Genomic DNA, 115,343 nt, shown 5'->3' with positions numbered 1-115,343 from the left:
TACAAAAACTGAATATTTACCGAAAAAATTGTAGTTTTACTAAAATAATTAATAGTATTCAAGCAAATGCCGAAAATAGGCATAGACAAGAAACACACGCGAGACATTGAGCAGTATACAATATTTTTTATTCGTACTTTCAACTCTAAAAGGAGAATGAATAAGCTCATGGCTGAAAACGTCAAAGCCGTAACTCTGGAACATGTAAAAAATTATTCCAAACATTTTAACGAACAGCGCGCAAATCTTCTCGCCGCGAATGCAGCAGTAACAAATGGTGTGCTTAAAGCCGCAACAAGCTACCAAGGCAAGCGTGCTCTTCCTCGCGAATTCTCAATAGAATTAAAACAAGGCAGCATTACCAATCAGAAGCGCTCCGGACGCTGCTGGATGTTCGCCTCACTTAATACTTTGCGATACGAAGTAATGCATAAGTGGAATTTAGACGACTTTGAGTTTTCAGAAAGCTACCTATTCTTCTGGGACAAGATTGAAAAAGCAAACGCTTATTTGGAAAATGTGCTTTCAACACTTGATGAAGATGTTAATAGCCGACTTTTTGAGAGCATTAACTATGGTCCAATCGATGACGGCGGCTGGTGGCAAATGTTCGTCAACTTGGTAAACAAGTACGGACTTATGCCAAAGAGTGCATATCCAGATTCACAGAACTCAGTCGACTCTGATGCATTCGTACAATACATCAATACCAAGTTGCGCGAGTTTGCATACGAATTGCGTGAAGCTCATAAGAACGGAACTTCTTTGGAAGAATTGCGCGAAATGAAAGTTCGCGATTTGGAAACCGTTTATCGTATGACAACTATTGCCCTGGGTGAACCACCTGCACAGTTTGACTTCTTCGCACGAACTAAAGATGACGATGACGATAAGAAGGACGGCGAAAAAGACGAAACCAAGAAAGATGGCGAGAAAACCGGCAAAGCTGACAAGCCAAAAACCGGCAAAGATGAGCGTCCAATGATTTGTGAATACGGAATTACTCCACTTGAGTTCGCAAAGAAGTACGTTCCAGTTGACGTAAACGACTTCGTAACAATATGCAACGCACCTATGGAACGCACACCATTCAACAAGCTCTACCAATTTAAGTACAGCACCAACGTAGCTGAAACAAAGGAAATGGAATTTGTTAATGTGCCTCTCGATGTATTCAAAAAAGCAGCTGTAGACCAATTAAAAGATGGTCATCCAATCTGGTTTGCATGCGATTGCACGCAGTTCTCCTTGCGTGACAGTGGATTCTTCGATCCTGCAGTTGTGCGCGTAGATGAATTGTTTGACGTGAAGTTTACATTCGATAAAGCTCACGGCTTGGAATATATGGATTGCCCAGGAAATCACGCAATGACATTCACTGGCGTGAATCTTAACAAAGATGGCGAGCCAGATCGCTGGAAGATCGAGAACAGCTGGGGCAAGGATGCTGGCGAAGATGGCTATTATGTTGGCTCAGCAGAGTGGTTCGATCGTTATGTGAACGAAATAATCATCAACAAAAAGTACCTTGACAAAGAAACTTTAGCTGTATTGGATCAAGAACCAGTAATGCTTGAACCGTGGGCGCCACTTTCGAAGCGTTGCCGTTAAATCGTTACCATTAAAATTAAGTTTGGTAACTATGTGAGCGCAGATTGTTTTTGCAGTCTGCGCTTTTATTGTTGTTTTACTTTTTTCACAAATTAAAAAGAAGCCCGGCGGGAAGAGAAACCCGCCGGGGCAGAGAGAAAGAGAGAAGAAGGTTTCAATTATGGGGTTCGAAAACGAACCTCGCTAATGGCGAACCATTAACATATGTTAGTATAGCTAAACATTCGTCCAAAGAAAAGAGTTTTTCCTTAAAATTTCCTTAAAATATTTTCTTTTAGAGAACCATTTGCTATGTTCTTTAATTTTACAATTTATTTATTGAGAATTTCAACCTATTTCTCACTATTTTCCAAAGATTTTTTTGCTGCAGCAAGTCTTTCCGCCTCGACACGCTGACGCTCGGACAAAGCAGATGCAAAACGCTCAAGCTCCTCCTCAACTGCTTCTTTTGGAATCTTGGCAAAAATAGGACTTGGCTTAGGCACAGGCGTACCTGCTACCAACTCCTCACTCTCCCAAGGATGAACAGTTTCCCCCAAGCGATAATCGCCCGTAATAATCGGATACTTGAAGTCTGGATTATCCAAATCTTCAACTTCTTCAATATGAGGCAAAGGCGAGAATACGCCAGTGCCACCAAGTGCTTCCCAAACTTTTTGAGCTGCATGAGGCAAGAATGGCGCAAGCAGATGATTAGCATCCGAAACAGCCTGAGCTGCAACATGCAACACAGTACCAAGGCGATCCTCATCATCTTTAATTTTCCAAGGCTCAGTTGCAGAAATATATTTATTAATATCCGCAACTACTCGCATTGCTTCAGTAAGAGCATTCTTCTGACGATGACGCTCAATCAAACTACCAACCAAAGCAAAAGCATCAGAAGTTTGATCGAGAAGAGCGCGATCCATTGCAGTCATAGAATCTTCATCAAGAGGAGGAATTGCACCAAAGTTCTTATTAATAAGATTTGCCACACGATTGACAAGATTACCCCAGCTTGCAGCAAGTTCTTCGTTATTGTGACGAGCAAACTCAGCCCAAGTAAAATCAGCATCAGAATTTTCTGGACCCGCAATAGAAATGTAGTAACGCACAGCATCTACAGGGTAACGTGCCAAAATATCCTTCACATAAATCACGATTCCGCGCGAAGAGCTGAACTTCTTGCCTTCCATAGTCATGAACTCAGAAGCAACAACCTGTTCAGGCATGTTCAATGGGCCATAAATGCCAGCCTCACCACCTTTAGAACCAGCACCGTTGTAGGCAAGCATTTCCGAAGGCCAAATCTGAGAATGGAAAGTAATGTTATCTTTGCCCATGAAGTAGTATCCAGGAGACTTAGGATCACACCACCAATCACGCCAAGCCTCTGGCTTGCCTTGTCGACGAGCCCATTCAATAGATGCAGACAAGTAGCCAATAACAGCATCAAACCAAACATATAAACGCTTATTTGGATTATCAATCCATCCTTCAACAGGAACAGGAATGCCCCAATCAATATCGCGCGTAATAGCTCGCGGCTTTACTTCATTAAATAATCCAAGCGAGAAATTAATAACATTCGTGCGCCAACCTTCGCGAGAATGAAGCCAGTTAACATTCGCTTCAGCCAAAGCAGGCAAATCTAGGAAATAATGTTCAGTTTCTTCAAAGCGCGGAGTTTCACCATTAATTTTAGAAACTGGATTAATAAGCTCATCCGGATCAAGCTCGTTTCCACAAGCATCACATTGATCGCCACGAGCACCATCTGCGCCACACAATGGGCATGTGCCTTCAATATAACGATCTGGCAAAGTACGACCAGTGGAAGGAGAAATAGCAACCTTCTGAGTGCCCTTGTAAATATAGCCGTTCTTTAAGCACTGACGGAACATTTCTTGCACAACATGCTCGTGATTTGCAGTGGTAGTACGCGTGAACAAATCGTAGCTCAAACCTAAATCGCACAAATCCTTAGTAATCACACGATTATAACGATTAGCAAGCTCTTGTGCAGAAACACCTTCCTTATCTGCTTCAACCAAAATAGGTGTACCGTGCTCATCCGTGCCAGACACCATTAATACGTCATTACCTTTCATGCGCTCGTAACGCGCATATACGTCTGATGGGACCCCGAAGCCTGCGACGTGACCAATATGACGAGGGCCGTTAGCATACGGCCAAGCAACATTCACCAAAATATGACTCATAGACAATTATTATCTTGTTCAACGCGGACAGTACATAAGAACATTGCAAAAAGAATCCCAAATATACGAGAAAAACACGCTGGATAACAAGCCTCACACGAGTTCATCCACATATCCACAAGTTATAAAACCAGCCTGGAATTGAAGCAAATATAAACATAATCTCAACTTATGCACTACGAAACTAATGCACTAGAAAACATGCACTAAAAAAACAACAATATGCACAATACGAATCGTAAATAATCGCGCTGAAAAATAAATATGCAAAAAGAAAGGATTAAAGAAAATTGAAAAACCAACAAAATATGCGCAATTTATTGGATATTTGCGAAGAAACACAAACGCAATTCCCAGAATTACTTGACGACAACCATTTACCAGGTCCAATGTGCATGAAAAAACTTTCTCAAATTGGTGTATTCAATAGGCTTGATTTAAATGCAGGATATTCAAATAAGGCAGCTATTTCCACTCAAGGAAGAAGCAATATTGTGAGCAATCTTATGCCTACAGAAAGCATAGCCTGTTTATTTACTGCAGCATGGGTTTGGATAGGAGGTCATTTTCCTGAAAATATAGATGTTATTGATTATGGGCACAGAAGAAAAAAGCCGCACGGTCATGCGATTCGCGCATTTCGAAGACACTTAAACAATGAAGAATACGTAATACTTGGAAAAATTAGAATAACAACGCCAGAACGAACAATTTGCGATTTAGCGTACACTCCAAGCGAAAACGAAGAGCACGAACCTTATAGAAAAGATATTGCTCACCTATTGATATCTAAATACAGCATTGACTTGCGAAAATGCAAACGTACTATTGACGGAAACCCATATTTCCCAGGCTCAATACATGCAAGAAATTGGATACGAAACATTGCGAAAGAAGCAAACAAACCATGGAAATGAAGAACTCTTATGCAACTAAAACAAACAGCCCTCCAAAACCACCTATAATACTCACGCCATCTGTTGCTATCGACCCTGCAACAAAAACGGAAGTGCTATGGTACATCGCGCAAAAAATACCGGAACTTCGAAAATGGATTATTGCAAACCCTTCAGCAGACGCGCAAATTTTAGAATATATTTCTCAACAAGGTGGACCTGACGTTCGTTACAGTTTTGAAGTGCTATTTTCTGCGTATGACAGCAATGAATAGAAAGCAAAAAATAGTAGCAAAAGCAGAAATCTTATTTCTGATTAGGTTTATGCTCAAGACAAGACGCATAAACTTGCTTACGATTAGCAAAAGATCCGTCAGCAAACGGATGCTCTTTTACTACTTTTGTAATTGCTTCTTTTATGCGCAAACCTTCGGATTCTGCACATTCAAGCGAAAGCTTTGCAAGAGCATCAATGCTTAAATCTGTGCTTTCAGACTGTACTTCTTCGTCACTTGCACCACCGATAACTAAAACTATTTCACCTCGAGGAGGATCCGCTAAAACACCATCGTGAATACTTTGCACAGTTCCACGACGAATTTCCTCAAAATCTTTTGTAAGTTCACGGCATAACGCCATTGGACGATTAGAACCAAGCACTGCCAATATGTCTTCCATTGCTTCTGCAATACGATGTGGAGCCTCATAAAATACTATTGTTCGTCGCTCGGCTTTAAGTGAGCGCAAATGCTGTTGACGCTCACCAGATTTACGAGGCAAAAAGCCTTCATAACAGAAGCGATCAGTCGGCAATCCAGAAAGAGCAAGCGCATCTAAAACTGCACTAGGACCAGGCGCGCAAGTAACAGGCAAATCTCGCTCTATTGCACGTCGAACAACAGCAAGACCCGGGTCGTTAATGGTAGGCATACCTGCGTCTGAAACAACAAGAACAGTGCTACCCTGCTCAACTTTGTCTAGCAAACCATCTGCCTTATTTCGCTCATTATGATCGTGATATGCGATTACGCTACCAGAAACATGTACACCAAGGCGATTCGCTAAATCATAAAGCCTACGCGTGTCTTCAGCAGCAACAATATCAGCAGTTTCAAGAAGATTAATTAATCGTGCAGAAGCGTCTGCCATATTCCCGATAGGCGTAGCAGCTAAAACAACTTTACCTAAACTATCTTCTTCGTTACACATCTTGAATCTCCTTATAAAACTTCTTAAAACTCTACACGAATTTATAAAAGAACGCACTTACAAAGCGAGGTATTTGATTAGAATTATGCTTAGTGTAATTGCAATATAAGCGAAACGAAAAGAGACACTATGAAGATTATAAATCAGAAAATAAAAAGTATAGATGGAAGCGATGCGCAGCTTATTGGATATATTTTAGACGATAATTTAGATAGCAAAGGCTTGCAAAACCGTCCTGCAATTCTAATTTTGCCAGGCGGAGGCTTCTTGCGCGTATCGAATCGTGAGGCAGAGCCTGTTGCCATGAAGTTTGCTGCAGAAGGATTCCACACTTTTGTGTTGCGATACTCGCTTACTCCAAGCACATACCCAACTCAGCTTTTAGAAGCAGCAGAAGCGATGAGCTTAATTCGCAAAAACGCAAAAGAATGGCACGTAGATGCGCAAAAAGTTGCAATTATTGGATTCTCCGCTGGAGGGCATGTGGCTGCAAACCTTGCAACTAGCGTTAGCGACGAAGTTGAGGAAGCAAACGGGTATGCTGCTGATGACGTGCGCCCAAATGCGCTTATGCTAGCATATCCTGTTATTTCTGCTGGAAAATATGCGCATAAGCCAACGTTCGATCGTCTATTTGGAGAAGTTAGCAACGAAGAGCGAACTGAACTTGTCAATAAACTTTCGCTGGAAAATCACGTGGATCGTAAAACTCCACCTGTATTTGTATGGCAAACCATTACTGATCAAACAGTTCCAGTAGAAAATTCAATAATGTTTGTGAACGCTTGCGTTGAAGCTGGAGTAAGTGTTGAAGCGCACCTGTTCCCTAAAGGACCTCACGGCTTAGCTTTGGCAGTTAAAGAAACAGCAAAACGCGACGAAAACGGAAATGTGCTTACTGAATTTATTCAGCCAGAAGTTCAGCAGTGGGTCAAGCTTGCTTGCGATTGGTTGCATCGCACTTTTGCGTAATTTAACTTCAACTCTCCCGCGTTTGTTCCCTTTTTGACCCATTTGGTAAACAAAGCAAAAACAAAAACGTCGCCCACACACCATGATTGATGTGTTGACGACGTTTTGTTACTTGCTATTAATAAGTAATTTTAATTAATCTCAATATTTAAGAGAAAATCACACTATTAATATTTCACACAATATTTCACACTATTTTTGGCATTGGAGTAGTTAGTGAAGATGTGAGATTTACTTGCACAACTCCAGCTCCAGCGTGAACTTCCACTTTCTTCAATGTCACAGTGCGCTCTTCAGCAGGCTTATGATCGTCGTCAGTCATAGTTGCAGGAGATTTAACAGCAACTAACGCAAGACTGTTAAAATCAACGCCAGCATTCGCGCACAAATCCTCAGCTGCAGATAACGAATCTTCAAAACCAGCTTTTTCAATCACACGCTCAACAGGAACACCGTAAGCTTCTGCACACAACAAGTTAATTCGCTCCCTAAGCGTCTTTCCACGCCTACTTTCTGGAACTTTCGTTTCAACATCATCAGTTATTGCAGACACAAAATCGTCCAGCTGATTTGCCAAACCATCGCCACCATCGCGGAATAAATTGCCAACAATCGGCTTTCTGAACCCTAAAGACTTAGCTTGTTCCAACAATTCAGGAACTTGATTATCTTCACCTTCCCACAAATTAATCAACGGGAACGTAGGGATGTTAAGAAATTCCAAACGAGAAACATGGAATGGGTAACGCCACGCCAAAGTTTCGTCATCTCGCCAAGTAGTTGCGCGAGTAACTACAACTGCAGCAGCAGGCCACTTTGCACCAAACTCGCGAGCAGCAATATCTAACCACTTTTGAGCACCAGCATCCGTACCATAACCTGCTTCTACAACCACAACATCATGCTCAGCGCAAGCCATTTCAACGCTTACAAGGCTTGGAATACCAAGCGAAACGTTCGCAAACGGGCCACAATGAACGTAAATTGGAGAACCATTAATCGTCTCAGTTTTTGCAGGCTTTACAGCGTCGGCAAGAATATTGGTGATTCGCCACAAATCCACAAACTCGCCAAACTGAACAGGCTTACCGTCTTTTGTGCCAGCAATCATTGAAGAAACACGATGAGAAATCTCGTCCATACTGCGCGACAACACTACGATTTGCATAAGCTCGCAAGTTGGCGTCAAAACGACGCGCTCAGGAACAGTCCCCTTGCCAAAATCAACAGCAATGCTTCGCAAAGATCGCGAAGGAACTTCGCTAACTCGAGGAACTAAAATAGTATCAAGGGCACCCTCGTCGACTGCTTTTTCCGCAAACGACACAAGCAAATTCTGCGCGCAAGCAATAGCAGCCATTTCACCACACAAACCCCAGTCAATCAACTCAGGGTGAGAAAGCGAAGACTTACCGCCACCACTTGCACCACCTTTAGAACCAGCAGCTGTAATGCCCATGCTTGGCTGACGAAGAACTGCAGCTGCGTCCACACCGCGCTCACGCAAAGCATCAACCAACGCAATAGTTGTAGTCGTTTTACCTTCTCCGCGAGAAGCTTTCAAAGGAGTATCAGCAGTAACAAGCAGAACTTTACCGCGCTTCCTAGGCTCCTCTGGATGTTGCTTTAAATAACTCAAGTACCCAAAGGCATCAATTTTTTTAACCAAACCGAATGTTGTAGTGTATGAATCAAGAATGCTCATGTACCCCTCTTTCATAGGCATATTGGCACAACTATGCATGCGGATAATGTTAATTACATGATTCATACTATACGATTGTTTGTTCGCAGCATAGGCACCACACGCAATATCTATACGCGCTATTAGCAACGTCTATAGCAAAATAACAAAAGATAACAAAAATGCCTTCCACATGAAATAAAAAGTTCATTTCTTAGGAAGGCATCTGAGTTATTAAATTATTTTCGTAAGTTTTTCCATATCAATTACGAGAAAACTTATTTAATTGCATTTCAGTGATCAGAACGATTAAAACCATTCTTCATACGCATGCTAGTGATGTACAGCACCGTGTCAAGCAAAGAATCGGTTTCTTTCTTCAACTTTGCCGCCATATCGTCATTTGCTTCAGCCAAAGCCTCACGCACTTTATCGTTGCGAAGCTCGGCAATAATAGCTTCGGGATCGCGAACTAAATCATCGTAATCTTCGCCTTCATCACCTTCACGTTCTGGCTCGTAATCAGCCAAATCAACGCCAAGAATATCTGCCACGGCAGCATCCGTAGACTTGACCATTGCGTGACCAAGGGAACCGACAACTTCTTGGTAGCGCTCAATCGCGTTTGCAGTGTCGTTAAATGCGGCATCCGCAAGAGCAGCAATAATGCGATTCTCCCAATAGAAGTTTTCGCTTGTTACGCGAGTAGTCGTATCTTCCAAATACTTTGGAGTGCGATTTACGTTTGGATAGAACGGAATCAAAGAATTGAAAGGATTAGAACCGTAAGTAATCCACTGAATTGCACGCATTGCTTCCGGCATGTAAGGGCGGATTTGCATTACAGCAAGCTCGCTTTGACGGTTAATGCCGATTGGACGCAGCATATGACGAGTATACTCATCTCCAAGCTTGCCGTAAGGATCATACTCAGTACCCTGATAGTGAGAGCTCAAAACGTACTTAACGTCTTCAATTGTTACCTTGCGCTCAGGCTGGCGAGCCCAAGGAATATCGTTGCTGTCCGGACGATGATCAGCGTCTTTACCATCCCACACTTCGTCATACGGATTCAAGAAGCGCTCCATGAACCATGCGCGAGGAGTGTTGTACACGTGGTCAGCATCCGAATGAGAGCCAAAAGCATCACGAGGGTTAAACGGAGAAGCGTTTTCCACCGACAAATCCAAGTGATTTTCTTCAATAAATTCAAGCAAATCAGCCGAGCACATATGCTCTTCTTGAAGATCAAAAGCATCATCTAAATCGAACTCGTCAATTCCAAGCTGGTTTGGCATAACAACATAAGCTTCATCCGGCACACGCTTAGCAATCCAATGATGACCACCGACAGTTTCAAACCACCAAATCTCGTTCACATCCGAAAATGCAACGCCATTCATCTCATAAGTGCCGTACTTTTCAAGCAATGCGCCCAAACGCTCAACACCTTCGCGAGCGCTACGAATATAAGGCAAAACAAGCGTTAAGAAGTCTTCTTCACCAATTCCACCCGGCACTTCCGGCTTATAGTCAGCATCCCCAACTTTGCCTTGCGCTTTTTGAAGCTCAACCATTGGATCTGCGCCTAACACACGCTCGTTGGATGTAAGCGTTTCAGTTGCGCTCATTGCAACGTTTGCTTCGTTAACGCCAGCTTCTCCCCAAATTCCTTCGCGCAAGTCTGCGTTTGGCACGCTTGTGTATTGCATTGGATTATCCGGCAACTCAACTGTTACGTGGCTAAGAACAGACTTATAAACGCGAGGTTGATCTTCCGGCTTTACTACCACTAAGCGCTTTGGATTAAATTCGCCATTTGCGGAGTCTTCGTTACGCGCAATAAGCGTAGATCCGTCGTAGCTTGCTTTTCGACCAACAAGAATTGTTGTGCATGCCATATTTGCATCCTCTGTTTTTAGATTTTATATTTTATTTTTAGATTTATTACTGTTTGATTCTAACGCTTAGGCGTTAACTGCTGACCTAATTGGTTGCCCTCGTGCTTGCGTTTAGGCTTTACCAGTAAGGAACATGCCATCAGCATCTACACCTGAAGTTACGTTTCTTACTTCACGCAACAATTCATTCATATAGAATCCCGGTTTAAGGTTTGGCAAAGGCTTTTCTGTACCAAAAACTTCAAACATGTATTCGTGATCTTTATCAGGAGGCTGCGGGCCGTTGTAACGCATAGTAATTGCTGGATCAGTGCAACCAATAAATCTGCTAGCTTGCGAGTTACGTCCTTGAAGCGCTTCTGGAATCATAGAAGTCATCGTGCGAGAAAAATCTTCCGGTATTTGCAAAGCGTGAGAATCGTTAAAATCAAACATTAACGCTTCAACAGGCACGTTTGCAGCAGTCCAGTGAATCCACTCAAAACCGCATACCGGTATTGCGTCGTCGTCAACAAAACGCCAATGCAAATAATGCACGAAAGATGGCAATTTATCTATATAAAATGGAAACGAAACTACTGGAATTCCATTGATTTTATTCTGCTCCGGCGCAGCTTTAGAATAATCGTCTGGAACAGTAGTGAAATCTGTAGAAATATTCATAATTTAAGTATCTACCATTACACAACACTAATCAACTGCGCGAGTAACAAATAAACGCAAACGTTCACGTAATTTAATTGTTCAAGCAGATTGTGACGCTCAAGCAAAAAACACTACAGAAACAACGCTAACTGCATAATTTGACGGTCAATATAAAACGTGCGCCCAGAAAAATCTAAACTGGGCGCATTAACTAAAATGTAATTTTTTACCGTACTCTATTTATTTTGTAACAGCCTCCTCATGAGTTTCAGCAGCCTTAGCTGCCATAGCTGCTTTCTTAGCAGCACGCTCTTGCTTCTTAATTTCTTCAATGAACTCAGCATGCTTTACTGCAGGAAGCCAGCCAGTGTTAACAACCTTAACCTGCCATACCCAAGCCAAGGCAAACAGAATAACAGCAACAATAATCAAGCTTATAGCACCAACGCCAGCACCGAGGTGAGCGAAGTTACCCACAACAGTACCAATCCAACCAAAGTCAGCATCGCCGAAGGTGGAGTTTGCCAAGCCGAAGGAACCCATAACAGTAAGCAATACTGCTGGAAGGAATGTAATAATTAAACCGTTAATAAAACCACCGAGAATAGCACCACGACGACCACCGGTTGCATTACCAAACACGCCTGCACCACCACCATCGAAGAAGTGAGGCACCATTCCTGGGAGAATCAATGCCAATCCCCAAGCTGGACCCATCCAAATTGCAATAAGTCCGAGAGCTACAAGACCTCCAACGAAGGAAGACAAGAAGCCAATAAGAGAAGCATTAGCACCGTATGGGAATACGATTGGAATATCCAATGCTGGACGAGCGCCTGGAACGACCTTGTTAGCAATACCCTGGAATGCAGGAACCAATTCACCTAAAATAATACGAACGCCGTAGAGGATGACACTAACACCAATTCCAAATTGCAAAGCCTGAGCAAAAGCCGCCATGTAGAAGGCACTATAGTCCGTAGGATGAGACGCGAAAATCTTGAAGAGTTCCTTTACTGGCAACACAACCGAAGCCCACACTGCGAATACCAAATACAGCACAACCATCAACAAAGTCGTGGAGACCATTGAATCACGCAAGAAGCTCAATCCCTTAGGGAAGTTGATATCTTCAGTAGACTTAGACTTCTTACCAACAGCAGCACCAACAGCACCAGAAACAATGTAACTTAAGGAGTTAAAGTGACCAATCGAGAGCTTATCGCTACCAGTAATACGGTTCATAAAAGGCTGCGCAAAAGCTGGTAGAACAACCATAACCGTTGCCATAATGACAGAGCCGACAATAACAATAAGCAACTGGTTGCTTGCGCCAAAACCAACGGAAAGAACTAGAGCCAAAAGCATAGACATGAACACCATGTGGTGACCAGTCAAGAATATGTACTTCAGAGGAGTAAAGCGTGCAGCAAGAAGCATAAGAACGAAGCTGAGCACAATAATGTACGCAGAAGTAGCACCGTACTGACCTGCAGCCTGAGCAGTAATAACCTCATTTGTAGGTACAACACCATGAGCACCAGTAGACTTCAAAACCAAGTCACCAAATGGAGCAAGAGCGCCAACAACAACGCCAGCACCTGCACCCAAAATGAGGTAACCCATAGCAGCCTTTAAGCCGCCTGCAATCACCTGTCCTGCACTACGCTTGAGTGCGATAAGACCGATTGCTGCAATAATACCAATCAAATAAGCCGGCACATTCAAAATCTGCTGACTTATGAAATTTAAAACCTGAACTACAATGTTCATCTTATTTCCTTCTTTTTATTTAGAAAAAGCGAATAGCGCATGAAATAACAGTATGACTATGCCAAAGCAGTAAGCACGTAATCAGCATAATCAAACGTTTATTTGTTACACATAATTTATGCGTAACGCTCAAGCACACCCTTCACCTCTTCAACATCCATGAAATTTTCAATTGTTTCTACAGGAGTGGTAGTGCCCTCAAGCTCTGGAGCAAGCTGAGGAGAAGTGAGCACAAGATCATTCATATTGGCAGTACCTTTTGCACTTCCAGCATCGGAAGTAGTAACTGTAACATCAAGACCTAAGTCTGCTGCCGCAGCCTCAACATTGATTTTTAAAAGTACAGACGTGCCAATGCCGTTTCCGCATACACATAGAATATTCATAGATAACCTCTTTCGTTGAGTTGTATTTTTTTAATTTTGCAAAATTAGCTAATTCTTTAGTATTTAACTTTTAAGAATTGCGCGAATTTCTTTAGCGTTTTTTGCTTGCGCAAGTTCTCTAGTCTTCACAGGATTAGACAAAGCTGCAGCAACCGCGGACATAACGCCAATATGCTCATTTTCATCGTGACCTGCAAGACCAATTACTAAAGAGACCGGATCGTTGGCAGTGTTACCAAATTTAACGGGCGTACTTAAACGAATCCAGCTCAAACCACTTTTTAACACTGCTTCCGACGGGCGCGAATGCGCCAAAGCCAAGCCTGGGGCAATAACAATATACGGACCCATTTTTTCAACTGTTTCAATCATCTGATCCGTATATTCATCAGTAGTAAAGCCAGACTCCTTCAAAGCATTGCCCGCAAGACAAATAGCATCACGCCAATCTTTCGCTGCAATATCAAGGTTTACTGCAGAATCCGGGAGAAGCTCATCAATATCAGCACTCATATTTTCTCTTTTCTAAGCATGTTAATTATTCTTGATTATTTCTGATTGGTAATCGAATTTTTAATGTTCTTCGTAACGATCATATTTTGAATTACTCCCTTGGCTTATTCTTGCATGATTGAGTGGTAGAACTTTCCAGCTAAAGCCTCATGAGCTTTAGCTTTAGCTTCATCAAATGTAGTTTGAGCAAGTTCTGCTCGAACATCGTCCAAAGCAACTGACGTCATAGAAAGCGAGTTAATACCGAGACCTGTAAGAACAATCGCTAAGTCTGGATCTGCTGCAGCTTCTCCACACACTCCGACTGGCATACCATGTGCGTTACCAGCGTCTGCAATCATTTTGATCGCGCGCAACACTGCAGGGTGCCAAGCAGTTTGATAATTAGAAACAGACCCAAGGGTTCTATCTGCTGCAAGAGTGTATTGCGTCAAATCATTCGTTCCGATAGATACAAAATCAGCAACTTGAGCAACCTCCTCGGCAACAAGAGCGATAGAAGGCACCTCTGCCATAATGCCAACCTTTTTAAGACCTTTAGATTTACCAAGTTTTACAAAATATGCTGCTTCATGTTCGTCTGAAACCATTGGAGCCATCACCCATAAGTCAGCATTCGTCACAGCATCAGCACGAGATAATGCCTCCAGCTGACCATCTAGAACATCCATATGCTGTCTTAGAGTACGCAAACCTCGAAGTCCGAGGGCAGGATTTGGTTCATCTTCAGGAGTCAAGAATGGTAACGGTTTATCTGCTCCAGCATCAAGCAATCGAATAACAACTTTCTTGCCTTCAAACTGAGATAGTAACTCTGTATAAGATTCTGTTTGTTCTTCTATACTAGGCGGTTGCTCGTTACCAATAAACAGAAATTCCGTTCGGAATAGACCTACTCCTTCTGCTCCATACTCATGAGCAGTTACGGCATCTGAGGGCTTTCCTACATTTGCCAAAAGAGGAATCAAATGACCATCTTTTGTACTTCCAGGCAATCCACGCAATTCACGAGCGCGGCTTAAACGCTCACGAGACTCTTTAACATGCGCGATCTCTTCTTCACTAGGACTGCTTATAACATGACCATTAACGGCATCTACTACAACAATTTGATGATTCTTCAGCTGAGAGGCATCGTGTGCTCCAACAACAGCAACAATTCCACGAGCACGAGCAAGAATAGCAGTGTGACTTGTAGGACCACCATCAAGAGTGACAATTGCCTGAACCTTGCTTAAATCAAGTGAAGCTGTATCAGCAGGTGAAAGATCCCTAGCAACCAGCACAAAAGGCGAATCACTTTCCGGCACCCCAGGAGCTTCAACACCAATCAAAGATGCAATAACACGCTGGCCAACATCATGCAAATCTCCTGCACGCTCAGCCATGTAACCACCAAGATTACGCAACATGTCTTCAAATTGTGCGAACCCTTCCCAAGTGGCACGTTCCGCTGTTTTCCCCTTATCAATACCAGATTCAATTGCACTTATTAACGCTGGATCCGATGCCATCTGTGCAAGAGCTTGCATAATTGGTGCTGCTTTTCGAGTCCCCTCATCCTTTGCTTCAAGAGCCTCACTTGCACGATGGTTTAGGTCTTTATTTACTTCATTTAAAGCATTTTTAACAGCCTTTTTTGCATCCTCAGCCAACACACTAACAGCACGAGGAGAATCCTCTGGCTCATGCAAAGCAGGTGCCATACACAATACTTCACCATATGCCATCGAGCGCCCAATGCCAACACCAGTGATTACCATACTTAAAACCCTCCTTTAGGTTTAGAAACTTTATTACGGCCGCAACGCCGCATAAGCATTTCTTGTAGGTAAACGTTTCTTACTAATGAAACTATACACCATTAAAAACGTTGTTACAACAAGTGAAAACGTTTTCTGTATTTTTCAATTAATTATGCTACACTTAATGTTGAAAATAGCAAACAAAAAAACCTTAAGAAAAAAATATGGTTTGCTTTTATATGAAAAATAAAAATAAAAGCAGAATTTGTTAATTATTATTCAAAGGAGAAAAAATGGCAATTGCAACTCGTACTGTTACTATTGAAGACTCAGTTGGAATACATGCTCGCCCAGCGTCAGAATTTTCTCAAGCCGCGATGTCCTCAAATTGCATTGTAACGATTGCGAAAGGCGAAGGTACCCCTGTAAGTGCGAATAGCATTCTTTCAATTATGGGATTGGGTATTACTAAAGGAGATTCAATCACAATTACCGTTGATGGTGAAGACGCTGAAAATGTAGCTAACAATCTTGTCGATGTAGTCACGAAAGGCGAATAATATAAATAAATAAGTGTACATAAACTGACAAATAAATAATATTCAATTTGCGGTGCTGTTTACCAATAATTACAGCACCGCACTTATTCGGGGGCAAATATGACAAATCAAACTAATCAAAACGCCTCCATAACTCATGTAGCAGCTCTTGCAAAAGTTTCAATTGCAACAGTATCTCGTGTACTTTCTGGTAGACGAGCCAAAGATGACGATATTGCAAAACGCGTAAGAAAAGCTGCAGAGCAGCTTAATTATTCAGTAAATTATGCAGCAAGCGCATTAAGAAGTGACACAACTAATACAATCGGCGTAGTAATAGGCACAAGCAACGTAGATGATTCATTCAGTGTAAATATGCTTTCTGCATTGGATGAAGCAGCTCATGAAATAGATAAAATACTTCTTGTTGGAACTGGAAAAGACGCAGAAGCTCAAGAAGAACGCATAGAAGAGCTTATCGGTCATAATGTTGACAGTCTTATTGTCATGCCATCTAACAATAGTGATTTAACAAAAACACTTGAAAACTACGTTGACAATCTTCCCATTGTGCAAATTGGTGGCACTGCTACTTCATTCCACGTCAATTGGGTTGGCATGGATCAAGAATCAATGATGGAAGCTGCTTTAATACATCTTTCGCATCACGATGCCCATAATATTGCTTATTTAAGTGGAAATGTTGACTCCACACAAAGCGCAAACCTATTTGCCAATTTTCAGACTGCTGCAAGCCGATTAAGTTTACTTTCTGAGCCAGATTGGACAACTTTTGGAGAACTTACTTATCAACGTGGATTCAAGGATACAATGCGGCTTTTTTCTGATTCTACTGCTAAGCAATCTCGCAAACCAGACGCTGTTATTTGCGCAAATGACGCTGTCGCACTTGGAGCACTTCTAGCTTTAGATGAGCTTTCTTTGCAAGTTCCGCAGGATGTTCTCGTAATAGGTTACGGAGATAGCAGACAGGCAGAAATATCTGAACCAAAGCTTTCTTCAATCCGTCCTCCGTACCAGCAAATTGCACGCGAAGCAATCCGCCTAACCGCTGTCAACAAATCAGAGCAACATTGGTTACCTGCACATATGGAGTTTAGACCAGAAATCATGCGACGCGAATCAACAAATTCACCAAGAATAGGCACAAGCGATATGTCACTTCCGTGGAGGATATGATACTTTTGCATTTTATTGACTTTGCAAAAGTGAGCAAAATAGCGCTTCAAAAACAAGAGTTGCGTTACCATTTCTCGAAAGCCGACGACGAGCAGTAGCAATACTGTCAACGCAATCCAAGGCTCTACTTGCTGTCATGCTTTGTGCCAACTGGACAATTCTAGACTTGTATTCCTGATTTATAATTGGCGAAGACTTTTGCGCGTCGTTAATAACAACTAAAACGTCTCTATACACGCTATCGATTGCGTCAAGAGAACGGCATAACACGTCACGGCTTACACGAGTTACTTTACGTTTTACATCATCCTTTTTTCCAATTGCATTGTAGTTTGCGCGCAATTTGGGCGGAATGCGATCCTCATCGCCTAATCCGTTAATTCTGCGAAATTCTTTTTGTTGATCCTCAACATTTCGCTGAACCTCATCTTCTGCTTGTGCTTTTGCATCGTCAATAAGCATTGCAGCAAGCATAATTGCGTCGGCAGCATCATGCATACGAAGCAATCCTGCAACAAGCTCATCTCGCCTACTTAAAGCACGCTCATCGCTTGCGTAAATAAAAGCAGTTGCTATATTTCCTTGAGAAAGCCTGGCTGCACGACTCGCTAGCTTATTATCCGCATCCGTTTTTTTAGTAAGATATTCTGCTATAGACTGCTCGTTTGGAGTAGCTAATTGCACAAGTTGTGTACGCGAACGAATTGTTGGAAGCACATCCATAACACTTGAAGCGCATAAAAGCCAAATCGTATGCTCACTTGGCTCTTCAATCTCTTTAAGAAGAACGTTCGTGCTACGTTCCAACATTCGGTCAACATCTTCAATAATTATGATTCGCCAAGGAGCAGTGCTAGGCATCTGCTCAGAAATCCCAATTGCCTCACGCACATCGTCAATGCTAAGAGTTACGCCTTTTGTTGCAAGCGTATGCACATCAGGATGCGATCCTGCTAAAACTTCTTTGGCAGTTTTACTAAGCTCACCTTCGCCACTAATTCCATCACTGCCTTCTCCATGATCCGGACTTTCGAGAGCTGCAGCGAAAGCGCGCGCAACTTGCGCACTACCGAAGCCAGCAGATCCGCAAATCAGCCAAGATTGCGCTATTTTGCTAGCGTCCGCACAAGCAATGTTTCGCAATCGCGAAACTACCTGTTCTTGCCCAATAACGCTATCCCACACACTCATCGCTTCACCCCCTGCATAGCTTCTCTACTTCTTCACTTTATAAAGTTCGCCATTTTATTTAGTTTCAATTTCTTCAATTAAGTTATGTACGTCTTGCACAATAAGTTCAAATAATGATTTCGCCGAGAACGTTGCGTCTAATACGCGATAACGATCTGCAGACTCCTGCGCTAAATCTAAAAATGCTTCTCTAGTGCGACGAGCGAAATCTATTCCAGCTGATTCCATGCGATCTTGCTCGCGATGCAAACGCTTAAAAGCATCTTCCGGTTGCATATCTAGCAAATAAGTGCGATTAGGCCATAGCGAATCCGTTGCCCACTCACTTAAAGTTCGCACATCATCCTTAGTCAATTCGCGACCGCCTGCTTGGTAAGCAAGCGAAGAATCAATATAACGATCCGTTATTACTACTGCACCACGGCTAAGTGCCGGGCGAATCACTTGCGCAACATGCTGTGCACGATCCGCAGCAAAAAGCAAAGCTTCTGTTCTGGCAGATACACTCGTGCCATGCAACAGTATTTCGCGCAAAGTTTTACCCAACTGCGTACCGCCAGGCTCACGCGTCACTACAACTTCTCGCCCCAAAGATTGCAAATGATCTTTAAGAGCCTCAACTTGCGTAGTTTTGCCAACGCCATCAATGCCCTCGAAAGAAATAAATAAACCTTTATTTGCATAAGATTGCTCACTTCTGCAGCCGCAGTTTCCTCCGCAAGCGCAGCCACCAGAAAAATCGTCATTCTTAGATGCCATATTTTTTTGACTCCATATGCAAGGTCTATTTAATCTTTAGATTTTATTCTATGCTTTTTTAGCGGTAGATTTCTTTGAAGTAGTCTTCTTTGTAGAAGTTTTCTTTGCGATAGATTTTTTCGCAGTAGACTTCTTTTCAGAAGATTTTGCAGTGCTCTTAGTCGCGCGCTTTTTGCGTTTTACGGGACCTGCGGCGCGCTTTTGCGCCAAAAGTGCAAACGCATCCTGCGGATCAATCGATTCAGGCGTATACTGCTTTGGCAAAGTGCGATTCGTTTCACCATCAGTAATATAAGCTCCGTAGAAACCATCCTTAATCACTACTGGCTTTCCAGTTTCAGGATCTGCGCCAAGCTCACGAAGAGGCGGCTTGGCGGCACCACGAGTACGCTTAACGTACTTTGGTTGCGCAAATAAATCTTTCGCTTCTTGCAAAGTAACAGTAAAAATAGCATCTTCACTAGAAAGGGATCGCGTATCCGGCTTAGATTCCACAGTTTCTCCAGCAGAAGTATCTACAGCAGAATATGTTTTAGTTAAATATGGACCGTAACGACCATTATTTGCTTCGATACGAGCTAGTTTTACAACGCCTTCGGCATCAACTTCTTCATACTCACCAACCAAACGTGGCAAATTCAAGAGTTGCAACGCTTCTTGCAAAGTCAAAGTCGCTGGATCCATGGTTTTAAACAAAGAAGCCATTTTTGGACGAGCTTTAGAAGCCTTAGAAGACTTAGAATCTTCCGCGTTATCCTGCTCTTCTACCAGTGCCACGTACGGACCAAAACGACCATTGCGCACTTCTACGTTCCCACCCGTTTCTGGATCTACTCCAAGCACACGTGGACCTTCAGCATTATTCTCAAGCAATTCTCGAGCAGCATCAACAGTTAACTCATCTGGAGCTAAAGTTTCTGGCAAAGAAGCATGACGAGGGTTGCCTTCAGCATCAAGATTCTTAATGTCTTCCAAGTACGGACCATAGCGTCCAATACGCACATGCAAACCATCGCCAATGTCTATGGTATTTATTTCACGCGCATCAATTTCACCAAGCTCTGCAACCTGCTGTTGCAAACCAATATGAGCTTCATCAGCAGAATTAGCAGCACCCTCACCGGAACCGAAATAGAATCTAGTTAGCCAATCGCGACCGGTTTCTTCACCATGCGCAATTCTGTCCAAACCATTTTCCATATCAGCAGTAAACGCGTAATCAACATACTTTGGGAAATTCGCTTCCAAAAGTTTAATTACAGCAAAAGCAAGCCAAGAAGGAATTAACGCACGTCCACGCTCATACACGTATCCGCGATCAATAATTGTAGAAATAATCGTTGCGTAAGTAGAAGGGCGTCCTATTTCCTTAGCTTCCAAAGTTTTAACTAAAGAAGCTTCAGTATATCTTGCAGGAGACTGAGTTTCGTGAGAATCCGCACTAACACTTTTAGCTTCAAGAACATCCCCAGCTTGCATTTGAGGAAGTGCCTTATCGCTTTCACCTTCAGTTGCATGAGCATTGCCAAAAACCTTCATAAAACCAGCAAAAGTAATTACTGTTCCAGAAGCTTGGAACAAAGCTTCTCCATATTCTCCAGCAGAAGCATTTAACTTAACAGTTGCTGTAAAACCTGTAGCATCAGCCATTTGTGACGCAAGGGTTCGTTGCCAAATAAGCGTATACAATTTTAGCTGATCCGCAGGTAATTTATCTGCAAGCTCGTCCGGGCTTAAGAAACGCGCTCCAGCAGGGCGAATACATTCATGAGCTTCCTGCGCTCCTGCAGACGTAGTTGCGTACTGCTTAGGAGATTGCGAAACATATTCGTCGCCAAATGCTGCACGAGCAGCACTACGCGCAGCTTCGATAGCTTCTTTGGAAAGCGTTACGGAATCCGTACGCATGTAAGTGATATAGCCGTTTTCGTATAGAGATTGTGCAGCTCGCATAGTTTGGCGAGAGCTCATTGAAAGTCGGTTTCCAGCAGTTTGCTGCAAAGTTGATGTAGTAAAAGGTGGCAAAGGACGACGACGATACGGCTTCGTTTCCATAGAGTCAACTACAAAATCTGAATTCTCAAGAGCTTTAGAAAGCTTAGATGCAAAATCAGCATCAACATGCAAAGCTTTTTGTGATTCATCTTTTGTAGAGACCAACTCACCTTTTGAATTGAAATCTTTAGAACCAGCCAAACGACGACCAGAAAGCTCGCTCATGCGCGCTTCAAAATCAACATTTTCGCCATCTGAGCCTTTAGAACTTAAAACCGCGCTAATATCCCAGTAAGACGCCTTAGTAAACGCCATACGCTCGCGTTCGCGCTCAACAATCAACCTAGTAGCAACAGACTGCACGCGTCCAGCAGAAAGACCAGGACCAACTTTCCTCCACAAAACAGGAGAAAGCTCATATCCATACAAACGGTCTAACACACGACGAGTTTCTTGCGCATCAACCATATTGTCGTCAACATTTCGAGTATTACTAAGCGAGGCTTGAATTGCATCCTTAGTAATCTCATGAAACACCATACGCTTTACTGGCACAGTTGGCTTCAACGCTTCTACCAAGTGCCACGCAATAGCTTCACCTTCGCGATCCTCATCAGTTGCCAGATATAATTCGTCAGCTTTTGCGAGCGCAGACTTTAAATCGGAAACAGTTTTCTTTTTATCTGAGCCAACTACGTAATATGGCGCAAAACCATGATCGACATCTACACCAAACTTGCCAAACGCTGCTTTGCGTGAGGCTGGAACTTGGCTTGGCTGAGCGAGATCGCGAATATGCCCAACTGAAGCCATGACGGTGTAGCCATTTCCTAAATACCCGCCAATTTTTCGCGCTTTCGTGGGAGACTCCACAATGACTAGCTTATTCTGTGCTGCCATATTCGCTCCTTTCCTAACACAATCGAACATATAATTCCGAACTATATGTTTCACGCTAACTGTATCGCAACTTAAGTTATACGTCTATTACATTCCACCTCGGTGGATAAAAGCAGATAGAGTAGACAATATTACTTAGAAGCAGATGGCGGCGTCGGCGGAGCGCCTACTAATCCAAGCCTACTCAACGGCGAAGCTGTAGAGTGACGCATTACCATAATTACGCCAAAAACAAGCAAAGACACGCCTATAATCAGCCAATAAGTTGCTACATAAGATACGCTTGCAGCCCATTGAGCAAAAATATCAACACCAGGAAGAATTTGCCATATTAAATAAAGTGCATACAAACACGCCAACACACCAATCGTAATCATAGAGCTTCCTACAATTTGAACGCTAATTGAGGAACGTCGATAAGCTGGCATATCCATTCCACTACTGCGAGTGCATGCGAGCATAATAAGCGTTACAGCACCAACGATAAGTAATGACATAAGAACGTCAGAAACTCTATGCCAATGCGCTGCAACCAACGAAAGTTCCACAAGAACGCTTATAAAAGCTGCAGCTACCGCTGCCCATGCGCGCCAAACACGCGAAACTGCGCAAATAAGCAACGCACATGATGCAGTAATAAGTAAGGTATGACCTGAAGGTGCTGAATTTGCAGACAAATATTCAATACTTATAAGCATTGGGCGCGGAAGAATTTTTTTCAATGGTTCAGCAGCAGCCGAAAGAATAATAATTCCAGCACATTGACCAAGAAGCCACCAACGTTTACGAATACAAACTACTATGAGTGAAACAAGAGCAATTATTATGCTAGTAACTATAACAACCATAGAAACGCTTATAGGTCGCAAACAAAATGCAAGCCAAGATGGCGTACCATGAGAACCAAATCCATCAATTACCATTTCTTCATAGCTTTGACCAAGTACTGTTTGCACACTAATAAACCATATGAACGCAGCAGAAGCCAAGAAAACAATTGCAATAGCAACACACCACAATATGGTAGATATTCTAGGACGCTTTACAAGCTGACCAAGCTGATCAATATCATCTGCATCTGATAGAGAATCTTTAGAAGATAACTGATTAGTCGAATACGACAAATCGGACGAGCCAGACAAATCAGACAAATCAGATTGACGCTTAGTTTGTTTCACAAACTGTTTTACAGACTGTTTAGAAGATTTTTCTTCATTATTTTCTGGAAATAAAGGCGATATTTTTTCGTCATTATCTTCAGATGAGATTGGAGAAAATGGCGTAATAGTATTAATCGAATCCAAAGGATGCGAATAGTCACCACCTTCACTGTTGCGATTAACATCTTGCGAAGTTCCACCTACCGGCAGCGCATCATTTTTCTCAGCAGAATCATCATGCTGATTGTCAATGCTATTGGATTGAATTCCTGCAAATTCTTCACTCATACTTTAGACTTTACGACAGTATTTACGACCGCGCTAGTTTTACGCATAATAAAACCTCCGCGCACCCACCAGAGGCCACTTACCCTTGCTGCATTTCTGCCCTGGGGGGATTGGGTGACTTAGTGCCACACGGAGGCTCTATCTATATTACACGATTTTCGCTACATGTCGAGTAGTAATAAATTATGCGCGCCACACGCTCTTGCCGTGCTCTTTTGCAAATTCAGTATCTTCATCAAGCTGAGACTCGTTAGCTTCAACATCACCAGCAATATAGCGTTCAACTAATTGACGAGCTTCACTATCTTCATGCTGAACTGCAGGAGACTTCATAAAATATGAACTTGGAGCCAAAACCGGACCAGAAAGCTTGCGATCCAAAGCAATTTTTGCGGCTCGAACAGCATCGATAACAATTCCGGCAGAATTTGGAGAATCCCAAACCTCAAGCTTGTACTCCAAATTCAAAGGAACATCACCAAAAGTAGTACCTTCCAAACGCACGAAAGCAAACTTGCGATCATCCAACCAAGCTACGTAGTCAGAAGGCCCAATATGAACATTATGCTCATCCATTTCATGAGGCACGATTGAAGTTACTGCACGAGTCTTAGAAATCTTTTTGGACTCAAGTCTTGAACGCTGAAGCATGTTCATAAAGTCCATGTTTCCACCAACATTCAGCTGATACGTGCGATCCAAGCGCACACCGCGATCCTCAAAAAGTCGAGCCATAACGCGGTGAGTAATAGTTGCACCTACCTGACTTTTAATGTCATCGCCAATAATAGGAACTCCAGCATCACGGAATTTTTGCGCCCACTCAGGATCAGAAGCAATGAAGACTGGCAGACAGTTTACAAATGCGCATCCAGCTTCCATTGCAGCAGTTGCATAAGCTTTATCGGCTTGCTCAGATCCTACTGGAAGATAAGAAACAAGCACATCCACATGCTTATCTCGCAAAACTTGAGCAACGTCAACAGGTTCAGCTTCGGACTCATCGATCATTTCACGGTAATAATCACCTAAGCCGTCATAAGTTGGACCACGCAATACTTCTACACCCAAATTTGGTACATCAGCAAAACGAATTGTGTTATTTTGTGAAGCGCCAATTGCTTCACTTAAATCATGCCCAACCTTTAGAGAATCAACATCAAACGCCGTAACAAACTCAATATCGCGCACACGATACTGACCAAATACAGCGTGCATCAACCCTGGAATTTTCTCACCGTCATCAGCGTTTTTGTAATATTCAACGCCCTGAACCAGCGACGAAGCACAATTGCCGACACCGGCAATGGCAACGCGGATGCTCATATAGACTCCTTGCCCTGCAAAATAAGCGACATTACATTATGCCGCACCATACACATTTCATAATACTATTGCTTTAACAAATATGTACTAATATTCAATATTTTTAATCTTTTCTAAACAAAAACATGCTGTTTTGTAGAAAAATTCAACACCGGACGCTACGGTGGAATGTATGGTTGCACGTAAAGATGGAAGACGAGCGTTTACTTCGCATGAGAAAGCTACTCGAAGCATATCGTCACAATCACAAAAAAATACGAATATGCCTTCATCTGTCCCACCACGCGGACAAGAATCATATCGTCCAAATTCGTATTCTTTTGAATCAAACAAAAGCAGCCGTAATTCAAGATTCGAACGTTCTCGCGCAGCAACACGCAGAAGGCGTCGTAGAACTTGGCGAGGCAGACATCCTATTATTTTTTGGGCGCTTATCGTTATTTTTGTGCCAATTTTGCTAGGCACAATTGTTTTTGCTTATCTGTATGCAACTACAGACATACCGGCACCAGACAAAGTTGCTATGGCAGATAAGACGAAAGTGTATTATTCAGATGGCAAAACTGAATTAGGTTCGTTCGCTGAGCAAAATCGCGAAATTATCAATTGTTCAGTACTACCTAAATATGTTGGTAAAGCAATAGTTGCTTCAGAAAATCGTTCCTTCTACCACGATGGCGGAATAGATTTTAAAGGAATTGGACGCGCACTACTTCATAACATCACAAAGCACGGGCGTTGGGGCGGCTCAACTATTACGCAACAATATGCGGAAAGATATTATCTCGGTGAAACAAAAACTTATTTTGGAAAACTAAAAGAAGCTATTTTAGCTTTGAAAATTGCGCAAACTCAAGATAAAAATACAGTACTTTGCAATTATATGAATACTATTTACTTGGGTAGAGGAGCATACGGAATTCAAGCTGCAGCCAAAGCATATTTCGGCATAGAAGCAAAAGATTTGTCACTTTCGCAAGCTGCACTTTTAGCAGGTATTATTCCAGCACCAAGTAGCTGGGATCCTGCAATTGGTCCAAAAGAAGCAGGCATTCGTTTTAAGCGCGTGTTACGCATTATGAAAGAAGATGGCTACATTACAGCCTCTCAGGCAGCGCAAGCAAAAATGCCTAAAACTATTACTCAGACGACTCAAAACATTTACGCAGGTCAACAAGGTTACTTATTGCATATGGTTCGCGATGAGTTAACTAGGAATGGCGCTTTTACACAGGAAGATCTCGACAGTGGTGGATATCGCATTATTACTACTATCGATAAAGCTAAGCAAGATTTAATGTTCAAAGTTGCAAGTCCTTCTCAAGATGGACGAGGAATTGTGCCAGAAGGACTGCAAGTTGGCGGAATTTCAATAAATGCAAAAGATGGTTCAATCATTTCCGTTTACGCAGGAGACGATTATCTAAAGAAACAGCTTAATAACGCCACACAGGCACTTTATGAGCCAGGCTCTACTATGAAGCCTTTTGCACTTATGGGAGCAATTCAGGCTGGCACTAGCTTGGATACGATGTTCAATGGCAATTCTCCACGCAAGTTTGATGGGATCGATAAACCTGTTGGAAACTTTGCAAACATGAGCTATGGCACCATTAACTTATACAATGCAACTGCAAATTCTGTGAACACAGTGTATATGGATTTGCAAAGTAAACTTGGCGCTAAAAAAGTTGCTCATACCGCAGTTATGGCAGGCTTAAATCCTGAACGAGTCAATGGTAAGAATCCGTTTACTGTGCTCGGAAACGATTCTGTACATGTAAGCGAAATTGCGCGCGCATATGCAACATTTGCAAACCAAGGAAGACGCCCAGATTTGCATATTGTTGCCAGCGTAAAAAATCCTGACGGTAAAGAGTTCTACCGTGCACCAACAGCTGGAAAGCAAGTATTCTCACCAGCCGATGCCGCTCTAGCTACAAAAGCAATGATTGGCGTAGTGCAACATGGTACAGCAACTGAAGCTCGCGCTGTAGGTAGAGAAATTGCAGGAAAGTCTGGAACAGCAAACGATGAAACTGCTGGTAGCTTTGTAGGATTTACGCCAAATATTGTTACCGCATTTGCCATATGGAATCCAGACGCAAAAGGTAGCCCACAAGTAATTAAACCGTTCCACGGATATCTTGGCGGAAGCGACTACCCTGTACACTTGTTTACAAGATACATGCGTCAAGCGGTAATAGGAACCCCGAATACTAAATTCCCTGAAGCAAAAGACACAGGCAAAATTGGCGGACCTGATGGAAAATGGGGATTAGGCGAACAACACACATTCACGCACGCAAAAACTGAGAATGAAGATAAGGATAAAAACAAGGACAAAGATAAAGACAAGGACAACGACAACGATTTAGACCTTGATAGCCAGCTGTATGGTCGTGACGATTCATCATCGGGCGGCGTTGGCAGTTACGATAATAATTCTGGCGGTCATGGTTATGACAATAACTATGACACAACTGGAGGAAACTAGTAAATCAACTGTAACTAATTTACAAACAGATATGCGAATAGCTATCTAAATAAATAACTAAATAGTTTATTAATTAGTTTTGCTTGTTTGTTAATTAGTTTCGACTCAAAACAATGTTCTCAAGCATTTTAGCAGTCACATTTTCATAACCGTTAAGTTCTGCGTGATGCTTGCTTTCAGATATGTTTGCGCGCGAAAAACCTGTTTGTGCAATTACAGTTGCTCCGGAATTAATTGCGGCAGTAAGACCAGATAGAGAATCTTCTATGGCAATGCAATTAGCCATCTGCTTTGCAACTTCCTCGTCCGTACCCTCAATGCCAACCATTTTTCCTGCAGCAAGATATGGCTCAGCACTAGGCTTCGGTTTAAATCCATCATCTCCACACACATACCCAGCGAAAGCGCCTTCTGGAGCGTGATTCACAATATTTTCAACCAAACAACGCGGCGAATTACTCACCAAAATTGAAGGAATGCCAGCATCCGTAAGGCTTTTAAGTACGTCTAAAACTCCTGGAACCCATGGCACGGATTCAGCTTCACGAGCAGCAACGTAATCAACCATACCTTTGCCGATTTCTTCTACAGTAAGTTTTGTACCGCTTGGAATCATTTTATTGGCAACAGTTTCAAGGGATCCGCCGGAACATTCCCAAGCTAAATCTTCATCCCAGTAACCACCGTATTTTTTTACTAAATAAAATTCCGACTCATGCCAATACGGCTCGGAATCTATAAGAGTGCCATCCATGTCCCAAAAAACTGCACGCAACACATGTTTTTCTTCACTAGAGTTAAGAGTACTTACACACACATTCGTCGTCTGTTCAGCCATTCACAATCCTTTATATTGCATATATTTGCTTTAGCTTTTGTAGCGCATTATTTCGCACTAATTTTGTATTACTTTTCGCACTATTAATTCTTCTCGCTAATTTCTCACTTAAGCACAATAAGTAGCCATGCCTACGTTACTATATGCTCCACGCTCTCCACAACACCACAGATTTTTCATCCAAAGACTTTCGATTTTTATAATTACTGTTATAGCTTTCTGAAGAATACGACGAAGGTAACGCTCGTCTCTCTGCAAGAATATCCCGCCTCCAGCGACGCGCATTGCGAGAACGCTGCATTTCCACAATGTCACCATCTGCATTTGCAGCAAAAATATTGCGCTCTGAAGACTCTGCAGAATCTAACAAATGCCGTACTTGTCTTTTCAGCTGTCGATTTTCTTCTTGCAAATCAAGTATTTGCATGATGCCAGCAAGATTAATGCCTTCATTTTGGCTTAAATGCTGAGTTTGCACAATCCTGTCTATATCTCGCAAAGAATAGCGGCGAGCGCCACCTTCAGTTCTATGCGGCATTATTAAATGAAGCCGATCATACTGTCGTAAAGTTTGCGGATGCGTATTAGTTAGGCGTGCCACGTGGCTTACGGTAAATATTGGCAAATCAAGAACAAATCCTACTTCATCTGCCCCGTCAAGCGTTGCAGTACCACGCACTAAAGCAACTGCACACATTTCATACAGTGCTTTAGTTTCACGCGTTATTGGTGTCATAGCACGCCTTCCTTTGCCCTTTTTAGTATGTTTAAAGCACTGTTACAAGCAATTCAACAGTGTTTAACCTACTAAATTATTGTTAACTTAGTTTTGTCTTAATTTTTTAATTTCTTCAGCATAAGTTTCGCCAGCAGTTTTATCAAATTCTTTTGCAACGCGTCTAAGAGACATACTTGAACGCTTTGGCAAACGAATCTGCACAACGCCAACAAAATCGCCATTTTCCCCCGGCACTCCAGCACCTTCTATACGAACTTCATCGCCGCTTGAAACACAAGCTGGAACTTTGAAAGTAACAGGGTTGCCGTCTAGGTCGTTTATACTAACTTTTGCACCATGCACTGCTTCACTTAACGTTAGCGGCAATGTAGAAATCAAATCGTCGCCTCGCAAAGTAAATTTATCTGATGCTTCTACTTGAACATGCAAGTACAAGTCACCTGCAGCACCACCGAACTTGCCTGGCTTGCCTTTTCCTTTCAAACGAATTTTCTGTCCGGTTTTTACACCAGCTGGAATATGCGTTTTAAAAGTTTCACCAGCCGCACGCAACGATACTGTAGCGCCTTTAAAAGCTTGCTTAAATGTGAGCTTTATATCGGTTGTTATATCTTCGCCAACTTCAGGCACATTAGCTTCCTGCGGTTGAGAATACCTCTCACCACCAAAGCCACTCGTACCCTGGAATCCTGCTGAATCTTGAGAGCGCTGACCTCCACCAAACATAGAGAAAATGTCGCTCATATTTGGTCCAGCACCGTTGGATGTAAAGCGAATGCGCGAACCGTTTCCGCCCATGCCACCCATGCTGCCCATGCCAGAGCCGCCGTTGAACATAGAGAAAATGTCCGAGAAGCTCGACGCATCGAAACCGCCAGCACCACCTGCTCCTCCAGCGAAACGAGCACCACCAGCACCAAATTGGCGGATAGCATCGTAACGTTGGCGAGTTTGACTATCTTTTAGTACGTCGTAAGCTTCAGAAACATCCTTAAATTTTTCTTCAGCTTCTTTTGTTTTGTTTAAATCAGGGTGATATTTACGAGCAAGTTTGCGATACGCTTTGGTAATCGTTGCCTCATCTGCGTCTTTGGAGACACCGAGAACCTTATAAAAATCCTTAGCTAACCATTCATTTTCAGCCATTTGTGCCTCCTTTCTTCACAAGCACATTGGCTATTTCGCTTTTGACCAAATATAGTCTGCTCGTGCTAACTCTTATGAGTCAGCACGAGCAAGTTATGCAATAAAGTCACGACTAAGAGTTTCGTTAGTCATTACTTGGCGAAGAAACGACCACACGAGCGGCGCGAATAACGCGATCTCCTATTCGATATCCTGCTTCAACTACAGCATCAACAGTTTCTTTTGTAGCGTCTGGATCTGGCCTGTGCAAAATTGCATCATGCTTGGTCGGGTCAAAATCTTCGCCCTTCTCACCAAACTTTTCCACACCAAACTTTTCAAAAGCTTTATCTATCTTAGTTGCAACAGCCTTGAATGAATCATCCATTTCGCTATGCTCGCGAATGCGGTCAATGTCATCCAATGCCGGAAGCAATGCTGTCAGCACGTCAATAATTCCATGCTGTCTGAAACGATCCTGCTCTTTGGCAGAACGATTTCTGAAGTTTATAAACTCAGCACGCTCTCGCTGTAACGCTTCCAAGTACTCTGCAGCTTCTTTCTTAGCTTTACCTAAGGGAGTTAAACTGCCGCTATCCGCGTCTTGGCTGTCTTTCGATTCTGAGGATTCAGTGGAATTCGCTGTATCCTCAGAATTTGCGGAATCCGCAGAAACGTTAGCATCAGCTTGTGCATCAGCTTTCGTTTCTGCAGGATTTGCATCTTCAGCAGCTTTCGATGAAGATTGCGCAGACGATTTCGCAGAATCACCTGTAGCTTTTACACCCAGCGAGTCAGCATCTTCCATATCTTGCAAATATTCGTTGGCGTTAAAGTCGGACATTACTTATTGTCCTTATCGTCCTTGTCGTCGTCCACCACTTCGGCGTCAACTACATCATCATCCTTAGCTGCAGAGCCAGCCTGAGCGCCAGCAGCAGACTGAGCGCCAGCTTCGGCACCAGCAGCACCCTGCTGAGCGTAAAGCTGCTGACCGATCTTCTGAGCAGAAGTCATCAACTCGCTTTGAGCAGACTTAATCTTCTCAACGTCGTCACCCTTCAAAGCTTCCTTCAAAGCATTAACCTTGTCGGTAACTTCCTTAGAGATTTCATCGGAAAGCTTGTCTTTATTGTCGTTCACAAGCTTTTCAGTCTGGTAAGCAAAGGCTTCTGCTTGGTTGCGAACTTCAGCTTCTTCCTTACGCTTCTTATCTTCAGCTTCGTGAGCTTCAGCTTCCTTCACCATGCGGTCAATTTCGTCCTTTGGCAAACCAGAACCACCGGTAATAGTCATGGACTGTTCCTTACCAGTGCCCTTATCCTTAGCGGAAACGTGCACAATGCCGTTAGCATCAATATCGAAAGTGACTTCAATCTGCGGAACGCCACGAGGAGCTGGAGCAATTCCAGTCAACTCAAAAGTGCCAAGAGGCTTGTTATCGCGAGCAAACTCACGTTCGCCCTGGTAAACCTGAATCAACACGGATGGCTGATTGTCTTCAGCAGTAGAGAATACTTCCGAGCGCTTAGTTGGAATTGCGGTATTACGCTCAATAAGCTTTGTCATAATTCCACCCTTGGTTTCAATACCCAAGGAAAGTGGAGTTACATCAATAAGCAGAACGTCTTTGCGATCTCCCTTAATAACGCCCGACTGCACGGCTGCACCAACGGCCACGACTTCATCTGGGTTCACGGACTGGTTAGCTTCCTTACCGCCAGTAAGTTCCTTCACCAAATCCTTCACAGCTGGCATACGAGTAGAGCCACCAACAAGAACCACGTGATCAATCTGGCTTACTGAAATTCCAGCGTCAGAAAGAACGTTGTTAAATGGCGTACGGCAGCGGCCGAGCAAGTCGGAAGTCATTTCCTCAAAGTGAGCACGAGTCAAAGTCTCATCCAAATGCACTGGAGTGCCGTCAGGAGTCATTGCCAAGTACTGCATAGAAATTGAGGTGGAAGTAGAAGAGCTAAGCTCCTTCTTTGCCTGCTCAGCAGCTTCCTTCAAGCGCTGCAAAGCAATCTTATCCTTGCTCAAATCAACGCCATACTTGTTCTTAACCTCGCCAACAAGCCAGTCGATAATCTTCTGATCCCAGTCGTCGCCACCCAAGTGGTTATCGCCATTAGTTGCTTGCACCTGAATTGTGGAGAATCCGTCATCATCCTTACCAATTTCAAGCAAGGACACATCGAAAGTACCGCCACCCAAGTCGAATACCAAAATGCGCTCGTCTTCCTTGCCCTTTTCGAGGCCGTAAGCCAAAGCTGCAGCAGTTGGTTCGTTAATAATACGAAGCACGTTCAAGCCTGCAATCTTACCTGCATCCTTAGTTGCCTGACGCTGAGCATCGTTGAAGTAAGCTGGGCATGTAATAACGGCATCGGTTACCGGCTCGCCCAAGTAAGCTTCAGCATCGCGCTTCAACTTCATTAAAACCTGTGCAGAAATCTCTTGTGGAGTCCACTTCTTGCCGTCGATATCAACAGTCCAATCAGTGCCCATATGACGCTTTACTGAGCTAATCGTGCGATCAACGTTTGTTACAGCCTGACGCTTAGCAACTTCACCAACCAAGATTTCGCCGGATTTGCTGAATGCCACAACAGATGGCGTGGTACGTGCGCCTTCAGCGTTCACAATAACGGTTGGGCTGCCACCTTCAAGAGTAGCAATGCAAGAGTTGGTTGTTCCCAAATCAATACCTACTGCGCGTCCCATAATTTCTCCTTAACTAGGTATTGCACCTTTTGTGCAATTACGCTTTCCTTCAAGTTTTGCAGTTACGTGAGCTGAGCTTTATTTAGATTCCTTATTGGAAACTAGGTAAATCACCAGCTTTTTTACTTTCCAAAACTTGAGCCTACTACACTCAACTTGTAAAAGTCAACTTTTATTCCCAAAAATTACAAAAAACTTTATACAACTAGACTCAAGTTTTGCAATTTAAGCAAAATTAAGGGGAAATTCTGCAAAATTCAGTAGCATTCACGCGCTGAACTTAAAACGACGCAAAGAATTATCCAGAGCATTGTAGCGCGCCAAAACACCAATAAGCGGCGTGCCAATACCGGTTATGAGTTTGATTGCTTCAGTTGCCATCATTGCGCCAACAATAGCTGCAGTCGCGCCCAATACTGCCGATTTTGGCACTTTTTCTTTAGGCGGAGGACAAGGGTACAAGTCGCGCAATCCTGGTCCCTCCCCAGGCATAAAAACGCTTACTTGACCTTCATAATAAAGCACCGATCCGTAAACTTCTGGCGTACCAGCACTCCAAGCAGCATCCGCAATCAAAAAGCGAGTAGCAAAATTATCGCAACCATCAATTATTAAGTCGTGACTTTCTACAAGTTGCTTTGCGTTGTCTTCATTAAATCTATCTACAAGGTTGATTTTTAAACCCGGAGATAACGCTTGCAGACGCTTAGCCGCAAGTTGCGCTTTAGATTTGCCACACTGATCGACAGTATATAAAGTCTGCCTTTGCAAATTAGAAAGCTCAACAACATCGTCATCACAAATCGTAATTTCGCCAACTCCTGCTGCAGCAAGCGAAAGCAAGCATGGCGAACCAAGTCCACCTGCTCCGACCATGCAGATTTTCGCATCGCGAAGTAACTGCTGATGTTCATGCGTAAAGCCCGGCAGGAGCAAGTGGCGGCTAGTGCGTTCCACCTCAAGCTCCTGCAGGTTGTCGTAAATTTTATTAATCGTCATGTTGAATAATATGCCGAAAAATTACAGTACAAAATTTACAGTACAGAATCAGCCCAAGCGCGACCTTCAACAGGCGAAGAAGCGAGCGCATGTTCACGCTTAGGAATACGGCCAGCATCGTGAGCAAGCTTTCCAGCAGTTACAGCAGCAGCCATTGCACGACCCATCTTCACTGGGTCTGGACAGCGAGTTACAGCGCTTGCAAGAAGCACACCAGAGCAGCCAATTTCGAAAGCTTTAACAACATCGGAAGCAGTGCCAACGCCGGCATCCAAAATCACAGGAACGCCAGCTTCCTTGCATTCTTGGACAATCAGCTCAATATTTCGAGGATTCAAAATACCAAGACCAGTTCCAATTGGAGCACCACCAGGCATAACAGCCTTCACACCAAGCGAAACCAAGCGACGAGCCACAATCGGGTCGTCATTCGTGTAGCAAAGAACGCTAAAGCCTTCTTCAATAAGCTTTTCTGCAGCAAGTAATACTTCACGAGTATCTGGAAGTAAAGTATCGTCGTCTGCAATCACTTCGAGCTTAATCCAATCAGTTCCAAGCGATTCACGAGCCATTTTTGCTGTAAGCACAGCGTCATGCGCAGTTTTGCAACCAGCAGTATTTGGCAAAACGTTAATATTGTGACGCTGCAACATGCCGTAAATATCCACGCCTGTTTTTGCGTGACGGCGCATTGCAACCGTAGCCACTTCCGCACCTGAAGCTACAAGTGACTTTTCCATAATGTCAATGCTCGTCATGCCGCCAGTGCCAAGCAAAAGCCTTGAATGTAAAGTCTTACCGCAAAGCTGCCAAGTATCGGCACTTTCTTCTGTATTATTTTCTGTCATTTTAAGCCTTTTATTTAAATTTTTTTGAAACTATACTCAAATTATTTGAAATCAGCCGCCTTGAACTGCGCTAAGAATCTCGATTTGATTACCATCACATATGACGGCTGATTCCCATTGTGCGCGAGAAAGCACATCGTCGCCAATTGCGACCGCTATACCAAGTCCTGCATCCGAACCATAACGTTGCGCAATAAGCTGAGCAACAGTTAATCCGTCTTGCGCTTCAACAATTTCACCATTGACTACGATTTGCATAATCTAACCTTTACTAACTAAAAGCTGAATTACTAAAAGTACTTTCTGCATCACACTTACGTCTATATTTGAACGCTTCACACAATTCGCAGCGGAATATAACGAATTCACTGGAATTAGCGATTAAAAGCGAGCAGGATTGCAGCTTTCCAAGAAGCCCTTTTCCTTCTCGGTCAATTCTTGCTCAAGCACAAGCTTTGTAGTCAAAGAAGAACCCAAAGCGGTGAGCAAAATGCCGTGACGGAAGTAACCAGTGGAAATCGTGGTATGCGTCTTAGGATCAATACCAATGAATGGCAAATCGTCCGGAGTTCCAGGGCGGCCGCCAGCGGTAACCTCAGTAATCGAGCATTCCTGAATGCCAGGAAGCACGCTTGCAGCATCGCGAAGTAAGTCGAGTACGCCACCAACCTTTGGAATATCGCGGTCATCTTCGCGAGAAGTAGCGCCAAGCACAAGCTCGCCTGTTTCCTTAGCGCGAGGAACCAAATAAACTGGACGATCATGCACAAATCCACGAACCACAGAGCTCAAAATTGGGCGCAAAGGCTCTGGAATAGTCATACGAATCATATCGCCCCACACAGCGCGAAGCTTAAGCTGAGGAAGCATATCCTTAGCACCCAAGCCGGATGCCAAAACTGTGTCTGGACCCAAATCGTCTGGAGTGCTTGCGCGACGCTCAATAACAACACCGCGCTTTTCGAGTGCATCAATCATTGCTGCAGTGAAAAGACGAGGGTTGATTTGATGGTCGTCCGGCACGCTTACAGCGCCAGCAATAGTTGGCGAAAGAGCAGGCTCAATCTCACGAAGCTTACTCACAGAAATATGCTCAGCTCTACGGCCGTAACGATGCTGCAAGTTTAGCAACTCGTTTACGTGCTCGTTATCTGCAGCGTCACCGCCAATTACGTAAGAGCCGCACTCTAAGTAGCCAGTTGGCTTATCGGTGTACTTTGCAACCGAATCAACCAATTCCTTATACATAGTTGCAGACTCAAACATAAGAGGATACAACGCTTCTTGCTGATATTGCATTTCTGCGGTAGGAGCTAACATGCCAGCAGCATGGTGAGAAGCGCCCGAGACTGGATCTGGATCAATTATGCTAACTTTTACGCCAGCTTCCGTAAGTCTCCACGCTGTTGCTAAACCAATAATACCTGCACCAATAATACGAATATTTCGCATAATACTCCTTCCCTACGGCGGCATTACCCGCATCAGGTTTACGGTCGGCTTTCGCCCTCTCAGCCTGTATAGAACAAGCTCCCGCGTTTCGTAGCTTTGACTTTCAAAACTGCGATTGTAAAGCTGTAATATTGCCAACTTTAGCGATATTACAAACGCTACAGATAGACGCAACGAAAATATGTGATTTTCGTCACACTACCGTGTAGTATTCTAGCACTTCTGTGAAAAATTGGTTAATTGAGATGGCATGTCAAATCGCAAAACTAAGCAATTTCGCTACTGACGCAGTACGGTTTCTGCGCGAGTAACGTATAACTCCGTTTTTTCGTTACTGGCGCAGACAGCGCTCGCGCGGATTACGCTCGCGCGCGAAACTCGCGTTGGAAGTCCACTGGACTTCCAACTTAAGCGAGTTTCCGCTCCGAGTTGCCTTCGCGCGCTACGCTCTATGCGCTCAGGCAGGTCGTCGCGCTCGCGCTGACGGAATTACTCAACCGAGCGCAGCAAAATCTCCTCAAGCGCGTGCTTTACCGAAACAGGCAGTGTGCAACGCCATTGCGCCCACTTAACTACGGAAGGCTGGTCGGTTGCGTAAGCGTTAAGCATATCAACGCTGTTGCGATACTTTTCTGCTTCCGATTCGTTCTCGTATTCAAGAGTTGAGATTTCAGCAATAGCACTTGCACTTCCGCCAGAATCTCGCACTGCATCAAAAGCCATTTCCTTGCCTCTGTACGGCACTTGCGCTTGAAGCAGGAATCGGTAAGCGTCGCCAACTTTAGGGTCGGCAGCGATTTGCAATCCACCGTCAACAATTACGCAAACTTCCGAACGAGCTGGCACGTCTTTCACAGAAACCGACAAGCTCAAAGTCGCCTCTTCGCCTTCGTAAGAAACCGCAAACTCGCTTGCGTTAAGCTCTCGGCTCCCAACAAACACGCGCACGTGAGCAAAATCTATGCAAGCAACTCCTCTAAATACAACGTTCCAGTTGCGTTTTTGCGGCACAGATTCTACGGCAGCATCACATCCTGCAACACCGGAAATAATAAATTGCGAAGAACCATTGCCGTCTCGCCACACAAAATTCATACGTGTATTAGCAGTATTTCCAGCAGACGCGGCAGCAAAATCGCCGTTATCTTCTCGCATCACAAATTCGCCGTCAGCTCCAGGGAATGCAAGAACTCGCAAAGCCCGCGGATTTTCAATGCTATTAACAGATTCAGCGGCCTCAGCACTACGCTCGCAATCTGCAACTTCCGGCAAAACTTGCAGAGGTACAATCGCTCCAGCGCGCGCAAAAGCCGGCACGCGGTCAAGTGAACGCCACGCTTCAAATCTGCGGCCATTCCAGCCGCGAGACACATACCTGCGTCCGTCAAACAAATCGTACCAATCGCCTTCCGGCAACCAAACTCCAGCACATCCGCGCAAAGCAGCCGCATCGTTAGACGAAACAATCGGTGCTACTATAAGCTCGCTTCCAAAACGGTATTCGTTAGGAATTTCGTAAGCCATGCCAACTTCCGGCGACTGCCAGTACATTGGCTCAATAATCGGCCTGCCTTCAAAAGCTGCACGATAATTCATCGTATAAACGTATGGCAAGAGTTCCGCGCGCAATCGAAGCATTTTCACCATTGCTTCGCGAGTTTCCTGAGGGAAATTCCACGGCTCTTTTCCAGCAAACGGTGAGCAAGTCGAGTGCAAACGATTAATAGGACTAAACGCGCCGAAAGCGTACCATCGCGCTTCTAACTCGTTATTTCTAACGCCAAGCATGTGCCCGCCAATATCGTGACTCCACCATCCGTAGCCAATATTTGAAGCTGTAGAAGTGAAGTACGTTTGGAAAGCAAGGGAATCCCAAGTAGTAACGGTATCTCCCGAGAATCCAACTGGGTAGCGATGCGAACCAGGCCCAGCATAGCGAGAGAATGTAAGCGGCCAGCGGCCGTCGCGCGCAGCATCCTCATAATGCATGTGGTTCAGCATCCAAAGCGGATCCAAACCAGGCTCGCGCGTAACTCCGCCCTGCTGCCAGTCAATCCACCAAAATCGCACACCTTCATCTTCCATACGATGATGCATGTTGAAGTAAGCTTCAACAAACTGCGGGTTCGTTAAATCAAATTCCACAGCTTTGCCGCTTGCCGGATCAATGCCAGCATCTTGCGCAACTTGCGGATAATCTTTTTCAAACGCACGCACGCCGTCGCGCGGATGCAAGTTCAAAGTTGGAGCCAATCCAGCCGCGTTAAGTTTACGCAAAAAAGCACGATGATCCGGGAAAAGTTCCTCGTTCCACGTGTAACCCGTCCAACCGGAACCATACTTCGAATCAACGTCCGTCACATGCCAATCCATATCAATAACAGCCGTGCTAAAAGGTATGCCTTCGCGCTTAAAACGATTATGCAATTGCAAATATTCGTCTTGACGGTAGCGATAGTATCTGCTCCACCAATTACTTAACGCAAAACGCGGCAGTAGCGGCTGAGCGCCCGTAAGCTTATAAAAGTCTTGAATTGCTTGAATGTAGTGGTGCCCGTAGCCGAAGAAGTATAAGTCTTTATATCTTCCTGATTGCTCGCTAACTTTTTGCGCACGCGACTTAACCCAAGCCCCATACGGGTTTGGTTTGCCATTTATTTCCTCAGCTGGCACAATTTCGCAAGTTGCAGAATCGTCTAAAACAGACCATCCGTCGCGCGAAAGTATTCCTTTACCAAGTTTTACTGGGCCGTTCGCCTGATCCAAAGTTCTAAAAGTTCCAAGAAGATTTCCCGGGCAGTCGTCGCCGTAATGCCACGTGTTAAATTGAGTACACGGCACTCCGCGCACAACAATACTTAATCCTTCTTTACTAAAAGCTTCGCAATTATAAGTAAGATGCAGCTTTTCAGTTTCGACTTCCAGCCATCCGTTTTCGTTTTTGCGCGCACTAAACTGCGGCTGAGTATCCGAGCTTTTCTGTGCAAAATTGCGACAGATTACAGTTTGCGTAGGATTGTCAACAAACTTTCCGTCGTCACTCCACTCAAGACGAATAAGCGAATCTGTAATAACCGTAATTCGCCACTTTTCGCCCTTAATTACCTGACTATCCTGCGCCTTTGCATTTGAATCAGTTGCGTACTTATAAAAAATTCCCAACTTGGAAGAGTCCATACTACTGCACATCTCTGCTGTTACCTTGCAACTTTGCTTATTAACAATTTTATGTATTATTTTATGTATTATTTTGTTTGCTTACAACTTATAACTTTAATGAATGTATACTGCAAACACTGACGCAATGATCAACATCAGCGGATACCACGCATACATAACACAACGGAACGTCGTCGAGTTTTTAGGACCATCACCATAAGGGCTACGATAATGCAACACAGCTACACCAATACCAGGTGTAAGCATCGACATAGCGCCGAACATTCCTGCAGTCATCTCCATAGTAATTTCGCGCTTTTTTAATAATTCAAAAAGAAGTACGAAAATAAGCAAAGTTACGCCGCCGAAGAAAATTCCATGCTGCACAAAAACTTTTCCTATCAAATTCCAAAGAAGACCCGCAATGATAAGCACGGTAATAGCAAAACCTTTACTAAATCCGCTTAAACGTTCCCTAATTGTATCTATACTCGAAAGTACGAATAGGGAAATAACCATTGCAAATACAGGATTTTGCGAACGCATGTCGAACAAACATTTTGAATTCACCAAATCGTATGGAACTTCGCAAACCACTGCTAAAATCAGCAATCTCAACATGTAAAGATTCAAATTATGCGTGTTATGGTATCCGCGTACTAGTATCCACGCATACCATGGCACTGCAGTCCAGCTTATAAATTCACAAACTAATATGACTGTCAATGCAAACATATTATTGGTTACTGTTCCGCCGAACATTCGTGCAATTACTGTGTTACTAAATGCACCTAGCATAAGCATAAAAGCGCCGAGCATTTTGAGTTTATTGAGCGTGATTCCAGTTTTTATGTTACGGTCAGCACGAATTGGTTTGCCGTTTGCATCAAGCATTTCCTTATTCGCGTTACCGCTATCACGCATTATTGCTTTACCACTATTAATACTCATTGCACGTCCTTGTTTATTTGCGCATACCTAGTTTATATAAACTTTATCCGTAGTCGCGTATCTACCTAACCTGTAATTTACATTCCAAACACTGCAAAACTTTGAGCGCCGAGTGTTAAGCAATCACCATCAACTGATATTTCTCCAATTTTCAGTAATGGATTGTAAGCAGATTCTTGCGTAAGATTCGCTAATGCTTCTAATGAAACTGTTTCACTATTTACACCTGGGTTCATAACCACAATGCTTCGTTCCACAGCTGATTCTCCTGCGCCACCTTTTGCGCAACGCTCGTAAGCAAAGCCGCGGCCGTCAACCGGAGCATACAAAACTCTCCAAGACGCGTCAGCTTGCAAAGATTTGCGACTATGGCGAAGCGCAATAAGCGAGCGCACCCACGAAAGGAAGGAATCTTCGCAATTAATTTGCGCAGAAACAGTTGGAATTTCACCACTTTCCACTGCTTGTTTTCGAGAATTTGCGCAAGTTCTTCCGTCTGCTCGCGCTTCAACAGGCAAGTATAATTTAGATTTTGCAGCCATTGAGAAGCCAAAATTCTTTGCATCATCCCATTGCATTGGCGTACGAGTGCCCGTACGAGCGTAGCCGCCTTCTTTTGTTGGAATATCGCGATATTTCATGCCAATTTCGTCGCCGTAATACACGAATGGCACGCCTGGCATAGTGAGTATCATGCCAAAAGCCACGCGACGCTCACGATCGTCAAGACGCGGAGCAAGACGCGGCGTATCGTGATTGCATGTGATGAAACTAAAGTAACCTTGGTTGCAGGTTGACTCATATTGTGGGTAATAATCGTCTAAAAATGGGCAAATACTGCCGCCACCGTGCGCATTAAAGTAGCTGTGATCGCGCTCAGAATTGTTATCTAAAGCGTTATCAACGTCACGAAGTAAACGCGCATAACCATTAGGATTGCCATCCCAGCGCCAATTCAAATAGAAGTCCATGTCGAATCCGGCAGCAAGAGCCTGACGCGGTCTGCCCCATTCGGACACAAAAGCAGCCTGCGGATACTCTTCTTTTACAGTGCCAAGCATTTCCTGCCATGCGCGAATTGTATTGTCTTTTCCAAGACTTCCTTCGCCATTATTGTCATCGTTTTTTACAAGCGAATCAGCCATATCAACTCGGAATCCATCCGCACCAAGCGAAAGCCAAAATCGCATAATATCAACCATTGCAGCGCGAGTTTCTGCCGCTTCTTTGGAATCTGGAGCGGATTGCCAAGCTCTATCCCTATGTGCAAAACCGTAGTTTAATGCAGGCTGACATTTGAAGAAGTTTAGAATATAAGTGGCGTCACGCTCAGTTTCACCACCAACAAACGGCATAGAATAGCCGCTAAACGCACTGTCGGTCCAAATGTAGCGCTTACTGAACTCGTTTTCTTGAGCTTTTGAACTTTCGCGGAACCATTCATGTTCTTCACTAGTGTGACCTGGCACTAAATCAAGCAATATGCGGATTCCTTGATTGTGAGCTTCACTAAAAAGCTGCTGCAAGTCTTCGTTAGTGCCATAGCGAGCAGCTACTTTTTTGTAGTCGCGCACGTCATAGCCCGCATCTTTAAAAGGCGAGTCATAGCAAGGATTAAGCCAAATTGCGTTGCAGCCAAGCGATTTTACATAGTCTAACTTTTTGATAATTCCTTGAATGTCACCTATGCCATCGCCATTGGAATCACAAAAACTTTGCGGATAGATTTCGTAAAAAACCGCGTCTTTAAGCCACTGAGCATGATCGTATAATGCCATTATTTCACCCTTCTAGCGTTGTGCTATTTAGTTTACACGCAACCACTTGAAAAAATTTATAGGGCGAAATATACAGATTAACCCGCCACTCATTTGCAAACGACACGATATCCGTGTATACTACACAGTGCTTACGAACGGATTTGTGAGACTTGTGACGCTGCTCTACGCAGCAATCGCGATGTTGCGCCACAACGGAGTCCGTTACTACGCCACCAAATGATATGCCAGTTTTTGGCATGATATAGGAGGTCAAGGATGACGAATATTAAGAAGATGCTGGGTGCAGGTCTTGCAGTTGCTACTTTGTTTGGATTTGCAGCTTGCGGTTCAAGCACTAACAATAGCGCTAAGAAGGCTGCTGATTCAGCACCTGTTCAGCTCACCGTTTGGGGTTCTGCTGACGATCAGAAAGATGGCGGCTGGATTAAGACTGTTGAAGCAGAATTCAAGAAGGAAAATCCAAACGTTACTTTCAAGAACGCTGTTGTTGAGCCACCAGACGCTGCTAAGGCTGTTAAGCAGGATGCTAAGGCTGCTGCTGATGTGTTCCTCTTCCCTAACGATCAGCTCGGCGACTTGGTAAAGGCTGGAGCAATCGGCGAATTAAGCGATGACGCCACAAAGCAAGTTAAGGAACAGAACGAAGATACTTTGATCAAGTCTGTTACCGCTCAGGACGGTAAACTTTACGGCGTTCCTTACACCGGCAACACTTGGTTCATGTACTACAACAAGTCCAAGTTCTCCGCTGATGACGTTAAGTCCCTCGACAAGATGCTTGAAAAGGGCAAGGTTTCATTCGATCTTGCTAATGCTTGGTATCTCCCAGGCTTCTACCTCGATGGCAATATGACGCTCTTCGGCGAAAATGGAAACGATGCTAAGGCTGGCATGAAGCTCAGTGATAAGGCTGCTGAAGTTACCAAGTACATTGCAACAAAGCTCGTTGGAAACGAAAAGCACTTCGTACTTGATGGAAATGGTCGCGGCTTGGCTGGCTTGAAGGACGGCTCCGTTGATGCAATGTTCTCCGGTTCTTGGGATGCAGCCAAGGTTAAGGACGCCTTGAAGGATAACTATGCTGCAGCTGCTCTTCCAACCTTCAAGACTGAGTCTGGCGAGCACCAGATGAAGTCCTTCGCTGGTTCTAAGGCTGTTGCTTACAACACCAACACCAAGTCTCCAGAGATGGCTGCTAAGTTCGCTGCATTCTTGGGCTCCAAGAAGTCCCAGCAGATTGCTTTCGAAAAGGAAGGTGCAATTCCTTCTGACAAGTCCCTTGCTGATAGCGTAAAGGCAGAGCCAGCTGCTGTTGCTCAGATGGAAACCATTGCTAAGACTTCTGTCTTGCAGCCAGCAATTCCTGAAATGGGTAAGTTCTGGGATCCAGTTCAAGCATTCGGCACTTCTATCTCCACCGGTAAGATTACTGGCGATAATGCTGCCGCGCAGACCGCAGAATTTGCTAAGGGCTTAGAGAAGTAAGTAAACAAAACTTACTCTAGCCAACAAATCTAAATAGATGCATAAGCAGTGTTTTATGCACTTTGAGTAAAACAATGCGCCCCAGCCCCCGCTCCGGCAAGGGGTGGGGCGCATTGTTTATCTTCTACAAAATAATTTTGTTTACATGAAAGGCATGTCATGACTGGCACGACATCCACAAAGCGAGAAAGACGCCAGAAGAAGACGTCAACTGCAGAACGCTTTGCTCCTTCACCTTATTCACTGAAAGAGGCTGCAAAACATGCGGACATTCTTTCATGGATTTCTGTTGTCATATTTGGCTTTGGCAATTTTGTCCGCAAGCAATACATCAAAGGCGTTATATTCTTAGCGTGCGAAGCAACTTTATTCGTATTCTTATTTACAATTGGATTGGATTATCTTCCAAAAATCAACACTCTTGGCACAGTAGAACAGGGCAGAGTTAAAGTCAACGGATTCTGGCGATACAGTGCAGGCGATAATTCTGTAGAAATTTTACTGTATGGAGTTATGTCGATATTAGCGATTGTATTGCTTGTATATCTGGCAACTCTCGCTCTTCGCAGCGCGTACAAAGCGCAATCTGTAATGGCAGACGGCAAGAAGCCACTTAATTTCATTGATGATGCGAAGACTCTTCTTGACGAAAAAGCACACGTCGGTTTTATGACTCTTCCAACTGCTGGCATTGTGTTATTCACAATTTTGCCATTGTTCTTCATGATTTCTATGGCTTTCACAAGCTATGACGAGAATCATCAACAAAAATTCAGTTGGATTGGGTTAGACGTTTTTTCTCAATTCTTAACCGGAAAAAGTGATTTAATTAAAGCTGACGTATTCTTTGACGTATTAATCTGGACTCTTGTTTGGGCATTCCTTGCAACCTTCCTGAACTTCTTCCTCGGCATGTTCATTGCAATGATAATCAATAGAAAGTCCACTCGTCTTAAGGGATTGTGGCGAACTTGCTTCTCCCTTACAATTGCAGTTCCACAGTTTGTTTCATTGCTTATTATGAACAATATGCTTAGCCAGAACGGTGTTATTAACATTGTCTTTAAGCAAAACGGTTGGATACATCAGGAGCTTCCTTTCCTTACGGATGTAACTTGGGCTCGAGTGACGGTAATTCTTATCAATCTTTGGGTTGGTATTCCATTCACCATCATGCAGATTACAGGTATCTTGCAAAACGTTCCTGCAGAACTTTACGAAGCTGCAGAGCTCGATGGCGCAGGTTGGTGGCAACGTTTCATGAACGTCACAATGCCGTACATCATCTTTGTTATGACTCCATATTTGATTACTACCTTTACTGGCAACATCAATAACTTCAACGTTATTTACCTCTTAACAAAAGGTGGTCCAGCAAGTAGCAAAGTCAACAGTGCAGGCGGCACCGACTTGCTTATCACATGGCTCTACAAGTTGACTGTTGACCAGCAAAACTACAACGCAGGTGCAGTAATTGGTATTTTGACGTTCATTGTGCTTGCTGTCGTAGCACTGATTACGTATCGCAACTCTGGATCTTACAAGAATGAGGAGGGATTCCGGTGAGTGATAAAACTACAACTAAGAACGAAGAAGCTGTTGTAAAGAGCACTCGTAGTGTTTCTTTCCTTAAAGATCAACATGTCAGAAGAGTAATTGGAGATACTTTCTCACATTTGTTCTTGCTGGTGTTGTCAGTTATTTGGCTGATTCCAATCTTGTGGGTTTTGTTAGAAAGCTTCAACAAGAACACTGGTTCCTATCAGAAAACCTTCTTCCCAACTGAATACTCACTAAATAACTATATAAAGTTATTTACCGATACCGATGACATTAATTTCCCACGAATGTTCCTCAACACTTTGATTGTGTCAATTTTCGTGTGCATTATTTCTTTGGTGTTTGTGTTAGCAGTGTCCTTCTGCATGTCTCGTCTCCGTTTCAAAGGGCGCAAGACATTCATGAATCTTGCTCTGATTCTTGGTATGTTCCCAGGTATCATGGCTGTTATTGCTATCTACTTCATTTTGAAGGCTCTTGGTTTAACAAAAGGTTCGATTGTATTAATCGCACTTATTATCGTTTATTCTGCAGGTAGCGGTGCTGGCTTCTACATTATGAAGGGCTACATGGATACTATTCCAAAGTCTTTGGATGAAGCTGCATACTTGGATGGATGCACAAAGTGGCAAGTATTCTGGAAGATTATTGTTCCAATCTGCAAGCCTATGATTGTATTCCAAGCAATTACTGGATTCTTGGGACCATGGCTAGACTTCGTTATGGTGAAGACAGTAGTGAGAGACAATAAGGAAAACTACACAGTTGCTTACGGATTAATGGAGATGCTTACCAAAAAGTATCTACCTGATTGGTACGCTGCATTCGCGGCAGGTGCTGTGTGCATTTCCATACCAATCGTAATCCTGTTCATTATTATGCAGCGCTTCTACGAAGAGTCCATGTCTGGCTCCGTTAAAGGCTGATAATTTACAGGATATAAATCTACTGAAGGCTGAGACGCTTTCGAGCGTTTCAGCCTTCTCTTTCGCTAGACAACACGAACACATAAAAAATAAAAAATAACTTAACACACTCGCCGTTTGACTTAATACGATAATGGCTATCGCATAAACCCTACCGTGTTTAGCCAAATAGTGCCACAAAACATAAAAAAACTTGATAACAGAACAATAAGTAAATAATAAAATTTAAAAACTGTATAATTACTAATACGATTAAATAATTTAGAAAATTTAGACAATTCGCAAAATAGCGAAGGAAGAAGGATACCCTATATGACGACTCCATCTTCGGCAACATGGCCTGTATACGAAGGACCTCTTGGATTTACTTTAAACGCAAAATCTACAACATTTGCTGTATGGGCACCAACTGCACAGAATGTGACGTTAAGACTTTTTGAAACTGGAAACAACAGTGAGCCAATTCAAACACACGAATTGAAACCGTTGCATGACGGAGCTTGGCGGATTAATTTCCGTAAGCGTTTAGACGGCATATACTACGATTATCTTGTTACTTTCCAAGATGGCACAGTAAATCGAACTAGTGACCCTTGGGGTGTAGCAAGCGGTGTAAATGGTGAGCGCAGCCTTGTCATAGACGATGAGCGAGTGTCTCCTGCCAATTGGCATAAAGATAAGTCTCCTAAGTTTGTGCGTCATGCAATGGTTGTGTGGGAAACGCATGTTGCAGATTTCAGCAGCAATCCTAATGGCGGCTTTAAGCCAGAGCATAGAGGCCAATATCTCGCTTTTACTGATGAACATACATCTTTGCAAAATCCAGATTCTTCTGAATGCAACTTCCCTACTGGCTTGGATTATTTAAAGCAGCTTGGCATTACTCATGTGCAACTCGAACCTATTTACGATTTTGCAACAGTTGACGAATCCGCAATCGACAATGCGCGCAAAAACGGTGCTTCAGCAGAAGAATTAGATTCTCTATACAACTGGGGTTATGATCCTCACGCTTACAACGTTCCTGAAGGTGCTTATTCTAGCAATCCTTACGACGGCACTGCGCGAATTCGCGAATGCAAAGCAATGATTGCGGCATTACATGCTAATGGCCAACGCGTAATTATGGATGTTGTTTATAATCACATGTACAAGTCTGCAGAAAACGCTTTCGAATGCATGGCTCCTGGGTATTTCTGCAGGCGAGACTCTGACGGATTTTTTGCTAACGGCTCTGGCTGTGGAAATGAAATGGCTTCTGAACATCCTATGTTCCGCAGGTTTATTATTGAATCTTTGCTGCATTGGGCACGCTGCTATCACATTGATGGCTTCCGTTTTGATCTTATGGGATTGACTGATACTGAAACCTTAAATCAGGCACGAGCTGCATTAGATGAGCTTCCTGGCGGTAAAGATATTGTTATGTATGGAGAACCGTGGAGTGCTTCGGATCCTGCTGTTGATGAAAAAGTTCCGATGGGAGATAAAGACGGCAGAAGCACTCTTAACGAGCGCATAGGCTGGTTTAGTGACGAGTCTCGCGATTCCCTCAAAGGCAACGTCATGAACCATCTCGACCGCGGGTATGTAAATGGCAATGAGCTCTGGTGCTCAGATGCGGCTCGCCAAACTCTTAATGCATGGCGTGATACTCCTTCTGCAGGTAAAGAAGTTGGACAGATTGTTCAATATACTTCTGCTCACGACGATTTGACTTTCTGGGATAAGCTTTGTATCTCTATGCGCGAGAATGCTAGCGATTTTGAGTTTGACGCTCAAGATGCACAACAAGTTGCGGATATTTTGAACGCTAATATGTTTGCAGCTGGAATTGTTTTGTGCTCTGCAGGCACGCCGTTTATGCTAAGCGGAGAAGAGTTTGGACGTACTAAGCACGGTTGCGATAATTCTTATAATCGCGGTGTACTAATGAACCAGCTTGACTGGGCGCGCGCTGAACGTTTCAATCCGCTTGTTCAATGGTATCGTGCACTTATAAAGCTTCGCGCTGAATATAGCTCATTGTATGATGGCAAACGCAAACAACTTGAAACGTCTAACCATACTGTTTTGGCTACGCGCATTGGCAATAATTTAATTGTTTGCGCAAATCCTATGTATCATGAAGATGCAACTATTCAGCTACCTGCTATTCATAGCGCAAAGGCTCAAGAGTGGCATTGCGTACTTAATTCAAGTGATTATTTTGCTAAGTGGACTGGAAAACAACCTGACACCGCGGTAAATATTACAACTGAAAAAAGCGCTGCTACCCTACACTTGCCTATCAGAACTTTTGTTGTGCTTAGCAACAAGTAATTGCGTTTTAGTAAGTAAAAAAAATAATAAACTGTCAGACGATTGCAACTAAACATGAGTAATCACAACACTTGTGTTTAGTTGCAATTACTTATAAAAACTAGCAAATATGTCGCAACGCTAATTTGCAAACGATGTCAGGTATTTATATAATTGACAGGCAGGGTGTATTTCAATCCAGAGATGTATTGATTTACACGCTATCGCCATAGTTGCACATTTGGCACGCTTACGACGATGTTAGGAATGTGCCAAATCATAAAGTAGAAGGAGCACCATGACAACAACAGCTACTGGCAAAGCTGATGCTGATAAGCCTATGGAAGAAAGCGCAGAACGTCTTGCACGTCCACTTATTAAGCTTGCTAAGGCGTGCGGCGTTGCCACTTTTTATATTGATCAGCAAGGAAGCTACACCGAAATTACAGATGAAGCATTAGTTGGAGTACTTGATGCATTAGGCATGCCTGCCGACACTCAAGACAATATTGCAATTTCATACGAGAAGGTTCAGCGCAAACGCTCTAGCGAGTTATTGCCACCAACTGTCGTTTCGTTTAATGGCGCAAAAACTTGCGTACCAATTCACGCAGGAGATGCCAAAAAAGAGCAAATTCACATTTCTCTTACACTCGAAGATGGAACAGATTATGAAGACTCGTTAGGCGATATTCAATCCGAAGACGATGGAGACTTGTTCATTGAACTTCCGGATGATTTGCCAATGGGCTACCACACTTTGCATGCCAAAGTAATCAGCGCGAATGGCGAGACGGCTCAACATGCTGATGTCACATTGATTGCCGCACCTGCGCGTATTCCATTGCCTGAAAGCGTTAAGCAAAAGCACCGTTGGGGATTCATGACGCAAATGTATTCTGTGCGTTCAAAAGATTCTTGGGGAATTGGCGATTATGGCGATTTGCGTCGCCTACTTAAGGATGCTGGAGAAATCGGCAAGGCTGATTTTATGTTGATTAATCCAATTCATGCGTGCGCTCCAGTAACACCTCTTGAGCCTTCACCGTACTTGCCTGAGTCTCGTAGGTTCTTGAATGTCACTTATATTCGTCCGCAAGATATTCCGGAATATGCTGAATTAAGTGGCGAAGATCTTGCTAAAGTAGAGCAATTACATGAGTCTATTGCTCCTCAAAACAATAATCCAAATCCTATAGATATCAACGCTGCATGGGATGCCAAGCTTCCTGCGTTGCGTATTATTTTCAAGCAACCTCGTTCTACCGAGCGCGAGCGCGAGTTTAGTGAGTTTAAGCATCGTTCTGGTGAAGATCTTGACGCTTTTGCAACTTGGTGTGTTGCGTTTGAGGTTTGGGGTGCTCCTTGGGGCGAGAATTTGTGGTTTGACACTACAGGCAAAGGCACTCCGCAAATTGAGCGACTTAAGCGCGAACATGCTGACTTGTTTGAGTTCCATCGTTGGCTTCAGTGGATTGCTGATGAGCAAGTTGCTGCAGCTCACGCTGAAGCTAAAGCTGCTGGTATGGCAATTGGTCTTATGCAAGACATGGCAGTTGGCGTACACGGCTACGGTGCTGACGTTTGGTGGAGTCCGGAACGATTTGCTAATGGTGTAAGCGTCGGTGCTCCTCCTGATTTCTACAACCAGCAAGGTCAGGATTGGGGTCAACCTCCATTCGATCCAAATTATTTGGATGAAACTGGCTATATTGCTTACCGAGACATGGTTCATAACGTGTTCTTGCATGCAGGAGCTGCTCGTATTGATCACGTTCTTGGATTGTTCCGCTTATGGTGGATTCCACAAGGACAGGGTGCTAGAAACGGCGCGTATGTGTACTACAACGTAGATGCAATGCTCGCAGTTCTCACTATTGAAGCAACTCGCGCAGGCGGTGTTGTTATTGGCGAAGATTTGGGCACTGTGCCGAAGTATGTTTCTAAGGTTCTTGCATCTCATGGCGTGCTTGGCACTGTTGTTGAGTGGTTCACCCACGACGACGAAGCTGAAGCCACTACTAAGAAGGCTGGAAAGAAGCAAATTATTTTTGCTAATCCGTCTACATATCGAGAGTATGCTCTTGCTTCCGTTACTACGCACGATATGCCACCTACAGCTGGTTATCTTGCCTTTGAGCATGTCAAGCTTCGCGAGCAACTTCATCTGCTTACAGACTCCGTAGAAACGTTCCAGGAGGCTGCTCAAGCTGAACGCGATGCAATGATGAAGATGCTTCTTGAGAACGGTTGGATTAGCAAAGATGCTGCTGAGGATGTTGAAGGTCATGTACAAGAGATTGTGGAAGCTATGCATGCAATTATGCTCACTTCCCCATCTTTGCTTTTGCAAGTAGCTTTGGTTGATGCTGTCGGCGAGAGGCGTTCACAGAATCAGCCTGGAACTAGTACAGAGTATCCAAACTGGCGTATTCCACTTGCTGATGCTGATGGTCGTGTAGTTCACACCGATGAAGTATTTAAGTCACCACGAGTGCTATCTATGACGGCAGTTATGCGCGGCGAAAATACACGGAAGCATGTATAATTTAATAGTTGGTTTACCGATGAACTGACTCTATTCCCCCCCTCTCGTAAGGAATATGATTTGCATAGTAGCAAATCAAAATATTTCTTACATGATGTCCTATGTGAGGCGAGCATCTATAATAGTGCTCGCCTCATTAATTATGGGGTTATGGGGGTTATGGAGTAAGAAGCAAACCCCCTGCCTCAACACCGTTACTCGCGCAGTACATAATCTGCGTCAATAACACAAATAAGCAGCAACACTCGCGCGCTAAATCGCAGCGCTCAAGCAGGTCATCAGCGCACACCAGTCACAACCTAATTTCTAAAGCACAGCCACACAAACCTGCCCTGCCTTCGTCTTTATTGACGAAGGCAGACCCCGCTTGCGTTGAAAGCACACCGTGCTTTCAACCCTAAGCAAGCTCGGCATTCCGAGTTGCTTTCGCGCGCACAATGCTGCGCTCAAGCAGGTCGTCACGCCATAACGCAGAAATTACTTCTTAATATACTTTGCAAATACACGCTCTAAAATCGGAGTATGCAGCATAATAAGCGATCCCCAACCAATGAATACCAACAAAGGCAAACCCTGCGGCAAATATACGATTGATGCAAATATTAACACAATAAACACTATATCTAGCAGTGTCATTATAAGAGTTTCTTTCCAATACGAAATACCAAAAATAAGAGAATTAGCCACTGTTTTATCAATTGAATTTTTAAAACGCGCTTGTAATGCAAACACCCATTCGGCAACAATAACCCACAATATGCTCAGAATAAATTTAATAATTAAAAGTGGAGTAAACCACACGCAAAGCCATAGCCAAATAATAGCAAGCAAAACTGGTCCCATTACAGCCCAAATAATAGTAGATTCCAAAAAATTGCTAGCAAACGCGCGAAAATAAGCTGCAGTAATATGTCCTTCACCTTGCTCTGTACGTCTTGCAGCATCATGACCGGCACAAAGAGAAGCACCGATAGTAATTAAAGGAATGCTTGTTAAAATCATCAATATTGTAAGCCACACGGCATCAGCAAATGTTTCCATGCTTTGCGCAAACTTTGAATCTGGGCTTCCAAACGAGAAAATCATTCTATACTATCTCCTGGTTTTATGACGCAATTCCTATGCTTTACTATCTATAGATACTCTAATAACGAACTCTACCACCTAATTACAAACTAACGTAACTATTAAAAATAATGACGGTGTGCACAAACGTAATAGTATGCACACACCGCCGCTTTCACTGCCACTTGAATTTTGGAGGAGAATTAATTTATCCCTTTACTGCACCAGACATAACACCTTTAATAATGTACTTCTGGCAGATGAGGTAGAAGATTATGATTGGAACAATTGCCATAACCAAGCAGCCCATCATTGCGCCCATCTCGACAGATCCATAGCCGCCCTTCAAATACTGAACAGCTATAGAAATAGTCTTATACTTGTTGAGATCGAGCGTCAAGAATGGAAGCAGGAAATCATTCCAAATCCACATTGCCTGCAAGATTGAAACCGAAATAATAGCAGGTCGCATAATCGGCACAATAATCTGGAAGAATATACGTGGCACAGAAGCACCATCAATCATTGCAGACTCTTCGAGTTCTTGCGGAATACCCTTAATCACACCAGTGAAAATAAACACTGCAAGTCCTGCACCAAAGCCTAAGTAAATAATCCACAATCCCCATGGAGTATTCAACTTCAAAGTGTTCGTAATGTAAGCAAGGGTGTACATAACCATCTGGAATGGCACAATCATGTTAAACAGGAACAAAACGTATAGAAGTTTTGCTGCCCAATTGTTCACACGAACAATCCACCATGCACACATTGACGTGCACAGAAGAATGAGAATCACAGAACCAACAGTTACAACAATGGTCCAGAGGAAACTCATCGGAAAATCAGTACGATTTGAGCCTAATACGTAGTTAGACATTCCAACAAACGATTTTGAACTAAAAGTAAAAGGATTGCTGACAATATCAACCTTAGACTTGAAAGAATTCAGCACTACTAAAGCTATAGGAAAAATCCATAACAAGCTTATAAGAGTGAACAGCACCGTCCATAACGCAGGATGCTTTGTTTTCTCGTTCATGCCGCTACCTCCTTTGACCTAGTGAGCATATTCTGAACCATAGCAATAACAGCCACAACAATGAAGAACATGACTGCCTGAGCCTGACCAACGCCTTCACATCTTGGAGTAGTGAAAGTTCTATAAATATTAAGAGCTAACATCTCTGTTTTCCTTGACGGACCACCGTTAGTTAATGCGAAGTTCTGATCGAAAAGCTTGAAGCCGTTGGTAATTGTTAAGAATGTGCAAACAGTAATAGAAGGCATCATCAATGGAATAGTAATCTTGAATAAAGTCTGCCTTGGACTTGCACCATCGACAGCAGCTGCTTCCATAACATCTCCTGGAAGAGCCTGCATTCCTGCGATATAAATAATCATCATATAGCCAATTTGCTGCCAGCAAACAACAATCACAAGACCCCAGAAACCGAATACTTCAGAGAACGTAATCGTACGATTGAAGTAGCCGAGTATACCATTTAACAAGAGCTGCCAAATATAGCTTAAAACGATACCGCCAATAAGATTTGGCATAAAGAACACGGCTCTGAATATCGTCGTGCCCTTGAACTTCTTAGTAAGCATGTACGCAATTGCAAAAGCAATAACATTAATAATTATTGTTGTAATAACTGCAAAAAGCGTTGTGAACAAAAACGAATAAACAAGATGCGGATCTTTTAAAGCTCTATAGTAGTTACGAAAACCCACAAACTTACCATCAGTCACAGTAGTGAATTTTCTAAAGCTCAAGTACACACCCATAATAAATGGTACTAAGAAGCCAACAATAAACGCAGCAAACGTTGGCAGCGCAAATAACCACCACCATTTACGTATTGCTTTTCCGCTCATACTAATCATGACTCGTCACTTTCTCCTCCTTGAGCGCGACATCCACGTAGACATCGCTGTCCCGAACCAATAACTTCATTCTACTACATGAATTAGCTATGTCAAACGTTGTCATTTTCGATATGTCACTTCAAACAAATATCAGAATTTAATTTTAAAAAATTGCTTATTATCGTTGGCATTCCAGCAAAATTTGCTAAAATAGAAATGTCTGCAAACGTTTGTTTGTTTCGAACTATAAAAGTTCGCACTAAACAATTAAACACAAGGCTGTGCTACACGTTTGTTATACGCGAATAAAGGAGTTCACATGTCGGCAAATATTCAAGATGTAGCGAATAAAGCTCATGTGTCAGTTTCTACTGTGTCGCGTTCATTTACACGACCAAACTTAGTATCTGCATCCACTCGCAATAAAGTATTGGCCATTGCTGAACAATTGAATTTTTCTATTTCGAAATCTGCAGCAGCACTAAAATCTGGTAAAACTTTGCGCATCGCTTTATTGATTAGCGATCAAATTCGTCTATGGTTTTCTGCATCTATTATTCAAGGATTGAATCAAGTATTCCACACAGCTGGATACGATTTGTCAATTTTTCAGATTTCCAGCAGCAAAGAGCGTAGCGAATTTTTCACAATGCTCCCAACTAGACGTAATGCTGACGCCGTTGTTGTGTGCTCCTTTGACGTAAATACCGACGAAATCGCACAACTTAAATCAACAGGTGTACCAATTGTTGGCATAAACTGCTTATATCCACAAAAATGCGATTTTGACGCGACTATCAATATTGACGATGACCAAGGTGCAAGACTTATGGCACGCCACTTAATCGGTTTAGGGCATCGCAATATTGCATATGTGCGCACAACTCGTGACGTTTCACTACATTTCAGCGTATTGCAGCGTTACCATTCTTTTATTGATGAATGCCAAAATAGCGGGATCACACCTACAGAAATTGTGGCACCTGCTAATTCTGATCGCATAAGCGCCATAGTTTCTATGCTTCTTGGAAGTTCAATTATGCCAACAGCAATTGCATGCCAAGAAGATGGTATTGCAATACCGCTTATGTTTCAGCTTGCACGCAGCGGGTATTCTACTCCAAAAGATGTGTCAATTATTGGTTTTGACGATAGTTTTTACGCGCATGAAACTGGCTTAACTACTATTAGACAGGATTCAGTTGATATTGCTTCTACTGCGGCAAATATCACGCTTGCGCTTATAAACGCAGAGGAAGTTGAAGATCCATATCGCATTGTTCCAGCGCAACTTATTGTGCGTTCAAGCACAGCTGCATTATTAAAAGAGTAGACCTTTTATAGTTTTCTAGAAAATATCGAAATAACAAAATCCGCTAGGACTTAGCACTATAATGTGCCAGTATCCTAGCGGATTTGCTTACGTCACCTTTGCTTGCTTACGTCAGCAGGTATAACGTCTGTTTGTTTATTAATGGATCAGTTGTCATCTTCATGAGCCTGAGAATATTCCTTAGCCCAACCATCCACGAATGCTGTCTTGACCTTATCCCACTTGCCGGTGCCCTGAGCGTACTCAAGCAAAGCGGAGCCAAGGTCGTTCTTCCAGTTATCAGATGGCATTACGGTGAAGTTCCAGCTTACTGGAGTCTTACCAGACTTAGCATCTTCAACGGCTGCTTGAGTCAATGGGTTGTCAGACTTGATATCTGCGAAGCTCTTGAATGGAGTAGTGAAGCCCATCTTCTTAGACAAAGCATCCTTACCAGCATCGGAAGTAAGCAACCACTTCAAGAAGTCCTTAGTTGCCTTCTTGTTAGCGTCAGACGTCTTCTCATTTATGCACCAATAGTTCTCAGAACCAGTTGCCAAGCCTTGCTTCTCTTCGCCCTTAGCACCAATATAAATTGGAAGCATACCAAGGTCTTCAGCCTTCATACCAGCCTTGGAGAGGTCACCCCAAGCCCAAGTACCATTCTGGTAGAACACAGCTTTACCCTGGGAGAACTCAGCATTAGCATCTTCACCAGTCTTGGAACCAATCTTTGTTGCTGGTGTAGTGGAATCAGTAATGTAAAGATCGAAAATCTTCTTATAACCGTCAAGGAAGCTACCCTTTACCTTTGCAGGCTGCTTGGTAACATGATCTTCCTTGAACTCATAGTACAAAGGAAGATTTGCAAGGTGGGTCTTAAAACGCCAATCAGAGCTGGAATCAAAACCAGCAGAAGTAAAGGCGCCTTCAACGCCAAGATCTGACTTGTGCTTTTGAATATCATCTGCAACAGCCTTCAACTTATCGAAGGAGTTGATTTCTTCAGCAGACTTTACCTTAGCATCCTTAAGCTCGGTGTACTTCTTAAGCAAAGCCTTGTTGTAAATCAAGCCGTAGGTTTCCATTGCATATGGAATACCAACAACCTTATCTCCATCCTTCAAAGCAATATCCTTGTTCTGAAGTTGGCTATAAAGCTCAGTATCCTTCAAATCAGCAGTGTAATCCTTCCAGCTTGCGTAACCAACTGGACCGTTGATCTGGAAGAGTGTAGGAGCTTCATTACCCTTGCTGATTTCACTCTTCAAAGACTGCTCATAAGTTCCGGAAGCAGCAGTTTGAACCTTAACCTCAACACCTGTTTTCTTGGTGTATGCCTTAGCTACTTCCTTCCACTGATCTGCAGCTTCTGGCTTAAAGTTCAAGAAGTAAACCTTACCTTTAGCAGAGCTGTCACTTGAGGAGGATCCGCAAGCCGCAAGCGCGCCAAAAGCCATTGCCGAGCAAGCTACCAGTGCAATTGTTGATTTAATTGTACGATTCATCATCGAACCTTTCTCCTATGCCGACAATCCCGTCATTGGACTGCCACACCTCTAGGTGTCCTTATCGACAATATTTATTATGCCTCAACTGCTGCAATATTGCAAACGATAGCATAAGTAAATTGACGCGTGTCATTATAAAAACACCACCCACTAATATATTCGATAAAATTAGCACGTATTTTTGGCAATAATTAAAGGGATTGCACAACAATTTAGCAAACGATTGTGCAACCCCTTGAGGATTATAGTTCAAAACAAATTATTTAATTAAACTAACTCTGCCCATGAGCAATCTTATATTCCTTAGCCCAGCCATCAACAAACGCGGATTTAAGAGTAGCCCATGCCTTATTAGCGCCAATAGAAGTCATACCGTCTTTTGTTGCTTGAGCGTATGTAAGCAAATCAGAGCCAACATCGTCTTTCCAACCGTTAGATGGCATAGTAACAAACACCCACTTAACAGGCAATTTGCCAGGCTTAGCAGTGTAATCAACAGCAGCCTGAACTAGAGGATTTTCTGCTTTAGGGAAACCTTTGAAAGGAGCAGCAAAGCCCATTTTATTAGCTAAAGCATCCTTACCATAATTTGTAGTAAGTAACCAATTAAGGAAGGCATTAGTTGCTTCCTGATTCCGCCTTGAAGCCTTTTTATTAATGCACCAATAATTTTCCGAACCGGTAGCCATGCCTTGTTTCTCTTCGCCCTTAGCACCAATATAAATTGGTAGCATGCCAACATCGTCAGGCTTTATGCCAGCTTTTGAAAGATCACCCCAAGCCCAAGTACCATTCTGGTAGAACACAGCTTTACCAAGAGCAAACTCATAAACAGCATCCTCGCCAGTTTTAGCACTTAACTGGCTTACAGGAGTTGTGGAATCAGAAATATAAAGGTCAAAAATCTTCCTGAAATTATCAACATAGTCGTAATTAATTGACTGAGGCTGACCATTAACGTTATTCTTAACGAATTGATAATACAAAGGCATATTTGCAAGATGCGTCTTAAAACGCCAGTCGGAGCTTAAATCAAAACCTGCGGACGCAAAAGCACCGTCAATACCAAGCTCATCCTTGCGCTTTTGCAAATCGTCTGCAACAGCCTTCAACGCAGCGAAATTAGTTATTTGATCTTCAAAAGATTTGCCGTTTTCTTCTGGCTGCAACTTTGCATCTTTAAGATCCGCATACCTAGCAAGCAAAGCCTTGTTGTAAATCAAGCCGTAATTTTCAGTAACATATGGCACAGCAACCGGCTTACCGTTATCCATAAAAGCAAGATTTTTATTGCTAAGTTGCGTATAAAGAGGGGAATTAGTTAAATCAGCAGTGTAATCCTTCCAGTTAGCGTAGCCAACAGGACCGTTAATCTGGAATAACGTAGGCATGCTATCTGGATTATCTTTATATTTCTCAACTTCGGTTTTAAGTCTCTTTTCATACTGACCGCCAGTTGGCGTAACTATGCTTACTGTAACACCAGTCTGTTTTGTGTATTCTTTAGCAACTTCTTCCCACATAGCAGTAGCTTCAGGCTTCAAGTTGAAGAAAATAACCTTCCCATTAGCAGACCTATCGGCATTTGCGCCAAAAGACTGAGAAAAACCAAAAGCAGTAAACGCACAAGCCGCCAAAACAGCGCAAACCACTAGCGCAATAATCGACTTAACCGAACGACTCATCATCGAACCTTTCCATATACTGCTAACCTCTTACGAACTAACTAATTACTGCTATTGAATACTATTTAAATCACCGTAGTGAACTAATATTACAGCAAACGCAAGACTCAAATATATAAATATCTTTGCAAAAAATTTGCGCAAATCGCACTAAAATATATGGAAATATCTGAAATTTTAAACCGTATTTCAACAATTCCAATGCACAATTACATTGTCGCCTTTATACGTGCCCAACACAGAATAATGCGCGGTATCCATACGAAGAAGTCGCGCAAAATCTGGGTTTACTCCAAGCCAGCGCGCAGTAAGAATACGCAACACATGAGCATGCGCAACAACAAGCACGTCCTTACCTAATTTCAATTTAGGCATTGCCGTATCGATAATCTTTTGAGTACGATCCGAAACCTCTTGCAAGCTTTCTCCAGAAGTCCTGTGCACATCCACTGTCTCTCCACTAGGAAGCACTTCTTTAGCATCACTAACCATGTGAGAAGGAAGAACTTTAGGACCATGTTTCCACACATCCCACGCCTCAACTCCACTTAGTTTAGAAATATCAGCGCGCGTGCGACCCTCAGCAGCACCATAATCCCACTCCAGCGCACTATCGCAAATTGTATACGAAGCAAATCCAGCAAACTGAGCTGTTTGCTGCGCGCGACGAAGCGGGCTTACAAGCACACAATCCTCATCAAAACCTTTTGTGAACACACACTGCAATCTAGCACCAGCCTCTTTTGCTTGCTCAACACCAACTTCAGTAAGAGGCAGATCCGTGCGCCCAGTATGCTGACCAGACACACTCCAAGCGGTTTGACCGTGACGAAGTAACACCAAGCAACCCTGCTTCGAGCATTCTTTCTGAGAGGATTCTTTAGTGCCGTTATTTTGCATAGTCTTCACATTCCTCACCAGCGCCATGTACACACATCGCACTGGACGCCTAGCAGCACGATTGCTTTACGTAAGCATTTCTTAACTTGCAGCCACTTTGCCGCAAATCAAGATTACTGTTCCATGGTACCGCCAAAATTGGTATTTCGTTACCACTAACATAGAAAATATGACGCAATTATCATCGGCTAATACTAAAACTCAACGAAACCATCGTGCGACTCAAGCTACCGTACAACGACTGAATGCAGCAAATCGTAAGATTGATGCGCTTCGCGAGCGCCGATTAAAAAATCCAAATACTTTAGGAGATTCGTTGCTTAAAGCCGCACTTCCGTCTTTTGCAACGTTTATAGCTGGACAGATTGCGCACTTAATATGGGAAAAACATGTTGATACTAGAAAAATCAATTTAAACTCTAATAATCGTCCTAACAATCTTTCTAAAGAAAAAATCACACAAAAGCAACGTGTTAAGCAAGAAGAACCATTGCTAATGTCTCTTGGGTTTGCAGTATTTTCTGCGATTCTTACTACGCTTGTTGGTCGCTTAGTAAGTCACGGAACCTTGTCTTATGTTGCGCGAAGGCAAAGAAAGCGACAGTTTCGAAAAAATAAATTCTAATTTTGAACAAATGAAACTAAATGCAGAAATAATCGAAGAATAAGGAAAGTAAGGAATAAGAATAACGTGCAAAACTTACGTCACAACGAAACTATTGATACTCTACTGAACCGCCGATCTATTCGCGCTTTTTGCAACGAAGCAATTGACGAAGATACAGTCGCGACTCTTGAAACCGTGGCTCAACGCGCTGCTTGCAGCCAGTTTTTGAACGACTGGTCAGCGATTAAAATTACGAATAGCTCAATTAAGCAGAAGCTTTCCGAAATTGGCAATCAAACATATATTGCTACAGCTCCGCTGTTGTACGTTTTTATTATTGACCAGCACAGAAACGCTGCAATTGCACAAAAAAATGGCATCGATACAGGCAGCGACGAATTTATGCTTAAAACTCGTTACCGCTTTACTCAAGCTCAAAACGACGTCATTTTGGCACTTCACACCATGGAAACTGCCGCGGAATCTTTGGGTCTTGGTTGCGTAATCCTCGGTTCAATTTTGAACAGTAGAACTCAGCTTATTGATATTTTGAATTTGCCTGAATACACGTATCCCGTGCTCGGCTTGGCAATTGGTAAGCCTGCACAAAATCCGGAATTAAAGCCGCGCATGAGTACTAGCATGCAGATTTTTGAAAACACTTACCCTGCTGACGATGCTGAATTACTAGAGAATCTTGCCGATTTCGACAATCGCGTGCATCAATATTACGATTTGCGAAATACTAGCAGACCGGTTGACGCTTTCAGCGCGCAAATTCTTGCTATAGCAGCAGACGATATTGCCAAAAAACACGAAGCAGAAGATGTTGAGCAGGTTGCAAGGCAAGGTTTTAATGTTGCATAAGATTTAACACCGTTTTAATTTAGTGCCGTTTTAACTTAACGCCGTCTTGGCTTGTACCCGCGCTTTCTAGATTTAGGCTTCGTGCTTGCGGATGGCGAGCGCATATCGGAATACATGCGATTTACCGGGTTTTTATGCGTCAAATGCCAGCAACCACAATATTCACAAGCATAAACCCATAACTGTGTTCCACGCTCTCGCAAACTTTGCTCCGCTGCCATAAGAGCCTGCCCTTTATTCTTGTACATGATTTTTTGGGTAGATTCGCAGCGCCTCGGAGTAAAGAAATACATAGCTTTTATGGTAGCAAACCGCTTAACAGTTTATGATACGTCCAATAATTACATATCCACGTTAGCATCAACGTTCATAACGTACACGTTATTGCGCAATTGCCGCTCTTGCATTCGCGTAATATCCCCATCTTCGTACATGTCATGAATTATACGTAACTCTATTGCGTAACTTTCACGCTTTACTTCTTCAATATTTTCGATTAAACGCACGCTCAAGCTCACATTAGGTCTAGAACGCAACAATCGTTCAACACTCCTGTACTCGCGCAAAAGTGCAGAACAGTACTCAGCTGCGTATTCCTGATTGCTCATGACATTATATAGTCGTTCAATAACGTGCTGAATAACTTCAATATGCAACTGACGAATATGCACAAAAATAACGTCTTCTTGTAAGAGTGGAGCTGTTCTGCGAATCATATTACTTACTCGCATTATGACTGTTCCAATACGACGCTGTAATGCTCTTAACCTTCCGCGAACATGCCACATGAGGGTTCCCAACTGCCTATCAGTGTGAATGTGACGTAAAGAATTCATAATTTGATCCAACAGACGCTCACAAGCTTCAACCTCCAGCAATTCCTGTTTCGATAAAGAACAAGCTTGCTTCAGCTTACGCAAACGCTGCTTAATATAATCTTTTTCCCAGTTAAGAGTTTCAATGCGCAAATCCAAATATTCTTTGGAGTCTCTATGCCCAATATTTTGCTTTAAACGTTCAATTCGTTCGGTATAAGAGTCAACAACAGACAATACTGCACGACGATTTTCGTTAGTAATACTAGAGGTTAATTCTTCAACCGTACGTCTAAGCACTTCAATGGCAATAGGAGTAACTTCCTCAAGTTCAGTATCGTTCTTTTTGGGAGAAATCATGGGTAACAAGAAGTTCGCCATAAGTAGCGTAACCACGATCACTACTCCCGATATAAAAATAAGTTCATTCCTAAGTGGAAACTTCACCGGTAATGTGAACATTAACGCTAAAGTTAAGGTTCCTTTTGCTCCACCTAAAGTCATAATTACAGCAGATTTTAATCCGCCTGTTAATTGGAATTGAGAAGATCTTGCGATGCGAACCATGGTGACCATCCATAAGAACCTCATGCCAACAACCGCAAGCAACGTTACAGCAATAATAGCCACAAGCAACAGGTTATTAACACCATAATCATTCCAACTTGAACTTACAACTTTTGGCAAAGCAATGCCAAGAAGAACAAAAACTGCACCATTCAGCCCAAACGAAAGAACACTCCACACGCTATTGGCAACAATATTAGTGCGCGAAACATTCGGACCTACTCCAGAACGATCAAATCTTGCTAGTAATCCTGCGGTAACTAACGCTAGCATTCCAGAAGCGCCAACACCTTCAGCACCCATGTAGAGCAGGAACGGCAAAAATAGTTCCATTAATATTCTTGTTTTTGTAGTTTCCCAACCTAAAGATCTAATCTTTTCAAAAAGCCAGTTTGCAGCTAATCCTACAAATACGCCAATTGCAATTCCACCAAAGAATTTTGATGCAAAACTGCTTAGTGCTGGCGTGATATCGAAAACACCAGACGCAGCAACAAGAACTGCAAACTGGAAGCCTACGATTCCGGACGCATCATTAAACAGTGATTCACCCTGTAGTACGCTAAATTGTTTGTCAGTAAGCGATACTTCATGACTTAACGCACTTACTGCCACAGCGTCAGTCGGTCCCAAAGCTGCCCCTAACACAGCTGCAGCGGCAATCGGTATAAATGACCATATTGCAGGTAAAAGCACAGCAACTGCGACCATAGTTGCCAGTACTAAACCAACAGCAAGAGTTGCTGAGTATTTAAATGAAGACAATAACGCTAACTTATTTATCTCACGCGATTCAAAATAAATTAAAGGCGCAACAATTACGATCATAAAAAGCTCTGGATCGAGAGTAACGTTTGGGAAGAAAGGCAGTTCTGAAGCTATAACACCCATGGTTATCTGCACAAGCGGCACTGAAACTCTCGGTATAAAACGTTCCAAGAATGATGACAGCACTACAACCGCCATGATGTACAGAATTAGCTCAAAAACTGGCATACTATTATAACTTCCTCTGTTTATTTACCTTATTTTTCAGCTTATCGAAACATGGCAACTAATATAAAATCTATTGAAATGCAAAATAATTTAAAAATAAAGAGGAACTTGTTCAAAAGTTCAATATAAATTCAAAATAAATTCAATTTTTACTTTGCAAAATACAAATTTGCGCGTAAAATCATCACTAAAAATATAAATAGTTCAATTTAATACTTATATTTTGAACTTTGCTATAAACTTGTTCAATTTATAAATGCCGATTTTACAAGAAAGACAGATTATGGCACAGAATTTTGCTGATGAGCTTAAAAAAGCTATGAAGCGTAAGGGGTACAAGCAGATTGACGTAATCGAGCTTGCAGCAAAAAACGGTCATAAACTTGGTAAAAGCCAGTTAAGCCAGTATTTAAGCGGCAAAACCGAGCCTCGCAAAGACGTACGTAACATGCTAGCTGAAATTCTTGGAATCAGCAGCGACGGAATCAAAGGCGGTCATTCTTGTGCAAAAATCGAGCAAAACTGCCAGTCTGCAGAAGAACCACAATTAAATCAGCCACAGCTTACAGAAGCTGAACTTTCCCAAACACTCAAACATAGAACCTTCAACAAATCAACCAAACTCGAGCACGTGCTTTATGACGTTCGCGGCCCAGTTGTTGAAGAAGCAAACCGCATGGAAGCGAACGGAACGCATATTCTAAAGCTCAACATTGGAAATCCTGCGCCTTTCGGATTCCGCGCTCCAGACGAAGTGATTTACGACATGCAACAGCAGCTTATTGACTGCGAAGGCTACTCGGATAGTCGTGGACTTTTCTCCGCTCGCAAGGCGATTATGCAATACGATCAGCTTAAGGGCATTCCAGGCGTGCAAATGGAAGATATTTACACTGGAAACGGAGTTTCCGAGCTGATTAATCTTTCTATGCAAGCGCTGCTTGATTGCGGCGACGAGATTCTTATCCCAAGCCCGGACTATCCTCTGTGGACTGCGTGCGCGAGCCTGGCCGGCGGCACTCCTGTGCACTACACGTGTGACGAAAAGTCGCATTGGTACCCAGATATTGCCGATATTCGCTCTAAAATCACGCCTCGCACTAAAGCAATCGTGATTATTAACCCAAATAATCCTACGGGTGTGCTGTATAGTCGCGAAGTTTTGGAAGAGATTGTTAAGATTGCGCGCGAGTTTAATTTGATTATTTTTGCAGACGAGATTTACGACCGTCTTGTTATGGACGGCAAGAAACATATTTCGATTGCTTCTCTTGCTCCAGACGTGTTCTGCGTAACTTTTAGCGGACTTTCTAAGTCGCATATGATTGCTGGCTTCCGTATTGGTTGGATGAGTCTTTCGGGAGATAAATCCAAGGCTCGCGACTACATTATGGGACTTAACATGCTGTCTAATATGCGCTTGTGCTCTAACGTTCCTGCGCAGTCAATTATTCAGACTGCTTTGGGCGGATACCAGAGCGTTGAAAAGTATTTGGAACCAGGCGGACGCGTGTATGAGCAGCGCGAGTATTGCTATAACGCGCTTCAAGAGATGGATGGCGTAAGCGTTGAGCGACCAGACGCTGCTTTCTACATGTTTGTAAAGCTCGATCCAAGTCGATACAACATTCACGACGATGAACAGTTTGCTCTTGATTTGCTACGCAATCAGAAGTTGCTGATTGTGCACGGCAAAGGCTTTAATTGGCAGACTCCGGGCTACTTCCGCGTAGTCTACTTGCCGCGCTTGCAAACGCTTCGTGACGCAATGGGCAAACTCTCTAACTTCCTCTCCTACTATCGCCAGTAGAAAAAATAATTTTTATATAAACAAAAAAATTATGCATATAGTGCCACGCTAAAAAAACTTAACGTGGCACTATATTTTTCATAGGAGGAAGGAATCAAAGTATTTACTACGCAGCCTATTCTCTTATAGATGCTGCTGGGCCAATTGACTCACGCAGCAGCACAGTAATAGGTAGACATACGTGACGGGATGATGCTCGTTCATACCCAGCATTCAAAGTCTCTACTATATATTCAGCAGCTAAACGTCCTTTAGTTGTAACAGGCTGTTTAACTGTTGTCAACGGTGGATTACTACATGCAGACTCATCTAGATCATCAAAACCTGTAACAGAAATATCACGTGGGATTTGCAAACCAAACTGTCTAGCAGCATCCATTACTCCAAACGCAATAACATCACTAAAACAGATGAATGCAGTTGGCAATACAGAATTATTTTGTTTTATTTGCGCAAAAGCTTCTTTTCCTCCAGTACGAGTACATGGCACTTCAATAACATTTTTCTTATCGACCAGTGGGGCTATTCCATTCTCTTCTAAAGCAGAAATCACACCATCAATACGGCGACGAATTGTTCCATGCCAAGAAAGATACCCATCATCATTGCCTGATTCTGGAGAAATCACCACAAAATTGCGATGGCCCAATGAAATAAGATGCTCAGTTAATTCCTTCATAGCGCGCGTCTCATCAATATTGATACTTGGAGCCTGACTATGCACCTCACTGTCAACAATAACAAATGGCTTTCCTTGCTGCATAAGAGCTTCAACTTCACCACGATCTTCTTCTAAACCAGTTACTATAAAACCGTCAACTGCAGCATAAGGAATTGCTTTTAACATAGAATTACGAAGTGGAGGCACTAAAAGAAGCGTCAGTCCCTCTCGCTCACAGATTTGCCCAATACCTTGAATAAATTCCGAATAGTATGGATTTTCTAGCACTCGCCCTAATTGCTGTGGTAGTAACAATCCCAAACTATTTGTCTTTTGAGTTCGCAGCATATAAGCAACAGGATTACGCACATATCCTAGTTCCTTTGCAACTGAAAATATGTGTTCTACAGTTTCTGATGATAAGCGATCAGGAGTATTATACGCAAAGGAGACAGCAGATTTAGAGACACGCGCTGCATCAGCAATATCCTGCATTGTAATTTTCTTTCCCATGTCTCACACTTCTTACTTCTACATTATTTTTACTGTTGAGCTTGCAATACAATCATAGAATTATCTTTATTGGGGCGCCAACTATTTCCAACAGTTACACCATTTATAATTCGCCAATTATGATTTTGCAATTGTTGAGGTAGCTTCGATGAATTATATTCTACCAAATTATTACGTGAAATAATCATCAAAAGAGATTCTTCCTTATGCTCTCGAGAAATAATGACAGTATCTTCGTCAACAGCGTAACAACTTTGCGTGCCTCTTCGCAACGCAATATGATCACGCCGCAATGCATTTAATTGAACAATTGTACGGAATATTTCAGCATTTGCATCAAGACTATCCCACTGCATACCAGAACGGCACCCTGGATCATTATCGCCAACCATACCAAGCTCATCACCGTAATAAATCATTGGAGCACCTTCGCAGGCAAACATGCAATAGTACGCGGTTATGCAATCCTCAGTATTATTTTGATGCGCAGTTAAAACACGCTCAGTATCGTGGCTACCCAACAAATTCATCATTCCATGGTGATATCCATACGGTATGCGCTCCTGCAAACGGTTAATACCGTTAACAAAATCGTATGCATTGAATCGCTTTGTCGCAGTAAAACCTAAAACTAAATCACGCAGAGTATAATTCATTGTGCTATCAGTAGTGTCTCCTTGCAACCATTGAGCAGGGTCTCTCCACTCTTCAGCTATCAAACATAATTCCGAATTTTTTGCTTTAACAACTTGCCTAAAGTCCTGCCAAAATTCTGGATAAATAAAATATGGAACGTCAAGACGATAACCATCGATACCTTGATCAATCCAATATCTTGCAACATTAAAATGATGCTCACGCACCTTTGGATTAAACACATTCCACTTCGGTAGATATTCACAACCAGAACAGGTTTTATAATTAGGCACAGGCAATGACTTAACTGGAAAGTTTTTCACTGAAAAATAATTCACATATTCTGAATTCTCTTCATTTTTAACAACATCTTGAAACATCCAATGAGTTTTACCACAATGATTTAAAACTGCATCTAGTACTATACGTATATTCCGCTTATGCGCTTCATCTACCAATGTATGAAAATCTTCAAGCGTTCCTAAAAGTGGATCGATTTTGAAATAATCGTTTGCATCATAACGATGATTTGTTGCAGCAGAAAAAATTGGATTCAAATAGAGCGCGTTGCACCCTAAATCATGAATATAATCAAGTTTTTCTGTAATTCCAGCAATATTACCGCCTAAGAAATTCTCACGCGTAGGCTCAGCATCCCATGGATCAAGCGGCACATGACCTTCAGTTAGCATACCGTAGCCTTCACAACGATGGAAACGATCAGGAAAAATCTGATAAAATCTTGCATCAGGCAACCACTGTGGTATAGACATAATAAACCCCATCCTTAATATTTCTACAATTTCTAATCTTTCATACCCGTATTTGCAATTCCTCTAACGAGCGCACGTTGGAAGAAAAGGAACACAATGATACTTGGTATTGTTGCAGTCAAAGTTCCTGCCATCAAATAATTCCAAGAGGTTCCATAACGCCCTACGAAGGATGCTAAACCAATCTGGATTGTACGAGTTTCATCCGTATTCGTAACCAATAACGGCCAAAGGAAATCATTCCACGCAAAGAGAAAACTGAAAATACCAAGCGTCGCAAACGCTGGATATGACAATGGAACAATCAGTTTGAAGAATATTCCAAACCTGCCACAACCGTCAATGCGCGCTGCCTCATCAAGCTCTCGAGGAATTGTTGCAAAATATTGGCGAAGTAAAATAATGCCAAACACATCTGCAAGTCTAGGAACAACCAAAGCATACAGCGTATCAACCCACCCCAAATTAGCGACTATCTCATAGGACGGAATAACAATCACAAAATTAGGAATCATCAATGCAGAAAGCAGCAGAATGAATATTGTTTTCTTCAAAGGAAATTCTAAGCGCGCAAAAGCGTAGGCAGCAAAGGCATCAAATATTAAATGTCCTACAACAATTCCTACTGTCATCAATAGCGTATTCCAGTAATATTGTGCAAACGGCGCAGCTTGCCAAGCGTGAATATAGTTTTCCCAATGCCATGATGTGGGAAAAATTGAAGTATTCGTGTATGTTTCAGCACGCATTTGCAAAGAAGTAGTGAACATCCACAAAAATGGAATGATTACTGTTGCTGAACCTAAAATCAGAATCGCATGACGCGCCAAACGCGACCATAATGATGATTTCATTATTCTTCTCCTTGTGCTCCAGAAACTTTCCATTGAACCATCGTCACGCCTAGCACTAGCGCAAGTGTAATAAACGCTATTGCTGTTCCATAGCCAAAATCACCAAGCTTGAACGCATCCCGATACATCATCATGCCAAGCACTTCCGTGCCTCCGCGAGGCCCACCACCCGTGAGCATGTATGCAAGGTCGAAGGATTGGAAGCTCGTCACCAATGCCTGAACTACTACAAAAAACGTCATTGGAGACAGCAATGGGAAAGTAATCTTCCATAATTTTTGCCACCCAGTAGCTCCATCTAATGCAGCCGCTTCATACACACTTTTTGGCAATGCTTGTAACGCAGTTAAATACAAAATAGCGTTAAAACCAATATTTTTCCACACGGTCAAAAGAATTAATGCAATAAGCGCAAGCCAGCGATTTTGTAACCAATCTGGTCCGTGTATATTGAATTTCATCAACACACTGTTCACGAATCCAGAAGGATCGAGCATATATTTCCACACAATGGCTGCAGCCACAGAAGATGTAACCACTGGAAGGAAGTAAATACTACGATAAATACTCCTACCTCGTATAGGTGCATCAAGCAAAAGCGCGAGCAACAATCCAGTCAGCACACTTAATACACATACACCAGCAGCATAAATAATTGTTACCATTAAGCTGTTGAAAAACTCAGGATCTTGGAAAAGACGAGCATAGTTTTCCAAGCCAATAAATTTCTTTTCTGGAGAGAATCCATCCCACGATGTTAGTGAAATATATACAGCAGACAACACAGGGTACAGCACGAAACCACCAATAATAAGCACTGCTGGCAACAAGAATACCGCAGCACAAATTACCTGATCTTTCTGGTAGTGCCTGTGCGCAGACTTGAGAAAATGACGTTTTTTCATTACATACTCCTTGATGCAAAGAACTCCGATAGCTGAGCCAACTTTATTTCATTCGACCCAGCTATCGGCACAGTATTTATGCAATCAGCCTTTGGCAATCACGTCGTTTACTGCCTTTTCAGCATTCGCAAGCGCTTCGTCAACACTCTGCTCTCCAGCGAAAGCCTTCTCCACAGCCTTTGCAAATTCGAAGGAAATCTTTGGATACAATGGCGTATTTGGACGTGTATGAGCAATCTCCATTTGTTCCACAAACGGAATTAAACGAGGCTGTTCCTTCTTAACCCAATCCAAATACTTATCAGACTTTGCAACACTCTTCGTTACAGGAAGCATGCCAGTCTTTTGCGACCACTTGATCACCTGTTCTGGCTGCAAGAACCAATTCAAGAACTCGCCAGCAGCCTTGGCACGAGCGTCAGAATTGTGGAAGACGATTGCTTGTTCACCACCGAGATTGGTTGCCTCCTTACCATCCTTTGGATGAGGGGCTTTTGCTACACCGAAATCAAATGGTGGATCTGGCGCCCAGATGCCAACCATCCAGCTACCTTCCTGAGCAGAACCACCCTTGCCCTTTTCAAATTCGCCCCACTTAGCATATGGGCTCACGCCGCTCTTGATGAGATCCATCCAGAAGTTCATAGCCTTCTTGCCTTCTGGCGTATTGAATGCAGCCTTAGAATTATCCTTCGTCAAGAATTCGCCGCCAGCTTGCCACAAGTTGACCTGGAAGTTCCAAGTTAAACCTTCGCCGTTATCTCCTGCTTGAGTAAGCAAATCATACCCTGGCTTGCCCGTCTTTTCCTTGATTGTCTTGGCAACTTTCTTCAACTCATCCCATGTTTGCGGTGGCTTGTTAGGATCTAACCCAGCTTCTTTATAAACATCCTTGTTGTACATGTACGCAAGATTATTGGCAGTCACTGGCACAGAAACTTGTTTGCCGTCAATATGACCATAGTCAATCAATGCAGGAGTCACATCATCGAGCGTTTTCGAGCTGATAACCTTAGAAAGATCAGTCAAATTGCCCATTTTTGCAATCTGTGGCACCCATACCAAATCACTTATAGAAATATCTGGCAAGCTCTTCGACGAAGCCGATGCACGAAGCTTCGTCATAAAATCAGAATTCGGGACGCTCGCAGTCTTAATCTTAATATTTTTATGCGAAGCATTAAAATCCTTCACCATTGCATCAAAGGTATCGGCGTTAGCGCCATCCCAATAATGCCAAATGGTAAGCGATGTTGCACCATTAGCGTCGGACGATTTCGTACTACCGCACGCACTTACGCTAACAATCATTGCAGCAGCACCAATCAGTGCACATATTTTTGTAAGTTTCTTCATTGTAACCTTCTTTTTATATTCATACGTTAACTTGCACTCATTTTGCATTTAGAAAATGGATGACGAACGATTCTCTAAAGCATCAGAAAACAAACTAATAATTTTTTTATTCTTTGTTGTATGACTACATAACAAGCAAACAGTTTTTTAATTGCCACAAACACTGGCTCATATAAATCTACATGTCATGTTCATACAGACACCAAAATCAAAAATGCATGCTTGTTTCTACCTCCTCCCCTCCAACTCCGAAGGCATTATCTTTAGACACCCACTGTTTGTCATCAAGCAATGCCTTAAATTGGAACTTTTTACCTTTAGGTATTCTTTCCATTTCAAATTCCCATATGTCGTTACCCAAATAATGACATGCACGACCATAATTCCAAGAAAGTGGATAAGTATCTCCTCTTACAGTTAGCGAATGACCTAAAGGAACATTCGCATGAACCATAATCTTCGTAAGATTCCGACGAACTGGGTGATACTCAGAAGTAGACGTCTCTGCGGCAAAAATAGCGACATCATGCGAAGATAACAGCACCTTAATCTGTTTACCGGTTACCCCTCCTGGCACAACAGTTGCTTTACGATTCGTATTCATCATATCTGTCAAAACAGTTCCTACAGAGATATGACTTTCTGCTCTAAGAGGTATAGTAACCATCTTTTCACCCCAAGTATTATGAGCAACTGTAATAACCTCATCGCTATTATCCTTGGCCATACGAGAGAAAGCATACACATCTTTGGCAGACCACATCTCAAGTTGACGACCTGTCCTCAATGAAGTGTGCTTACGACGAATCTCTGTTAATCGTTTAATATGCTGGTATAACGGAGATTTAGTGTTAAACGATTTCATATCTTTACGATTATCCTTATTTGCAATAGGGACTTCTGAACCATTGCCATTACCGTCATCAGCCTGTTCAGTGCCATAATAAATAATCGGCAAACCACGGGTAGTCATCATAAACGACAAGGCAGAACGTAAACGTTGATAATCATCATTTGCCCAAGTCAAAAACCTTGCTCTGTCATGATTATCAATAAATGTCTCTAATTGGTTTGGATTCCTATATTTCGTATCCTGCGAAAATAGCTTCCCTAAGTCACGCATATCCGTGTCTGCTGAAAAAGTTCTACGCACAGTGAAGAAATAAGGAAAATCTAATGCACCCCATTCGTAGTTTTGGTAATCAGCAACATAATCAACATCACCAACAAATATTTCTCCAAATGATGGAACCCCAACTTCTTTCTCAAATTTCTTTAACCAAGGTTTCGGGATAGAACGAGCAGCATCTACTCTCATTCCATCAAAGCCCATATCAATCCAATCTTTATATGTCTTAATAAGATATTTAGAGACTTGCGGATTAGACTGATCAAGATCATCTAAACCACCAAGATCACATTGCTCTATATCAGACTGCGATTCAGTATTATCGAATTTACAATCACCAAAATGATGATAAAATGCTGGATTATTCAAAAACCCTTCTGGATGATATGCCCCATTATATTTACGAGCATAAGCATCAAGATAGTCTGACGTGTGATTTGGCACAACATCGAGAATCATCTTTAATCCACGATTATGAGCTTCATTAATAAGCCTTTGCAAATCAGCTCTACTACCAAAATGTTTATTTGGTGTTGCAAAATCTTTAGTGAAATAACCATGATAGCTTGCTTCTTTACCGTCTTTTGACAACGGTTCTTGTTCAGACACAGGAGAAATCCAAATTGCAGTAACACCCAACCCTGCTATATAGTCCAAATGATTAGTTAGACCTTTCCAGTCGCCACCATGATAAAAACCTAAATCATTAGGGTTATATTCACCATGACCAAAATCATTGTTGGATGAATCACCATCCGCAAATCTATCAACTAAGACTTGATAAATAACATCACCTTCTTCCAATGGTCGCACACTATGAGCAGTGTTCGCAAAAGCAGAAGTAGGTGAATTAAAAAGTAACATTAAACTAATAAAAAATGAAACTATAAAAAATAAAAACCTACGCATAAATGCGCTAAACTTCATCGCTCGAGAGTTCATTTCAGTCTCCTTTGAACCGTAATGTTAAACTCTTGTAAATCAATTTACTACATTGTTAAACAAACGTCAATCCCTTAAAATAATTACATGTTATCTACTTGCTACGCTTGCAAACACTTCGTGACGCAATGGGCAAACTCTCTAACTTCCTCTCCTACTATCGCCAGTAGCCGCAGCCCCTGCCTATAAACAGCAATAAAACACTAATTTCACTCGCAGTCCAGAAAAAGGTGTATATCAATAGGCATATATCATTCAGAATATGAAAGACATTCATAACATGAAAGAAAAAAGAGAAGGAAATGAACGCTGCGGCACGAATTCGCACGACTCTTATTATATCCGTTTTATCGCTTAATGCTTTTCTTTTAACAAGCTGTAGATTTGGCGTGAGTCTATATCTTTTAATGCATGTTGACTTATCTCACGCAGCACTTAACGCAGTGTCCGTAGCACTTATGACCTGCATAGCAGCACCACTTGGCGGCATTATCGCAGATAAATATCCACCAACTAGATTGTTTATAGCTCTAACGTTCTGCTTTGCCTTGCTGTGCACTGGATATGGTTTCGCTTTAGTAGCACAGCATAACCTTATTGCTATTATGGTTACGCTACTCGGCATAATATTCGGGTTCTTTACTGCATTTTCTTCACCTAATCAAAAAGTATTGATGGCGTATAGTGTACCAACTGGCGAAAAAACCAAATTTTTAGCAAGCATGCGCATGTGGATTAATCTCAGCAGGCTTGCTGCACCTGCAATCACTGGCATATTTGTTGATATATGCAATCCTCTCATTTTCTTTACGAGCATTGCTATTGTGATGATATTAGCGGCGCTACCTCTACTGTTAGTTAATCTAAACCAGCAAGCACAAAATAGCGCAAACAATACGAAAACAGGAAGCAATAAAACTGCTGGTTTTGCAGCCTCTCTACACTATATGAAATCTACACCATGGTTAATAGTCTTAGGAGCAGTATCAGCATTACAATCTGGATCATGGCTTGCTGCATTTAGACTAATGGGAGCACACCATTGTCTCACGCTTTTTCATTCGGCATCCACATGGGGATCAATAGTCAGCATATTTAACATTGGCATGATTGTAGGTTCAGTATTATGCAAATATATTGTGCTACATTATGAGATTTTATACTCCATTTTATTACCTGGATTCCTTTCTATTCCTTTACTTATTTTCGCACTTAATAATTGGATTGCTCTTTTTCTTTGCTCTGCTTTCATTGCAGGTATTATTTTTGACGCCACTATTGTCTATGGGCAAACAGCTCTTCTCGACGGCATACCAACACGCATTCTCGGCGCAACTACTACTTTTACTTCTATTATGGAGCAATGCGGCATTATCGTAGGGTATGCAAGCGTACTAGCATGGGGAAATCTAAATTCATCATTATTCATAATGATTGCTTCTGGCGTAATACTTATTTCAACAGGTATAGCCTTATGGATTATTCAAGCTCGTAAACAAACATACCCATCAATGCTTACCAAAGATTATTGGACACCATCAACATGGGTAAAAAGAAGCATATAACAAGCCATTTAGCGCGACAGCGCAACAAAGCTATACAAATGCAATTACATCACAGGACAATTAGTTTGCACATCCTGTTGGAATCCTGATGGATCTCCAAGTTTTGCTTTACGCATGTGCTCTTTGAAAAAGTTTCGCGTTGCATCATCACAACGATCTGGACCCATAAACGGCATGCTAGGCACTTTTTCAAGCTCATGCAAAGCTTTACTTGCCGCTTGTTCATCACTAGCATACGTGTCTAGCCATTGCCGCTCCCAAGCACACTGATAATAATTAGATGCTTGCGTATCGCCATATCCACTCTGGAACTGACTGTCTTTTTCTTCTCCAACCAAGTTTGCAGGAGCTTTATATTTTTCAGGCCAACTAAGCTTTGCCACAGATTCCTGATATTCCTTCTCTATATGAGCAAAATCAACAATCTCTCTAGGCGAACTATTTTGCGAGCGCGCGCCACCCATACCACTCGCATTATTGTTGTCTACTCCTCCACAAGCATTGAACATAAGAAGCGCACTAAGCACACCAACAATAAGAGTTGCTTTACCAATAGTATGATTATTCATTATTCCTTCTTTCTTATTTTTTGAAAATTAACGCAATGCTAATGCTGGTTGTAAACGCGATGCTTTTATTGCCGGCACCACACTTCCAGCAAGTGCTGTGATAAAAGCCGCAATAACAGCTCCAATAGCGGCTTCATATGGGTAAACTGGCGGACTAACTGGGCTTGATGCATCCCAAAAACTTGATGCTATAGACACAAGACCAAAAGAAACAGCGACGGCAGCAATCGAGACTATTAGTGCTAAAATAATCGCACTGCCTAACACGAGTGAAGCAATCGACCATCTAGTAGCACCCAAAGCTCTGCGTATAAGAAGTTCATGTGTGCGCTGCTCCAACGATGCTAAACCAATATTGATTAAACCTAGCGCGGAAACAAAAAGCAATAATGCTGCTACGATAGCAAAACTTAATTGCAATACTGTTATCACATTCTCGTAATCATCACTATTATCATGTCTTCTAATTTCGTTTACTTGCCCACCACAACAGTCATAAAGAGCATCTGAAACATAAGATTTAATTGATTTTTGAGAACGATTTTCTTTATTTAACCAGTAGATTGAGCCGTGAGTTTCTTTTTCAGAATATTCCCAAAGAGTTGGAGCGTAACGTAACAAGCCTAGAATATTCACGTATGCTTTTGCTGAGTCTACGCCATCGTTCACAACTCCAACAATCCTTATAGGACTCATTTGTGTTGTTTTGCGAGAAGTAATAAATGCTACTTCACCAATCTTGTATCTTTTGCTAGCAGATTGGTTTACTACCATTTCTAATGCGTTGCTTTTAGCGCTATTACTAAACCATCTTCCACTTACAATAGGTAAGTTATAAACTTTATTGTATCCTGACGTAGTGTAAACAGCATCAACATATTGAAGATTGCTAGTTTTATATTCTTCGCTTATTTTTACGCTCTTCAAAGCTGGCATAGAAGCGCTAAACAGTAGCCCAGTGTTTGGTTGTAGCATAACGTTAGCGTTACGATTTGCGGATTCAATGCGATTTAAGAATTTGTTAAATACTGAATATTCGTCAAAATTTTGTGCTGAAAAAGTAATCTCGTATGTTGGTCTACGACCGTTTAGCTGTTCGTTAGTTGCAATAAGATAGTCCTTACCAACCGTGCCAATAAGCACTGACGCAATAACGGCAATGATGCCGATAAACATTGAAAAACCTGTAAGGAAGGATCTCATAGGAGACAGGCGCAAATCTTTAAGCAGCATGATCATAAAGAACACCGCCTTCCATAGTAAAAATGTGAGAGCAAGAACGAGCCACTTTCATATCATGAGTGACTAATAGTAATGTTGTTCCAGATTCTTGAACACGATCATGCAACACTTGAAGCACTTTTTCTCCCGTGCTACTATCGAGCGCACCAGTTGGCTCATCGCAAATAAGTAATTCGGGATTAGTGACGAGAGCACGCGCTATCGCGACTCTCTGCTGTTCACCGCCTGATAGCCTTCCAGGGTATTCATTTAGTTTATCTTGCAATCCAACAGCACATAATGCTTCTTCTATCGTTTTCCTTCTTGTCTGCTTGCTTTGTTGTAGCCCTGCGTACAAAAGCGGCAACTCAACATTTTCTCTAATGCTTAAATGCTTAATAAGCGAATAGTTTTGAAAAACAAAACCAATATTTCTAGCGCGCATATGCGATACTGTAGCATCACTACACTTTTGGATTGATTTGCCAGAATAATAGTATTTTCCAGTAAAATTTTTATTCAAAAATCCAATAATAGAAATAAGACTTGTTTTGCCGGAGCCAGACCTGCCAACTACCGCGTATGTTTCACCTTGATTAAGTAACATAGAAGCAGAGTTGACAGTGGTAAGCCATTCGCCATTGCCTAGTTTTACACGCGCTGACACGTCTTGTAGTTCAACCAGTGGAACAGGATTGTTCTCCATAATCATTGCACTCCTGGAATGAGATCAGGAGAAACACCTGCTACAACATCACCCTCATGCAAACCAGACGTAATTTCAATATTAGCGCCGTCACTGATTCCAAGACCAACTTCTTTACGCTCCCAATTATCGCCTTTCTTGTATGAGACTAATCCTTTTTGGACTCTTCCAGCAACTGCACTAACAGGCAGAGTTAGAACCGATTGTTTATGCTTGCCATTAAAAACAAGCGTCGCATTTTGGCCTGATTCTACTTCTGTGCTTTTATCTATTAAACACGTTAAAACTTTTGACGATACACTAGGCGTACTTTGCGCACTCGACTCATCTGTTTGAGTTGAATCAGCATTATCATTCTTGCTACTACCCGAAGCTGCAACATCTGTAGAAGTTCCACCGCTTTGTACTATTTGCAAACAATTGGTTGGCCCAACACCATCTTCAACTTGGAAGCGACCTTTAACATCTGCAATATCCGCAGAACGAAGTAAAGCTTTTGCGTTAAGGCTTATTGAAAAACCTTCATATTTAAGAGTAAATAGCGGGAAAGATTTAGGCACGTCCGCAGATGATTCAGCCACTGACACAACTTTAGCGTCTACTGGAGCAATAACTTTGTTACCAGCATTGTAGCCTAAAATACTTCCAGCTTTTACAGCACTTCCTGCTTTTACCGATGGAGAAAAATTCCCTCTACTTACAGCAGTGATAACAAAGGTAGACGATTGTTCTATTGTTGCTTTACCCGACACAACTTGTGTTAAAGGCTGTTTTTTGACTGAAATAAGTGGAACTGAATCATGCGATGCCTGCTGTTGACTATCATCAACTGCTCTACCAGCGCATGCAGTAAGCAAACACGCTGGCAGAGCAGCTAACAAGAATACTTTCGTAAACTTACGCATAACACAAAGTTCCTTACTCTCCAAACTCGTAGACACATAGGATGCGTCGAAACAAGCCTCTCAAACTGATCCAAAATAAATAAAAGGCTCGGCAATGCTGCAATTAACGCTTTTATGATTACCACTTCATTTAGAATTTCAGCTCTTGGTTAATAGCTTATAATCGCCGTAAAGAGTTTGCATCATACTAAATGATGATTTTATTTATGATTATTGGAGCTTGCGTAATACCAGAGAATGATTTATTTTGCATAGAGTTTATACACTACTGAGCAACTTGCTTGCGCATAGACGCAACCACATTGTGATTAAATCACTAAGCTTTAATCGAACTTATTCGCTGCGGAGTAACCCCCCGTAAGCTCCAGTAACTACCTTTATACAATCTGCTTTGTAAAGGTTTTCCTAGACAAGATATTCATCATACAAATTCAAGTACTATTATTACTTAAATAATGCTTTTCTAAAGGAGCAATATGATAGCAAAGCATATTACTGTTGGCATTGTTGATGATGATTGTTTTTGTCTACACGGCCTAAAAACATATATTGAGCAGGTTGTTCCGTCCTGCAGTATTTGCTGGTTATCCGCGTACGCCAATCAAGCAATTCAATTTTGTCAAAATCAATGCCCAGACGTGCTGCTAATTGACATGTATATGTCTGGGGTTTCGGGAATTAAAATATTATACGAATTGCGAAGAAGATACTCACTCCCAATAATAATTGCTATAACTTCATTCCCTATAAACGATTATGCTTTAAAAGCATCAACAGCAGGCGCACAAGGCATTGTTGGAAAGAACCACCCAGAAACTATTTGCGCCATGCTTAGCAGTATTGCCCATGGCACATTCAAGCCACAAATAATAGGCAATCTTCATTTTGACGACACGACGACAGCATTTCAACGTTTGCAAAATAAGCCAAAAAATGGACGCCTTGCTTTAACGGATCATGAGACTGAAATTGTAAAGTTGTGCAGTAGAGGAATGACTAATGCGCAAATCGCTAAACGTTTATTTGTTGAAACTTGTACTGTGGAAACTATCCTTCGTCGCGTGTTCAAAAAACTGAATGTGACGAATCGTTCACAACTTATTACTACATGGCTGCATGATGAATATTTAGGAAATGATACACAATGATTATTTTCTTAATGCGTCGTTTACGAGAAAAGCTTATTGACAATAAAACATTTTTACTATTGGGATGTTTGTCGAGCGCAATGGATGCGTATATTTACTCGAATAGCGACAATAGCACAATACAACTTGTTATAGTTTACATGATTCTTGCTGCTATAAATCTGTTCCTTTGCTTGCTTCCGCATTTTATGAGCATGTGCTATATTTTTGTGCATCTCAGCATTCTTGCTATTCCTAGTCTGAATCTTCCACCAGTAACTTTCGGGCTCATCATATCATTTGTTTTTATTTCGTATTTATATCCGATTCAATTTACACTACCTTTATTCTTAGTAATAGACGCATTACACTACGTTGCATACCGATACCTATCAACTTTATCTTTCAAGTATCTTATTGCTTACCTTTTAATAAATATATTTTGCGTTTGCACTGGTATTATTTTGCGTATTTCTCACCAAAAAATGGTTCTTTATGAAAAAGATAAGCAAACAATTAATAATCTTCATCTGGCTGTGCGAATGCACGATAGATTAACTAATAAGATTGCAGATATTGCACTACAAAGTAAAATAGCATTACTTGACAAGTCTATTTCTAAAAAACAGCGAAGTGCTATTGAGGCAATAAATGATTTGGCAGATCAGGCTTTTGAAGAAGGACATAATATTATCGACATTCTACGTGGAAATACTGCTAAGCAAGATGCTCGAAGCGAGTTCATTCAGCACATCGAAGATACACTACAAATGAACGACTCAATCAATACATCTTGTGGATTAAAAGGAAGATCCATATGCAATATATCTAGTAACGATATTCCTGAAGACATTAGCGATGAAATCATCTGTGAAGTTATTGAATTAATCGAAGAACTATATTTGAACATGCGAAAATATGCTTCTTTAGTTTATTACATCAGAATTTCGATACGTAAAAAACAAATTGTTATAAAACAGTTCAATGTTCGATTTTTGGGCGGAAAAAGTAAAGATGCAATTCGCTCAGTATCTCAAAAAGGACTTCTGCTTCATCGCGATACCATAAAGCATTTAGGCGGTTCACTCTATTTTCGAGCCTTTGGTAAGTATTGGGAATGTAATGCAGTTATACCTTTAAAAAATAAACATAACTATATAGATAGTATGCCTTACTGATTCAGTTTAAAAGATTAATGAATCTTAAACAGTTTTAGATAGTAATTATTTGTAAAGGTTTTCATATACAAGATATTGTTTACCTTTTAGCACGCCATTAATTTATAAATTGTCAAGATTTTTGGCATAAACAGTTACTTCTCGTACAGAAAGGCATATTATGAAGAAGTTAGCTATAGCATGCGTATTATCTGCTTCATTAATTTTTAGCAGTATTGTTGTTCCTTCTTCTACTGCACTCGCTCTTGAGCCAACAGATAGCACCGTTGAAAAAAACATAGCATGCGAACACATCACAACAAAAGATGGTTACCGCGTGTATGTAGTTAATGGATATCTCATTAAAATTCCAGCATCTAACGCAGAACCAACGCAAGCAGAGCTTCGTAACATGTTACAAGAACGTGGAAAAATTAGTCTTGTAGTTAAAACAATTAAAACTATTTATCATAAACTACCTAAGCAAGTTAAACAATTCATTAAAAGTCATTTAGGATTAAATGAGCTTATAAAATTTTTGGAGCATTGGACTGGAAAGATTGAAGACGGAATTTATAATGCCTGCAAATCAGCAGGGATGCCAGATTGGATGGCTTGGGTTGTAACAAAAGCAATTATGATGCTGCTATAGTAGGAAAAATATGAGTAATTCAGAATATACAAAAGCACAAATTCCATCCGTATTTTGGACAATAGCCAATGGCGTATTTCTTGCTAGCGGAATTGCGCTGATTGTAATGCGTAATGATTATCTATGGGGAGTGCCTCAAATTATCGCTGGATTATTTGGACTTGCAACCATGTTTCTCATTAAAAAACCGTGGTGCGCGCAGCTATATTTTATAGTATCTTCACTAGTCGTAATAGCAAATGGGCTTATGGAAATATTCGGCATAATCCACGGATCTGGATACGGTTATGTTCCGCTGATTATTGGCATAATCGTGCTTTTATTTATAGGCCTTGACAAGGATGAAAGTTCAAAAGCTCTTGGAATTGCCAAGAATAAATAAAAGCATTAGACTACGATTTTAACTTAAAAACATATCGCAATTTTCAAAGGTCAAGTTGTAGCCACACATCCTACAGCTTGACCTTTACTTATTTATCCGCTATTGATTTGTTCTGCATAGAGTTTATACACTACTGAGCAACTTGCTTGTGCATAGCCCCAACCGCATTGCATTAAATCACAGCTTAAGGCTATCCTCATTAAGCAAAAAATCAAATAGGTCCATGGTGACTACCCCACGATTATCTCTTGTAGCATGCAATCCATTTTTCGTAACTACTATCTTTTTGAAGGAATTATCAATATAGTAAAGCGAGCGTTTCTCTCGCAATGATTTTTCTTCCGTTGGCATAGCGGGCGCAGATTGTATATAATATTTTTCACTTCCCAAAGTAGCAATAAAATCTATTTCCAAAGATTTTTGCGCATAAATATCATGGTTATTTTTATCTTTTCGACCAGTATTTTCGGCAATATTCATTTCGCCAATATCCACGTTATATCCGCGATATCTTAATTCGTTGTATATAACATTTTCCATAATATGCGACTCTTCGATTTGCCTAAAATTAAGCAAAGCGTTGCGCACTCCAATGTCTTCAAAGTAAATTTTGAACAAGGAATCAATGTATTTTTTGCCCTTAATATTATACTTTTGAGCTTTACTTACAAGAAAAGCATCACTGTAATAGTCTATGAAACGACTAACAGTTGCTGAAGTAATTTCCCCATATCCGTGGCTAATAAACGTGTTAGAAAGTTTCCTTGGATTAACAGGAGCACCTATTGATGAAGCTATTACTTGCAAAGTTTCAGAAAGAGCCTGTTCTTTTCGCACGCCGTTTCGCTGAACTACATCTTTCAAATAAGTTTCTTTAACAAGATTTTCAAGGTAGTTTATTTGTTCCTCAACATTTTGCATTCTAGCTACAAGCGGTATTCCGCCAGTAACAATGTAATCTGCCCAAGATTCCGAAACCGTTTTGCTAGAACTTTCCATGTATTCGGCAAAAGTAAGAGGTTGAACGTGAACTTCTGTGCTTCTCCCCTTAAATTCAGTAACAATGTCTGATGAAAGAAAACGGGAGTTAGATCCAGTAACATATATGTCTAAATTTGCATGCCTTAAGTAACTGTTAAGTGTACCAACAAAATTGTCAAGCAATTGCACTTCGTCGAGGAAAATGTAAAACTTGTCACTATCATTTATTTGCGACGCAATGTAGCGACGGAACACTTTAGCATTTATAACGTAGCCAAGTTTTTTATCTGCGATTTTTACTGGCTCGCCATTTGCGAATGGCTCAAGACGATCAATATCTTCGTCTGCATCAAAGGCAAACCGAATAATATTCTTCTGCAAAACACCTTGAGAAATAAGAGAATTATAGAACAGCTCGTTAAGAATGAACGATTTTCCCGCGCGGCGCACACCAGTAATGATTTTAACCAGACCATTCCAACTAAGCTGGTTAAGTTTCTTTATGTACCTTTGACGATTGAAAATCATTCGCATTCCCTTTCCATCCACTTCTATCTTCAATTTAGCAAAGTACTTTGGGTTTTGCAAGATAGAATTAGCGAAAATAGGACATATTTAGCAATTCTATCTGATATTTTCCAAAGTACTTTGGGTTTTGCAAGATAGATTGGTTTTTGTGGAACTACTTTTCTTGCGCAAGTTCGATTGGCGGATGCTCCGCACGGAAAGCATTTACGTGCGCTTCAGACGCATACCCTAGCGCAAAACCAGTAATAAGCGCATACTCCGGCGGAATGTCAAATACTTCGTCAAGCGGTGAACGCCACGTGGCAAGAACGCCAAGCGGGCATGAATCTACGCCTTGATCTTTAGCAGCCAACAGTAACGTTTGCAGCATAATTCCAGCATCCAGCGCAGCAAATGGCAGAAAATCACGACGCACAAGCACAAATCCCATAACTGGCGCACCAAACGCCTGGAAGTTGCGCAAAGTGTGAGCATCTCGAGCAGGAAAATCTTTGCGATCAATATTTAAATGTTTATACAACGCCAACCCTAAACGCGCACTGCGCTCTTTAAGCGATTGCGGATACGGAGCCATTACAGGAAAATCTCCATCCGGCTGGCTCATTTTCTGAGCTATCATGCGCTCGTCTTCGCTAAGGGTAGCGTCTTTAGTACGAAACATTGCTTTGCATTTTTGCACATATGCGTCGATTAGCTGCTGCTTTAGTTCTCCTTGAGCAATAGCGAGCATGTAGCCACGAGTGTTGGACCAGCTCGGTGATTGTGCAGCTGTTTGTAAAATAGTTTCAAGTATTTTAGAATCGACTGGCTTATTTAGAAAATCACGTGCAGAAAATCGCGACTTTGCGAGTGCTTCAAAAGTTTGTGTAGTCATGCTTTTAGTATATCGCACCAAATACGCACGCAGTACTTTCCTCGCGTTTGCGCGACGACCTGCTTGAGCGCAGCATTGCGCGCGCGAAAGCAATTCGGAGCGTGAGCTTGCTCAGACGGAAAGTCCAGTGGACTTTCCTTGCAAGCTCAGCAGTGAGCGCTTATAGCGCGAGCGTTGTCCAGAGTTTGGAGGATTACAAAAACAGTAGTATACGAAAATAAAAAAGCGGGGAGTGAAAACTCCCCGCTAGAAAAATAATGCGGCAGCGTGCTAGTCTCCCACACCCTATCGAGTGCAGTACCCTCGCCGTGTCAGGCCTTAGCTTCCGGGTTCGGAATGGGACCGGGCGTCTCACCTGAGCCATGACCACCGCAAAACTAGATTATACACTCAAAACCATTGAGTGGCAACACGTGGCGGTTTGGGAACCGGACATGAACGCGAATAAAAACTCTCTTACCAACTGATCGTTAAGCAAAACATTCAGTACTCATTAACGCTAGAAGAATAATACTCATGAGGAACTCACCCTCCCCACTCACAAAAGTGAGGAAGAATGTCACCATCGCCCGTTAGTACTAGTCAGCTCCACCCCTTACAGGGCTTCCACATCTAGCCTATCAACCACGTGTTCTACATGGGGGCTCACACACTAAAGTGCAAGGAATGCTTATCTTGGAGCAGGCTTCCCGCTTAGATGCTTTCAGCGGTTATCCCTTCCGAACGTAGCTAACCGGCAGCGCCACTGGCGTGACGACCGGCATACCAGAGGTTCGTCCACCCAGGTCCTCTCGTACTATGGGCAGGTCTCCTCAACATTCCAACGAGCGCAGAGGATAGAGACCAAACTGTCTCACGACGTTCTGAACCCAGCTCGCGTGCCGCTTTAATCGGCGAACAGCCGAACCCTTGGGACCTGCTCCAGCCCCAGGATGCGACGAGCCGACATCGAGGTGCCAAACCATCCCGTCGATATGGACTCTTGGGAATGATCAGCCTGTTATCCCCGGGGTACCTTTTATCCGTTGAGCGATGCCACGTCCGTACGCCGGCACCGGATCACTATCTCCGACTTTCGTCCCTGCTCGACCCGTCAGTCTCACAGTCAAGCCCGCTTGTGCGATTACACTCAACACCCGATTGCCAACCGGGCTGAGCGGACCATTGAGCGCCTCCGTTACTCTTTAGGAGGCAACCGCCCCAGTTAAACTACCCGCCAGGCACTGTCCCTGACACGGATAACGTGTCGAGGTTAGACGCCAGATATGGAAAGAGCGGTATTTCACCTGTCGACTCCACGCAAGCTAGCGCCCACGCTTCACAGCCTCCCGCCTATGCTACACGATCCACACCTAACGACAATACCAAGGTATAGTAAAGGTCCCGGGGTCTTTTCGTCCTTCTGCGCTTAACGAGCATCTTTACTCGTACTGCAATTTCGCCGGGCTCCTGGCCGAGACAGTGGGGAAGTCGTTACGCCATTCGTGCAGGTCGGAACTTACCCGACAAGGAATTTCGCTACCTTAGGATGGTTATAGTTACCACCGCCGTTTACCGGGGCTTAAATTCACCGCTTCACCGAAGCTAACGGATCCTCTTAACCTTCCGGCACCGGGCAGGCGTCAGAGCGTATACAGCGGCTTACGCCTTCGCACGCTCCTGTGTTTTTGGTAAACAGTCGCTACCCCCTAGCTTGTGCCACCCCCAACAGCTCAACAGTGTAAAACCATATCACCATCAGGGGTCTCCCTTATGCCGAAGGCACGGGAGTAATTTGCCGAGTTCCTTGGCCAGGATTCGCCCGATCGCTTCGGTATACTCTACCAGACCACCAGTGTCGGTTTAGGGTACGAGCGGAATCACACCTCACGTTGAAGCTTTTCTTGGCAAGCAGGATCACCGGAATCAGCCTTACAGCCTACCCATCACGCCTCAGCTTTAACATCCCCCGGATTTACCTAGGAGACAGCCCACACGCTTAGCCACGGAAAACCACCTCCGCAGCCGGCTACCTACCCGCGTCACTCCCACGCTAACCTACTACCGATACAGTCCCAACACAAACCAGCCAACAACCCCGAAAGGCAATCAACCAGCAAATGAAGGTTAGTACTCTCAGATTCAGTTCGAACGGTGTAACACCGGTACGGGAATATCAACCCGTTCATCCATTCGACTACGCCTGTCGGCCTCGCCTTAGGACTCGACTCACCCGGGGACGACGAACGTGGCCCCGGAACCCTTAGTCATTCAGCGGACGGGATTCACACCCGTCTCTCGCTACTCATGTCTGCATTCTCACTCCTGTAAAGTCCACGACAAGTTCACACTGCCGCTTCACCCCATACAGGACGCTCTCCTACCCCGCATGAAACAAATCATGCAGCCGCGTCTTCGGTGGCGTGCTTAAGCCCCGCTACATTGTCGGCGCGGAACCACTAGACCAGTGAGCTGTTACGCACTCTTTCAAGGATGGCTGCTTCTGAGCCAACCTCCTGGCTGTCTATGCGACTCCACATCCTTTCCCACTTAGCACGCGCTTCGGGACCTTAGACGACGATCAGGGCTGTTTCCCTTTTGACGACGGAGCTTATCCCCCGCCGACTCACTGCCGTGATAAACCTAACAGGTATTCGGAGTTTGGCTGCTATTGGTACCCGGTATGGGCCCGCAAGCATCCAGTAGCTCTACCCCCTGTAAGCAATAACACGACGCTGCACCTAAATGCATTTCGGAGAGAACCAGCTATCACGGAATTTGATTGGCCTTTCACCCCTAACCCCAAGTCATCCCCCCAGTTTTCAACCTAGGTGGGTTCGGTCCTCCACACGGTCTTACCCGCGCTTCAACCTGCTCAGGGCTAGATCATCCCGCTTCGGGTCCAGGACATGCGACTCAAACGCCTTTTAAAACTCGCTTTCGCTACGGCTCCCCCACCCGGGTTAGCCTCGCCACATACCACTGACTCGCAGACTCATTTTTCGATAGGCACGCCGTCACCCCACAAAGAAGGCTCCGACGGATTGTAAGCGCACGGTTTCAGGAACTATTTCACTCCCCTCCCGGGGTGCTTTTCACCTTTCCCTCACGGTACTAGTACACTATCGGTCAGACAGGAATACTTAGGCTTACCCAACGGTCTGGGCAGATTCACGCGGGATTCCACGAGTCCCGCGCTACTTGGGAATAAACATAAAGAGACATCGCACGACAAGCTACGGGGCCATCACCCTCTACGGCTGGGAATTCAATCCCATTCACCTAGCACGACATTTTATCACTCTCCTCAACCCCGTCAGAGGCTGAACAGTCCATCCCACGACCCCGAATGCGCAACACCTGACGGCTATCACACGCACCCGGTTTAGCCTGATCCGCTTTCGCTCGCCACTACTCACGGAGTATCCTTTCCTGCAGGTACTGAGATGTTTCACTTCCCTGCGTACCCCCCACAAAAACTGTGGTGACCACTCATAACAGTGGCCGGGTCTCCCCATTCGGAAATCCTCGGATCAAAGCCCACTCGGCAGCTCCCCGAGGCATATCGCAGCCCGTCACGTCCTTCATCGGTCCTGTCTACCAAGGCATCCACCATACGCCCTTACCAGTGACAAACACTAAAGTAAGAACCCATCAGCAAAATTCTCTAGACAAAAAATCATCACACTAAACGATCACAAAACGATCAAGCGACTCCAACAAAAGGAGCCGGTTGAAATTGATAAAAGCAAAAAAATCGAAACAAAAAAGTTTCGCATTTTACTCGCGTCCACTATCCAGTTCTCAAACCACCACAACACCACAAAACCCAAGCCAAACACTCAAAAAGCATCAACCTGAAATCCTGTGAGTCAAGGACCGCAACCCCAAACAAAGGGGGGTGGCAATCCGGGAACCCAAAAGCATGCCCAACAAACTCATCAAAAAAACGTCAACTATTGTTTTCCACACCAGTAACCACACTCAAACCGAGCGTGCACAAAAACTCCGTAGAAAGGAGGTGATCCAGCCGCACCTTCCGGTACGGCTACCTTGTTACGACTTAGTCCCAATCACGAGCCTCACCTTAGACGGCTCCATCCCAAAAGGGTTAGGCCACCGGCTTCGGGTGCTGCCCACTTTCATGACTTGACGGGCGGTGTGTACAAGGCCCGGGAACGCATTCACCGCGACGTTGCTGATTCGCGATTACTAGCGACTCCGCCTTCACGTAGTCGAGTTGCAGACTACGATCCGAACTGAGACCGGTTTTAAGGGATCCGCTCCATGTCACCATGTCGCATCCCGTTGTACCGGCCATTGTAGCATGCGTGAAGCCCTGGACGTAAGGGGCATGATGATCTGACGTCATCCCCACCTTCCTCCGAGTTAACCCCGGCGGTCCCCCGTGAGTTCCCGGCATAACCCGCTGGCAACACAGGGCGAGGGTTGCGCTCGTTGCGGGACTTAACCCAACATCTCACGACACGAGCTGACGACGACCATGCACCACCTGTGAACCTGCCCCGAAGGGAAACCACATCTCTGCAGTCGACAGGCACATGTCAAGCCCAGGTAAGGTTCTTCGCGTTGCATCGAATTAATCCGCATGCTCCGCCGCTTGTGCGGGCCCCCGTCAATTTCTTTGAGTTTTAGCCTTGCGGCCGTACTCCCCAGGCGGGACGCTTAACGCGTTAGCTCCGACACGGAACCCGTGGAATGGGCCCCACATCCAGCGTCCACCGTTTACGGCGTGGACTACCAGGGTATCTAATCCTGTTCGCTCCCCACGCTTTCGCTTCTCAGCGTCAGTAACAGCCCAGAGACCTGCCTTCGCCATTGGTGTTCTTCCCGATATCTACACATTCCACCGTTACACCGGGAATTCCAGTCTCCCCTACTGCACTCTAGCCCGCCCGTACCCGGCGCAGACCCACCGTTAAGCGATGGGCTTTCACACCAGACGCGACGAACCGCCTACAAGCTCTTTACGCCCAATAATTCCGGATAACGCTTGCGCCCTACGTATTACCGCGGCTGCTGGCACGTAGTTAGCCGGCGCTTATTCGAAAGGTACACTCACCCGAAAGCTTGCTCCCAATCAAAAGCGGTTTACAACCCGAAGGCCTTCATCCCGCACGCGGCGTCGCTGCGTCAGGGTTTCCCCCATTGCGCAATATTCCCCACTGCTGCCTCCCGTAGGAGTCTGGGCCGTATCTCAGTCCCAATGTGGCCGTCCGCCCTCTCAGGCCGGCTACCCGTCGAAGCCTAGGTGGGCCATTACCCCGCCTACAAGCTGATAGGACGCGACCCCATCCCATGCCACTAAACACTTTCCCAACAAGACATGCGTCAAGTTGGAGCATCCAGCATTACCACCCGTTTCCAAGAGCTATTCTGGAGCATGGGGCAGGTTGGTCACGCATTACTCACCCGTTCGCCACTCTCACCAACCAGCAAGCTGGTCAGATCCCGTTCGACTTGCATGTGTTAAGCACGCCGCCAGCGTTCATCCTGAGCCAGAATCGAACCCTCCACGAAAAACTTCAATGAAGAGCCAACAAAAGGCTCCAATATTAAAAAGAAAAAGACGAGACATTCTTTAAGGAAAGAACATCCCAACAAAAACCTCACCACCATTTAACCATCTCTCAGGCACCCTGCAATCTGCAAGGCAGGCAATGAACTGGCAATAATTAACTAATAAGTAGTACAGACACGCTCTTGAGTTCTCAAACCACCACCACACCAGCCGGCCCATCAACCTCAACCGAGGAGAACCAGCCGCGCTGAGCAGCAAGAGATAAACTTACACCAACCCACGCTAAAACGCAAACCCACCAAAAACAAACACCCCAAAACCATTGAAAACAAGCCAAAACACCGGCGTGTCGAAAATCGCGAAAAAACACCAAAAAACCAACACAAGACCAGGAACAATAATCAAAACCAACAAAAAATAATCAAGAATAGCCCCAAAAACATCAAAACCGGGAGTGTCGCATCGACTTGCTTTTCGCTTAAAGCGTAGCGCGAAAAGCAACCCGATGCGGTAGCGCTTGCTTATGCAGAAAGCACAGTGTGCTTTCCGCGCAAGCGCGCAAACAATTACGCTTTCTTTAAACTAATTAAGAAAGCGTAATCTGACGACCAAAGAAGATTAACTTAAAGTGAGCTTAATGCGGTAGCGCTTGCTTTACAACGCTCGCACAAACTCAGCAGCAGTACATACAAAATATATGAGCTCTATTTATGAAATAAAAAATACCTATATAAATAGATACTTATTAAATAAACTTTTATAAAGCATACAAAGCACATAAAAACACAAAAAGCGTAAAGCGCATAAAGAAAAAAGAAAAATAAGAAAATAAGAATAGGGTATTAACAGACATTAATAAAAGAAGGAGCAGAAGAATGAGCAACAAGCAATCGAGCAATAAAGCACACCACATTGTTGTGCTCACAGGCGCAGGAATCTCCACAAGCGCAGGCATTCCTGACTTTCGCGGTCCAGATGGAGTTTGGACTAAACACCCAGAGCAAATGAGCGTTTATGACATAGACGCATTTTTAAGCAGTAAAGAGGAACGCGTCTACTCTTGGCGCTGGCAAAAAGAGTCTCCCGTTTGGAACGCACAGCCAGGAACAGCACACAAAGCACTTGTAAAACTCGAGAAGGCAGGAATGCTCGACCTTATAGCCACACAAAACTTTGACGCACTTCACGAAAAAGCTGGCAATAACCCAGACATTATAGTGAACTTGCACGGAAGCATTGGAACCTCACACTGCATGAGTTGCCACGCGAGCTATAAAACTGCCGATATTATGGCAGATTTAGATGAGCACCCGGATCCGCATTGCAGGCGCACTCTGCCGTACCGCAGCAATATGCCTTGTAATGGTCTCATAAAAACAGACGTTGTTTATTTTGGAGAAGCGCTTCCAGAAGGTGCTATGGAACGCAGTGCGCAAGCAATAGTTAAAGCGGACGAGCTGTGGGTTATTGGTTCCACGCTGGAAGTATTCCCAGCTGCCAGCCTCGTGCCGTTAGCTGCGCGCGCTGGAGTGCCGATTACGATAATGAACCTGGGCTCTACGCAATACGACTATTTGGCAGAGCGTATTATTCGCGAAGATATTGCGAAAGCTCTGCCAAAGTTAGTAGACGAAACTATTGCAAAGTGATTATTGCAAATTAACGCTATTAAAACTATTGCAAAGTAACAGCTATACCTTCCCAAGGCGCAAGCGTACCGTTTTTAAGCGATGTAAGCGCGTGATTCACGTCGTAGGTCGTAACCATTACGTCACGCCCTACAAAAGCGTTAGAGGCGCAATTTTGCAATAATTGCGCGCTCTGCGTAGGGATAGGCACAGTTGAGTCAGTCATATTAACCATTACGAGCATGCGTTCTGTAGATTCCGCGGAATTTGCAGCAGATTCCGCAGCAGTCTCTGCAGAATCTTCCTGCTTTTCGCAACCAGATTTAAGCTCGCGCACGAAAGCATACACGCACTCGTCATCTGCATCAACCAAATCCCAAGAACCAGCAGAAACAATCGGTTCCGAATGACGAAGCGCAATCAAATACTTATAGAAAGCGTAAACGGAATCTGAATCTTCCATCTGCTCTGCTGCGTTAATATCCACATAATTAGGATTCACACTAATCCACGGCTCTGCGTTATTTACCGACTGAACATTAAAAGGCATGAATCCCGCGTATTTAGAAGCATTCCACTGCATTGGAGTTCGAGAATTGTCGCGGCCGCGCTTTGCGAGCGCATCCATCATCGACTCAGCAGACTGAATATGCGCTTCTTCTACGCGCTGCTTAAACATATTCAACGCTTCCAAATCGCGATACTGCTCGAGACGCGTAAAGTGCGCGTTAGTCATACCAATTTCCTCGCCTTGGTACACGTAAGGCGTGCCGCGGTGCATGTGAAGAAGCATGGCAATCGCCTTAGCAGAGCGCACGCGCATCTCCTCGCTAGCCTCACTACCCCAGCGAGAAAGCGCACGCGGCTGATCGTGATTATTAAAGAACAGGCTCGCCCAACCAGCATCCGCTACCGCTTGTTGCTGCTCTGCCATCACGCTCTTTAATGCCGTAAGCTTTAGCGGCACAGGATTCCACTTAGTACCGTTTTCGCAATCGATATCCACATGATTGAACAGGAATAACATGTCAAGTTCGCTGTGGGCAGGGTCAGTAATATAAGTATTACGGTGCGGAGAAATTCCCGGAGCCTCGCCGACAGTAAGATAACCTTCGCGACCGTCGAAAACTTCTGCACGCATCTCACGCAAGAATTCGTCTAAACGAGGACCGTCCGAGCAGAACGGGAATGGCGAAGAATAGCCGTCAGCACCAGCTGGCAAATCTTCAATTTGGCAGCCATCTTCACCCGGCAAACGACCTTCAGAATCAACATGCTTGGAAATTTGCGTAATCACATCCATGCGGAAGCCATCAATTCCGCAATCCATCCACCAATTCATCATCTTGTACACGGCAGCGCGAACCGCGGGATTTTCCCAATTCAAATCTGGCTGCTTTGGCGAATACTGGTGAAGGAAGTATTCTCCGCGCTTCGGATCGTAAGTCCACGCGGAACCGCCGAAATACGAACCCCACTTATTCGGCTCCGCACCCGGCTCACCAGGCACACAACCTTCACGCGCAGGCCTCCACCAATACCAATCAGCGTAATCACTAAAAGCATCTCTTGAAGCCTGGAACCAAGCGTGCTCGTCAGAAGTGTGATTTACTACTAAATCCATCACGACTTTAAGACCGCGCTCGTGAGCTCCAGCCAGCAGCTCGTCCATATCTTCCAAAGTTCCGAAAAGCGGATCAATATCTTGATAATCGGAAATATCGTAGCCGTTATCGTCTTGTGGGGACTTGTAAACAGGGCTGAGCCAGAGCACGTCAACGCCTAAATCAGCCAAATAATCAAGGCGCGAAGTAATTCCCTTCAAATCACCAATGCCGTCACCGTTCGTATCCTGGAAGCTTCGTGGATAAATCTGATACACAACTGCATTCGCCCACCAAGGGTTTGGAGTAGCGCCGTTTGTGCGCACGGATTCTGGCAAGTTTGCTCTGTCAAAAGTAGTCATTTAATCCCCATCAATTTACGTTAATAAGTATTTTTATTACAGTTTTATTCATTACAAATAATTTTATTTATTTAGTAGTATTTATTATTTTAGACTCTAAATTTTATCAGCATATTAGATGTTACGCGCGGATAATAAAAAGCGACCCGCAGTAAAAACCGCGAGCCGCGCCTCCTTCTCATTCATGTTACGAATTGTAGAATGCTCTCCAAATCATTGCTGATGGTGCAATTTAAAAGCAAGTTCCGCTAAGTGTACGCCGTGAGTTAAGAATTCGTGAGTGCGGCAAACGTAATCATTTTCGCGACCGAGCTTTGCTATGTAACCATTAATGTAATCGACTTCAGTCTTTCGTCCGCGACTCATATCTTGGTACATAGAAGGATAGTGCAGAGGATTTGCAACGCGACTTACGTAATCGATAGCCTCTAGCTCCTGCTGACGCGTATTAACCATACGAATTCCGGCACGATCGCACACGTCGTACGCTTCGTTAATAAGCTGTTGAGCCATATCCATAGCCCCAGGGTACGAAATAAACTGACCCATTTGAATCTGATACATTGTGCACAAAGTGTTAACTACGGAATTGAAAACTACCTTCGCCATGCACGTACCCTTGAAATCTTCCGTAATAGTAGGATTCAATCCGGCAGCTTTAAAGTCGTCTCGCATAGCAAGCTCAACGTCACTCACCTGCTCGTTCAACGCGCACATATTCATAGTTCCAACGCCAACTTTACCAATAAAATCAACGTCGCCTGGACCGTTCAAAACGGTTGCAATCATGGCAGTTCCGCCGTAAATATGATCATCCGGGAAGTACTGCTGCAACTTTTCAAAATGACCCCAGCCATTCATAGCAGCAAACACAACCTGATGCTCTTTAAACAGATGCTTACAACGCTCCAACATTTCCGCAAGCTGCATTTGCTTCATAAACACAATCCACACGTCTGGATCGCCGTCATAATCTTCAGGCGTATACATATTAATCGGCACCAAATGACGGTTTTCATGGTCACGGCTCACCATTACGCCGCCTTGCTCGCGAACTTTATTCACATTCTCATCCCAGGCATCAATGAAATCAACATGAATGCCAGCCGTTTCCTGCAACAAAACGCCATAGCGATATCCCATAGCTCCCGAACCGATCATTGCATATTTCATGCCACTCATAGTGACACCTCCTTTTAGGTAAAAATGTGCTTAGGCGAAATTCGTGCATACATGAAAATTCGTCGAAGCGACTGTAAATATAGTAAAAAGCAGTAAGGCTGATTGTAGTGACTAAAATCAGCCAACTGCTTTTTGGTTTTTATAGCATATTACACAGTTTTAGAAGAATGTCAAAATTCTGCGCATCGGCAAGGCGCGAACGTCAACTGAATATACTTACAATTTATGCATGCATCACCTACTTACAAGTGAAAAAATTGACGAATTTGAGCAACTGTACCGTAAGAAGCTTGTGCACCAAAACCAGTAGCAGCATATGCAGCTACATAAGAAGCGAGTGACGCTGCATCAACCAACCGCATATCCACAGACAAACACGCAAGCACAGTACCCATAAAAGCATCGCCACAACCCGTAGTATCAACGGCATTGACATGCTGAGCCATAATTCGATGCACCGAATTATCAGCATAATCCAAAACCATAGACCCACGTGAGCCAAGTGTTACTATTGCCTCATTAAAGCCAAACTCATGCATTGCATGAAGCGTATGCTTCCAATCAAATGAATCCCAATCACCGCTATCTGGTTCTGAAATATGCAATAGCTGTGCCATTTCATGCTCATTGACCAGTAAGATATCTGCAGATCGTATAAGATCTTGCGGTAATGTATCCAAAAAAGGCGAATTATTAAGCAAAACTTTTACGCCATGCTCATGCGCTAAGCGAGCGCACATCGTAACCGATTCTAATGGACTTTCCAAGCAAAGCCCTAATACTTTTGCATTAGTAATAGCAGCTTGCACAGATGGCGACTGAATATAATCAATATCAACTTGCGAGTTAGACCCAGGCGCATAAACAATAGTATTTTCGCCACTTTGCGCATCCACTGTAATCACTGTTGCGCCACTGTTGCAATTGGGTACATGACGTACATACGTCGTATCAACACCAGATTCTCGCAAAGCACCAGTAAGAAAATCAGCATTAGCATCATCACCTACAGCACCGAACATACATACGTGCGCACCAAGCTTTGCAGCAGATACTGCCTGATTACCTGACTTACCTCCAGGCAGTATTCGTATTTCGTTACCTTTAATGGTCTCACCAGGCATAGGAAGACGATTAGCAACAATAGTATAATCCGCATTCATAGAACCAACTATCGCTACAGTAGGCATCTTCATATTTCGTAACGCAGGCAATGTCTCATGTTGCAAAGCCACGTTAACAGGCTGAATGACTTTAATCTTTTCTAAACTCTCTAACGAGTCAAGCATATGATAACTACACATAATTCTCCCTAAATATTGCGCAAAACAAAGCTTAGAATGGAACGCCACAACGCAGCAACACGTTAGAATACGGAGTAGTCTCACCCGTTCGAATCACGAATTTAGCTTGCGAAACAAGAGCCTTAAACCCTCGTTCGCCATCATGCGGCACATAAGTCAATGGCACACCAAGCAAATCCTTGATCCATGTTTCTGGAACATCATCACAAGCTTCTTCCGCCATAATACCAGACTCAAGAACAAGATCATCCTTTATTGACGCAAGCACATCAGGAAATCGCGGTATTCCAAAAACCAAAGCTAAATCAATAACTTCTACGCCCGCTGGGACAGGCAAGCCACAGTCAGAAACAACAAATTGATCCTTATGCCTCAATTTTGCAATAGCAGCTGCTAATTGTGCGTTCAAAATACCATGAGTTAACATAATTCACCCCATATCGTGGCTCATGAAAGTGACATCAACAATGATCATCACCTTCATAACAAGTGCGCCACCACGAACATATATGATAAAAAATCTTATTAAGAAAACAATGGCGTTGAGAACACTAAAGCATACGGTATTAATAAATTTTACTGTTGCGATTATTTTCACGAAAGCATCATGAATGCTCTCAACACCATATAAATTTTGCATTAGCTATATTAATCCATAAAACTACTCAACATAAACTTTAATGTTTATATACAGAATTACATAGTTTTATGCAAAATATGTATTACTCAAAATCACCCACATTCTTTACTGTCACTGTTTTCACAGTAATTGGTTCAGTCTTTGGAACACTTTGCCCTTTAATAGCTTTTACAGCAGCAGCAACGGCAGAACGACCAAGTTCCTTTGGCTGCTGAGCAATTGTTCCAGCCATTGCGCCGGCCTTAATAGCTTTCATACCGTTAGCAGTGCCATCGAAACCGACTACTTTAATTTCTTTACCAGCTTTAGCTCCTAATGCTTGAATGGCACCTAATGCCATCTCGTCATTTTCGGCGTAAATGCCGGTTGCATTCGGGTGCGATTGCAACAAATTAGTAGCCACATTTAATGCTTCAGCACGGTCAAAGTTAGCAGTTTGTTCTGCTACAACTTTAATATTTGAATATTTCTTAATACGATCTTTGAATCCTTTGCCACGGTCGCGAGTAGAAGCCGCTCCAGGAATACCTTGCAAAATCAAAACTTCACCCTTTTCGCCCATACTATTAGCTAGCGTGTCAGCAGCCTGAGCACCACCAGCAACGTTATCGGAAGCAATATGCGAAGTAACTTTTTCACCAGTTACAGAACGGTCAACAGAAATCACAGGCAAGTTCGCGCTTAGCAACGGGGCAACTGCAGGACCAGCAGCATCAGAATCTACAGGGTTAATAATAACAACTTTTGCACCTTGTGATTGAGCATTCTGCGCTTGATCCTGCTGCTTTGCAGAATCATTCTGAGCGTCGGAAACTTGCAAATCAACACCAAGTTTCTTTGCTTCAGCTTGGGCACCATCACGCAAATCCACAAAGAACGGATTGTTCAAAGTAGAAACTAGCAATGCGACTTTATCGCCACCATTAGTACTACCACATGCACTCATGCTGACAATAAGTGCAGATGCTGCTGCAACCGCGCAAGCAATCTTTACGCCTCGACGCATAATTGGATAATTCATCATATCTCCTTTGATTATTGCCCTGTGCTACCGCAAGTTTTAGTTCGATAAATCCACAATGTTGCAGTGACATAAGGCTGATGTTTCACCATCTCTTTACCTTATTGTTACGTAGTTTTGAGTTATAAAGTTCAGTTATAATATTCCAAATCGTCTCAATTCTTGCTGAAAATATTGATTACTCGCCACTTACGAATCAACATTTGCAAGATTCACCTCCTTCCTACGAGAAGATCAAGTTTATAAAAAGTATTAATTTGCTGTCAGTGCGTATCTTCCTTGCGGCGCAAAGTGTCAAGGCTCACAGCAAAGGCAATAACCAAACCAATAACTACTTGCTGCCAGAAGGAGGAAACATTCAAAATATTCAAGCCATTACGAATTACAGCCAGCAAAATTGCTCCTACGAAAGTGCCAGAAATCTTACCTTTACCGCCCGAAAGCGAAGCACCACCGATAACAACAGAAGCAATAGCATCCATTTCATAGCCAGCGGCAGCCTGAGGCTGAGCGGAATGTAAACGACCGGCAATAACTAAACCAGCGATGGCAGCGAAAATACCGGAAAAAACAAACACCATAATTTGCGTTTTATGAATATTGATACCAGAAAGGCGAGAAGCCTCCATATTTCCACCAACAGCATACATAGAACGACCAGTAGTGGTGAAGTTCAGTATTACTGCAGCAATAACACCCATGATAATCATCATCACAATTGGCATTGGAATACCTAATATCTTGGCACCAAAGAAATTCACCATGCCAGAAGTGGAAATAGGACGACCGTCTGAAACAACAAGGGTAAGTCCACGCGCAACAGACATCATTGCCAATGTAGCAATAAACGACGGTAACTTAAGAAAAGCGTTTGCAACACCTGAAATAAGACCAAAAAGCGCACCGGTTACTATGCCTACAACAACAGTTAACACTGGTGGCAAACCCATAGAAACGCCTGTATACGCAACCAACATACTAGAAATTGCAGCCACCGCACCTACTGACAAATCAATACCAGCGGACACGATAACAAAGGTTTGACCGAATGCCAAAATAGCAACTGTCGCAGCTTGAATACCCACATTGAGAATATTCACACTTGTCAAAAATGCTGGCGTGGCGCACGAAAGCGCAGCACACAAGATAATCAAGCCGATAAGAGCGCCATTGCGTGATGCAAACTTTTTCGCTGCAGGCAAAAATCCTTTATCAACTGCACCGTATCCCAAATGCTCAGATTTTGCACTACTCGTAGCAGCCATAATTTATACTCCTTTAACAAATTTTGCTATAACTCACTGCACTGCTGTGTGCAATAAATTGTTGTATGCAAGTTTTACGTTTGATTGGTAACTTTAATTTTTAAGATTTCAATATGGCTCATGTATCAGTTTCATATTGAAAGCAGTAAGGTTTTACTCATTCCTGTATGCTCAAATACCAGATGTATTAAGGTGAGTCACTGCAAGTTCCATCACACTTTCCTGCGTAGCCTCGCTTGCAGCTAATTCACCGCTGATTCTGCCGTTCGACATCACCAATACGCGATCTGACATGCCAAGCACTTCAGGCAAATCTGAGGATGCCATCAGCACAGCACCTCCATTTTCTACGATACTGTTAATCAACTCGTAAATTTCTACACGAGCACCAACATCAACACCACGAGTAGGCTCATCCAGCAATAGCACTTTCACGTTCGCCATAGACCATTTGCCGAACACGATTTTTTGTTGATTACCGCCAGATAGCGAACCAGCGAGTTGATCAATGTTTGCCATACGAATACGCAATTTTTTTGCAGTTTCTTCCTCGCGAGTACGCTGCCCTTTCAAATCCGCAAATCCTGCATGTGCTGTAGGAACTAATGTAGAAATTCCCAAATTTTCTGCAACAGATGCTTCAAGAATCAACCCTTGTACTCGACGATCTTCTGGGACTAAACCAAGACCAGCTGCGATGCTTCCTGCAATATTCGCTTTTGCAATAGATTTACCATCAACAGTTATTGAACCTGAATCATAACTATCTGCACCAAATATTGCACGAAGAACTTCGGTACGACCAGCACCTACCAAACCTGCAAGACCCACAACTTCGCCAGCATGAACGCTGAAGGATACATTTTCTAACGTACCTTTTCGCGTTAAGCCTTCTACTTTTAGCAGCTCTTTGCCTTGACTACGTTTGCCATGAGGGAATTGATTTGTAATATCACGACCTACCATGAGTTTTACAAGTTCCTTCTCAGGAACTTGCGCATCAACAGTATCGACGTATTTGCCATCGCGAAGTACGGTTACAACATCACCAATACGCGCAATTTCATCTAAATGATGAGAAATAAACACCATTCCAACATTTTTGGATTTTAAATCTTCCATAATGTTAAATAACTGTTCACATTCTGGTTTTGTTAGAGCAGCTGTTGGTTCATCAAGAATAAGGATAGATGCATGCTGCATAAGTGCTTTGGCTATTTCTACCATCTGTTGACGAGCTACACCAAGTTGTCCCATTGGCTTATTGACATCTTCATCTAAACCGATAACTTGCAATGCAGATTCCGCACGAGCACGCATCGTCGCGCGACTAACAAAACCAGCTTTCGTAGGAAGCATACCAAGGAACAAATTTTCCATAATAGAAAGTTCTGGCACCAAATTTAACTCTTGGTGAATCACAGCAATGCCCAATTTGCGAGCAGTATCCACATTAGGAATTCGCGCTGTTTCACCATTGATCTCAATATGACCTTTATCTGGCTGATAAATGCCGCTCATCATCTTAATAACTGTTGACTTGCCCGCACCATTTTCACCAAGGAGAACATGCACTTCACCTGGTTTTACTGTTACAGACACATTGTCAACTACCGTAGAATTACCGAATATTTTCGATACTCCTACTAGCGATAGTTCCGTCATGTCTTACCTCTTTCTTCGCTACAGCACCACTGCTGCCACGAAAATGCAATAAATTACGCTACATTACGCTTGTACTTTGGATGAGAATTATGCCGCAATGTGCATGCAAAAACGTAACAACAACGGTACGCTCAGGTGATTGCTGCACACGCTTACAAAGTCACGGTACAAAAATCAATAACAATAGTGTCAAGCTATAGAATAACAGCCTTACAGCTACGCATTTCCTAACGATTCACGCGGAATATACATAGTTTCTACTCGCTGCGATTGAACATCAACATTATGTTCTAACATATCCAAAAAAAGTGCAGCACTAGTACGACCAATGCGCTGAACTTGTTGCGAAATAGTAGAAATACGCGGCGTTGCTAAGCGGAATATTTCAACATCATCAAACGAGATAAGTGAAATATCACTGCCTATCACTAATCCTTCACGAGCCATTACATCCATCACTCGCAGCGCATCTGGCGAAAAACCGACAATAAGTGCTTTTACACCAACGCTAATCATGCGATGCAACACGCTAGCGCATGAGGATTGTTCAAATCCCGTAGATTCTACAAATACATGTTCTTCGCCAAATATCTCCGAAGCCACTGTACGAAATACTTGTTCACGTTCTTGCAGTGACGGTGAAGCGATAATTGGACCCGACACGTAGCCAACTGAGCAAAAACCATGTTGTTTAACATCCAATAATGCTTCACGAATACCTTGCTCTGGATCCGAATCCACAACTGGCACATGCGTCAAATCGCCAGTCCGAGACTCCACATGTCGATCCATAAACATAAGTGGAAGATGCTGCTCCATCAACATTCTCATAGCATCAGTTTCCTCACCTTGAGGCACAATAATCGCACCATCAATGCGTTGAGAAAGAATACTTGTAATGAATGAATCTTGACGAGCTGCACTCTCAGAAGATGTTCCAATAAACGCACAATAGCCGGCATCAAACAACGAGTCTTGCACAGTATACGCAAGCTCAGCAAAATACGCATTGCGTATATCTGGCACAAGTAGCCCCACTGTCTTAGTACGAGATGACCGCATCGCCTGAGCGCGAGAATCTGGTATATAACCTAGTTCCGCAACTGCACGCTCAACTTTCGCCTTAGTGTTTGCCGATATACGACCCGTATTATTCAATGCGCGAGAAACAGTTGATACTGATATACCAGCACGTTGCGCAACATCGCGAATCGTAATGTACGACATGACACCTCCAGCTCATCTCTTATGCTCAACCAGTGTTAACAATTTTGCACTGTTATCGATATGTTTTGATTTTAGCTTGTACTCCATGTTTTATACTACGTTTTTCCATATACTCCTCTCGTTGGAGAAAAACAGCACTATGCAACCATGCATAAGAGCCTCTGTGCAATCTTATTCTCAATGAGCAGCTTCATCAGCGCTGAATAGAATCCGCAATTGAGATAACGTTCCCACAATTGTCGGTTTCTTCAACTTACCTCATGCGGTAACGTTACCGCAACTATAACATTTTGCTAGAATGAACACAAGGGGAACACGCTAAAAATTACTTTTCATGCACTGCGTTATCTTGAATTAAACGCAACATTAAAAAATAATGCAACACTTATCTAACGTTGATGCGCAAAAAAGTTTCGCAAGGGTTGAGCACACTCAGATTCGCATACTGAACCAATGACTTCCGGACGTGAGCCAACATGAGGATCTCGCAAAATATCCCATACAGAACCACACGCACCAAGTTTGGCATCCCACGCCCCGAAAATCACGCGTTTAAGGCGCGTTTGCAGCACAGCTCCAGCACACATAGGGCAAGGTTCAAGAGTTACTACCAGAGTACAGTCAGATAGATTCCAAGATTTACGCGAGGTAGCAGCATCTTTCATAGCAAGCACTTCAGCATGAGCCAAAGGATCAGCGCTCTGCTCTCGCATATTTGCGCCTTTGCCAATAATATTACCGCTACCATCAAGCACAACTGCTCCAACTGGGACTTCGCCTGCAGAAGCAGACTCTCGAGCCAAATTCAAGGCTTGATTCATTGCAAATACTATCTCATCGCGCATATTCATGAAATCACTTTACAAATTAATTTACAGATTAAGAAAAAACAAAATCGAATAAATTTACATAAATCTAAGTAAATTTACATAAGCCCAGAAGAAATATCGTGAGTTACGAACCACTTGCGAATATCGCCAATTTCGTTCATATCAACAGCGTGATCCAACCCGCGATAACGACGTTCTTCAAGCCAAGTGTGCTCCTCAAGCCACGCTGCAGCAGCCGAGAATTCGTAAGGAGGAATCACGCCATCCTCTAATCCGTAGCCGAAAAATACAGGAGTATTACGCTCAGCTAAATCGTTATCTTGTAATGCGATTTCTTCCGAGGAAGCAGGAACACTAGGCGCTATGAACCCGGAAAGCGAAACGGCCGCACGGTAGCGCGAAGGATTCAAACGCAAAACGTGCACCGCGAGCGCAGCGCCTTGCGAAAAACCAAATGGCACAATGTCGCGATTCGCTGGAATATTTTCATGCACCCATTCGTCAATTGCTACAGCAGCAGCATACATATCGTAATCTAAATCTTCTCGCTGCGGCACAGCATCGTGGAACCAACTGTAAGCGCCTTCTGCCAACTTAAGTGGAGCACGTAAAGCGATTGCATCATTATATGGTGCAACTACTCGCAACAAATCCAATAAATCTTCCTCGTTAGAACCCCAACCGTGAAGGAGCAAAAGCAGCGGATGCGTTGGATGAGCTGAAGCATTCCCTTGCGAATACTGTGCATTCATAACTTTTAAAGGCTCACCAAAACGACCCGGCACAACGTGAGATTCGCGACCAATATGTGGATCGTAAGAATTGTCACCTACATTATTGATATTTAGTTCATCGTTAGTGTTCATTACATCACCGTCGCTTGTAATAAATAAAAGTTTGTACAATACTCGCACTTTTTTGCATTGCAGTTGCAATATAGTTGCCTTATATTTGCACAAAAGGCCAGAATAGTAAGAGGCAAAGCCCTTGCAATTCCAGCCTTTTTAACTAGTGCGAACGGCGGGACTTGAACCCGCACGAGCATACGCTCACTGCCACCTGAAGACAGCGCGTCTACCATTCCGCCACGTTCGCATACAAAGTGCAAGGCTATCATATTTAACATAAATTCGCAATATTTAACCTAGCATTTTGCGCTCAAAACTACTCTCAGCCTTTAGAACCGTTTTCGTAATAGTGTGCAAGAGTCTCATCGCGGAACTCTTCAAAATATCCGCCGTCAATAGAAGCTCGAATATCGTCGAGCAGCTTCACAAAGAAACGCTCATTATGAATGGTTGCAAGCGTAAATCCATTCATTTCACTAGCGCGCAACAAATGATCCACATACATTCTGGAATAATGCGTGCAAGTGTAGCAATCGCAGCCTTCTTCAAGCGGACGCTGATCATGCTTAAACTCTGCACGTTTTACGTTGTAGCGACCATGACGAGTAAAAATTGCTCCGTTTCTTCCGCAGCGAGCTGGAGCCACGCAGTCGAAAGTATCTCCGCCGTTTTCAACGCAAGCAAAAATATCATCCACGGCTGCAATACCAAGCACGTGGCGTGGGCGATTTTCCGGCATAGCATCGCAAATCCAAGCGCAAGTATCACCAATAATTCGCTTCTCAATAGCGCCACCAATGCCTACGCCATCAAAATCTAAAGAAGCAATCTGCTCGGCCGCATGCCTACGCAAATCCTCATAATTAGCACCCTGCACAACGCCATACAATGCTTGATACGGCTTGCCTACACGCTCCTCGGTTAAACGCTGATGCTCTGCAACACAACGCTTTGCCCAGCGGAAAGTGCGCTCTACAGATTCCTCTTGATATCGGCGAGTATTCATCAAAGTAGTAAGCTCGTCGAAAGAAAACATAATATCCGCGCCCAGCTTATGCTGGATTCCCATAGAAATTTCAGCACTAAAACGGTGCTTAGCTCCGTTAAGAGGAGACTTAAAAGTTACGCCATCCTCGTCAACAAAAGCCATACGCTCCTTACCGGCTGCAATAACATCATCCGACTTCATGCCAGTAACGTCCATTGCAAGGGTCTTCTTAAAACCAGCACCCAAAGAAAGAACCTGAAAACCGCCAGAATCCGTAAAGGTTGGCTTATCCCAGTTCATAAACTTTCCCAATCCGCCAGCTTCGTCAAGAACATCCGCGCCAGGACGTTCGTACAAATGAAAAGCGTTTGAAAGCATGCACTGAGCGCCCAAATCCTTAATGCTTTCTGGCAACACTGCCTTCATTGCAGCTTGCGTTGCAACAGGTACAAATGCTGGGGTCTGAATATCTCCGTGAGGCGTGTGAATTACGCCGGTGCGCCCATAGCGAGCACCGTCACGACCTTTACCTTCAGCAGTATTGGAAAGTCGCGTTTTAGTTGTAAACGAAAATTCTTTGCGGTCACCAGGCTTCCCAGGCTCAGCTCCGCGTGGATGTTCAAGAAGACTTGTCATAGCATTTACTTTATTAGAAGGCATGACGAGTATAAATAAAAAACACACACAATTTATATTTTTCTGTGACAATATCCAAATTAATTTGCAAAATTTATGAAATTTACAAGGCAAATTATTTAAAAAATTATAAAAAAACATACTATCTCTTACATAGATAATGGCATGGTTTATTATGGTGTGTTAAGAGTCTTTTGTAAGGAGGATGAATGGCTGACGATATGTATGGTGCAAATCAGCAGGAATCCAATGAAACTGCAAATAATGGATATTACGAGCAGCAGGAACAACCGACGCAACCAGCACAACCAACGCAAACAACGCAACCAGCACAAACATATAGCCCAGCTCCTGAATTCGGAGCTTACGGCCCAACAAATAACGAAAATGAAGTTGGTACAAACACTACACAGTATCCAGCTAACAATTACGCCGTAAACCAAAATAACGATGCGGATAATACAAATATCAACAATGCTCCTACGCAATACATTGGATCACAAAATTACTACGGAAATAATAATTTTAACGGCTTCGGAAATCCGTATAATTACGGCACAGACAATAATTCTTACCCAAATAATGAAGTTGGCAATCAAACACCAGCGCAACAGAATTTTAACAATAATGCAAGTAACGAAGAAAATGAAAATATAGCAAAAACAAGCATTATTAGCACAAAAGCAGCAAATACAAACGACACAAACAAAAAAGGTAACAAAAGAAAAACAAAAAGCTCTTCGTCAACTGCTTTTGTTGCCATTTTATCCTCCGCAATTTCTGCAATAGTTTGCGTAGTTGTAGTTCTATTTGTAATCTCGCAAGGTCTTATTTCAATTCCACAAAGCGGCTCTTTCGCAAACATCGGCTCTCATTCTTCTGGCCCTGGGACCGCAGTAGTTAAAGGCGGACAATCTCCGGATTGGCAAGGAGTTGCAAAAAATGTTTCCGGAGCCGTTGTTTCTATACAAACTCGTTTAGAGAAAGGCATGGGGAAGGGTTCTGGAGCAATTATTGATTCAAAAGGTTATGTTGTAACAAACAATCACGTAATTGCTAATGCAAAAGAAATTCAAGTAACCCTTTCTAATGGTCAAATTTATTCAGCTACATTAGTCGGAGCAGATAAAACTACTGATTTGGCAGTACTTAAATTAGACAATTCACCAAATAATTTAAAGACAGTCCAATTTGCAGATTCTAATCTGCTTTCCGTTGGCGAACCGGTTATGGCAATCGGAAATCCGCTTGGATATGACGATACAGCTACCACAGGCATTGTTTCGGCTTTAAATCGTCCAGTATCAGTTATGGACGACCAAAGCCGCTCTGAAATTGTAACTAATGCAGTACAAATTGATGCAGCTATTAATCCAGGAAATTCAGGCGGCCCAACTTTTAACGCTGCCGGAAAGGTCATAGGTATTAATTCTTCTATTGCAGCGACATCAGCTCAAGGGGAGACTACAGGATCTATCGGCATCGGCTTTGCAATTCCAGCAAATCTGGTGAAACGAGTAGTTACAGAAATTATTAAGAATGGTTCTGTAAAGCACGTAGCACTAGGGATCATGATTAAAAGCACAGCAGTTGAGTCCGAAGGAATTACTCGCGGAGGAGCTCAAATTGTTTCTGTCAATCAAGGAAGCCCTGCTGAAAAAGCCGGACTCAAAGCCAATGACACTATTGTTGCCTTTGACGATAAGCCTGTATCCAATAATTACGCACTCCTCGGGTATGTGAGAGCAACAGCGTTCAATCAAAAAGCTACGCTCACAATAGTTCGTAACGGCAACACACTTAAGTTGCAAGTTACATTCAACCAAGAAGAAACTGCTGTTAATGGCACAAATAAGCAAGAAAAGAAATTAAAGAAAAACCAAAAGAAGCCTGGTAAAAAACGCGGAAGTAACTCGTACGATGGTGACGATGACGATTTACAACAACGTGGAGATGACGATGGTGACGATGGTGGAATATTTGATCCATTCGGTTTCTGGTAAATAAAACCGCATGTTTTACTATTAAAAAGTAAGACACTGTAATAAAAATGCCCCTAAATAAGTTAGTTAACTTACGCAGGGGCATTTTCATAATGTAATTAAATATATTTAAATATAATTATATAAATGCGCTAATTATTTTTTGCGCTCATATACAATAATTCTTCCTTCTGAGACTCCTGCTTTCCAAGATGATTTTGTTTTAGCAATAGTATGCTCAGTATAATGGTCGATATTGTAGTTTAAATACACAAAATAATACCAAGGCTTATCTGATTCTGTGACAAAGAATTTAGGTTCTTTCTTTGCTTTGCAAGCACCCATTTCATTTGATGCCTGTTCTTGAGATGGCTGCTCATTTGTAATAAACGAGCTATTCTTATAACTGCAATCAATAAGATTCTTCGAGAAATAAGGATTTGCTGTAATAAGCTGCCACGAATATTGATGAATATCTTCAAATTCAGGAACAATAACATTACCTTGTTTATCCGTTTTTTCATCTTGATGTAGCCAAGACGTTACGAATCGCATGTTTTCAGCATGATTTTGCTTAATAAATTGCGCAAGTGCGCGCGAACCTGAATAGTCGAATCGAATATCGTTAACGCAAGAATACCCGTTCCAAATCAAGCTTGGGGATAATAAAACAACAATAATAATGCCAGCAATAACTTTGCTTCCGGCAGATTTACTTGCAGATTTACTATTGCTATTTTCAGCTTTATTTGCAGCTTTGAACAACCTAAAAATAATCGCCGGAATATCTTTAGATTCCAGTGGCTTACGCGCAATACACATCCAAAGTTGAGATACGAAGAATACAAAAACGATTCCTGCGTGATGCAAAGTGAAATATTGCGTGGCAATTGCCGCAAAAGTCAAGTAAGGAAGTATCAAAGAAACAAGCATGCCTCTTCGATAAGCGATTCTTACAGCGAAAGACCATATTAAAATCGAAATAATAACGCAAATAATCGCGGAAGGTACGCTTAGCATAAGTCTACGTAAAGAAACATCGCCAGCAAATTGAGTGAACATACTTTCTGATGGCATAACGAAAATAAATGACAAGAATTGTATAAGAGGAGAATTTCCGTCGAATGTTTCACGCGATGCGAAAGCGTTAGCAGCAGGCCAAATGCAAATAATGCTTGCAATTCCAACTAAAGCAAGGATTATCCAGCTTACTAATCTGTTAGTGTTAGAGACTATTTCAGCGAAAGCTTTTTTAATTCCTGCAGATTTTACAACTCTCCAAATCCACGCAAAAGCAAAACCTGCTGCTAAAGCAATGCCATACGCGCTGATTGCACATAAAAGTACAAGACTTAAAGCGAGTTTCCAAGTATCAGAAGACTTAGAATCAGATTGTTTCCAATAATGCGCAACCATGAACAAAGCCGCGCAAAGAAGAGCATACGGGCGTGAAGTAACGCCATATTGGAAGCACAAAAAATACGTAAACGGAAGCAAAAACACAGCCAATTTACTAAAAGGCGCGCGAAAAATAAGCCAGCCACCCAAAAGCGCAGTGCATAGAAGTTGCACGCCTTTAAGACCAATTTCGTATGGAACTCCTGTTTTTGCAGGTATGGAAAGAAGCAAAGTCCAAAGCGGCGGATGGCCTTCATAATGTGGGCGAAGAGTTAACAAATCAGCAAACGAAGAATCGCGTGCAATAAGCCAACTTTGAGCTTCATCAAACCAAGGCTCGTGGAAGCACATAACTGCTACGACGACAGATAGGTATGCAATAAAAATAAGTGAACGAGCATTCTTTACGAACCATAATTTATTTGTTGTTTTTAAAGTTTTTGTCACATTTAAAGTTTTTTTTGTTTTTGACGTACTTGTGTTCGTATTTGTACCTGTATTTGTAACAGTATTTTCGTTCATAAGTGTTTTATTTTCTTCTATAGTATTTTCGCTAATATGCATATTTCTATTTAATTATTTCTTTCAAAATTGCGTAAGTACTAAACTTCAGCAAATCCAAAGCCCCAACCAAATAAAATCACGCTAACACCGTAACAATACAGTGCAAGCGTGATTTTAAAGTTTGAAAATTTCAGTTTTGATTCAATGCAGCCAAACGACGAGCGTTAGCAACAGCGTACAAACTGATGCCTGCTGCAACAGAAGCGTTAAGAGATTCAACCGCGCTAGAAATTGGGATTCCAGCAATAGCATCGCACGCTTCTCTCGTAAGGCGACTCATGCCCTTACCTTCAGAGCCGAGCACAACAACTAACGGATCAGTTTCAAAGCCAGTTTCTCCAACAAGCTTATCGCCGCCGCCATCAAGACCAATTGCATACCATCCGCGCTCTCGCAAACCTTGAATTGCCTTATTTAAATTAACAACTCTAGCAACTGGCAAATGAGCTGCAGCACCAGCAGAAACCTTCCAAGCAGCAGCAGTTACGGAAGCACTTCTGCGCTCAGGCAAAATCACACCATTAGCACCGAAAGCTGCTGCAGAACGAATAACAGCACCCAAATTTTGAGGATCCGTAACGCCATCCAAAGCAATAAACAATGGTCGAGCATTAATGCGAGCAGAATCTGAATCAGCAGCTTCCATTGCGCGCGCCTTCTTTTCCGCTCGTTCAACCAATTCTTGCAAAGAGTGATACTGGTAAGGCTGAACTTTCAAAATAATGCCCTGATGATTCGTACTATGCGCAATACGATCCATTTCAAGGCGATCCGCTTCAAGCAAACGCAAACCCTGCATGCCTGCTAACTTCACGATTTCGCGCGTGCGATCGTCATGCTCAATGCGATTAGCCACATACAATTGAGTGCTTGGAACTCCAACTCTTAACGCCTCTAAAGCAGCATTGCGACCAATTACTAACTCATCTGAATCACTACCAAGCTTATCCACTCTGCGGCGCGCAGCCAAACGCGGATCTGCAAATGTGCGCTTAATAGCAGCTTTCTTAGCAAAATAAGCTTTGTGATACACGCGATCTTCAGCCTTCGGAGTAGGACCTTTTCCGCGCAAAGCATTGCGATGTTTTCCACCCGACCCCTTGGTCGGCCCTTTTTTCGTAGTCATACTCCTATTCTCACATGCCCCCAAGGCATTGTTTAATAGCTTTCTGAAGCTGGCAAAGTCTGCTGATTCTAAGCTCGGCGCGTTGTATGGCATAATAGAACGGTACTTAATTGTTGCAAACTATTGCAATATTCCACAACCGCGCAATAGTTACAATACGAAGCGCTAAAAATAGCGTTAGCATTGCGATTATTGACTACTCCGCGGCACTCCCAAGGGGGAAGATATGGTTGATCACGCTCTTGATCAATCCAATAAAACAGCTGACTCTTCAGCTAATAGCAAAGATCCATCATTGTGCGATGTTCAGCAAGTAGCTAAATCACTTAACGTAGATATTACATGCGGTTTAAGCTCTGAGGAAGCTGCAAAAAGACTTAATCAATTCGGTCCAAATGCACTTGCTGCTGCTCCTAAAATTCCAGCATGGAAACGGTTCCTTGATCAATTTAAAGATCCGCTCGTTTACTTGCTTATTGCAGCAACTATTATTTCTGCAATTGCGTGGTTTGTTGAGCGCGCACAACATAAAGGAAACAGCGGTGGAGAGATTCTGCCGTTTGATTCAATCGTAATTATCATTATTTTGATTGCAAACGCAGTGCTTGGCTACATTCAAGAGTCGCGAGCAGAAGAAGCAGTCGAAGCTTTAGCTAGAATGAGTGCTCCGCAAACTTCAGTTTTGCGCGATGGTAGCGTGGTGCGCATTAATACTGCAGAAGTTGTGCCAGGCGATATCTTAGTGCTTGGCGAAGGAGATGCCGTGTCTGCAGACGGTCGACTTATAGCAGCGGCTTCATTACGCGTAGCTGAGGCAAGTCTTACAGGCGAATCTGTTGCAGTAAGCAAACGTCCGAATACGCTTTCGTCTGCAAAAGCTTTAGGCGATCGCACAAATATGGTTTTCAACGGAACTGCTGTTACGCAAGGAACCGGTCGCGCTGTAGTCACCTCTACAGGTATGCGCACACAAGTTGGCAAAATCGCGGATATGCTTTCAAAATCAGATGACGAAGCAACACCTCTCGAGAAAGAAATGGTACACGTTTCTAAAGTTCTTGGAATTGCGGTGTGCATTATTGCAGCTGTTGTTCTTGCTTCCATGTGGCTGATTGAAGGCTTCCACAGTATTCAAGATATTATTGATTCTCTGCTGCTTTCTGTTTCCCTAGCTGTTGCTGCTGTTCCAGAAGGTTTAGCTGCGATTTTGACAGTAGTTCTTGCGCTTGGCGTGCAACGAATGGTGAAGCATCATGCTGTTGTAAAAAAGCTTTCATCCGTGGAAACACTTGGTTCTGCTTCTGTTATTTGCTCCGATAAAACAGGCACCTTAACTCGAAACGAGATGACTGTTGAACGCGTAGTAACACCTAGCGGCGAAGTTCAGCTTACAGGAAGTGGTTACAAGCCTGAAGGACGCATGATATTAATTGGTTCTGCGGACGCAGATTTAGCAGTACCGCAAAATCTTGCTACAGAAGTATTAGGCGCGTTAGGCTCCGGATGTTTGGCTAACGACGGCGATTTACATTATGACGAAACTACTAAAAGTTGGCAGCCAGTTGGAGACCCTACAGAAGTTTCGCTAGTAGTAGCAGCTCGTAAAACAAAAGCGGACAAACGTTACGCTCATTTGACTCGAGTTGCGGAAGTACCTTTTACTTCTGAACGCAAACGTATGTCTGTTGTTGTTAAAGATGGTTCGGATTCTGGAAATCTGATTGTTTGCGCTAAGGGCGCTCCGGACGTGTTGCTTTCTTATTGCACGCGTATTGCAGTAGCTGGTGCCGTGCGTCCGCTTACTGACGGCGATCGCGAAGATATTTTAGCAACTGTTGAACGTCTTTCTGGAGAAGCCTACCGCACGCTTGGAATGGCTTATAGGCCGCTTGGAGTCGATAGTCTTTCAAAAGTTGATGGCATGGTTTCTAACGCTGCAGGTCAAATCGCGGACGTTGCGGAACAAAGTGACGTACTAGAATCTGATTTGATTTGGAATGGCATGGTTGGAATTATTGATCCTCCGCGAATTGAAGTTCGAGATAGTGTAGCTCAAGCTCATCGCGCTGGAATCCGCACTGTTATGATTACAGGCGACCATCCTCTTACGGCTACGCGTATTGCTCGAGATCTTGGGATTATTGGAAAAGATGAGCATGCACTTACAGGCGACGAACTTGACGAATTGCTTTCACGCAACGACGATAATATTGCTTTTGATGAAGCTATCAGTAAAACTAGCGTGTACGCGCGAGTAGCCCCTGAGCACAAGTTAGCTATCGTTTCTTCGCTTCAACGTCAAGGAAACATTGTTGCTATGACTGGTGACGGCGTAAACGATGCTCCAGCCGTAAAGTCTGCCGATATTGGCGTTGCTATGGGCATTACTGGTACAGAAGTAACTAAAGAGTCTGCCAAGATGATTTTGGCTGACGATAACTTCTCTACAATTGTTGCAGCAGTGCGCGAAGGTCGCGGAATTTTCGACAATATTCGTAAATTCTTGCGATACTTGCTCAGTTCTAACGTTGGCGAAGTCTGTACTGTTTTCGGCGGCGTTGTTTTCGCTGGCGCACTGGGAATTACACAGCCAAACTCTGTTGGCGTAACTTTGCCTTTGCTTGCAACTCAGCTTTTGTGGATTAACTTGCTTACGGATGCAGCTCCTGCACTCGCGATGGGCGTTGATCCGCAAACTGACGACGTAATGGATCGAAAGCCTCGAAAGCTTACCGATAGCGTTATTGACCGACGAATGTGGGGAGATATTGTATTTATCGGCATAATCATGGCTGCTATTACGTTAATCGGTATGGATATGCATTTGGCAGGTGGATTCTTTACGGACCGTTCTGTTGGAATTATGGATCACGCTGCTCAGCTTACTCACGCTCGCACAATGGGCTTCACAATTCTTGTGTTTGCGCAAATGCTGAATGCGTTAGCATCTCGTTCAGACTCACAAAGCGTATTTGTAGGCTTATTTGCAAATCGTTGGCTTTGGGGTGCTATAGCAGTTTCTGTTGTGCTCCAGTTGGCTGTAATTTACATACCGTTCTTGAATGAACCATTTGGCACTGTTCCTTTGAGCGTAACGGAATGGTTCGAGTGCCTCGGTCTTTCAATGGTCGTGTTAATTGCTTCCGAATTGCGTAAATGCGTGCTTCGTTTCATTGCAAAACGTAAAGCAGCAAACGCCTTAACTATTGCCGCTTAATAAAATACATTATTAAGCTGTTTTACAAATACGCGGTACAGTACGTAGTTTTCTTACATAACCTACGTTTCTGTGCCGCGTTTTGTGTTTTTATTGTTTTCATATTTCTTTATAAACTACAGATATAAAAACTAAAGTTATCCACAATTTTTATATTTTATTGATATTGAAACATTTACTTATAAAGTAATATTCAACAATTGAATTTAAAGGGAAATATTTTTACATAAAACATATTCTATTGTGAAATATCTGATATAGGGAAAATAAAACGTATGCTTTTGGGGGAGAAACAATTATGAGTGTTGGAAATAAGCTAAATCTTATTTGTAAAGCTGATAGTACAATAGTTGAACAAGGGAAATTGAATATATTAGGCTTGGAGAATTTGATTAAAGTGGCACAACTAAAACCTTTTTTGAAGTGGGCCGGTGGGAAAAGTCAACTTCTTAATGAAATTAAGAAGTACTATAGATTTACAAATTCAGAAGTTACCAAGTATGCAGAACCATTTATTGGCGGCGGAGCTGTGCTATTTGATATTTTAAGCCTGTACGATTTACAAGAAGTGTACATAAGCGACATTAACGCTGATCTTATTAATACTTATAAAGTAATTCGAGATAATATCGAGGAGCTGATTATTTCTCTTAAAAAGTTATCAAACGAATTTTTGCCATTAAATACGCCTGCACGCAAGGAATATTACTTAAGTAAGCGAGAATTATTTAATTCTATCGGTTCTGGAGATTCGTCAGAAAATACCCTAAAAGCAGCACTAATGATTTTCCTTAATAAAACTTGCTTTAATGGATTATTTAGAGTGAATAAAAAAGGACATTTTAATGTCCCAATGGGTATGTACAAAAATCCGCTAATTTGCGACGAAGATAATTTAAGGGCGATTTCTAAAAAATTGCAAAATGTAACAATCGTGTGCGGAGATTACAAGGAATCAGCCGATTTTATTGATGAGCATACTTTTGTTTACTTTGATCCACCATACAGACCAATTACAAAAACAGCGAATTTTACAGCATATACAAGCCAATCTTTTGATGATAAAAATCAGGTAGAGCTTGCTAATTTTGTATCTCTTTTAGATAAAAAAGGCGCGAAAATAGTTGTTAGCAATTCAGATCCAAAAAATACTAATTACGCAGATAACTTCTTTGACGAAATTTACTCTTCATGCTCTATTAAACGCGTTGACGCTACCAGGATGATTAACAGCAAATCGGAAGGTCGCGGAAAAATAAAAGAACTATTGATATCGAATTTCTAGTTAATTTTGTTGAACAATAATTTGGTTCATAAAAGTAATTGCGCTTACGGAAATAATCGTTATCACAAGAAATAGTTATGGAGAAACATTATGGAACGAAATTTTAACAATTGGCTTTCAACATTTCGCGAAAGCATTGCAACATATGATTTTTATGTAGATTTTCACAAAGTCTACTCTAATGTTGATTCAATAAAAGTTGAATTAAATATATTGAATTCACTTATTGGTTCACAAAATATCGAAAAAGATTTTGACGGATTACTAGTTAAATATCCAGAAGTAATAAAGTGTGTGCCAATACTTTTGGCTGTTAGATCCTACGAAATATACTGCCAAGATAATAGTGAAAATAATACTTTTTATTTTGATCCTAAAAGATTCAGTTCATTATCACAACTTGAACGCGAAAAATATAAATACTTTATGCGTAAAACTGGATTATTTGAGCTTTTACAGCATCATATTGTTACAAATCTAGTTGATTATGTCACGGGTATTGAAACAGGTCTTGATTCTAATGGAAGAAAGAATCGAGGCGGTCATCTTATGGAAGATCTTGTGGAAAGCTTCATACAATCTGCAGGATTCGTAAAAAATGAAAATTATTTTAAAGAAATGTATATTCATGAAATTTCTGATAAATGGAATGTCGATCTTTCATCAATTTCAAATCAAGGAAAAATGGAAAAACGATTTGATTTTATTGTAAAAACAGACAGAACAGTGTACGGGATAGAGACAAATTTCTACAGCACAGGAGGAAGCAAACTAAATGAAACTTCTAGAAGCTATAAAACACTCGCACTAGAAAGCAAAGATATAAAAGGCTTTACATTCGTATGGTTTACAGATGGCAAGGGGTGGGAAAGCGCGCGTAATAATCTTGAAGAAACCTTTGATGTCATGCCAAATCTTTACAACATTTACGATATGGAACATAACATTATGAAGGAGATTTTTAGGTGACTCAGAATCATATAGCGCGCTGGGAACCAGATGATTTTGAACTGGAAATGACCACTCACTGGTCATTCCCGAACAGAGGAAACTGGGCTACTCATGACGCAAAGTGGCGCGGGAACTGGTCGCCTTATGTTGTTAGGAATCTTCTTTTGAGATACTCTTCAGAAAACGATTTAGTACTAGATCAATTCGTTGGCGGAGGCACAACACTTGTGGAAGCAAAGTTGCTTAACAGGAATATCATCGGTGTGGATGTTAATGATTTAGCGCTTAATAGGTGCAACGAAAAAGTAGATTTTGAACACGAAGGAGCTAACGGAAAGGTTTTCATTAAAAAAGGAGACGCTAGAAATCTAGATTTTCTAGATAATGAAAGCATTGATTTTGTCTGCACTCACCCACCATATGCAAATATAATTAAATATAGCGAATGCATTCCAGATGATTTATCGCTTTTGGACATTAATCCATTTTTAGACGAAATGAAAAAAGTAGCATCTGAAAGCTATAGAGTTCTAAAGTCTGGGAAGTTTTGTGCGATATTGATGGGAGACACAAGGCGAAAAGGTTGCATGATACCTATGTCGTTTGAAGTAATGAAAATATTTCAAAATGTAGGATTTACGCTCAAAGAAATAATCATTAAGGAACAGCATAACTGTAAAGCAACTGGGTATTGGAAGACAAATAGTATCAAGTATAATTTTTTGCTGATTGCTCATGAATATTTATTTGTTTTCAGGAAATAGCTTGCAGAATACTCACAGACCGCGGCACGCGCTACAATTGTGCGTATTGTATTTTTCGC

Annotated in this window: 86 protein-coding genes, 1 tRNA gene, 3 rRNA genes, 1 other RNA gene and 1 pseudogene; 27 read left to right on the top strand and 65 right to left on the bottom strand. The window is 42.8% G+C overall.

Translation table 11 applies throughout. From position 1 onward, the window contains the following. Window positions 1-168 precede the first annotated feature (168 nt). Entirely contained in the window at window positions 169-1,611 is a 1,443-nt protein-coding gene (locus HXT39_RS00695; protein WP_102703489.1) for an aminopeptidase C, read from the top strand. A 332-nt stretch (window positions 1,612-1,943) separates the two neighbouring features. On the opposite strand, the gene metG is transcribed toward HXT39_RS00695, so the two are convergent. Then, the gene (metG, locus tag HXT39_RS00690) at window positions 1,944-3,815 is read right to left on the bottom strand and encodes a methionine--tRNA ligase (protein WP_162861151.1); all 1,872 of its coding nucleotides are present in this window, start codon (window positions 3,813-3,815) and stop codon (window positions 1,944-1,946) included. 290 nt (window positions 3,816-4,105) lie between these two features. Here metG and HXT39_RS00685 point away from each other — a divergent pair, with 290 nt between their 5' ends. Together HXT39_RS00685 and HXT39_RS00680 are read left to right on the top strand one after the other, a co-directional pair. Further along, window positions 4,106-4,732, top strand: a complete 627-nt coding sequence (locus HXT39_RS00685) for a hypothetical protein (protein ID WP_012914503.1) — start codon at window positions 4,106-4,108, stop codon at window positions 4,730-4,732. Continuing rightward, entirely contained in the window at window positions 4,723-4,986 is a 264-nt protein-coding gene (locus HXT39_RS00680) for a hypothetical protein (protein ID WP_012914504.1), read from the top strand. The genes HXT39_RS00685 and HXT39_RS00680 overlap by 10 nt, the downstream gene beginning before the upstream one ends. Before the next feature lie 31 nt (window positions 4,987-5,017). Here HXT39_RS00680 and rsmI read toward each other — a convergent pair whose 3' ends face one another. Beyond that, window positions 5,018-5,920, bottom strand: coding sequence for a 16S rRNA (cytidine(1402)-2'-O)-methyltransferase (gene rsmI / locus HXT39_RS00675; protein WP_012914505.1), 903 nt, complete (start codon window positions 5,918-5,920; stop codon window positions 5,018-5,020). A 129-nt stretch (window positions 5,921-6,049) separates the two neighbouring features. Between rsmI and HXT39_RS00670 the strand changes: the two genes are divergently transcribed. After that, on the top strand, window positions 6,050-6,892 hold the full coding sequence (locus HXT39_RS00670; RefSeq protein WP_103014050.1) for an alpha/beta hydrolase: 843 nt from the start codon (window positions 6,050-6,052) through the stop codon (window positions 6,890-6,892). 187 nt (window positions 6,893-7,079) lie between these two features. Here HXT39_RS00670 and HXT39_RS00665 read toward each other — a convergent pair whose 3' ends face one another. The 7 genes from HXT39_RS00665 to ptsP form a co-directional block, all read right to left on the bottom strand. Beyond that, complete coding sequence (locus HXT39_RS00665; protein ID WP_199172892.1) at window positions 7,080-8,597, bottom strand: formate--tetrahydrofolate ligase; 1,518 nt, start codon at window positions 8,595-8,597, stop codon at window positions 7,080-7,082. 272 nt (window positions 8,598-8,869) lie between these two features. Beyond that, window positions 8,870-10,477: a C69 family dipeptidase gene (locus HXT39_RS00660; RefSeq protein ID WP_004108025.1), complete on the bottom strand. Its 1,608-nt coding sequence runs from the start codon at window positions 10,475-10,477 to the stop codon at window positions 8,870-8,872. Between the two features lie 111 nt (window positions 10,478-10,588). Beyond that, a complete protein-coding gene (locus HXT39_RS00655; RefSeq protein WP_004108030.1) occupies window positions 10,589-11,140 on the bottom strand; it encodes a YbhB/YbcL family Raf kinase inhibitor-like protein in 552 nt (183 codons plus the stop codon). Window positions 11,141-11,362: 222 nt separating this feature from the next. Beyond that, entirely contained in the window at window positions 11,363-12,895 is a 1,533-nt protein-coding gene (locus HXT39_RS00650) for a PTS ascorbate transporter subunit IIC (RefSeq protein WP_012914509.1), read from the bottom strand. A 116-nt stretch (window positions 12,896-13,011) separates the two neighbouring features. After that, on the bottom strand, window positions 13,012-13,281 hold the full coding sequence (locus HXT39_RS00645) for a PTS sugar transporter subunit IIB (protein WP_004104746.1): 270 nt from the start codon (window positions 13,279-13,281) through the stop codon (window positions 13,012-13,014). 63 nt (window positions 13,282-13,344) lie between these two features. Continuing rightward, a complete protein-coding gene (locus HXT39_RS00640; RefSeq protein WP_004108034.1) occupies window positions 13,345-13,794 on the bottom strand; it encodes a PTS sugar transporter subunit IIA in 450 nt (149 codons plus the stop codon). A gap of 104 nt (window positions 13,795-13,898) precedes the next feature. Further along, the gene (gene ptsP / locus HXT39_RS00635; protein ID WP_064621580.1) at window positions 13,899-15,557 is read right to left on the bottom strand and encodes a phosphoenolpyruvate--protein phosphotransferase; all 1,659 of its coding nucleotides are present in this window, start codon (window positions 15,555-15,557) and stop codon (window positions 13,899-13,901) included. A 275-nt stretch (window positions 15,558-15,832) separates the two neighbouring features. On the opposite strand from ptsP, the gene HXT39_RS00630 reads away from it, so the two are divergent. Both HXT39_RS00630 and HXT39_RS00625 read left to right on the top strand, forming a co-directional pair. Further along, entirely contained in the window at window positions 15,833-16,099 is a 267-nt protein-coding gene (locus HXT39_RS00630) for an HPr family phosphocarrier protein (RefSeq protein ID WP_102155823.1), read from the top strand. Window positions 16,100-16,198: 99 nt separating this feature from the next. Further along, window positions 16,199-17,278 carry a LacI family DNA-binding transcriptional regulator gene (locus HXT39_RS00625; protein WP_004108041.1) on the top strand — a complete coding sequence of 360 codons (1,080 nt, stop codon included), beginning with the start codon at window positions 16,199-16,201 and terminating at the stop codon, window positions 17,276-17,278. A 12-nt stretch (window positions 17,279-17,290) separates the two neighbouring features. Here the strand turns inward: HXT39_RS00625 and HXT39_RS00620 are convergent, their stop codons facing one another. The 6 genes from HXT39_RS00620 to HXT39_RS00595 form a co-directional block, all read right to left on the bottom strand. Further along, complete coding sequence (locus HXT39_RS00620) at window positions 17,291-18,469, bottom strand: DNA polymerase III subunit delta' (protein ID WP_064621982.1); 1,179 nt, start codon at window positions 18,467-18,469, stop codon at window positions 17,291-17,293. A 54-nt stretch (window positions 18,470-18,523) separates the two neighbouring features. Continuing rightward, window positions 18,524-19,228 carry a dTMP kinase gene (gene tmk / locus HXT39_RS00615; RefSeq protein ID WP_064621984.1) on the bottom strand — a complete coding sequence of 235 codons (705 nt, stop codon included), beginning with the start codon at window positions 19,226-19,228 and terminating at the stop codon, window positions 18,524-18,526. A 48-nt stretch (window positions 19,229-19,276) separates the two neighbouring features. After that, the gene (gene topA, locus HXT39_RS00610) at window positions 19,277-22,123 is read right to left on the bottom strand and encodes a type I DNA topoisomerase (RefSeq protein WP_033888407.1); all 2,847 of its coding nucleotides are present in this window, start codon (window positions 22,121-22,123) and stop codon (window positions 19,277-19,279) included. 131 nt (window positions 22,124-22,254) lie between these two features. After that, a complete protein-coding gene (locus HXT39_RS00605; RefSeq protein WP_076003094.1) occupies window positions 22,255-23,571 on the bottom strand; it encodes a phosphatase PAP2 family protein in 1,317 nt (438 codons plus the stop codon). 45 nt (window positions 23,572-23,616) lie between these two features. Next, an RNA gene (gene ffs / locus HXT39_RS00600) (signal recognition particle sRNA small type) lies at window positions 23,617-23,713 on the bottom strand. A 41-nt stretch (window positions 23,714-23,754) separates the two neighbouring features. Continuing rightward, on the bottom strand, window positions 23,755-24,897 hold the full coding sequence (locus tag HXT39_RS00595; protein WP_033888408.1) for an inositol-3-phosphate synthase: 1,143 nt from the start codon (window positions 24,895-24,897) through the stop codon (window positions 23,755-23,757). Between the two features lie 172 nt (window positions 24,898-25,069). Here HXT39_RS00595 and HXT39_RS00590 point away from each other — a divergent pair, with 172 nt between their 5' ends. Continuing rightward, window positions 25,070-27,394, top strand: a complete 2,325-nt coding sequence (locus HXT39_RS00590) for a transglycosylase domain-containing protein (RefSeq protein ID WP_076003095.1) — start codon at window positions 25,070-25,072, stop codon at window positions 27,392-27,394. A gap of 94 nt (window positions 27,395-27,488) precedes the next feature. Here HXT39_RS00590 and HXT39_RS00585 read toward each other — a convergent pair whose 3' ends face one another. The 12 genes from HXT39_RS00585 to HXT39_RS00530 form a co-directional block, all read right to left on the bottom strand. After that, window positions 27,489-28,232, bottom strand: coding sequence for an HAD family hydrolase (locus HXT39_RS00585; protein ID WP_004108086.1), 744 nt, complete (start codon window positions 28,230-28,232; stop codon window positions 27,489-27,491). A gap of 139 nt (window positions 28,233-28,371) precedes the next feature. Beyond that, window positions 28,372-28,968 carry a heat shock protein transcriptional repressor HspR gene (locus HXT39_RS00580; RefSeq protein ID WP_004108108.1) on the bottom strand — a complete coding sequence of 199 codons (597 nt, stop codon included), beginning with the start codon at window positions 28,966-28,968 and terminating at the stop codon, window positions 28,372-28,374. Between the two features lie 87 nt (window positions 28,969-29,055). Continuing rightward, a complete protein-coding gene (locus tag HXT39_RS00575; protein ID WP_012914518.1) occupies window positions 29,056-30,117 on the bottom strand; it encodes a DnaJ C-terminal domain-containing protein in 1,062 nt (353 codons plus the stop codon). A gap of 124 nt (window positions 30,118-30,241) precedes the next feature. Continuing rightward, a complete protein-coding gene (gene grpE / locus HXT39_RS00570; protein WP_012914519.1) occupies window positions 30,242-30,940 on the bottom strand; it encodes a nucleotide exchange factor GrpE in 699 nt (232 codons plus the stop codon). After that, window positions 30,940-32,823, bottom strand: a complete 1,884-nt coding sequence (dnaK, locus tag HXT39_RS00565; protein WP_012914520.1) for a molecular chaperone DnaK — start codon at window positions 32,821-32,823, stop codon at window positions 30,940-30,942. The genes grpE and dnaK overlap by 1 nt, the downstream gene beginning before the upstream one ends. A gap of 267 nt (window positions 32,824-33,090) precedes the next feature. Then, window positions 33,091-33,822: a HesA/MoeB/ThiF family protein gene (locus HXT39_RS00560; RefSeq protein ID WP_033888410.1), complete on the bottom strand. Its 732-nt coding sequence runs from the start codon at window positions 33,820-33,822 to the stop codon at window positions 33,091-33,093. A gap of 35 nt (window positions 33,823-33,857) precedes the next feature. Continuing rightward, the gene (locus HXT39_RS00555) at window positions 33,858-34,670 is read right to left on the bottom strand and encodes a thiazole synthase (RefSeq protein ID WP_004104776.1); all 813 of its coding nucleotides are present in this window, start codon (window positions 34,668-34,670) and stop codon (window positions 33,858-33,860) included. 51 nt (window positions 34,671-34,721) lie between these two features. Beyond that, on the bottom strand, window positions 34,722-34,928 hold the full coding sequence (gene thiS, locus HXT39_RS00550) for a sulfur carrier protein ThiS (RefSeq protein WP_004108127.1): 207 nt from the start codon (window positions 34,926-34,928) through the stop codon (window positions 34,722-34,724). A gap of 123 nt (window positions 34,929-35,051) precedes the next feature. After that, window positions 35,052-36,122, bottom strand: coding sequence for a glycine oxidase ThiO (gene thiO / locus HXT39_RS00545; protein ID WP_004104781.1), 1,071 nt, complete (start codon window positions 36,120-36,122; stop codon window positions 35,052-35,054). Window positions 36,123-36,611: 489 nt separating this feature from the next. Further along, complete coding sequence (locus HXT39_RS00540) at window positions 36,612-39,299, bottom strand: TIM-barrel domain-containing protein (RefSeq protein ID WP_102703473.1); 2,688 nt, start codon at window positions 39,297-39,299, stop codon at window positions 36,612-36,614. 96 nt (window positions 39,300-39,395) lie between these two features. Then, window positions 39,396-40,232 carry a TraX family protein gene (locus HXT39_RS00535; RefSeq protein WP_004108130.1) on the bottom strand — a complete coding sequence of 279 codons (837 nt, stop codon included), beginning with the start codon at window positions 40,230-40,232 and terminating at the stop codon, window positions 39,396-39,398. A 77-nt stretch (window positions 40,233-40,309) separates the two neighbouring features. Further along, entirely contained in the window at window positions 40,310-42,010 is a 1,701-nt protein-coding gene (locus HXT39_RS00530; RefSeq protein ID WP_102703474.1) for an alpha-amylase family glycosyl hydrolase, read from the bottom strand. Between the two features lie 258 nt (window positions 42,011-42,268). Here HXT39_RS00530 and HXT39_RS00525 point away from each other — a divergent pair, with 258 nt between their 5' ends. The 5 genes from HXT39_RS00525 (at window position 42,269) to malQ (ending at window position 50,833) form a co-directional block, all read left to right on the top strand. Next, window positions 42,269-43,498 carry an extracellular solute-binding protein gene (locus tag HXT39_RS00525; RefSeq protein ID WP_004108134.1) on the top strand — a complete coding sequence of 410 codons (1,230 nt, stop codon included), beginning with the start codon at window positions 42,269-42,271 and terminating at the stop codon, window positions 43,496-43,498. Window positions 43,499-43,657: 159 nt separating this feature from the next. Continuing rightward, window positions 43,658-45,064 (top strand): carbohydrate ABC transporter permease, encoded by a 1,407-nt coding sequence (locus HXT39_RS00520; protein ID WP_004108136.1) that lies wholly within the window; start codon window positions 43,658-43,660, stop codon window positions 45,062-45,064. Next, window positions 45,061-45,984 carry a sugar ABC transporter permease gene (locus HXT39_RS00515; RefSeq protein WP_004104797.1) on the top strand — a complete coding sequence of 308 codons (924 nt, stop codon included), beginning with the start codon at window positions 45,061-45,063 and terminating at the stop codon, window positions 45,982-45,984. The genes HXT39_RS00520 and HXT39_RS00515 overlap by 4 nt, the downstream gene beginning before the upstream one ends. A gap of 312 nt (window positions 45,985-46,296) precedes the next feature. Then, window positions 46,297-48,306: a type I pullulanase gene (gene pulA, locus HXT39_RS00510; RefSeq protein ID WP_102703475.1), complete on the top strand. Its 2,010-nt coding sequence runs from the start codon at window positions 46,297-46,299 to the stop codon at window positions 48,304-48,306. 277 nt (window positions 48,307-48,583) lie between these two features. Beyond that, entirely contained in the window at window positions 48,584-50,833 is a 2,250-nt protein-coding gene (gene malQ / locus HXT39_RS00505; RefSeq protein ID WP_102703476.1) for a 4-alpha-glucanotransferase, read from the top strand. 477 nt (window positions 50,834-51,310) lie between these two features. On the opposite strand, the gene HXT39_RS00500 is transcribed toward malQ, so the two are convergent. The 3 genes from HXT39_RS00500 to HXT39_RS00490 all read right to left on the bottom strand — a co-directional run bounded on the left by HXT39_RS00500 (window position 51,311) and on the right by HXT39_RS00490 (window position 53,788). Then, on the bottom strand, window positions 51,311-51,919 hold the full coding sequence (locus HXT39_RS00500) for a DUF624 domain-containing protein (RefSeq protein ID WP_102703477.1): 609 nt from the start codon (window positions 51,917-51,919) through the stop codon (window positions 51,311-51,313). A gap of 187 nt (window positions 51,920-52,106) precedes the next feature. Continuing rightward, window positions 52,107-52,940, bottom strand: coding sequence for a carbohydrate ABC transporter permease (locus HXT39_RS00495; protein WP_103014049.1), 834 nt, complete (start codon window positions 52,938-52,940; stop codon window positions 52,107-52,109). Beyond that, window positions 52,937-53,788, bottom strand: a complete 852-nt coding sequence (locus HXT39_RS00490) for a carbohydrate ABC transporter permease (protein ID WP_004108156.1) — start codon at window positions 53,786-53,788, stop codon at window positions 52,937-52,939. The genes HXT39_RS00495 and HXT39_RS00490 overlap by 4 nt, the downstream gene beginning before the upstream one ends. Before the next feature lie 301 nt (window positions 53,789-54,089). On the opposite strand from HXT39_RS00490, the gene HXT39_RS00485 reads away from it, so the two are divergent. Then, the gene (locus HXT39_RS00485) at window positions 54,090-55,103 is read left to right on the top strand and encodes a LacI family DNA-binding transcriptional regulator (RefSeq protein ID WP_102703478.1); all 1,014 of its coding nucleotides are present in this window, start codon (window positions 54,090-54,092) and stop codon (window positions 55,101-55,103) included. A gap of 146 nt (window positions 55,104-55,249) precedes the next feature. On the opposite strand, the gene HXT39_RS00480 is transcribed toward HXT39_RS00485, so the two are convergent. The 3 genes from HXT39_RS00480 to HXT39_RS00470 all read right to left on the bottom strand — a co-directional run bounded on the left by HXT39_RS00480 (window position 55,250) and on the right by HXT39_RS00470 (window position 59,178). Then, entirely contained in the window at window positions 55,250-56,593 is a 1,344-nt protein-coding gene (locus HXT39_RS00480) for an ABC transporter substrate-binding protein (RefSeq protein WP_012914535.1), read from the bottom strand. 272 nt (window positions 56,594-56,865) lie between these two features. Beyond that, window positions 56,866-58,281: an ABC transporter substrate-binding protein gene (locus tag HXT39_RS00475; protein ID WP_102703479.1), complete on the bottom strand. Its 1,416-nt coding sequence runs from the start codon at window positions 58,279-58,281 to the stop codon at window positions 56,866-56,868. Window positions 58,282-58,467: 186 nt separating this feature from the next. Further along, window positions 58,468-59,178 (bottom strand): histidine phosphatase family protein, encoded by a 711-nt coding sequence (locus HXT39_RS00470; protein ID WP_102703480.1) that lies wholly within the window; start codon window positions 59,176-59,178, stop codon window positions 58,468-58,470. Between the two features lie 169 nt (window positions 59,179-59,347). On the opposite strand from HXT39_RS00470, the gene HXT39_RS00465 reads away from it, so the two are divergent. Together HXT39_RS00465 and HXT39_RS00460 are read left to right on the top strand one after the other, a co-directional pair. Then, complete coding sequence (locus HXT39_RS00465) at window positions 59,348-59,803, top strand: DUF4235 domain-containing protein (RefSeq protein WP_004108175.1); 456 nt, start codon at window positions 59,348-59,350, stop codon at window positions 59,801-59,803. Window positions 59,804-59,869: 66 nt separating this feature from the next. Beyond that, entirely contained in the window at window positions 59,870-60,652 is a 783-nt protein-coding gene (locus tag HXT39_RS00460) for a nitroreductase family protein (RefSeq protein WP_004108178.1), read from the top strand. A 35-nt stretch (window positions 60,653-60,687) separates the two neighbouring features. On the opposite strand, the gene HXT39_RS00455 is transcribed toward HXT39_RS00460, so the two are convergent. Both HXT39_RS00455 and HXT39_RS00450 read right to left on the bottom strand, forming a co-directional pair. Continuing rightward, on the bottom strand, window positions 60,688-60,945 hold the full coding sequence (locus HXT39_RS00455) for a hypothetical protein (RefSeq protein WP_076003106.1): 258 nt from the start codon (window positions 60,943-60,945) through the stop codon (window positions 60,688-60,690). A 48-nt stretch (window positions 60,946-60,993) separates the two neighbouring features. Next, complete coding sequence (locus HXT39_RS00450; protein ID WP_033888413.1) at window positions 60,994-63,030, bottom strand: cation:proton antiporter; 2,037 nt, start codon at window positions 63,028-63,030, stop codon at window positions 60,994-60,996. Window positions 63,031-63,313: 283 nt separating this feature from the next. On the opposite strand from HXT39_RS00450, the gene HXT39_RS00445 reads away from it, so the two are divergent. Continuing rightward, window positions 63,314-64,840: an aminotransferase class I/II-fold pyridoxal phosphate-dependent enzyme gene (locus HXT39_RS00445; protein ID WP_102703481.1), complete on the top strand. Its 1,527-nt coding sequence runs from the start codon at window positions 63,314-63,316 to the stop codon at window positions 64,838-64,840. A gap of 115 nt (window positions 64,841-64,955) precedes the next feature. Here HXT39_RS00445 and HXT39_RS00440 read toward each other — a convergent pair whose 3' ends face one another. The 6 genes and pseudogenes from HXT39_RS00440 to HXT39_RS00415 form a co-directional block, all read right to left on the bottom strand. Beyond that, entirely contained in the window at window positions 64,956-66,014 is a 1,059-nt protein-coding gene (locus HXT39_RS00440) for a LacI family DNA-binding transcriptional regulator (protein WP_076003108.1), read from the bottom strand. Window positions 66,015-66,043: 29 nt separating this feature from the next. Then, entirely contained in the window at window positions 66,044-67,423 is a 1,380-nt protein-coding gene (locus tag HXT39_RS00435; protein WP_004108193.1) for a glycoside hydrolase family 13 protein, read from the bottom strand. Window positions 67,424-67,455: 32 nt separating this feature from the next. Continuing rightward, on the bottom strand, window positions 67,456-68,277 hold the full coding sequence (locus HXT39_RS00430; protein WP_004108195.1) for a carbohydrate ABC transporter permease: 822 nt from the start codon (window positions 68,275-68,277) through the stop codon (window positions 67,456-67,458). Continuing rightward, a complete protein-coding gene (locus HXT39_RS00425) occupies window positions 68,277-69,182 on the bottom strand; it encodes a carbohydrate ABC transporter permease (RefSeq protein WP_012914542.1) in 906 nt (301 codons plus the stop codon). The genes HXT39_RS00430 and HXT39_RS00425 overlap by 1 nt, the downstream gene beginning before the upstream one ends. 84 nt (window positions 69,183-69,266) lie before the next feature. After that, on the bottom strand, window positions 69,267-70,538 hold the full coding sequence (locus HXT39_RS00420) for an ABC transporter substrate-binding protein (RefSeq protein ID WP_033888414.1): 1,272 nt from the start codon (window positions 70,536-70,538) through the stop codon (window positions 69,267-69,269). A gap of 985 nt (window positions 70,539-71,523) precedes the next feature. Beyond that, window positions 71,524-72,531 (bottom strand): annotated as a pseudogene (locus HXT39_RS00415) (alpha-amylase family glycosyl hydrolase); the annotation flags it as partial. A 380-nt stretch (window positions 72,532-72,911) separates the two neighbouring features. On the opposite strand from HXT39_RS00415, the gene HXT39_RS00410 reads away from it, so the two are divergent. Continuing rightward, a complete protein-coding gene (locus tag HXT39_RS00410; RefSeq protein WP_102703482.1) occupies window positions 72,912-74,174 on the top strand; it encodes an MFS transporter in 1,263 nt (420 codons plus the stop codon). A gap of 44 nt (window positions 74,175-74,218) precedes the next feature. Here the strand turns inward: HXT39_RS00410 and HXT39_RS00405 are convergent, their stop codons facing one another. Genes HXT39_RS00405 through HXT39_RS00390 form a run of 4 tightly spaced genes read right to left on the bottom strand, consistent with a single transcriptional unit; the run spans window position 74,219 to window position 77,575 of the window. Further along, on the bottom strand, window positions 74,219-74,743 hold the full coding sequence (locus HXT39_RS00405; protein WP_102703483.1) for a hypothetical protein: 525 nt from the start codon (window positions 74,741-74,743) through the stop codon (window positions 74,219-74,221). Window positions 74,744-74,770: 27 nt separating this feature from the next. After that, a complete protein-coding gene (locus HXT39_RS00400; RefSeq protein WP_103014047.1) occupies window positions 74,771-75,982 on the bottom strand; it encodes an ABC transporter permease in 1,212 nt (403 codons plus the stop codon). Next, complete coding sequence (locus HXT39_RS00395) at window positions 75,966-76,676, bottom strand: ABC transporter ATP-binding protein (protein ID WP_102703485.1); 711 nt, start codon at window positions 76,674-76,676, stop codon at window positions 75,966-75,968. The genes HXT39_RS00400 and HXT39_RS00395 overlap by 17 nt, the downstream gene beginning before the upstream one ends. After that, on the bottom strand, window positions 76,673-77,575 hold the full coding sequence (locus HXT39_RS00390) for an efflux RND transporter periplasmic adaptor subunit (RefSeq protein WP_102703486.1): 903 nt from the start codon (window positions 77,573-77,575) through the stop codon (window positions 76,673-76,675). The genes HXT39_RS00395 and HXT39_RS00390 overlap by 4 nt, the downstream gene beginning before the upstream one ends. 476 nt (window positions 77,576-78,051) lie before the next feature. On the opposite strand from HXT39_RS00390, the gene HXT39_RS00385 reads away from it, so the two are divergent. The 4 genes from HXT39_RS00385 (at window position 78,052) to HXT39_RS00370 (ending at window position 80,893) form a co-directional block, all read left to right on the top strand. Then, window positions 78,052-78,723 (top strand): response regulator, encoded by a 672-nt coding sequence (locus HXT39_RS00385; protein ID WP_004108214.1) that lies wholly within the window; start codon window positions 78,052-78,054, stop codon window positions 78,721-78,723. Further along, on the top strand, window positions 78,720-79,880 hold the full coding sequence (locus tag HXT39_RS00380) for a hypothetical protein (RefSeq protein WP_004108215.1): 1,161 nt from the start codon (window positions 78,720-78,722) through the stop codon (window positions 79,878-79,880). Before HXT39_RS00385 ends, HXT39_RS00380 begins: the two co-directional genes overlap by 4 nt. A 160-nt stretch (window positions 79,881-80,040) precedes the next feature. After that, window positions 80,041-80,511, top strand: coding sequence for a hypothetical protein (locus HXT39_RS00375; RefSeq protein WP_103014046.1), 471 nt, complete (start codon window positions 80,041-80,043; stop codon window positions 80,509-80,511). A gap of 10 nt (window positions 80,512-80,521) precedes the next feature. Next, on the top strand, window positions 80,522-80,893 hold the full coding sequence (locus tag HXT39_RS00370; RefSeq protein ID WP_004108219.1) for a hypothetical protein: 372 nt from the start codon (window positions 80,522-80,524) through the stop codon (window positions 80,891-80,893). 177 nt (window positions 80,894-81,070) lie between these two features. Here the strand turns inward: HXT39_RS00370 and HXT39_RS00365 are convergent, their stop codons facing one another. The 6 genes from HXT39_RS00365 to HXT39_RS00340 form a co-directional block, all read right to left on the bottom strand. Beyond that, the gene (locus HXT39_RS00365; RefSeq protein ID WP_233186364.1) at window positions 81,071-82,402 is read right to left on the bottom strand and encodes an ATP-binding protein; all 1,332 of its coding nucleotides are present in this window, start codon (window positions 82,400-82,402) and stop codon (window positions 81,071-81,073) included. A gap of 154 nt (window positions 82,403-82,556) precedes the next feature. After that, window positions 82,557-83,276: a nitroreductase family protein gene (locus HXT39_RS00360; protein ID WP_102703492.1), complete on the bottom strand. Its 720-nt coding sequence runs from the start codon at window positions 83,274-83,276 to the stop codon at window positions 82,557-82,559. Window positions 83,277-83,533: 257 nt separating this feature from the next. Beyond that, window positions 83,534-83,650: ribosomal RNA gene (rrf, locus tag HXT39_RS00355) — 5S ribosomal RNA — on the bottom strand. Between the two features lie 179 nt (window positions 83,651-83,829). Next, a 23S ribosomal RNA gene (locus HXT39_RS00350) occupies window positions 83,830-86,891 on the bottom strand. 378 nt (window positions 86,892-87,269) lie between these two features. Then, window positions 87,270-88,796: ribosomal RNA gene (locus HXT39_RS00345) — 16S ribosomal RNA — on the bottom strand. The 16S, 23S and 5S rRNA genes sit together here, the layout of an rRNA operon. 191 nt (window positions 88,797-88,987) lie before the next feature. Continuing rightward, on the bottom strand, window positions 88,988-89,134 hold the full coding sequence (locus HXT39_RS00340) for a hypothetical protein (RefSeq protein WP_162720529.1): 147 nt from the start codon (window positions 89,132-89,134) through the stop codon (window positions 88,988-88,990). A 538-nt stretch (window positions 89,135-89,672) separates the two neighbouring features. Between HXT39_RS00340 and HXT39_RS00335 the strand changes: the two genes are divergently transcribed. After that, the gene (locus tag HXT39_RS00335) at window positions 89,673-90,446 is read left to right on the top strand and encodes an SIR2 family NAD-dependent protein deacylase (protein ID WP_012914553.1); all 774 of its coding nucleotides are present in this window, start codon (window positions 89,673-89,675) and stop codon (window positions 90,444-90,446) included. Window positions 90,447-90,471: 25 nt separating this feature from the next. Here HXT39_RS00335 and HXT39_RS00330 read toward each other — a convergent pair whose 3' ends face one another. The 12 genes from HXT39_RS00330 to tgt all read right to left on the bottom strand — a co-directional run bounded on the left by HXT39_RS00330 (window position 90,472) and on the right by tgt (window position 104,021). Continuing rightward, window positions 90,472-92,391: an alpha-glucosidase gene (locus HXT39_RS00330; RefSeq protein ID WP_102703275.1), complete on the bottom strand. Its 1,920-nt coding sequence runs from the start codon at window positions 92,389-92,391 to the stop codon at window positions 90,472-90,474. A gap of 213 nt (window positions 92,392-92,604) precedes the next feature. Next, complete coding sequence (locus HXT39_RS00325; protein WP_012914555.1) at window positions 92,605-93,573, bottom strand: ketopantoate reductase family protein; 969 nt, start codon at window positions 93,571-93,573, stop codon at window positions 92,605-92,607. Between the two features lie 242 nt (window positions 93,574-93,815). Continuing rightward, window positions 93,816-94,862: a ribokinase gene (locus HXT39_RS00320; protein ID WP_004109420.1), complete on the bottom strand. Its 1,047-nt coding sequence runs from the start codon at window positions 94,860-94,862 to the stop codon at window positions 93,816-93,818. A 46-nt stretch (window positions 94,863-94,908) separates the two neighbouring features. Further along, window positions 94,909-95,304, bottom strand: coding sequence for a D-ribose pyranase (gene rbsD, locus HXT39_RS00315; RefSeq protein ID WP_004109421.1), 396 nt, complete (start codon window positions 95,302-95,304; stop codon window positions 94,909-94,911). 295 nt (window positions 95,305-95,599) lie between these two features. After that, window positions 95,600-96,538: a D-ribose ABC transporter substrate-binding protein gene (locus HXT39_RS00310; RefSeq protein ID WP_369827460.1), complete on the bottom strand. Its 939-nt coding sequence runs from the start codon at window positions 96,536-96,538 to the stop codon at window positions 95,600-95,602. A gap of 263 nt (window positions 96,539-96,801) precedes the next feature. Continuing rightward, window positions 96,802-97,803 (bottom strand): ABC transporter permease, encoded by a 1,002-nt coding sequence (locus HXT39_RS00305; RefSeq protein ID WP_004109423.1) that lies wholly within the window; start codon window positions 97,801-97,803, stop codon window positions 96,802-96,804. A gap of 171 nt (window positions 97,804-97,974) precedes the next feature. Continuing rightward, window positions 97,975-99,468 (bottom strand): sugar ABC transporter ATP-binding protein, encoded by a 1,494-nt coding sequence (locus tag HXT39_RS00300; protein ID WP_033888531.1) that lies wholly within the window; start codon window positions 99,466-99,468, stop codon window positions 97,975-97,977. 216 nt (window positions 99,469-99,684) lie between these two features. After that, window positions 99,685-100,695 carry a LacI family DNA-binding transcriptional regulator gene (locus HXT39_RS00295; RefSeq protein WP_103013734.1) on the bottom strand — a complete coding sequence of 337 codons (1,011 nt, stop codon included), beginning with the start codon at window positions 100,693-100,695 and terminating at the stop codon, window positions 99,685-99,687. Window positions 100,696-101,084: 389 nt separating this feature from the next. Beyond that, window positions 101,085-101,546, bottom strand: coding sequence for a nucleoside deaminase (locus HXT39_RS00290; RefSeq protein WP_064622043.1), 462 nt, complete (start codon window positions 101,544-101,546; stop codon window positions 101,085-101,087). A gap of 74 nt (window positions 101,547-101,620) precedes the next feature. Continuing rightward, the gene (locus HXT39_RS00285; protein WP_004109429.1) at window positions 101,621-102,391 is read right to left on the bottom strand and encodes an alpha/beta hydrolase; all 771 of its coding nucleotides are present in this window, start codon (window positions 102,389-102,391) and stop codon (window positions 101,621-101,623) included. 146 nt (window positions 102,392-102,537) lie between these two features. Continuing rightward, window positions 102,538-102,620: transfer RNA gene (locus tag HXT39_RS00280), tRNA-Leu, on the bottom strand. 75 nt (window positions 102,621-102,695) lie between these two features. Further along, window positions 102,696-104,021, bottom strand: a complete 1,326-nt coding sequence (tgt, locus tag HXT39_RS00275) for a tRNA guanosine(34) transglycosylase Tgt (protein ID WP_004109431.1) — start codon at window positions 104,019-104,021, stop codon at window positions 102,696-102,698. A 185-nt stretch (window positions 104,022-104,206) separates the two neighbouring features. On the opposite strand from tgt, the gene HXT39_RS00270 reads away from it, so the two are divergent. Further along, window positions 104,207-106,000 (top strand): S1C family serine protease, encoded by a 1,794-nt coding sequence (locus HXT39_RS00270; RefSeq protein WP_103013735.1) that lies wholly within the window; start codon window positions 104,207-104,209, stop codon window positions 105,998-106,000. Window positions 106,001-106,135: 135 nt separating this feature from the next. On the opposite strand, the gene HXT39_RS00265 is transcribed toward HXT39_RS00270, so the two are convergent. Continuing rightward, complete coding sequence (locus tag HXT39_RS00265) at window positions 106,136-107,941, bottom strand: hypothetical protein (RefSeq protein WP_103013736.1); 1,806 nt, start codon at window positions 107,939-107,941, stop codon at window positions 106,136-106,138. A gap of 130 nt (window positions 107,942-108,071) precedes the next feature. After that, window positions 108,072-109,067, bottom strand: coding sequence for a 23S rRNA (guanosine(2251)-2'-O)-methyltransferase RlmB (gene rlmB, locus HXT39_RS00260; protein ID WP_064621762.1), 996 nt, complete (start codon window positions 109,065-109,067; stop codon window positions 108,072-108,074). A gap of 226 nt (window positions 109,068-109,293) precedes the next feature. Here rlmB and HXT39_RS00255 point away from each other — a divergent pair, with 226 nt between their 5' ends. From HXT39_RS00255 to HXT39_RS00240, 4 genes are all read left to right on the top strand, one after another. Next, window positions 109,294-112,284, top strand: a complete 2,991-nt coding sequence (locus tag HXT39_RS00255; protein ID WP_064621761.1) for a cation-translocating P-type ATPase — start codon at window positions 109,294-109,296, stop codon at window positions 112,282-112,284. A 298-nt stretch (window positions 112,285-112,582) separates the two neighbouring features. Then, on the top strand, window positions 112,583-113,569 hold the full coding sequence (locus tag HXT39_RS00250; protein ID WP_102703278.1) for a DNA adenine methylase: 987 nt from the start codon (window positions 112,583-112,585) through the stop codon (window positions 113,567-113,569). A gap of 90 nt (window positions 113,570-113,659) precedes the next feature. Next, on the top strand, window positions 113,660-114,538 hold the full coding sequence (locus HXT39_RS00245) for a type II restriction endonuclease (protein WP_180963727.1): 879 nt from the start codon (window positions 113,660-113,662) through the stop codon (window positions 114,536-114,538). Continuing rightward, window positions 114,535-115,284, top strand: a complete 750-nt coding sequence (locus HXT39_RS00240; protein WP_233186329.1) for a TRM11 family SAM-dependent methyltransferase — start codon at window positions 114,535-114,537, stop codon at window positions 115,282-115,284. The genes HXT39_RS00245 and HXT39_RS00240 overlap by 4 nt, the downstream gene beginning before the upstream one ends. Window positions 115,285-115,343 lie beyond the last annotated feature (59 nt).

This window comes from Gardnerella sp. DNF01159 (genome assembly GCF_049244215.1).
Lineage (GTDB): Bacteria > Actinomycetota > Actinomycetes > Actinomycetales > Bifidobacteriaceae > Bifidobacterium > Bifidobacterium swidsinskii.
This window is presented reverse-complemented; position numbering and strand designations above follow the sequence as displayed.

Coding starts and splice junctions, on each gene's coding strand:
- HXT39_RS00695 (WP_102703489.1), top strand. CDS start 169: ATGGCTGAAAACGTCAAAGCCGTAACTCTGGAACATGTAAAAAATTAT.
- metG (WP_162861151.1), bottom strand. CDS start 3,815: ATGAGTCATATTTTGGTGAATGTTGCTTGGCCGTATGCTAACGGCCCT.
- HXT39_RS00680 (WP_012914504.1), top strand. CDS start 4,723: ATGGAAATGAAGAACTCTTATGCAACTAAAACAAACAGCCCTCCAAAA.
- rsmI (WP_012914505.1), bottom strand. CDS start 5,920: ATGTGTAACGAAGAAGATAGTTTAGGTAAAGTTGTTTTAGCTGCTACG.
- HXT39_RS00670 (WP_103014050.1), top strand. CDS start 6,050: ATGAAGATTATAAATCAGAAAATAAAAAGTATAGATGGAAGCGATGCG.
- HXT39_RS00665 (WP_199172892.1), bottom strand. CDS start 8,597: ATGAGCATTCTTGATTCATACACTACAACATTCGGTTTGGTTAAAAAA.
- HXT39_RS00660 (WP_004108025.1), bottom strand. CDS start 10,477: ATGGCATGCACAACAATTCTTGTTGGTCGAAAAGCAAGCTACGACGGA.
- HXT39_RS00655 (WP_004108030.1), bottom strand. CDS start 11,140: ATGAATATTTCTACAGATTTCACTACTGTTCCAGACGATTATTCTAAA.
- HXT39_RS00650 (WP_012914509.1), bottom strand. CDS start 12,895: ATGAACATTGTAGTTCAGGTTTTAAATTTCATAAGTCAGCAGATTTTG.
- HXT39_RS00645 (WP_004104746.1), bottom strand. CDS start 13,281: ATGAATATTCTATGTGTATGCGGAAACGGCATTGGCACGTCTGTACTT.
- HXT39_RS00640 (WP_004108034.1), bottom strand. CDS start 13,794: ATGAGTGCTGATATTGATGAGCTTCTCCCGGATTCTGCAGTAAACCTT.
- ptsP (WP_064621580.1), bottom strand. CDS start 15,557: ATGGTAATCACTGGTGTTGGCATTGGGCGCTCGATGGCATATGGTGAA.
- HXT39_RS00630 (WP_102155823.1), top strand. CDS start 15,833: ATGGCAATTGCAACTCGTACTGTTACTATTGAAGACTCAGTTGGAATA.
- HXT39_RS00625 (WP_004108041.1), top strand. CDS start 16,199: ATGACAAATCAAACTAATCAAAACGCCTCCATAACTCATGTAGCAGCT.
- HXT39_RS00620 (WP_064621982.1), bottom strand. CDS start 18,469: ATGAGTGTGTGGGATAGCGTTATTGGGCAAGAACAGGTAGTTTCGCGA.
- tmk (WP_064621984.1), bottom strand. CDS start 19,228: ATGGCATCTAAGAATGACGATTTTTCTGGTGGCTGCGCTTGCGGAGGA.
- topA (WP_033888407.1), bottom strand. CDS start 22,123: ATGGCAGCACAGAATAAGCTAGTCATTGTGGAGTCTCCCACGAAAGCG.
- HXT39_RS00605 (WP_076003094.1), bottom strand. CDS start 23,571: ATGAGTGAAGAATTTGCAGGAATTCAATCCAATAGCATTGACAATCAG.
- HXT39_RS00595 (WP_033888408.1), bottom strand. CDS start 24,897: ATGAGCATCCGCGTTGCCATTGCCGGTGTCGGCAATTGTGCTTCGTCG.
- HXT39_RS00590 (WP_076003095.1), top strand. CDS start 25,070: ATGGTTGCACGTAAAGATGGAAGACGAGCGTTTACTTCGCATGAGAAA.
- HXT39_RS00585 (WP_004108086.1), bottom strand. CDS start 28,232: ATGGCTGAACAGACGACGAATGTGTGTGTAAGTACTCTTAACTCTAGT.
- HXT39_RS00580 (WP_004108108.1), bottom strand. CDS start 28,968: ATGACACCAATAACGCGTGAAACTAAAGCACTGTATGAAATGTGTGCA.
- HXT39_RS00575 (WP_012914518.1), bottom strand. CDS start 30,117: ATGGCTGAAAATGAATGGTTAGCTAAGGATTTTTATAAGGTTCTCGGT.
- grpE (WP_012914519.1), bottom strand. CDS start 30,940: ATGTCCGACTTTAACGCCAACGAATATTTGCAAGATATGGAAGATGCT.
- dnaK (WP_012914520.1), bottom strand. CDS start 32,823: ATGGGACGCGCAGTAGGTATTGATTTGGGAACAACCAACTCTTGCATT.
- HXT39_RS00560 (WP_033888410.1), bottom strand. CDS start 33,822: ATGACGATTAATAAAATTTACGACAACCTGCAGGAGCTTGAGGTGGAA.
- HXT39_RS00555 (WP_004104776.1), bottom strand. CDS start 34,670: ATGACAGAAAATAATACAGAAGAAAGTGCCGATACTTGGCAGCTTTGC.
- thiS (WP_004108127.1), bottom strand. CDS start 34,928: ATGCAAATCGTAGTCAATGGTGAAATTGTTGAAGCGCAAGACGGATTA.
- thiO (WP_004104781.1), bottom strand. CDS start 36,122: ATGCGAAATATTCGTATTATTGGTGCAGGTATTATTGGTTTAGCAACA.
- HXT39_RS00540 (WP_102703473.1), bottom strand. CDS start 39,299: ATGGACTCTTCCAAGTTGGGAATTTTTTATAAGTACGCAACTGATTCA.
- HXT39_RS00535 (WP_004108130.1), bottom strand. CDS start 40,232: ATGAGTATTAATAGTGGTAAAGCAATAATGCGTGATAGCGGTAACGCG.
- HXT39_RS00530 (WP_102703474.1), bottom strand. CDS start 42,010: ATGGCATTATACGATCATGCTCAGTGGCTTAAAGACGCGGTTTTTTAC.
- HXT39_RS00525 (WP_004108134.1), top strand. CDS start 42,269: ATGACGAATATTAAGAAGATGCTGGGTGCAGGTCTTGCAGTTGCTACT.
- HXT39_RS00520 (WP_004108136.1), top strand. CDS start 43,658: ATGACTGGCACGACATCCACAAAGCGAGAAAGACGCCAGAAGAAGACG.
- pulA (WP_102703475.1), top strand. CDS start 46,297: ATGACGACTCCATCTTCGGCAACATGGCCTGTATACGAAGGACCTCTT.
- malQ (WP_102703476.1), top strand. CDS start 48,584: ATGACAACAACAGCTACTGGCAAAGCTGATGCTGATAAGCCTATGGAA.
- HXT39_RS00500 (WP_102703477.1), bottom strand. CDS start 51,919: ATGATTTTCTCGTTTGGAAGCCCAGATTCAAAGTTTGCGCAAAGCATG.
- HXT39_RS00495 (WP_103014049.1), bottom strand. CDS start 52,940: ATGAACGAGAAAACAAAGCATCCTGCGTTATGGACGGTGCTGTTCACT.
- HXT39_RS00490 (WP_004108156.1), bottom strand. CDS start 53,788: ATGATTAGTATGAGCGGAAAAGCAATACGTAAATGGTGGTGGTTATTT.
- HXT39_RS00485 (WP_102703478.1), top strand. CDS start 54,090: ATGTCGGCAAATATTCAAGATGTAGCGAATAAAGCTCATGTGTCAGTT.
- HXT39_RS00480 (WP_012914535.1), bottom strand. CDS start 56,593: ATGATGAATCGTACAATTAAATCAACAATTGCACTGGTAGCTTGCTCG.
- HXT39_RS00475 (WP_102703479.1), bottom strand. CDS start 58,281: ATGATGAGTCGTTCGGTTAAGTCGATTATTGCGCTAGTGGTTTGCGCT.
- HXT39_RS00470 (WP_102703480.1), bottom strand. CDS start 59,178: ATGCAAAATAACGGCACTAAAGAATCCTCTCAGAAAGAATGCTCGAAG.
- HXT39_RS00465 (WP_004108175.1), top strand. CDS start 59,348: ATGACGCAATTATCATCGGCTAATACTAAAACTCAACGAAACCATCGT.
- HXT39_RS00455 (WP_076003106.1), bottom strand. CDS start 60,945: ATGTATTTCTTTACTCCGAGGCGCTGCGAATCTACCCAAAAAATCATG.
- HXT39_RS00450 (WP_033888413.1), bottom strand. CDS start 63,030: ATGCCAGTTTTTGAGCTAATTCTGTACATCATGGCGGTTGTAGTGCTG.
- HXT39_RS00445 (WP_102703481.1), top strand. CDS start 63,314: ATGGCACAGAATTTTGCTGATGAGCTTAAAAAAGCTATGAAGCGTAAG.
- HXT39_RS00440 (WP_076003108.1), bottom strand. CDS start 66,014: ATGGGAAAGAAAATTACAATGCAGGATATTGCTGATGCAGCGCGTGTC.
- HXT39_RS00435 (WP_004108193.1), bottom strand. CDS start 67,423: ATGTCTATACCACAGTGGTTGCCTGATGCAAGATTTTATCAGATTTTT.
- HXT39_RS00430 (WP_004108195.1), bottom strand. CDS start 68,277: ATGAAATCATCATTATGGTCGCGTTTGGCGCGTCATGCGATTCTGATT.
- HXT39_RS00425 (WP_012914542.1), bottom strand. CDS start 69,182: ATGAAAAAACGTCATTTTCTCAAGTCTGCGCACAGGCACTACCAGAAA.
- HXT39_RS00420 (WP_033888414.1), bottom strand. CDS start 70,538: ATGAAGAAACTTACAAAAATATGTGCACTGATTGGTGCTGCTGCAATG.
- HXT39_RS00410 (WP_102703482.1), top strand. CDS start 72,912: ATGAACGCTGCGGCACGAATTCGCACGACTCTTATTATATCCGTTTTA.
- HXT39_RS00405 (WP_102703483.1), bottom strand. CDS start 74,743: ATGAATAATCATACTATTGGTAAAGCAACTCTTATTGTTGGTGTGCTT.
- HXT39_RS00400 (WP_103014047.1), bottom strand. CDS start 75,982: ATGATCATGCTGCTTAAAGATTTGCGCCTGTCTCCTATGAGATCCTTC.
- HXT39_RS00395 (WP_102703485.1), bottom strand. CDS start 76,676: ATGATTATGGAGAACAATCCTGTTCCACTGGTTGAACTACAAGACGTG.
- HXT39_RS00390 (WP_102703486.1), bottom strand. CDS start 77,575: ATGCGTAAGTTTACGAAAGTATTCTTGTTAGCTGCTCTGCCAGCGTGT.
- HXT39_RS00385 (WP_004108214.1), top strand. CDS start 78,052: ATGATAGCAAAGCATATTACTGTTGGCATTGTTGATGATGATTGTTTT.
- HXT39_RS00380 (WP_004108215.1), top strand. CDS start 78,720: ATGATTATTTTCTTAATGCGTCGTTTACGAGAAAAGCTTATTGACAAT.
- HXT39_RS00375 (WP_103014046.1), top strand. CDS start 80,041: ATGAAGAAGTTAGCTATAGCATGCGTATTATCTGCTTCATTAATTTTT.
- HXT39_RS00370 (WP_004108219.1), top strand. CDS start 80,522: ATGAGTAATTCAGAATATACAAAAGCACAAATTCCATCCGTATTTTGG.
- HXT39_RS00365 (WP_233186364.1), bottom strand. CDS start 82,402: ATGATTTTCAATCGTCAAAGGTACATAAAGAAACTTAACCAGCTTAGT.
- HXT39_RS00360 (WP_102703492.1), bottom strand. CDS start 83,276: ATGACTACACAAACTTTTGAAGCACTCGCAAAGTCGCGATTTTCTGCA.
- HXT39_RS00335 (WP_012914553.1), top strand. CDS start 89,673: ATGAGCAACAAGCAATCGAGCAATAAAGCACACCACATTGTTGTGCTC.
- HXT39_RS00330 (WP_102703275.1), bottom strand. CDS start 92,391: ATGACTACTTTTGACAGAGCAAACTTGCCAGAATCCGTGCGCACAAAC.
- HXT39_RS00325 (WP_012914555.1), bottom strand. CDS start 93,573: ATGAGTGGCATGAAATATGCAATGATCGGTTCGGGAGCTATGGGATAT.
- HXT39_RS00320 (WP_004109420.1), bottom strand. CDS start 94,862: ATGCTTGACTCGTTAGAGAGTTTAGAAAAGATTAAAGTCATTCAGCCT.
- rbsD (WP_004109421.1), bottom strand. CDS start 95,304: ATGTTAACTCATGGTATTTTGAACGCACAATTAGCAGCTGCTATTGCA.
- HXT39_RS00310 (WP_369827460.1), bottom strand. CDS start 96,538: ATGAATTATCCAATTATGCGTCGAGGCGTAAAGATTGCTTGCGCGGTT.
- HXT39_RS00305 (WP_004109423.1), bottom strand. CDS start 97,803: ATGGCTGCTACGAGTAGTGCAAAATCTGAGCATTTGGGATACGGTGCA.
- HXT39_RS00300 (WP_033888531.1), bottom strand. CDS start 99,468: ATGACGGAACTATCGCTAGTAGGAGTATCGAAAATATTCGGTAATTCT.
- HXT39_RS00295 (WP_103013734.1), bottom strand. CDS start 100,695: ATGTCGTACATTACGATTCGCGATGTTGCGCAACGTGCTGGTATATCA.
- HXT39_RS00290 (WP_064622043.1), bottom strand. CDS start 101,546: ATGAATATGCGCGATGAGATAGTATTTGCAATGAATCAAGCCTTGAAT.
- HXT39_RS00285 (WP_004109429.1), bottom strand. CDS start 102,391: ATGAACACTAACGATGAACTAAATATCAATAATGTAGGTGACAATTCT.
- tgt (WP_004109431.1), bottom strand. CDS start 104,021: ATGCCTTCTAATAAAGTAAATGCTATGACAAGTCTTCTTGAACATCCA.
- HXT39_RS00270 (WP_103013735.1), top strand. CDS start 104,207: ATGGCTGACGATATGTATGGTGCAAATCAGCAGGAATCCAATGAAACT.
- HXT39_RS00265 (WP_103013736.1), bottom strand. CDS start 107,941: ATGCATATTAGCGAAAATACTATAGAAGAAAATAAAACACTTATGAAC.
- rlmB (WP_064621762.1), bottom strand. CDS start 109,067: ATGACTACGAAAAAAGGGCCGACCAAGGGGTCGGGTGGAAAACATCGC.
- HXT39_RS00255 (WP_064621761.1), top strand. CDS start 109,294: ATGGTTGATCACGCTCTTGATCAATCCAATAAAACAGCTGACTCTTCA.
- HXT39_RS00250 (WP_102703278.1), top strand. CDS start 112,583: ATGAGTGTTGGAAATAAGCTAAATCTTATTTGTAAAGCTGATAGTACA.
- HXT39_RS00245 (WP_180963727.1), top strand. CDS start 113,660: ATGGAACGAAATTTTAACAATTGGCTTTCAACATTTCGCGAAAGCATT.